This is a genomic window from Rhodanobacter umsongensis (assembly GCF_042654965.1).
Classification (GTDB): domain Bacteria; phylum Pseudomonadota; class Gammaproteobacteria; order Xanthomonadales; family Rhodanobacteraceae; genus Rhodanobacter; species Rhodanobacter umsongensis.
In genome coordinates this window covers 784,982-895,076 of sequence record NZ_JBHSMK010000002.1, presented here as the reverse complement: position 1 = coordinate 895,076, position 110,095 = coordinate 784,982, and the positions used below count along the sequence as shown (strand labels likewise).

At 66.2% G+C, this 110,095-nt stretch carries 110 protein-coding genes and 1 tRNA gene (2 of these 111 cut by a window edge); 52 read left to right on the top strand and 59 right to left on the bottom strand.

Annotated features, from left to right (window positions below; all coding sequences use genetic code 11):
• The 7 genes from ACFPME_RS04350 to ACFPME_RS04320 all read right to left on the bottom strand — a co-directional run.
• A protein-coding gene (locus ACFPME_RS04350; RefSeq protein WP_377302389.1) for a valine--tRNA ligase crosses the window boundary here: on the bottom strand, positions 1-2,738 show its 5' portion. 91 nt of this gene lie to the left of the window's left edge; only the first 2,738 of its 2,829 coding nucleotides appear in the window; the start codon lies at positions 2,736-2,738; the stop codon falls past the left edge of the window.
• A 315-nt stretch (positions 2,739-3,053) separates the two neighbouring features.
• A complete protein-coding gene (locus tag ACFPME_RS04345) occupies positions 3,054-3,404 on the bottom strand; it encodes a DUF3147 family protein (RefSeq protein ID WP_377302387.1) in 351 nt (116 codons plus the stop codon).
• A 40-nt stretch (positions 3,405-3,444) separates the two neighbouring features.
• A complete protein-coding gene (locus ACFPME_RS04340; RefSeq protein ID WP_377302385.1) occupies positions 3,445-4,206 on the bottom strand; it encodes an alpha/beta hydrolase in 762 nt (253 codons plus the stop codon).
• Positions 4,207-4,282: 76 nt separating this feature from the next.
• Positions 4,283-5,353 (bottom strand): uroporphyrinogen decarboxylase, encoded by a 1,071-nt coding sequence (gene hemE / locus ACFPME_RS04335; RefSeq protein ID WP_377302383.1) that lies wholly within the window; start codon positions 5,351-5,353, stop codon positions 4,283-4,285.
• Between the two features lie 5 nt (positions 5,354-5,358).
• A complete protein-coding gene (locus tag ACFPME_RS04330) occupies positions 5,359-5,619 on the bottom strand; it encodes a WGR domain-containing protein (protein ID WP_377302381.1) in 261 nt (86 codons plus the stop codon).
• A gap of 102 nt (positions 5,620-5,721) precedes the next feature.
• Positions 5,722-6,822: a 3-dehydroquinate synthase gene (aroB, locus tag ACFPME_RS04325; RefSeq protein WP_377302379.1), complete on the bottom strand. Its 1,101-nt coding sequence runs from the start codon at positions 6,820-6,822 to the stop codon at positions 5,722-5,724.
• Positions 6,819-7,373, bottom strand: a complete 555-nt coding sequence (locus ACFPME_RS04320; RefSeq protein WP_377302376.1) for a shikimate kinase — start codon at positions 7,371-7,373, stop codon at positions 6,819-6,821. The genes aroB and ACFPME_RS04320 overlap by 4 nt, the downstream gene beginning before the upstream one ends.
• Positions 7,374-7,426: 53 nt before the next feature.
• Here ACFPME_RS04320 and ACFPME_RS04315 point away from each other — a divergent pair, with 53 nt between their 5' ends.
• The 3 genes from ACFPME_RS04315 (at position 7,427) to ACFPME_RS04305 (ending at position 8,942) form a co-directional block, all read left to right on the top strand.
• On the top strand, positions 7,427-8,260 hold the full coding sequence (locus tag ACFPME_RS04315; RefSeq protein ID WP_377302374.1) for an SDR family oxidoreductase: 834 nt from the start codon (positions 7,427-7,429) through the stop codon (positions 8,258-8,260).
• Positions 8,261-8,283: 23 nt separating this feature from the next.
• A complete protein-coding gene (locus tag ACFPME_RS04310; protein ID WP_377302372.1) occupies positions 8,284-8,628 on the top strand; it encodes a YbjQ family protein in 345 nt (114 codons plus the stop codon).
• Between the two features lie 110 nt (positions 8,629-8,738).
• Positions 8,739-8,942, top strand: a complete 204-nt coding sequence (locus tag ACFPME_RS04305) for a dodecin family protein (RefSeq protein WP_377302370.1) — start codon at positions 8,739-8,741, stop codon at positions 8,940-8,942.
• Between the two features lie 56 nt (positions 8,943-8,998).
• On the opposite strand, the gene ACFPME_RS04300 is transcribed toward ACFPME_RS04305, so the two are convergent.
• The gene (locus tag ACFPME_RS04300; protein ID WP_377302368.1) at positions 8,999-9,829 is read right to left on the bottom strand and encodes a kinase; all 831 of its coding nucleotides are present in this window, start codon (positions 9,827-9,829) and stop codon (positions 8,999-9,001) included.
• A gap of 227 nt (positions 9,830-10,056) precedes the next feature.
• Between ACFPME_RS04300 and pdxH the strand changes: the two genes are divergently transcribed.
• The 3 genes from pdxH to ACFPME_RS04285 are packed head-to-tail and all read left to right on the top strand — an operon-like array spanning position 10,057 to position 11,910.
• Positions 10,057-10,644: a pyridoxamine 5'-phosphate oxidase gene (gene pdxH, locus ACFPME_RS04295; RefSeq protein ID WP_377302366.1), complete on the top strand. Its 588-nt coding sequence runs from the start codon at positions 10,057-10,059 to the stop codon at positions 10,642-10,644.
• Positions 10,641-11,081, top strand: a complete 441-nt coding sequence (locus ACFPME_RS04290; RefSeq protein ID WP_377302364.1) for a secondary thiamine-phosphate synthase enzyme YjbQ — start codon at positions 10,641-10,643, stop codon at positions 11,079-11,081. The genes pdxH and ACFPME_RS04290 overlap by 4 nt, the downstream gene beginning before the upstream one ends.
• 4 nt (positions 11,082-11,085) lie before the next feature.
• The gene (locus tag ACFPME_RS04285; RefSeq protein WP_377302362.1) at positions 11,086-11,910 is read left to right on the top strand and encodes an ABC transporter substrate-binding protein; all 825 of its coding nucleotides are present in this window, start codon (positions 11,086-11,088) and stop codon (positions 11,908-11,910) included.
• 151 nt (positions 11,911-12,061) lie between these two features.
• On the opposite strand, the gene yjgA is transcribed toward ACFPME_RS04285, so the two are convergent.
• Together yjgA and ACFPME_RS04275 are read right to left on the bottom strand one after the other, a co-directional pair.
• Positions 12,062-12,613, bottom strand: coding sequence for a ribosome biogenesis factor YjgA (gene yjgA / locus ACFPME_RS04280; protein ID WP_377302360.1), 552 nt, complete (start codon positions 12,611-12,613; stop codon positions 12,062-12,064).
• Positions 12,614-12,640: 27 nt separating this feature from the next.
• A complete protein-coding gene (locus tag ACFPME_RS04275; protein ID WP_377302358.1) occupies positions 12,641-12,883 on the bottom strand; it encodes a DUF1653 domain-containing protein in 243 nt (80 codons plus the stop codon).
• A 114-nt stretch (positions 12,884-12,997) separates the two neighbouring features.
• Between ACFPME_RS04275 and pmbA the strand changes: the two genes are divergently transcribed.
• Both pmbA and ACFPME_RS04265 read left to right on the top strand, forming a co-directional pair.
• Positions 12,998-14,365 carry a metalloprotease PmbA gene (gene pmbA / locus ACFPME_RS04270; protein WP_377302356.1) on the top strand — a complete coding sequence of 456 codons (1,368 nt, stop codon included), beginning with the start codon at positions 12,998-13,000 and terminating at the stop codon, positions 14,363-14,365.
• A 114-nt stretch (positions 14,366-14,479) separates the two neighbouring features.
• Positions 14,480-14,878 (top strand): DUF4870 domain-containing protein, encoded by a 399-nt coding sequence (locus ACFPME_RS04265; protein WP_377302354.1) that lies wholly within the window; start codon positions 14,480-14,482, stop codon positions 14,876-14,878.
• Between the two features lie 77 nt (positions 14,879-14,955).
• Here the strand turns inward: ACFPME_RS04265 and ACFPME_RS04260 are convergent, their stop codons facing one another.
• The 6 genes from ACFPME_RS04260 to ACFPME_RS04235 form a co-directional block, all read right to left on the bottom strand.
• Positions 14,956-15,855 carry a polyprenyl synthetase family protein gene (locus ACFPME_RS04260; RefSeq protein ID WP_377302352.1) on the bottom strand — a complete coding sequence of 300 codons (900 nt, stop codon included), beginning with the start codon at positions 15,853-15,855 and terminating at the stop codon, positions 14,956-14,958.
• Positions 15,839-16,096: an exodeoxyribonuclease VII small subunit gene (locus ACFPME_RS04255; protein WP_377302350.1), complete on the bottom strand. Its 258-nt coding sequence runs from the start codon at positions 16,094-16,096 to the stop codon at positions 15,839-15,841. The genes ACFPME_RS04260 and ACFPME_RS04255 overlap by 17 nt, the downstream gene beginning before the upstream one ends.
• A 107-nt stretch (positions 16,097-16,203) precedes the next feature.
• Positions 16,204-17,505: a tRNA lysidine(34) synthetase TilS gene (gene tilS, locus ACFPME_RS04250; protein ID WP_377302348.1), complete on the bottom strand. Its 1,302-nt coding sequence runs from the start codon at positions 17,503-17,505 to the stop codon at positions 16,204-16,206.
• Entirely contained in the window at positions 17,502-18,245 is a 744-nt protein-coding gene (locus tag ACFPME_RS04245; RefSeq protein ID WP_377302346.1) for an NYN domain-containing protein, read from the bottom strand. The genes tilS and ACFPME_RS04245 overlap by 4 nt, the downstream gene beginning before the upstream one ends.
• Before the next feature lie 94 nt (positions 18,246-18,339).
• Positions 18,340-19,545, bottom strand: coding sequence for a hypothetical protein (locus ACFPME_RS04240; protein WP_377302344.1), 1,206 nt, complete (start codon positions 19,543-19,545; stop codon positions 18,340-18,342).
• Between the two features lie 127 nt (positions 19,546-19,672).
• Positions 19,673-20,629: an acetyl-CoA carboxylase carboxyltransferase subunit alpha gene (locus tag ACFPME_RS04235; RefSeq protein WP_377302342.1), complete on the bottom strand. Its 957-nt coding sequence runs from the start codon at positions 20,627-20,629 to the stop codon at positions 19,673-19,675.
• A 158-nt stretch (positions 20,630-20,787) separates the two neighbouring features.
• Here ACFPME_RS04235 and ACFPME_RS04230 point away from each other — a divergent pair, with 158 nt between their 5' ends.
• Positions 20,788-21,165 (top strand): YajD family HNH nuclease, encoded by a 378-nt coding sequence (locus ACFPME_RS04230; RefSeq protein WP_377302340.1) that lies wholly within the window; start codon positions 20,788-20,790, stop codon positions 21,163-21,165.
• A gap of 46 nt (positions 21,166-21,211) precedes the next feature.
• Here ACFPME_RS04230 and dnaE read toward each other — a convergent pair whose 3' ends face one another.
• The 17 genes from dnaE to rpsB all read right to left on the bottom strand — a co-directional run bounded on the left by dnaE (position 21,212) and on the right by rpsB (position 40,417).
• Positions 21,212-24,751, bottom strand: coding sequence for a DNA polymerase III subunit alpha (dnaE, locus tag ACFPME_RS04225; RefSeq protein ID WP_377302338.1), 3,540 nt, complete (start codon positions 24,749-24,751; stop codon positions 21,212-21,214).
• A 111-nt stretch (positions 24,752-24,862) separates the two neighbouring features.
• Positions 24,863-25,393 (bottom strand): TlpA family protein disulfide reductase, encoded by a 531-nt coding sequence (locus tag ACFPME_RS04220; RefSeq protein WP_377302336.1) that lies wholly within the window; start codon positions 25,391-25,393, stop codon positions 24,863-24,865.
• A 150-nt stretch (positions 25,394-25,543) separates the two neighbouring features.
• Positions 25,544-25,738, bottom strand: coding sequence for a hypothetical protein (locus tag ACFPME_RS04215; protein WP_377302334.1), 195 nt, complete (start codon positions 25,736-25,738; stop codon positions 25,544-25,546).
• Positions 25,739-25,959: 221 nt separating this feature from the next.
• On the bottom strand, positions 25,960-26,571 hold the full coding sequence (rnhB, locus tag ACFPME_RS04210; protein WP_377302332.1) for a ribonuclease HII: 612 nt from the start codon (positions 26,569-26,571) through the stop codon (positions 25,960-25,962).
• A complete protein-coding gene (lpxB, locus tag ACFPME_RS04205; protein WP_377302330.1) occupies positions 26,558-27,775 on the bottom strand; it encodes a lipid-A-disaccharide synthase in 1,218 nt (405 codons plus the stop codon). The genes rnhB and lpxB overlap by 14 nt, the downstream gene beginning before the upstream one ends.
• A gap of 52 nt (positions 27,776-27,827) precedes the next feature.
• The gene (gene lpxA, locus ACFPME_RS04200) at positions 27,828-28,616 is read right to left on the bottom strand and encodes an acyl-ACP--UDP-N-acetylglucosamine O-acyltransferase (RefSeq protein ID WP_377302328.1); all 789 of its coding nucleotides are present in this window, start codon (positions 28,614-28,616) and stop codon (positions 27,828-27,830) included.
• Positions 28,613-29,086, bottom strand: coding sequence for a 3-hydroxyacyl-ACP dehydratase FabZ (gene fabZ, locus ACFPME_RS04195; protein WP_377302326.1), 474 nt, complete (start codon positions 29,084-29,086; stop codon positions 28,613-28,615). The genes lpxA and fabZ overlap by 4 nt, the downstream gene beginning before the upstream one ends.
• Positions 29,079-30,122 (bottom strand): UDP-3-O-(3-hydroxymyristoyl)glucosamine N-acyltransferase, encoded by a 1,044-nt coding sequence (lpxD, locus tag ACFPME_RS04190; RefSeq protein WP_377302323.1) that lies wholly within the window; start codon positions 30,120-30,122, stop codon positions 29,079-29,081. The genes fabZ and lpxD overlap by 8 nt, the downstream gene beginning before the upstream one ends.
• 124 nt (positions 30,123-30,246) lie before the next feature.
• Positions 30,247-32,667 carry an outer membrane protein assembly factor BamA gene (gene bamA, locus ACFPME_RS04185; RefSeq protein ID WP_377302321.1) on the bottom strand — a complete coding sequence of 807 codons (2,421 nt, stop codon included), beginning with the start codon at positions 32,665-32,667 and terminating at the stop codon, positions 30,247-30,249.
• Positions 32,668-32,857: 190 nt separating this feature from the next.
• Positions 32,858-34,204, bottom strand: coding sequence for an RIP metalloprotease RseP (gene rseP / locus ACFPME_RS04180; protein WP_377302319.1), 1,347 nt, complete (start codon positions 34,202-34,204; stop codon positions 32,858-32,860).
• A 36-nt stretch (positions 34,205-34,240) separates the two neighbouring features.
• On the bottom strand, positions 34,241-35,431 hold the full coding sequence (locus ACFPME_RS04175; protein WP_377302851.1) for a 1-deoxy-D-xylulose-5-phosphate reductoisomerase: 1,191 nt from the start codon (positions 35,429-35,431) through the stop codon (positions 34,241-34,243).
• Complete coding sequence (locus tag ACFPME_RS04170) at positions 35,431-36,255, bottom strand: phosphatidate cytidylyltransferase (protein ID WP_377302317.1); 825 nt, start codon at positions 36,253-36,255, stop codon at positions 35,431-35,433. Before ACFPME_RS04170 ends, ACFPME_RS04175 begins: the two co-directional genes overlap by 1 nt.
• 8 nt (positions 36,256-36,263) lie before the next feature.
• Positions 36,264-36,998, bottom strand: coding sequence for a polyprenyl diphosphate synthase (gene uppS, locus ACFPME_RS04165; protein ID WP_377302315.1), 735 nt, complete (start codon positions 36,996-36,998; stop codon positions 36,264-36,266).
• Positions 36,999-37,015: 17 nt separating this feature from the next.
• Positions 37,016-37,573, bottom strand: coding sequence for a ribosome recycling factor (gene frr, locus ACFPME_RS04160; protein ID WP_377302313.1), 558 nt, complete (start codon positions 37,571-37,573; stop codon positions 37,016-37,018).
• Positions 37,574-37,643: 70 nt separating this feature from the next.
• Positions 37,644-38,366: a UMP kinase gene (gene pyrH, locus ACFPME_RS04155; RefSeq protein ID WP_377302311.1), complete on the bottom strand. Its 723-nt coding sequence runs from the start codon at positions 38,364-38,366 to the stop codon at positions 37,644-37,646.
• 201 nt (positions 38,367-38,567) lie between these two features.
• A complete protein-coding gene (tsf, locus tag ACFPME_RS04150; protein WP_377302309.1) occupies positions 38,568-39,446 on the bottom strand; it encodes a translation elongation factor Ts in 879 nt (292 codons plus the stop codon).
• Positions 39,447-39,544: 98 nt separating this feature from the next.
• The gene (rpsB, locus tag ACFPME_RS04145) at positions 39,545-40,417 is read right to left on the bottom strand and encodes a 30S ribosomal protein S2 (RefSeq protein ID WP_377302307.1); all 873 of its coding nucleotides are present in this window, start codon (positions 40,415-40,417) and stop codon (positions 39,545-39,547) included.
• Positions 40,418-40,743: 326 nt separating this feature from the next.
• Here rpsB and map point away from each other — a divergent pair, with 326 nt between their 5' ends.
• The 3 genes from map to ACFPME_RS04130 all read left to right on the top strand — a co-directional run bounded on the left by map (position 40,744) and on the right by ACFPME_RS04130 (position 44,766).
• Positions 40,744-41,508: a type I methionyl aminopeptidase gene (gene map / locus ACFPME_RS04140; RefSeq protein WP_377302305.1), complete on the top strand. Its 765-nt coding sequence runs from the start codon at positions 40,744-40,746 to the stop codon at positions 41,506-41,508.
• Between the two features lie 88 nt (positions 41,509-41,596).
• Positions 41,597-44,242, top strand: a complete 2,646-nt coding sequence (gene glnD, locus ACFPME_RS04135; protein WP_377302303.1) for a [protein-PII] uridylyltransferase — start codon at positions 41,597-41,599, stop codon at positions 44,240-44,242.
• 74 nt (positions 44,243-44,316) lie between these two features.
• Positions 44,317-44,766, top strand: coding sequence for a CopD family protein (locus ACFPME_RS04130; RefSeq protein ID WP_377302301.1), 450 nt, complete (start codon positions 44,317-44,319; stop codon positions 44,764-44,766).
• Between the two features lie 40 nt (positions 44,767-44,806).
• On the opposite strand, the gene ACFPME_RS04125 is transcribed toward ACFPME_RS04130, so the two are convergent.
• Positions 44,807-45,817, bottom strand: coding sequence for an NAD-dependent epimerase (locus ACFPME_RS04125; RefSeq protein ID WP_377302299.1), 1,011 nt, complete (start codon positions 45,815-45,817; stop codon positions 44,807-44,809).
• Between the two features lie 253 nt (positions 45,818-46,070).
• Here ACFPME_RS04125 and thrS point away from each other — a divergent pair, with 253 nt between their 5' ends.
• The 9 genes from thrS (at position 46,071) to ACFPME_RS04080 (ending at position 53,774) form a co-directional block, all read left to right on the top strand.
• Complete coding sequence (gene thrS / locus ACFPME_RS04120) at positions 46,071-47,972, top strand: threonine--tRNA ligase (protein ID WP_377302297.1); 1,902 nt, start codon at positions 46,071-46,073, stop codon at positions 47,970-47,972.
• 44 nt (positions 47,973-48,016) lie between these two features.
• On the top strand, positions 48,017-48,541 hold the full coding sequence (gene infC / locus ACFPME_RS04115) for a translation initiation factor IF-3 (RefSeq protein WP_377302849.1): 525 nt from the start codon (positions 48,017-48,019) through the stop codon (positions 48,539-48,541).
• 328 nt (positions 48,542-48,869) lie between these two features.
• Entirely contained in the window at positions 48,870-49,067 is a 198-nt protein-coding gene (gene rpmI / locus ACFPME_RS04110; RefSeq protein WP_077445148.1) for a 50S ribosomal protein L35, read from the top strand.
• Between the two features lie 16 nt (positions 49,068-49,083).
• Positions 49,084-49,443, top strand: a complete 360-nt coding sequence (gene rplT, locus ACFPME_RS04105) for a 50S ribosomal protein L20 (RefSeq protein WP_072757645.1) — start codon at positions 49,084-49,086, stop codon at positions 49,441-49,443.
• 137 nt (positions 49,444-49,580) lie between these two features.
• Positions 49,581-50,576, top strand: coding sequence for a phenylalanine--tRNA ligase subunit alpha (gene pheS, locus ACFPME_RS04100; RefSeq protein ID WP_377302294.1), 996 nt, complete (start codon positions 49,581-49,583; stop codon positions 50,574-50,576).
• A 37-nt stretch (positions 50,577-50,613) separates the two neighbouring features.
• Entirely contained in the window at positions 50,614-52,989 is a 2,376-nt protein-coding gene (pheT, locus tag ACFPME_RS04095) for a phenylalanine--tRNA ligase subunit beta (RefSeq protein ID WP_377302292.1), read from the top strand.
• Between the two features lies 1 nt (position 52,990).
• Positions 52,991-53,290, top strand: a complete 300-nt coding sequence (gene ihfA, locus ACFPME_RS04090) for an integration host factor subunit alpha (protein WP_077442396.1) — start codon at positions 52,991-52,993, stop codon at positions 53,288-53,290.
• On the top strand, positions 53,271-53,627 hold the full coding sequence (locus ACFPME_RS04085) for a MerR family transcriptional regulator (protein WP_056386704.1): 357 nt from the start codon (positions 53,271-53,273) through the stop codon (positions 53,625-53,627). The genes ihfA and ACFPME_RS04085 overlap by 20 nt, the downstream gene beginning before the upstream one ends.
• A 70-nt stretch (positions 53,628-53,697) precedes the next feature.
• Positions 53,698-53,774 (top strand) — tRNA-Pro (locus ACFPME_RS04080).
• Between the two features lie 143 nt (positions 53,775-53,917).
• Here the strand turns inward: ACFPME_RS04080 and serA are convergent.
• The gene (gene serA, locus ACFPME_RS04075) at positions 53,918-55,150 is read right to left on the bottom strand and encodes a phosphoglycerate dehydrogenase (RefSeq protein ID WP_377302288.1); all 1,233 of its coding nucleotides are present in this window, start codon (positions 55,148-55,150) and stop codon (positions 53,918-53,920) included.
• A gap of 118 nt (positions 55,151-55,268) precedes the next feature.
• On the opposite strand from serA, the gene ACFPME_RS04070 reads away from it, so the two are divergent.
• The gene (locus tag ACFPME_RS04070; RefSeq protein ID WP_377302286.1) at positions 55,269-56,678 is read left to right on the top strand and encodes an FAD-binding oxidoreductase; all 1,410 of its coding nucleotides are present in this window, start codon (positions 55,269-55,271) and stop codon (positions 56,676-56,678) included.
• Between the two features lie 36 nt (positions 56,679-56,714).
• Complete coding sequence (gene pip / locus ACFPME_RS04065; RefSeq protein WP_377302285.1) at positions 56,715-57,674, top strand: prolyl aminopeptidase; 960 nt, start codon at positions 56,715-56,717, stop codon at positions 57,672-57,674.
• Between the two features lie 24 nt (positions 57,675-57,698).
• Here pip and upp read toward each other — a convergent pair whose 3' ends face one another.
• The 3 genes from upp to ACFPME_RS04050 form a co-directional block, all read right to left on the bottom strand.
• A complete protein-coding gene (gene upp / locus ACFPME_RS04060; protein WP_377302283.1) occupies positions 57,699-58,343 on the bottom strand; it encodes a uracil phosphoribosyltransferase in 645 nt (214 codons plus the stop codon).
• A gap of 120 nt (positions 58,344-58,463) precedes the next feature.
• A complete protein-coding gene (locus tag ACFPME_RS04055) occupies positions 58,464-58,850 on the bottom strand; it encodes a PsiF family protein (protein ID WP_377302281.1) in 387 nt (128 codons plus the stop codon).
• A gap of 152 nt (positions 58,851-59,002) precedes the next feature.
• Positions 59,003-60,499, bottom strand: a complete 1,497-nt coding sequence (locus ACFPME_RS04050) for an aminotransferase class III-fold pyridoxal phosphate-dependent enzyme (protein ID WP_377302279.1) — start codon at positions 60,497-60,499, stop codon at positions 59,003-59,005.
• Positions 60,500-60,794: 295 nt separating this feature from the next.
• Here ACFPME_RS04050 and ACFPME_RS04045 point away from each other — a divergent pair, with 295 nt between their 5' ends.
• From ACFPME_RS04045 to secF, 9 genes are all read left to right on the top strand, one after another.
• The gene (locus ACFPME_RS04045; RefSeq protein ID WP_377302277.1) at positions 60,795-61,721 is read left to right on the top strand and encodes an ABC transporter ATP-binding protein; all 927 of its coding nucleotides are present in this window, start codon (positions 60,795-60,797) and stop codon (positions 61,719-61,721) included.
• A 13-nt stretch (positions 61,722-61,734) separates the two neighbouring features.
• Positions 61,735-62,511, top strand: a complete 777-nt coding sequence (locus ACFPME_RS04040; RefSeq protein WP_377302274.1) for an ABC transporter permease — start codon at positions 61,735-61,737, stop codon at positions 62,509-62,511.
• Between the two features lie 44 nt (positions 62,512-62,555).
• Entirely contained in the window at positions 62,556-63,788 is a 1,233-nt protein-coding gene (locus ACFPME_RS04035; RefSeq protein ID WP_377302272.1) for a sensor histidine kinase, read from the top strand.
• Positions 63,789-63,861: 73 nt separating this feature from the next.
• Entirely contained in the window at positions 63,862-64,464 is a 603-nt protein-coding gene (locus ACFPME_RS04030; protein WP_377302270.1) for a response regulator transcription factor, read from the top strand.
• Positions 64,465-64,488: 24 nt separating this feature from the next.
• A complete protein-coding gene (gene queA / locus ACFPME_RS04025; RefSeq protein WP_377302268.1) occupies positions 64,489-65,553 on the top strand; it encodes a tRNA preQ1(34) S-adenosylmethionine ribosyltransferase-isomerase QueA in 1,065 nt (354 codons plus the stop codon).
• Between the two features lie 27 nt (positions 65,554-65,580).
• Positions 65,581-66,759 (top strand): tRNA guanosine(34) transglycosylase Tgt, encoded by a 1,179-nt coding sequence (tgt, locus tag ACFPME_RS04020; protein ID WP_377302266.1) that lies wholly within the window; start codon positions 65,581-65,583, stop codon positions 66,757-66,759.
• 129 nt (positions 66,760-66,888) lie between these two features.
• Complete coding sequence (gene yajC / locus ACFPME_RS04015) at positions 66,889-67,221, top strand: preprotein translocase subunit YajC (protein WP_113726109.1); 333 nt, start codon at positions 66,889-66,891, stop codon at positions 67,219-67,221.
• A 114-nt stretch (positions 67,222-67,335) separates the two neighbouring features.
• Entirely contained in the window at positions 67,336-69,219 is a 1,884-nt protein-coding gene (gene secD / locus ACFPME_RS04010) for a protein translocase subunit SecD (protein ID WP_377302263.1), read from the top strand.
• A gap of 9 nt (positions 69,220-69,228) precedes the next feature.
• Positions 69,229-70,191 (top strand): protein translocase subunit SecF, encoded by a 963-nt coding sequence (gene secF, locus ACFPME_RS04005; RefSeq protein ID WP_377302261.1) that lies wholly within the window; start codon positions 69,229-69,231, stop codon positions 70,189-70,191.
• A 71-nt stretch (positions 70,192-70,262) separates the two neighbouring features.
• On the opposite strand, the gene murU is transcribed toward secF, so the two are convergent.
• The 4 genes from murU to ACFPME_RS03985 all read right to left on the bottom strand — a co-directional run bounded on the left by murU (position 70,263) and on the right by ACFPME_RS03985 (position 73,728).
• On the bottom strand, positions 70,263-70,967 hold the full coding sequence (gene murU, locus ACFPME_RS04000; RefSeq protein ID WP_377302259.1) for an N-acetylmuramate alpha-1-phosphate uridylyltransferase MurU: 705 nt from the start codon (positions 70,965-70,967) through the stop codon (positions 70,263-70,265).
• On the bottom strand, positions 70,964-71,977 hold the full coding sequence (locus tag ACFPME_RS03995; RefSeq protein ID WP_377302257.1) for an aminoglycoside phosphotransferase family protein: 1,014 nt from the start codon (positions 71,975-71,977) through the stop codon (positions 70,964-70,966). The genes murU and ACFPME_RS03995 overlap by 4 nt, the downstream gene beginning before the upstream one ends.
• A gap of 67 nt (positions 71,978-72,044) precedes the next feature.
• Complete coding sequence (locus ACFPME_RS03990; RefSeq protein WP_377302255.1) at positions 72,045-73,259, bottom strand: ammonium transporter; 1,215 nt, start codon at positions 73,257-73,259, stop codon at positions 72,045-72,047.
• 130 nt (positions 73,260-73,389) lie between these two features.
• On the bottom strand, positions 73,390-73,728 hold the full coding sequence (locus ACFPME_RS03985; protein ID WP_377302253.1) for a P-II family nitrogen regulator: 339 nt from the start codon (positions 73,726-73,728) through the stop codon (positions 73,390-73,392).
• A 235-nt stretch (positions 73,729-73,963) separates the two neighbouring features.
• Between ACFPME_RS03985 and ACFPME_RS03980 the strand changes: the two genes are divergently transcribed.
• From ACFPME_RS03980 to ACFPME_RS03935, 10 genes are all read left to right on the top strand, one after another.
• Positions 73,964-74,437, top strand: coding sequence for an SUF system Fe-S cluster assembly regulator (locus tag ACFPME_RS03980; RefSeq protein ID WP_377302251.1), 474 nt, complete (start codon positions 73,964-73,966; stop codon positions 74,435-74,437).
• 8 nt (positions 74,438-74,445) lie between these two features.
• Entirely contained in the window at positions 74,446-75,912 is a 1,467-nt protein-coding gene (gene sufB / locus ACFPME_RS03975) for a Fe-S cluster assembly protein SufB (protein WP_377302249.1), read from the top strand.
• Positions 75,913-76,047: 135 nt separating this feature from the next.
• The gene (sufC, locus tag ACFPME_RS03970) at positions 76,048-76,812 is read left to right on the top strand and encodes a Fe-S cluster assembly ATPase SufC (protein WP_377302247.1); all 765 of its coding nucleotides are present in this window, start codon (positions 76,048-76,050) and stop codon (positions 76,810-76,812) included.
• Positions 76,809-78,125, top strand: coding sequence for a Fe-S cluster assembly protein SufD (gene sufD, locus ACFPME_RS03965; protein ID WP_377302245.1), 1,317 nt, complete (start codon positions 76,809-76,811; stop codon positions 78,123-78,125). Before sufC ends, sufD begins: the two co-directional genes overlap by 4 nt.
• 110 nt (positions 78,126-78,235) lie before the next feature.
• Positions 78,236-79,480, top strand: coding sequence for a cysteine desulfurase (locus ACFPME_RS03960; RefSeq protein WP_377302243.1), 1,245 nt, complete (start codon positions 78,236-78,238; stop codon positions 79,478-79,480).
• 80 nt (positions 79,481-79,560) lie between these two features.
• Positions 79,561-80,475, top strand: coding sequence for an acyltransferase (locus ACFPME_RS03955; RefSeq protein WP_377302241.1), 915 nt, complete (start codon positions 79,561-79,563; stop codon positions 80,473-80,475).
• Positions 80,476-80,478: 3 nt separating this feature from the next.
• Entirely contained in the window at positions 80,479-81,414 is a 936-nt protein-coding gene (gene panE / locus ACFPME_RS03950; protein ID WP_377302239.1) for a 2-dehydropantoate 2-reductase, read from the top strand.
• A 59-nt stretch (positions 81,415-81,473) separates the two neighbouring features.
• On the top strand, positions 81,474-82,022 hold the full coding sequence (locus tag ACFPME_RS03945) for a GNAT family N-acetyltransferase (protein WP_377302237.1): 549 nt from the start codon (positions 81,474-81,476) through the stop codon (positions 82,020-82,022).
• Positions 82,019-82,333 carry a non-heme iron oxygenase ferredoxin subunit gene (locus ACFPME_RS03940; RefSeq protein WP_377302235.1) on the top strand — a complete coding sequence of 105 codons (315 nt, stop codon included), beginning with the start codon at positions 82,019-82,021 and terminating at the stop codon, positions 82,331-82,333. The genes ACFPME_RS03945 and ACFPME_RS03940 overlap by 4 nt, the downstream gene beginning before the upstream one ends.
• 50 nt (positions 82,334-82,383) lie before the next feature.
• On the top strand, positions 82,384-83,157 hold the full coding sequence (locus tag ACFPME_RS03935) for a CPBP family intramembrane glutamic endopeptidase (RefSeq protein ID WP_377302233.1): 774 nt from the start codon (positions 82,384-82,386) through the stop codon (positions 83,155-83,157).
• On the opposite strand, the gene ACFPME_RS03930 is transcribed toward ACFPME_RS03935, so the two are convergent.
• Positions 83,131-83,928: a MipA/OmpV family protein gene (locus ACFPME_RS03930; RefSeq protein ID WP_377302231.1), complete on the bottom strand. Its 798-nt coding sequence runs from the start codon at positions 83,926-83,928 to the stop codon at positions 83,131-83,133. The genes ACFPME_RS03935 and ACFPME_RS03930 overlap by 27 nt on opposite strands.
• A gap of 139 nt (positions 83,929-84,067) precedes the next feature.
• On the opposite strand from ACFPME_RS03930, the gene ACFPME_RS03925 reads away from it, so the two are divergent.
• Together ACFPME_RS03925 and ACFPME_RS03920 are read left to right on the top strand one after the other, a co-directional pair.
• Entirely contained in the window at positions 84,068-84,769 is a 702-nt protein-coding gene (locus ACFPME_RS03925; protein ID WP_377302229.1) for an MtnX-like HAD-IB family phosphatase, read from the top strand.
• 46 nt (positions 84,770-84,815) lie between these two features.
• Positions 84,816-86,219: an aspartate aminotransferase family protein gene (locus tag ACFPME_RS03920; RefSeq protein WP_377302227.1), complete on the top strand. Its 1,404-nt coding sequence runs from the start codon at positions 84,816-84,818 to the stop codon at positions 86,217-86,219.
• A 98-nt stretch (positions 86,220-86,317) separates the two neighbouring features.
• Here the strand turns inward: ACFPME_RS03920 and ACFPME_RS03915 are convergent, their stop codons facing one another.
• A complete protein-coding gene (locus ACFPME_RS03915; RefSeq protein WP_377302225.1) occupies positions 86,318-87,550 on the bottom strand; it encodes a beta-ketoacyl-[acyl-carrier-protein] synthase family protein in 1,233 nt (410 codons plus the stop codon).
• The gene (locus ACFPME_RS03910; protein WP_377302223.1) at positions 87,550-87,822 is read right to left on the bottom strand and encodes a phosphopantetheine-binding protein; all 273 of its coding nucleotides are present in this window, start codon (positions 87,820-87,822) and stop codon (positions 87,550-87,552) included. The genes ACFPME_RS03915 and ACFPME_RS03910 overlap by 1 nt, the downstream gene beginning before the upstream one ends.
• A 68-nt stretch (positions 87,823-87,890) precedes the next feature.
• Here ACFPME_RS03910 and ACFPME_RS03905 point away from each other — a divergent pair, with 68 nt between their 5' ends.
• Positions 87,891-88,961, top strand: coding sequence for a peptidogalycan biosysnthesis protein (locus tag ACFPME_RS03905; protein ID WP_377302221.1), 1,071 nt, complete (start codon positions 87,891-87,893; stop codon positions 88,959-88,961).
• Positions 88,954-89,835, top strand: coding sequence for a hypothetical protein (locus tag ACFPME_RS03900; protein ID WP_377302219.1), 882 nt, complete (start codon positions 88,954-88,956; stop codon positions 89,833-89,835). Before ACFPME_RS03905 ends, ACFPME_RS03900 begins: the two co-directional genes overlap by 8 nt.
• A gap of 201 nt (positions 89,836-90,036) precedes the next feature.
• Here the strand turns inward: ACFPME_RS03900 and ACFPME_RS03895 are convergent, their stop codons facing one another.
• The 10 genes from ACFPME_RS03895 to ACFPME_RS03850 form a co-directional block, all read right to left on the bottom strand.
• Positions 90,037-91,242: a DegT/DnrJ/EryC1/StrS family aminotransferase gene (locus tag ACFPME_RS03895; RefSeq protein WP_377302217.1), complete on the bottom strand. Its 1,206-nt coding sequence runs from the start codon at positions 91,240-91,242 to the stop codon at positions 90,037-90,039.
• Positions 91,243-91,264: 22 nt separating this feature from the next.
• Positions 91,265-91,666: a DMT family transporter gene (locus ACFPME_RS03890; RefSeq protein ID WP_377302215.1), complete on the bottom strand. Its 402-nt coding sequence runs from the start codon at positions 91,664-91,666 to the stop codon at positions 91,265-91,267.
• Entirely contained in the window at positions 91,663-92,043 is a 381-nt protein-coding gene (locus ACFPME_RS03885; protein ID WP_377302213.1) for a DMT family transporter, read from the bottom strand. Before ACFPME_RS03885 ends, ACFPME_RS03890 begins: the two co-directional genes overlap by 4 nt.
• Positions 92,043-92,879, bottom strand: coding sequence for an alpha/beta hydrolase (locus ACFPME_RS03880; protein WP_377302211.1), 837 nt, complete (start codon positions 92,877-92,879; stop codon positions 92,043-92,045). Before ACFPME_RS03880 ends, ACFPME_RS03885 begins: the two co-directional genes overlap by 1 nt.
• 84 nt (positions 92,880-92,963) lie before the next feature.
• Positions 92,964-93,980, bottom strand: a complete 1,017-nt coding sequence (locus ACFPME_RS03875) for an HlyD family efflux transporter periplasmic adaptor subunit (protein WP_377302209.1) — start codon at positions 93,978-93,980, stop codon at positions 92,964-92,966.
• Complete coding sequence (locus ACFPME_RS03870; RefSeq protein ID WP_377302207.1) at positions 93,977-94,729, bottom strand: ABC transporter ATP-binding protein; 753 nt, start codon at positions 94,727-94,729, stop codon at positions 93,977-93,979. The genes ACFPME_RS03875 and ACFPME_RS03870 overlap by 4 nt, the downstream gene beginning before the upstream one ends.
• Positions 94,730-94,734: 5 nt before the next feature.
• Complete coding sequence (locus ACFPME_RS03865) at positions 94,735-95,862, bottom strand: ABC transporter permease (protein WP_377302205.1); 1,128 nt, start codon at positions 95,860-95,862, stop codon at positions 94,735-94,737.
• Entirely contained in the window at positions 95,862-97,325 is a 1,464-nt protein-coding gene (locus tag ACFPME_RS03860) for an efflux transporter outer membrane subunit (RefSeq protein WP_377302203.1), read from the bottom strand. Before ACFPME_RS03860 ends, ACFPME_RS03865 begins: the two co-directional genes overlap by 1 nt.
• A 154-nt stretch (positions 97,326-97,479) precedes the next feature.
• A complete protein-coding gene (locus ACFPME_RS03855; protein WP_377302200.1) occupies positions 97,480-98,889 on the bottom strand; it encodes a sensor histidine kinase in 1,410 nt (469 codons plus the stop codon).
• On the bottom strand, positions 98,886-99,575 hold the full coding sequence (locus ACFPME_RS03850; RefSeq protein ID WP_377302198.1) for a response regulator: 690 nt from the start codon (positions 99,573-99,575) through the stop codon (positions 98,886-98,888). The genes ACFPME_RS03855 and ACFPME_RS03850 overlap by 4 nt, the downstream gene beginning before the upstream one ends.
• Before the next feature lie 254 nt (positions 99,576-99,829).
• Between ACFPME_RS03850 and ACFPME_RS03845 the strand changes: the two genes are divergently transcribed.
• Together ACFPME_RS03845 and ACFPME_RS03840 are read left to right on the top strand one after the other, a co-directional pair.
• A complete protein-coding gene (locus ACFPME_RS03845; protein WP_377302196.1) occupies positions 99,830-102,022 on the top strand; it encodes a M1 family metallopeptidase in 2,193 nt (730 codons plus the stop codon).
• A gap of 44 nt (positions 102,023-102,066) precedes the next feature.
• Entirely contained in the window at positions 102,067-102,942 is an 876-nt protein-coding gene (locus ACFPME_RS03840) for a hypothetical protein (RefSeq protein WP_377302194.1), read from the top strand.
• Positions 102,943-102,990: 48 nt separating this feature from the next.
• On the opposite strand, the gene ACFPME_RS03835 is transcribed toward ACFPME_RS03840, so the two are convergent.
• From ACFPME_RS03835 to ACFPME_RS03825, 3 genes are all read right to left on the bottom strand, one after another.
• Entirely contained in the window at positions 102,991-103,530 is a 540-nt protein-coding gene (locus ACFPME_RS03835) for a GNAT family N-acetyltransferase (RefSeq protein WP_377302192.1), read from the bottom strand.
• A 5-nt stretch (positions 103,531-103,535) separates the two neighbouring features.
• The gene (locus ACFPME_RS03830; RefSeq protein WP_377302190.1) at positions 103,536-104,009 is read right to left on the bottom strand and encodes an SET domain-containing protein-lysine N-methyltransferase; all 474 of its coding nucleotides are present in this window, start codon (positions 104,007-104,009) and stop codon (positions 103,536-103,538) included.
• A gap of 85 nt (positions 104,010-104,094) precedes the next feature.
• The gene (locus ACFPME_RS03825) at positions 104,095-104,457 is read right to left on the bottom strand and encodes a ComEA family DNA-binding protein (RefSeq protein ID WP_377302188.1); all 363 of its coding nucleotides are present in this window, start codon (positions 104,455-104,457) and stop codon (positions 104,095-104,097) included.
• A 243-nt stretch (positions 104,458-104,700) separates the two neighbouring features.
• On the opposite strand from ACFPME_RS03825, the gene ACFPME_RS03820 reads away from it, so the two are divergent.
• From ACFPME_RS03820 to ACFPME_RS03805, 4 genes are all read left to right on the top strand, one after another.
• On the top strand, positions 104,701-106,125 hold the full coding sequence (locus tag ACFPME_RS03820) for a M20 family metallopeptidase (RefSeq protein ID WP_377302186.1): 1,425 nt from the start codon (positions 104,701-104,703) through the stop codon (positions 106,123-106,125).
• A 16-nt stretch (positions 106,126-106,141) separates the two neighbouring features.
• Positions 106,142-106,849: a YggS family pyridoxal phosphate-dependent enzyme gene (locus ACFPME_RS03815; RefSeq protein WP_377302184.1), complete on the top strand. Its 708-nt coding sequence runs from the start codon at positions 106,142-106,144 to the stop codon at positions 106,847-106,849.
• Positions 106,850-107,085: 236 nt separating this feature from the next.
• Positions 107,086-108,036, top strand: a complete 951-nt coding sequence (locus ACFPME_RS03810) for a C40 family peptidase (protein ID WP_377302182.1) — start codon at positions 107,086-107,088, stop codon at positions 108,034-108,036.
• 202 nt (positions 108,037-108,238) lie between these two features.
• A complete protein-coding gene (locus ACFPME_RS03805) occupies positions 108,239-108,904 on the top strand; it encodes a rhomboid family intramembrane serine protease (RefSeq protein ID WP_377302180.1) in 666 nt (221 codons plus the stop codon).
• A 4-nt stretch (positions 108,905-108,908) separates the two neighbouring features.
• On the opposite strand, the gene rapA is transcribed toward ACFPME_RS03805, so the two are convergent.
• Positions 108,909-110,095, bottom strand: the end of a protein-coding gene (gene rapA, locus ACFPME_RS03800) for an RNA polymerase-associated protein RapA (protein ID WP_377302178.1). The gene runs 1,654 nt beyond the window's last position; 1,187 of the gene's 2,841 nt are visible here — the last part of the coding sequence; its start codon lies beyond the right edge, outside the window — the gene reads right to left on this strand; it ends in the stop codon at positions 108,909-108,911.

The following is a 110,095-nucleotide window of genomic DNA, read 5'->3' as shown; positions in this document are numbered from 1 at the left end:
GGCGCGTTGGCGACGAAGCTGGCGTTGCCGAGTTTGCCTTCGCACTTCCTGATCTCGACTTCGATGCGGGTGATTTCCTTGGCCAGGCGTGCTTTCTCCGCGCCAAGGTCGATCAGGCCGGCGAGCGGGATCATCACGCGCAGCGTGCCGATCACGGCTGCGGCCGCAGCGGGTTCATCGGCACCGGCTTCGATCCACTGTGGTGTTTCGGTGCGGGCGAGGAAGGCGACCTGGGCGGCGAACTTCGCCACGCGGGCGCGATCGCTGGCGTCGCCGTCGGCGAGCAGCAGCGGGATCGTCTTGGCCGGCGAGATGTTCATCTCCGAGCGGATCCTGCGAATGCCGCTCAGCACATTCTTGAACCACTCGATCTCGGCTGTCGCTGCATCATCCGCAACGATTTCGCCGGCGCGCGGCCACGGCCGCTGCATCAGGCTGTTTTCGGCAAGGGCGAGCTTCGGCGCCACCGACTGCCAGATCTCCTCGGTGATGAACGGGATCACCGGATGCAGCGCGCGCAGCACGCTTTCCAGGACCACCAGCAAGGTGTGGCGGGTGGATGCGGCTGCCGCTGCGTCGTCGCCGTTCAAGGCGGGTTTGGCCAACTCGAGGAACCAGTCGCACAACTCGTTCCAGGTGAACTCGTAAAGTGCCTGTGCGAGGTGATCGAAGCGATAGCTGGCGAAATGCTGTTCGACTTCGCCCAGTGTCTGCCTGAGACGCGTGAGGATCCAGCGCTCCGCCTCGGTCGCCGGTGCGCCAGCAGGCGCCGCGACCTCGCCTTCCGGCAGGTTCATCAACACGAACCGCGCCGCGTTCCACAGCTTGTTGCAGAACGCCTTGTAGCCTTCGGCGCGCTTGATGTCGAAGTTGATCGTGCGGCTGTAGCTGGCCAGCGCGGCGAAGGTGAAGCGCAGCGCGTCGGTGCCGATCGCGGGGATGCCGTCGGGGTAGTCCTTGCGGATGCGCTTCTCGACCTTGGCGCGCACCTGCGGGATCAGCAGCGACCTGGTGGACTTCTCCACCAGCGGTTCCAGCGCGATGCCATCGATCAGGTCCAGCGGGTCCAGCGTGTTGCCCTTGGACTTGGACATCTTCTGGCCTTCGGCATCGCGCACGATGGCGTTGATGTAGACCTCGCGGAACGGGATGCGGCCGGTGAAGTACTTGGTCGCCATCACCATCCGCGCGACCCAGAAGAAGATGATGTCGAAGCCGGTGACCAGCACGGCGCTGGGCAGGAAGATCTTGTCCTGCTCCCAGTTCGCGACGATCTCGCCGCGCTCGTTCTTCACCGGGCCGTCGGCCGGCCAGCCCAGCGTGGAAAACGGCCACAGTGCGGAGCTGAACCAGGTGTCCAGCACGTCGTCGTCCTGGCGCAGCCCGCCGACCGGCGCGGTGCCGGCGCTGGTGCGCGCATCGGCCTCGTCCTCGCCGACGAAGATGTTGCCCGCCTCGTCGTACCACGCCGGGATGCGGTGGCCCCACCACAGCTGGCGGCTGATGCACCAGTCCTGGATGTTGTCCAGCCATTGCGTGTAGGTGGTCGCCCAGTTCTCCGGCACGAACTTGATGTCGCCGTTGCGCACGGCGTCCAGCGCTGGCTGGGTGATCGCCTTGCGGCCGCCGGGACGTCCATCCTTCTGGACGTCCGAAGTCAGATCGACGAACCACTGGTCGGTCAGCATCGGCTCGATCACCGCGTCGGAGCGCTGGCTCACCGGCACCTGCAGCTTGTGTGCCTTCGTTTCCACCAGCAGGCCGAGCGCTTCGAGATCGGCCAGCACGGCCTTGCGCGCGTCGTAGCGGTCGAGGCTGCGGTATGTCTGCGGCGCGTTGTCGTTGACCTTCGCATCCAGCGTAAAAATGGTGATCGGCGGCAGCTGGTGGCGCTGGCCGATCGCGTAGTCGTTGAAGTCGTGCGCCGGGGTGATCTTCACGCAGCCGGTACCGAAGTCCTTGTCGACGTAATCGTCGGCGATCACCGGAATCTCGCGATCGGTCAGCGGCAGCTTCAGCGTCTTGCCGACCAGGTGCGCGTAGCGCTCGTCCTCCGGGTGCACGGCCACGGCGACGTCGCCGAGCATCGTCTCGGGCCGCGTGGTGGCAACCACCAGCGATTCGTCGCTGCCCGCCACCGGATAGCGGATCGACCACATGTGGCCGTCGCGCTCGACGTTGTTCACTTCCAGGTCGGACACGGCGGTGCCCAGCACCGGATCCCAGTTCACCAGCCGGTTGCCGCGGTAGATCAGCCCAGCGCGATACCAGTCGATGAACACCTTGCGCACCGCGGCCGACAGCCCCTCGTCCATGGTGAAGCGCTCGCGCGACCAGTCCGCGGCGGCACCGATGCGGCGCATCTGATGGGTGATGGTGGAGCCGGATTCCTCCTTCCACTGCCAAACCCGCTCGATGAACGCGTCGCGGCCCAGGTCATGCCGCGTCTTGTCCTCGGCCGCCAGCTGGTTCTCCACGATCTTCTGCGTGGCGATGCCGGCATGATCGGTGCCGACCTGCCACAGGGTGTTCATGCCGCGCATGCGCTGATAGCGCACCAGCATGTCCATCACCGTCTGCTGGAACGCATGGCCCATGTGCAGCGTGCCGGTGACGTTCGGCGGCGGCAGCAGGATGCAATACGGCTCGCCCTTGCCCGACGGCTGGAACGCGCCGCTGGCTTCCCAGCGCTCGTACCACTTCGACTCGATCTGGGCGGGTTCGAAACTCTTTTCCATCGGGGGCTCGCGATGGCGCGCCGTCGGCGCGCGGTGGTCATGGGGGTGAACGGGGAATTGTACGGGGCAGGGCCGCGCGGCCCAAGCGGCAGGCGGCGAGGACGGCTGGCCGCGCGGAAAGACCCGGCCGTGGTGCAGATGCCCCGCGCGCGGGATGGGGCGTGCCGAACGCCGGGCCGTTCGAGCCACGTGCCGGCTGGGCAGTCTCAATCGCGGGTCCTTTTTGTCGGCCGCCGGGCCTTTTGCCCCACGGACGGGATTCCAGGAGCGGTTCTCGCGATCAGTCCGCCGGCGCCGCCCTTGCCGCAGTCCGGGCTAGAGCAACTCGATGCCGAACCGCCGCACCAGCAAGGTGAATAGCCAGAAGCACACTACGGTGATCATCACGCAGGCCAGCAGGGTCGGCCAGAAGCCCAGCCGCGGCAGCAGCATCGGAAAAGCCAGGAACATCGGCAAGGTCGGCACTACGTACCAGAAGGTGTACCAGGCGTGGTTGGCGATCTTGCTCTGCGGCTGGTGCTCGACGTGCAGCCAGATCAGCGCCAGCACGGTGACCAGCGGCAGCGCTGCGATCAGCCCGCCCAGGCGGTCGCTGCGCTTGGCTGCTTCGGACACGATCACCACCACCGCGGCGGTGATCAGGTATTTGCTGATGAGCCAGGCCATCGGGCGCTCCGCGAGGGGGAAGTCTGTTGGCGGGCGCGAGTCATTGGGCCGGCGGGGAAAGGCCGCGCATGAAGGCGGTGAAGCTCGCCAGATTGGCCTGCCAGCCATCGGGGTCGCGCGCCGCGACCAGGGTCGAGGCGCCGTGCACGCCGACCTTGGGCTGGTAGTGCACGACGTTGGGGCCGTGCGCGTCGCGCAGTACCTCGGCCACGTCGCCGGCCTCGTCAGGGTCGGTGGTGATGTAGAACGGCAGGGTCACCCTGGCGGCTGCCTGCTTGATCTGGTTCTTGTCGTCGAAGTATTCGCCCGGCGAGAAGCTGGCGATGGCGCTCAGGCCTTGCGGATGCTTCGCGGCCAGCACGATCACCAGCGATGAGCTGTAGGAACTGCCCACCGCGACGATGCGCGCGTAGTGCTGCGCGCGGGCCCAGGCCAGGGCGGCCTCGAGATCGGGCAGCGCGGCCAGGTAGTCCGCCGACGTGCCGAGCTTCGCCACGGTTTCGTTGTGGCCGTCGAACAGGTCGCCGCCGGAGCGTTGGTCGATCGCGAGGGTGTCGAAGCCCAGCTTCTGCAGTGCCGGCACCACGCTGTCGTATTCGTGCCGGTTCGCATGGGCCTGGTGGAACAGCAGGGCGATGCTGCGGCCGTGCGGCTGCGCCTGGCTGAGCGTGCCGTACACGGTCACGCCGTCGGCGGCATGCAGGGTCAGCGGTTCGCCGGCCAGCGCCAGTGCGGGGAGGCACAGCAGGATCAGGCAGGCGCAGCGGACGAGGCGGGCAGGGGTGGCAATGGTCATGGTCATCACGCGGCTCCTCGGGGATACCCGGCGCAGGCTACGTGAGGCGTCGGGCAAAGGCCAGTGACCGCGGCGGCGCGACTCAGCGCGCGCGCAGCTCGCGCCCGTAAGCATGCACCTCGTCGACCAGCACCTTGACGTGTTCGGGGTCCACTTCCGGCGTGATGCCGTGGCCCAGGTTGAACACGTGGCCGGGGTGGTTGCCGTAGCTGTCGAGCACGGCGCGGGCCTCGCGGCGGATCACCTCCGGGCTGGCGCGCATCACGGCCGGATCGAGGTTGCCTTGCAGGGCGACCTTGCCGGCGACGGCGCGGCGGGCGTCGGCGAGATCCATGGTCCAGTCGACGCCGAGCGCGGCGCAGCCGGTGTCGGCCATTTCCGCCAGATGCTGGCCGGCACCCTTGGAGAACAGGATTGCCGGCAGCTCGCGCGCGATCGCATCGGCTTTCAGCGCGGCGACGATCTGCGCCATGTAGCGCAGCGAGAATTCGCGGAACGGGGCGGGGCCGAGCAGGCCGCCCCAGGTGTCGAAGATCATCAGCGCCTGGGCGCCGGCGGCGGCCTGGGCGATCAGGTAGGCGGCGACGGACCGCGCCAGCGTGTCGAGCAGCTGGTGGGCGAGTTTCGGCTCGTTCCAGCACATCGCCTTCAAGGTGGCGAAGTCGCGCGAGCCCTGGCCCTCGACCATGTAGCAGGCCAGGGTCCATGGGCTGCCGGAGAAACCGATCAGCGGCACGCGGCCGTGCAGTTCCCGGCGGATCAGCCGCAGCGCGTCCATCACGTAGCGCAGCTCGCCGTCCATGTCCGGCACGGCAAGCTTTGCGACGTCGGCGGCGCTGCGTACCGGGCGCGCGAACTGCGGGCCTTCGCCGTGGGCGAACGACAGGCCCAGGCCCATCGCGTCGGGGATGGTGAGGATGTCGGAGAACAGGATCGCCGCGTCGAGATCGAAGCGCTCCAGCGGCTGCAGGGTCACCTCGCAGGCGTACTCGGGGTTCTGCGCCAGGCCCATGAAGCTGCCGGCGCGTTCGCGGGTGGCACGGTATTCGGGCAGGTAGCGGCCGGCCTGGCGCATCACCCAGATCGGCGTGGTGTCGGTGGGTTCGCGGCGCAACGCGCGCAGGAAGCGGTCGTTCTTCAACACGTCAGTCATTTCAGTCAACGTCCGTACGGGCCTTCCAGCCCCTGGGCAAACATCAGGCGAAAACCGCGCTTGAGCTGGGCGTCGCGGGCTTTCTCGAAGGCGGCGACCGCCTCGTCGCGCTCCAGGAACTGCTCGCGCTTCATCGTGGCGCGGCCGCCCTGGGTGCCCGATTCGCGGTACAGCGTCCAGCCGCCGAGCAGGTCCTGCTCCAGCGTGATCTGGACGTAGCGTGGTGCCTCGGCGCTGCCTGGCACGGTTTGCAGATAGAGGCGCATGAATTCCGGATGGACTGTGCGGCACGCCGCAAACCCCGGCATTCTAGAAGGCTGGCGGCCGCGTAGCGAGGGCGCTGAGGTCGCAGCCGCGACGTGGCCGCCTTACGACAGGTGGATGGCCGCCTGCAGCACGGCCAATACGTCGGCTTCGGCCACGCCCGCGACGATCTCGGCGCGACCGGTGCCACGCCACAGGATCAGCCGCAACATTCCGGCGGTGTTCTTCTTGTCCAGCCGCATCAGCGCCAGCAATTGCTGCGCCTGCATGCCCGGCGGAATCGCGGTGGGCAGGCCGAGTCTTTCGAGCAGGTCTCGCAGGCGGGTGGTATCGGCGACGCCGCTCATGCCGAGCCGTTCGGACAACTGCGCCGCCAGCAGCATGCCGATCGCCACGCCTTCGCCGTGCAGGAGTGTGGAGTAGTGGCCGGCGGTTTCCAGTGCATGGCCGAAGGTATGGCCGAGGTTGAGCAGGGCGCGTTCGCCCTGTTCGGTTTCGTCGCGGGCGACCACGCCGGCCTTGTATCGGACCTTGCGCGCAATCGCTTCCAGTACGGTGGCGGGGTCGCGCGCGGCGAGCGCGTCGGCGTGCTGTTCCAGCCAGGCGAAAAACGGCTCGTCGCCGATCGCCGCGCCCTTGACCACCTCGGCCAGGCCGGCGCGGTATTCGCGCTCGGGCAGGGTGGCCAGGGTGTCGATGTCGGCGAGCACCGCGCGCGGCTGATGGAACGCGCCGGCGAGATTCTTGCCGACGGGCAGGTTGACGCCGGTCTTGCCGCCGACCGAGGAGTCGACCATCGCCAGCAGAGTGGTCGGCATCTGGATGAAGTCGATGCCGCGCATCCAGCACGCGGCGCTGAAACCGGCCAGGTCGCCGACCACGCCGCCGCCCAGCGCGATCACGCAGGCATCGCGGGTGGCGCCGAGCTGGCCCAGCGCCTCCATCGCGCGGCCGACGTTGGCGAAACTCTTGTGCGCTTCGCCGTCGTCGAGCAGGAAGGATGACCACTTCAGCCCGTCCAGTCCTGCCTCGATCCGCGGCAGGTACAGCGGCGCCACCGTGGTGTTGCTGATCACCAGCGCATGCCTGCCCCGCAGCATGGCGCGCCAGCGCGCGTGGTCGCCGAGCAGGCCGGCGCCGATCCAGACCGGATAGCTGCGCTGGCCGAGGGGGACGGTGATGGTCTGGATTGCGGGGTGGCTCATGTGGTCTGCCTGGGCGATGCGTCGGGGCGCTGCCAATGATGGTCGATCAGCGTGATGCAGCGTTCGCTGGCGGCGGTGACGCCGCCGTGTTCGCCGGGCACCGCAAGATCGGCGAGTTCGCGGTAGATCGGCTCGCGCACCTGCGCCATCGCCTGCAGCCGTTCCCGGCGGTCGGGTACCGCCAGCAGCGGGCGACGGTGATCGCGTTCCAGCCGCTCCAGTTGCTGTTCGATCGTAGTCTGCAGCCACACCACGTAGCCGCGCTCACGCAAATGCCGGCGGTTGTGCGGCGCGAGCACCACGCCGGCGCCGGTGGCCAGCAGCACGCCGGGGCGGTGGCTGCACTCGTCCAGCAGCGCGCTTTCGCGCTGGCGGAAACCGGCCTCGCCCTCGATCTCGAACACCGTGTTGACGTCCACGCCGCAATGACGCTCGATCTCCTGGTCGAGATCAACGAACGTCAGGCCATAATGCGCAGCAAGCCGTCGTCCGATCGAGGTCTTGCCGGCACCGGTGGGGCCGATGAGAAACACGTTGTGCGACGGGTTCATGGGCAAATGCTAACAGGGCGGATCAGCCCAGGCAGATCGACAGGAGGGTAGTGGTGAGCGAACGTATCCTGCTGGCCGGATGCGGCGATCTCGGCGAACGCGCGGCGCAACGCCTGCGCGCGCGCGGCGACGAGGTATGGGCACTGCGGCGCCAGCCGCCCGCGCGCGACGGGCATGGCATCCATTGGCTGCGCGGCGACCTGACCGATCCGGCCAGCCTGCGCGATCTGCCTGCCGGGATCACCCGGCTGGTCTATCTGCCCGCACCTGCGACACGCGACAAGGCGGCGTACCGCGCGATCTTCGTGGACGGCCTGCGTCACCTGCTCGACGCGCTCGATCGCCGCAAACTGGCGCAGGTGCTGTTCGTCTCGTCCAGCGCCGTGTACGGCGAACACGACGGCGACTGGGTCGACGAGGCCACCCCGCCCCATCCGCTGGGGTTCAACGGTGCGGTGCTGCTCGAGGCCGAGCAGTGGCTGGCGGAGCAATCGCTGCCGTCGACCGTGCTGCGGCTGGCCGGGCTGTACGGGCCCGGCCGATTGCAGCTGATCGAACGCCTGCGCGCGGGGCAGCTGCGGGTGCCGCGCGAGACGCCGCACTGGGCCAACCGGATCCACATCGATGATGCCGCGGCGGCGGTCGCGCATCTGCTGCAACTGAAGTCGCCGCAACCGCTGTACCTCGGCGTGGACGACACGCCGATGCCGCTCGACGAACTGTACGATTTCCTGGCCGCCCTGATCGACGCGCCGTTGGCCGCCGAGGGTGCGGCGCCGGCTGGCGTGGGCAGCAAGCGGCTGCGCAATGCGCGGCTGCGCGCCAGCGGCTGGGCGCCGCAATGGCCGGATGCGCGCGAAGGCTATGCCGCGCTGCTCGACAGCTGAACCAACCACCGGGGAGAACCGCCATGGCAAACACTGTTCCACATCATCAGGTCAGCACCACCAACGAAATTCCCGGCTGCCGCATCGTGCGTTCGTTCGGCATCGTGCGCGGCATCACCGTGCGTTCGCGCAGCGTGGTCGGCAACCTCGGCGCGGCGCTGCAGACCATCGTCGGCGGCAACATCTCGATCTACACGGAGCTGTGCGAGAAGGCGCGCGAGGAGGCGTTCGAGCTGATGCTGCGGCACGCCGCGGCGATGGGCGCGAACGGCGTGGTGGCGATGCGCTACGACGCGAACGAGGTGGCGCAGGGGGTCACCGAAGTACTGGCTTACGGCACGGCCGTGCAGGTCGAAGCGTCAACGTGAAGTGATTCCGCAATGCGGCTTGCCCCCGCGGATGGCGATGGAACAGACTCGGGCTTCAGGCGGGGGAAGCGCAGCGTGCCGTTTGCACGATTCCACCGGAGAGTGTCGCCATGTCGGTAGCCAAGGTCATCGAGATCAATGCATCTTCCAGCAAGGGCGTGGAGGATGCCGTGCAGCACGGACTGAGCAAGGCCGCGGAGTCGGTAAAGAACATCAAGGGCGCCTGGGTCAACGAGATCAAGGTGGTCACCAAGGGCGACGGCACCATCGCCGAGTGGCGTGTCAACCTCAAGATCAGTTTCGTCGTCGACTGATCAACCAGCGGCGGAGATCAGGGGCGGGGCGGCGCCATGCTTCCCCGTTCCCCGGTTCAACCGTGACTGAGCCCGGTCACATGGCGATCGTCGTCGTACTCCACGCAGGTGTCGGCCAGGGCGGGCAAGGTGGCCAGCGCGTGACGGCTGAGCCGCTCGAAGTGCGCCAGGAATCGCTCCAGCGCGCGCGCGTCCATCGCCAGCGGCGCGTGGCGCGCCAGCAGATCCTGTTCCTGCTCGCCGCGCCAGCGGCGCACGATTTCCCAACTCGGCGCCTGCAGCACGATCAAGGCATCGAACTTGCGCCACAACGGCTGATAGCCGCGCAACTGCTTGTTGACCCAATGGCGCCAGCTGCCGTCCGGGTCTTCGGTACGTTCCAGTTCGTTGACCGGCCGGGCCAGCGCGGCCTGCAACTGCGGGCGGATGCCCAGCGCCCAGCCTTCCACGATCACCAGCTTCGGCGGCCGCGTGACGCGTGGCCAGCGCGACGGCGAAAAGCGGGTGTCGCGACCCTTGTCGAAGCGCGGATGCGAGACGGGCAGCTTGTCCGAGGCCTGCGGCAGCGCGGCCAGCACCGACATCATCAGCTCGATCTCGTGCGTGCCGGGCACGCCGCGGCTGCGCAACAGCGGATGCACGTCTTTCGCCAGCGCTTCCCGGTCGCTGCGGGCGTAGTAGAAGTCGTCCAGCGAAAGCACCTCGGTGGCCCAGCCGCGCGCCTCAGCCTGGGCTTTCATCACTCGCGCCAGCGTGCTCTTGCCGCTGCCCTGCAGGCCCGACAGGCCCAGGATGTAGGGCCGGCGCGAACGCGCGATGCGCCCGGCATACTGGTCGAGCAGATGGCCGGCGAGCGCCTCGTTCTGCATGTCGGCATGGGACATCATCCGCCGCACGCTCCGGGCCCGGGAGGAATTTCCTCCACCGGCAGGTGGCGGCCGCGAGATGTCCCGCGAACGGATGCGTCGTGTTCACGCTTGCTGGCAGGAAATGGCACCGCCAGCGCCGTGGCCGGGTTACAGGATGAGTGGGGCATTGCACTATCATAAGTCGGGTTCATCCGCGCCATGATGGCGCGTGTCGGTCACGATGCAAAAGGAAAGTTTCAGACACCATGCTCAAATCCGAGATTCTCGACACCTTTCTGCGGCTACTGGACGAAGCCAAGGCCAGCGGCGACCCTGAGCCGACGGCGATGAACCTGGCCACCGTGGACGCCTCCGGCCGGGTCGCCTCGCGCATCGTGCTGCTGAAGGGCGTGGACGAGCGAGGGTTCCGTTTCCATACCAACTACCAGAGCGACAAGGGCAGCCAGCTGGAGGCCCGCGCGCAGGTCGCCCTGTGCTTCCACTGGAAGCAACTGCGCAACGGCGTGCAGGTGCGCGTGGAAGGTGCCGCGCGCAAATTGCAGGAAGAGGAATCGGACGCCTACTTCGCCAGCCGCCCCCGCCAGAGCCAGATCGGCGCATGGGCCTCGCTGCAGTCGCAGACACTGCCCGACCGCGACACTTTCGAGCAGCGCGTGGCGCGCTACGAGCAGCAGTTCGAAGGCCGCGAGGTGACCCGGCCGCCGCACTGGGGCGGCTTCGTGGTCGAGCCGGACATGCTGGAGTTCTGGTACGGCGCCGAGTTCCGCCTGCACGAGCGGGTGCGCTGGGACCGCCACGGCCAGACCTGGACCAGCCGGATGCTGTACCCGTGACCCGGGCGCTGCCCGCGGAGCATGTGGCGCAGGGTGGCTTTGCCGTGCATACGCGCGGCCGCGGTTTCAGCGAGATCACCGCGCAGGTCGGCGACGCGGTGGCGGCCAGCCACGTGCAGACCGGCATCGCGCAGGTATTCACCGCGCACACAAGTTGTTCGCTGCTGATCAGCGAGAACGCGGACCCCGCCGTGCGCAACGACCTGGAGCGCTGGTTCGCGCGTGCCGTGCCGGATGGCGACGCGATCTTCCAGCACGATGCGGAAGGCCCGGACGACATGCCGGCGCACGTGCGTTCGATCCTCACCGGGGTCAGCCTCAGCGTGCCGGTGCACGGCGGCAAGCTGATGTTGGGCATCTGGCAGGGCATCTACCTGTGGGAACACCGCATCGACCCGCACCAGCGCAAGGTCGTGGTGACCGTGCTGGGGAATTGAGCGCATGGATCACGCCGCACCGGGTTCCGGCTTGCCGGACCACTTCCCGCAGCGCATCGTCTGCCTTACGGAGGAGCCGACCGAGGTGCTGTACGCGCTCGGCGAGCAGCGCCGCATCGTCGGCATTTCCGGCTTCACCGTGCGACCGCCGCAGGCGCGCAAGGAGAAACCGAAGGTCTCCGCGTTCACCAGCGCGAAGATCGGCGAGATCCTGAAACTGGAACCGGATCTGGCGATCGGCTTTTCCGACATCCAGGCCGATATCGCGCGCGAGCTGATCAAGGCCGGCATCGAGGTGTGGATCAGCAACCACCGCAGCGTCGACGGCATCCTCGCCTACATCCGTCGGCTAGGCGCGATGGTCGGCGCCCACGAAAAAGCCGAAGCCTACGCGCAGCGCGCCGAGCGGCACATCGCCGACATCCGCGCCGCCGCCGCTAGATTGCCGCGGCGGCCGAAGGTGTATTTCGAGGAGTGGGACGAGCCGATCATCACCGGCATCCGCTGGGTCGCCGAAATCATCGGCATCGCCGGCGGCGACGACTGCTTCCCCGAACTCGCCCGCGAACCGCTGGCCAGGCAGCGCATCCTGCCGAACGGCGACGAGGTGGTGCGGCGCGCGCCGGACATCATCCTAGGCTCGTGGTGCGGCAAGCGTTTCCGCCCCGAGAAAGTGGCGGCGCGGCCGGGCTGGGACACGATTCCCGCCGTGCGCCACGGCGACCTCCACGAGATCAAGTCGCCGATCATCCTGCAGCCCGGGCCCGCAGCGTTGTTCGATGGTCTGGATGCGATCCATCGGATCATCGCCGAGTGGGCGTTGCGCTGAGCTTTTGTGTGAGAGGCCTGGGTCGCGGCGACCTTCGGTGTTGTTGTCCGAAAGCGAAGAGCGTCCGTCGCCCGCACCGCACCTCGCAATCATCCATCGACTTCGCTGCGCTCAGGGCGACGCACCCCGGAATCCGGTGGCCGACAGGATCTCAGCCCTCGGCGGAATCGCCCGCCTGCAGGTCCTTCAGCAACTGGAAGATCTCCCGATACGCCCGCGGCGGCTTGTTCGGCGTGTCCCTCTCGATCCGCGCCTGCCGCACCAGCGACCGCAAGTGCTGGCGATCGACCTGCGGATGCTCGGTGATCAGCTCGGACAACGCACCTTCGTCCTCGGCGATCAGGCGATCGCGCATCGCTTCAAGCCGGTGCATCGCCGCGGTTTCCTGGCGCTGCTTCTCGCGGTTCTCGCCGAGTTCGGCGCGCACGGCGGCGAAGTCGGCGTCGCCGTAGCGACGCATGACCTTGGCGAGGAACGCGAGCTGGCGCTTCTTCGCGCCGTGGGAAGGGGTGCGGCGGGTGACGTCGATCTCGTGGCGCACGTCGTCCGGCAGCGCCAGCTTGGCCAGCCGGCTCGGCTGCAGATCGACCAGCTGCTGCGCCAGTACCAGCACGGCGAGCGCTTCGCGGCGTTGCTGGGTGCGGCTGGGGCCGTACTCCTCTTCGTCGAGTTCGTGCTGATTGCGGCTGCGGCTCGGGCTCACGGTTTCGATTCCAATGGGGAAGGTGGATCAGCTGTGTGTGTCGTTGTCGCGGCTGGCTTCGGCCTGCTCCAGCGCGAAGCGGGCAATCGGCTCGCCATCCAGTTCGATGGTTTCGCTGAACATCGCCGCTGGGCGCACCCACAAGCCGAAGTCGCCGTAGAGCGCCTGGTAGACCACCAGCGGCTCCAGCGTCTCGCTGTGACGAGCCGTGCCCAGCACGCGATAGCGCTGACCCTTGTAATGACGATAGATGCCGGCGGTGGGTTGCATGACGTTCTCCGCAGCGCTTTGCATTCCGTCGCCGCGACCCCATGTCGAAGAGCCTGCGGCCGCGAACCGCTTATTCTACCCATTCCGCCCGTCAAACCCTCAGGAAAGCCCATCGTGAGCGAAGTTGCCACCCGCCAGGACCGCAGCGAACAGGAACTCGACCGTCTGGCCGAGCTTGCCGAGGACGTGATCCGCCGCGCCCGCGCCGCTGGCGCCAGCCAGGCCGAGGTGGCCGCCAGCATCGACAGCGGACTCAGCGTGAACGTGCGCCTGGGCGAGGTGGAGACGGTGGAACATACCCGCGACCGCGGCTTCGGGCTCACCGTGTATTTCGGCCAGCGCAAAGGCTCGGCCAGCACTGCCGATCTGCATCCGGATTCGATCCAGGCCACGCTGGACCAGGCCTGCGCGATCGCGCGATTCACCGAGGCGGATCCCGCTGCGGGCCTGGCCGATGCGTCGCGCATGGCGACGAGCTTTCCCGATCTCGACCTGTGGCATCCGTGGGACATCGATACCGCGCGCGCGATCGAGCTTGGCATCGCCATCGAGGACGCGGGGCGCGCGCATGCGGGCATCAGCAACTCCGATGGTGCCGGCGTGCAGGTAGGCGAGGGGTTGTCGGTGTATGCGAACTCGCATGGCTTCGTGGGGCGCGAACGCGGCACGCGGCACTCGCTGTCATTGGCACTGATCGCCGGCGACGAGGACGGCATGCAGCGCGATTACTGGTACGACAGCGTGCGTGCAGCAGGCGATTTCATGAGCGCGAAGGCGCTGGGCGACAAGGCCGCCGAACGCACGCTGGCGCGACTGGGTGCGCGCAGCCTGTCGACGCGGCAGTGCCCGGTGCTGTTCGTGCCGGAGCTGGCCCGCGGCTTGGTCGGCCACCTGCTCGGTGCGGTCAGCGGCGGCGCGCTGTATCGACAGGCCAGCTTCCTGCTCGATCACGTGGGCAAGCCGGTGATGCCGTCCTGGCTCAACATCAACGAACGGCCGCGTCTCCCGCGCGGCCAGGGTTCCGCCAACTTCGACGCCGAGGGCGTGGCCGCACGCGACAGCGCGTTGATCGAGGGCGGCGTGCTGGCGCGCTATGTGCTGGGCAGCTATTCGGCGCGCAAGCTGGGGCTGGAATCGACCGGCAACGCCGGTGGCGTCCACAACCTGATCGTGGAACCGGGCAGCGCCGGGCACGCGCCGGACGACTTCGACGGCTTGCTTAAACGCCTGGACACCGGCCTGCTGGTGACCGAGGTGATGGGACAGGGCGTGTCCACCGTCACCGGCGACTATTCGCGTGGCGCATCCGGCTTCTGGGTCGAGCACGGGCAGATCGCCTATCCGGTGGAAGGCATCACCATCGCGGCGAACCTGCGCGAGATGTTCGCCGGCATCGTCGCGGTGGGCACGGATGTCGATGCACGCTCGCACATCCTCACCGGCTCGATCCTGCTGGAGCGGATGACGGTGGCCGGCGAATAGGCCGCGAGTGGCATGAAGCGTAAATTCCTGCGGTAAAGTGACGCGCGGCTTGCTAGCATCGGCACAACCGGCAGCCGGCCGGCGACGCAAGTTTTCGACTTCAAGGAGATGCGCATGAGCGTTCCACCCGAGTCCGTCATTCCGCCCCCGCCGAGCCAGCCGGTGCTGGGCATCCCTTCCGCCGAGGAGCGTCAGTGGGCGATGTTCGCGCATCTCTCCGCGCTGGTCGGCGTGATCATCCCGCTGGGCAGCATCATCGGGCCGCTGGTGATCTGGCTGATCAAGAAGGACACCATGCCGTTCGTCAACGACCAGGGCAAGGAAGCGCTGAACTTCAATATCACGGTGGCTATTGTCGCCATCGTGGGCTGGATCCTGTGCTTCATCCTGATCGGTTTTCTGGTGCTGGCCGTGCTGGCGATCGGCTGGCTGGTGTTCGTGATCATCGGCACGATCAAGGCCAATGAAGGCACCACGTACCGCTATCCGTTCACGCTGCGGCTGGTGAACTGAAGGCGTTCTGCCTGACGAAACGAGGGCGGCGCAAGCCGCCCTTTTTTGTGGCGCGCGACCATTCGGTTTCTGGCAAGTCAGTACTGGCGATGGGCCGCGTAAAGCGCCAGTTCCGCGAGCAGCGTGCCGCGTTCGCCCAGCGCCGCGATGGCCGCCGATGCAATGCCGGTAAGTTCGACCAGTCGCGCGCGCGAGGCGTCGATGCCGATGATCGAGGGAAAGGTGGGCTTGGCGGCGGCCGCGTCCTTGCCGGCGGTCTTGCCGATCACTGCCGATTCGCCTTCCACGTCGAGAATGTCGTCGCGCACCTGGAAGGCCAGGCCGACGGCATGGGCATACCGGTCCAGCGCCTGCAAGGTCGCCGGGTCGGCGTTGGCGGCAAGCGCACCCAGCCGCACCGACGCGCGGATCAGCGCGCCGGTCTTGCATGCATGCATGTGTTCCAGTTCGGCCAGCGTCAGCGGGCGGCCGACTGCGCCCAGGTCGAGCGCCTGGCCGCCGGCCATACCCTCGGCGCCGCAGGCGCGACCGAGCGCGCGCAGCATGGCCATGCGGGTGATCGCGCCGGCGTGGTCGGCCGGCTGTTCGGCGAGGATCGCGAACGCCAGCGCCTGCAGGGCATCGCCGGCGAGGATCGCCATCGCCTCGCCGAACACGATATGACAGGTCGGGCGGCCGCGGCGCAGCGCATCGTCGTCCATTGCCGGCAAGTCATCGTGTACCAGCGAATAGGCGTGGATCAGTTCCACCGCGCAGGCGGCCGCATCCAGTTGCGGGCCGTCCTCGCCCAGCGCGTGCGCTGCGGCGTAAACCAGCAACGGCCGCAGCCGCTTGCCGCCGCCGAGTACGGCATAGCGCATCGCGCGGTGCAATTCGGCGGGGGAATGTTCGGCGGGCGGCAGGCTGCGATCGAGTGCTTGTTCGGCACGCAGGATCAACGCTTGCAGGGCGGCGCCAAGCTCAGAGTTCGGGTTCAAACGGCTGGGCGCTGTCGGGGGCATCGGGATCGAGCAGCAGGCGCACGCGCAGTTCAGCCTGCTCCAGCGACTGCTGACAATGACGAAACAGGCCGATGCCGCGCTCGAATGAGGCCAGCGATTCGTCCAGGCTCAGTTCGCCACCTTCCATCCTGGCGACCAGTTGTTCCAGCTCGTCGAGGGAATGCTCGAAGTCGACGATGGGCGGGGTCTTGCTGGTTGCGGGAGCGGTCTTGGCCATGGCCCGCAACGCTAACGCAGCGGCCGCCGGGAATCAATCTGCGCGAGGTGGCGAGCGTGCTCATGCGTGACCTGAAACCACCTGTCCTGATCCCGCGTTCCGGCGGATCAGCGCCCCGGTTGCCAGCGCGGTCGGCTGCCGGCCAGGTCGAAGAATGCCGCGCCGCGTTCGGTCATCCAGCGATCGGCCACCGCGATCAGTTCGTCGCCGGCATACAGCAAGGGGCAGGCCGCGCGTCGCCATGGCGGCAGCAAGGCTTGCTGGAAAAGGTCGCGCAATTCGCGGGTATGCGCGTCGCCCGCCGGCTTGATGCGCTCGCCGCCGCGGCGCAGGCGCAACCGGAGCGGCGCGATGAGGCGCGCATCGATGTCGGTTAGCGCCAGCGTGCCGCTATCGGGCAGCGCCAGCGGCTCGCCTTGCCAGGATGCCTGCCACTCGGGATCGATCGCCAGCTCGGGCGGCAGCGCCCAGAGGCGGCCCTTCCAGATATGCAGTTCGGCACCGGCCCAACGCACGCATGGCATGCGGCCGGGACGGGCTGCACATTGAAACTCGATCTGGCGACGCTGGGCGGTCGTGGGGGCAGGCAGGCCCCGGGCATGCAGCCAGTGATCGAGCAGCGGCTCGCGCAATGCCGGTTTCAGCGCGAGCCAGCCCTTTGCGTCGAGGCTGTCGCCGAGCGGATCCTGCAGATCCTCCAGCGCGGTCGTCCACGACACCCGCAATGCCTCGGCGGCGGCGCGGCTGAGCATGGCGCTGTGCAGGATCGAATCCACCGCCTGCGGCCAATGCTGCAGCAGACGCGGCAGGATCTCGCGGCGAAGATGATTGCGCGCCAGCCGTGTATCGGTGTTGGACGGATCGTCGATGACCTCCAGCTGGTGTGCATCGACATAGGCGCGAAGTTGCTGCCGCGAACATCCCAGCATGGGTCGCCACAGCTGGCCGTCGCCGAATGGACGCAGCGCATGCATGCCGCCCAGCGCGTCCGGCCCGGCACCGCGCAGCAGCTTCAAAAGCACGGTCTCGGCCTGGTCGTCACGATGATGGCCGAGCAGCAACCATTCGCCTTCGCTCAGCTGCGCGGCCAGCGCGGCATAGCGCACCTCGCGCGCGGCGGCTTCCAGCCCGGCGCCCTTGCCGGTGTCGACCTGCACGCGCAGCACGTCGCAGGGCAGCGCCAGCGCGGCGCAGAAATTGCGGCAATGCCGGGCCCAGCGCCCGCTGTCGGGGTGTAACCCGTGATCGACGTGCAATGCGCGCAGGCCACGGGCGCGCGCCTCGGGCAGGCGGGCCAGCGCATGCAGGAGTGCGGTGGAATCGGGGCCGCCGCTGAAGGCGACGCACAACGCAACCGGTGGTGCCGCCGTCAGGCCCGCCAGCAGATGCTGCAGCAGCGCATCGCTCATTTCCCGGCGACGCGGGGCCGCACGTAGATGTGCTTGCCGTTGCCGATGATGCGCTCTTCGGTGTCGAACAGGCCGATGCCCTTGATCAGCCCGCTGAGCTTGGCATAGCCATAGTTGCGCGAATCGAAATCGGGCGACTGCTTGCTGATGATGCTGCCGATCGGGCCCAGCCCGGCCCAGCCGGTGTCATCGGACGCCGCTTCGATGGCGCCGCGCAGCAGGTTCATCAGATGCGTGTCGCCGCGCAGTTCCTTGGCCGAGCGCTGCTTCGGGGCCGCGCCGGTTTCGGCAGTGGCCGACGGCCCGGCGAGTACCTCGGTGTAGATGAACTTGTCGCAGGCGGTGCGGAACGGCTCGGGTGTCTTGCGCTCGCCGAAGCCGTAGACGGTCAGGCCGGATTCGCGGATGCGCGAGGCCAGCCGGGTGAAGTCGCTGTCGCTGGAGACGATGCAGAAGCCATCGAAGCGCTTGGCGTAGAGCAGGTCCATCGCGTCGATGATCATGGCCGAATCGGTGGCGTTCTTGCCGACGGTGTAGCGGAACTGCTGGATCGGCTGGATCGAGAGGCGCAGCAGCACTTCCTTCCAGCCGTTGAGATCCGGCTTGGTCCAGTCGCCATAGATGCGTTTGACGTGTGCGGTACCGTACTTGGCGATCTCCGCGAGCAGGCCCTCGACGATCGCCGGGCGCGCATTGTCGGCGTCGATCAGTACGGCGAGCTTGGTGGTGTCGGTGGCCATGGTGACTCCCCGCAAATGTCCGGGATAAATGGTAGCGCGCCCGCGTGCGTTGTTGCCGTGGCCGGGCGCGACCGGGATCGAGACTGGCGGAACCTCAGCGAAGGACGCCTGCCTCGCGCAGGGAATGCTTCAGCGTCTCGAGGTCGTGCCAGCCGCTGAACTTCTTCACCAGGCGGCCGTGGCGGAATACGTAGAATGTGGGCATTGCCCAGCTGTCGAGCATCGACCATTCGCTGTCCTGCCAGGCCACATGAATCGGTTGATCCGGGAGTTCGCGGTTCCAGTCGGCGACGGAGCCGAAGGATTCGTTCTGGCTGGCAAGCCAGATCGCATCGTTGGCGAAGATGGGCCGCAGTTGTGCGTCTGCCTGGATCGCGCGTGCGGCATCCTGCGAGAAGTGGCAGGAGGCAACCACTACGATGCGCAATGGTGCCGACGGGTCGAAGGCTTGGCGAGTCATCGCCCGGCCCTGGTCGCTCGTGGTCAGCGCGGTGGGCCATCCCTGCGGCAGGAGCGAGCCCTCGTGCAGGACCGGCACGAGGGCTACGTCCATGCCGGGGTGTTGCCGGGCGAGCGCTTCGGCCGTGGCGAATTGCCGGGTGGCGATCATCGCCTCGTACAGGCCCTGGTAGTCCTTGTCCTCGGTCATGTTTCGCCGTTGCATCACGGCCAGATCCCTCTGCAACTGGGCGATGTGCGCCTTGTCCGGCAGGTAGGACACCACACGGTCCGCCGCGCGTTTGAGCAGCCTCAGATCCGGCGGGCTGACCGCAGGCATGTGCTCAGCCGACTGGTAGCTGGCGAATAACCGGTCGTAATGCTGGCTGACACGCACGAAGCGCTCCGTATCCGGCAGAGGGGCGTCGGGTTTCCACGTGGCCAGTTCGTCGTAGCGCTGCTCGATTTCGCTTTCCGGGCAGGTCCTGACGGCGCAGCCACGCGTTGCTGCGTCGGCGGCGCGCTCGCGCTCAAGTTGCGCCTGCCGCGCGGGTGTCACGCCGTCCCCTTGGGCGTAGCTCTCGGCGCCGAACAGGGCGAGAAGCTGGACGATCTGCGGGTGGGTCAATTCGCTGCGCGGGTCCTCGGAGGAGAAGCCTCCCAGTCCGCGCTCCCCGAATACCAGTTGGGCAAGAAACCGTTTGCGGCCGCCGGGCGACAGCCGATCCAGCGGCGAGGTGCCTGTGGGGGTGTCGCGCAGATACTTCGCCAGCTCCGCTTTCGAGTTGATCGGTGCTTGTGCGGCCATGGCCGGCACCGTGGCAAGCCAGAGGGCGGGGAAGGCGAGCAGCAGACGGTTCATGGGTGCCTCTTGCACGGTATCGTTCGAACCGATCGGCCAAGCATGACGCAAGATGCCCGCATGGGCATCGCGAGCCCTTCAAGTCGCCAGCCGGCCCATCGATGGGGTGCCTGGCCGGGGTGCCGGACTATTCCTGATACGCCCCGTAACGGCGCAGACGCTTGTAACGCTGTTCCAGCAGATCGCCGATCGGCATGGCTTCGAGCTCGTCGAGCTGTTTCAGCAGCACGGCTTTCAGGCGCACTGCCATCGAGCGCGGATTGCGGTGGGCGCCGCCGAGCGGTTCGCGCACCAGCTTGTCGATCAGGCCCAGTTCTAGCAGTCGCGGCGCGGTCATGCCGAGGGCTTCGGCGGCGTCCTTCACTTTGTCCGGGCTCTTCCACAGGATCGAGGCGCAGCCTTCCGGCGAGATCACCGAATAGGTGGAGTACTGCAACATCAGCGTGCGGTCGCCCACGCCGATCGCCAGCGCGCCGCCGGAGCCGCCTTCGCCGATCACGGTGCAGATGATCGGCACTTTCAGCTCGGCCATTTCCAGCAGGTTGCGGGCGATCGCCTCGCTCTGGCCGCGCTCTTCGGCGCCGACGCCGGGATAGGCGCCGGGGGTGTCGATCAGGGTCAGCAGCGGCAGGCCGAAGCGTTCGGCCATCTTCATCAGGCGCAGCGCCTTGCGGTAGCCCTCCGGCCGCGGCATGCCGAAGTTGCGGCGCACCTTGTCCTTGGTGTTGCGGCCTTTCTGATGGCCGATGATCACCACCGGGCGGCCGCTGATACGGCCGAGGCCACCGACGATGGCCGCGTCTTCGGCGTACATGCGGTCGCCAGCCAGCTCGTGGAACTCCTCGCAGATCACGCCGATGTAATCGAGCGTGTACGGGCGCGCCGGGTGGCGCGAGAGCTGGGTGGTCTGCCACGAGTTGAGGTTGCGGAAGATCTCGTTGGTCTTGAGCTTCAGCTTCTCGCGCAGCCGGCCGACCTCCTCGTCGATATTGAACGCCTGGCCGTTGCTGGCATGGCGAAGTTCTTCGATCTTCGCGTCCAGTTCGGCAATGGGTTGTTCGAAATCGAGGAAGTTGGGGTTCATTCGTTGCATTTCGTGGCACAGAGCGGCTCAGTATACCGTTCCGCAGGAAAAGGCGAGAACGCCGCCGTATGGCTGCAGACGGCCTCGGTCGATGCCCGCCAGGCCTCGCCGGATTGGGTTATCGTCCGCTCCAACATGTAATCATCCGAGCCCCGACCATGCCGATCAAGCCGCCCATCGACAACGCCAAACTCGACCGCATCGTGGCCGAGGCGCGACGCAACGCCGAGCAACGCGAGCTGGGCTATCGCGAGCGGGCGCTGAAGATGTACCCGTGGATCTGCGGCCGCTGCGCGCGCGAATTCACCCGCGCGAACCTGCAGGAACTGACCGTCCATCATCGCAACCACGACCACGACTTCAATCCGGCCGATGGCAGCAACTGGGAGTTGCTGTGCGTGTACTGCCACGACAACGAGCATTCGCGGCATATCGACCATGTGCGCGGCGGGGTGATGGCCGTCGAGGAAGCGCCGCCGGCCACCGGCAACCCGTTCGCGGACTTGAAGGCGATGATGGAGCGCGGCAGGAAGTGAGGGTCGGTTGACCCTCCCCTGTAGCAGGGGAGGGGTCAGAGCGAGGTCAGTCCTGCTGCTTGACGATGCGCAGGCGTACGGCCTGGACGCCGGGCATGGCGCGTACGGTGCGCAGCAATTCGGGGATGGCGTCGACGCGCCACGCCTCACCCAGTTCGATGTCGGCTTGCGCGTTGCGGTTGCGGTAGCCGTGCAGGGTCACGCTGGCGCGGCCGCCGCGATAGCCGGCCAGCGCGTGTTGCAGCTGATCGATGAACTCGGGGCCGATGCCGTTCAATTTCAACTGCAGCAACCGCGCATGCTTGCGGCAGGCGTCGGCCAGGGACATCGCGCTGCGCGCGCGCAACTGGAATCCGCCGCCGGAGAAGTCGTCGATGCGCAGGCCGCCATCGACGACCAGCATCTGGTCGCGGGTGAGCAGTGGCGCGATCTGCTGGTACAGCTCGCCGAAGAAGCTCACCTCGATGATCCCGCCGCCATCTTCCAGTCGCACGAAGGCGTCGCTGTCGCCGCGTTTGCGCACCGCGGTAACCATGCCGGCCACCGTCCACGGGGTGTCCGGTCCGCGGCGGAAGCGGTTGTTGTCGCCATCGTCGTTCTTGCGCGGCTTCGGCGGCTGGTAGCGGTCGGCGATCTCGCCCAGCGGACAGGTGGAGAGCTGCGCCAGTTCGTCCTTCCACGGGTCGGTGGGGTGCCCGGACAAGTAGTGGCCGAGGGTGTCGCGTTCGCCCTGCAACAACTGTTCCAGCGGCCACTCCGCCACCGTCGGCAGGTCGATCTTCAGCACCGGGGTCAGGGCGCCCGTCGCCGCGCCGAACATGTCGTTCTGGCCCGACTGCTTGTCGCGCAGATGCTGCTCGGCGGCCTTGATCGCACCGGGCAGTTGCACCATCAGGCTGGCGCGGTTCGGAGCCAGCGCATCGAGTGCACCGGACAGGATCAGCGCTTCCAGCACGCGGCGGTTGAGCCGGCCCGGATCGACCCGGCGGCAGAAATCGGCCAGGTCGGTGTAGTTGCCGTGCGCACGCTCGGCGACGATCGCCTCGCACGCGCCCTGGCCGACGCCCTTGATCGCGCCCAGGCCGTACTGGATAACCTTGGGCTCGATCGCGACGAACATGTACTCCGACGCATTGACGTCGGGCGGCTGCACGGTGATGCCGAGTGCGCGCGATTCGTCGAGGAAGGTCACCGCCTTGTCGGTGTTGTCCATGTCCGCGGAAATCGTGGCGGCCATGAACTCGGCGGGATAGTGCGCCTTCAGCCACGCGGTCTGGTAGCTGACCAGCGCGTAAGCCGCAGCGTGCGATTTGTTGAAGCCGTAGCCGGCGAACTTCTCCATCAGGTCGAAGATGGTGTCGGCCTTGTCGCCGGGCAGGCCGTCCTTCGCCGCGCCTTCGCGGAACTTGGCGCGCTCCTTGGCCATCTTCTCGGCGTCTTTCTTGCCCATCGCGCGGCGCAGCAGGTCGGCGCCGCCGAGCGAGTAGCCGCCCACGATCTGCGCCATCTGCATGACCTGCTCCTGGTAGACCATGATGCCGTAGGTCTCTTGCAGGATCGGCTCGACGCGCGGGTCGGGATATTCCACGTCCTCGCGGCCGTGCTTGCGCGCGATGAAGCTGGGGATCAGGTCCATCGGGCCGGGACGATACAGCGCCACCAGCGCGATGATGTCCTCGAAGCGGTCCGGTTTTGCGTCTTTCAGCATGCGCTGCATGCCGGAGGATTCGAGCTGGAACACTGCGACGGTCTGCGCCTTCTTCAGCAGCTCGTACGGCTTCGGATCGTCCAGCGGAAGCTGCGAAATATCCAGCGGCTCTTCGCCGGTTTTCGCGCGCCGCGCGTTGATCGCCTTCACCGCCCAGTCGATGATGGTGAGCGTGCGCAGGCCGAGGAAGTCGAACTTGACCAGGCCAACCGCCTCGACGTCGTCCTTGTCGTACTGGGTCACCACGCCGCCGCCGCCGGCTTCGCAATACAGCGGGGCGAAGTCGGTGAGCGGGGTGGGCGCGATCACCACGCCACCGGCGTGCTTGCCGGCATTGCGTGTGAGGTTTTCGAGTTTCAGCGCAAGGTCGATCAGCGCGCGTGCGTCTTCATCCTGCTCGTAGGTTTCGCAGAATTCCTTGACGACGCGATCGGTTTCCTTCTTCGATTTTTCCGAGCGGCCCAATGCATCGGAAAGCGTGAGGTCGAGCGGCCGCGGCGGCACCATCTTGGCCAACCGGTCGACCTGGCCGTACGGCATGCTCAGCACGCGGCCGGAGTCGCGCAGCACGGCCTTGGCCGCCATCGAGCCGTAGGTGATGATCTGGCTGACCCGATCGCGCCCATACTTGCGCGACACGTAGTCGATCACCTCATCGCGGCGGTCCATGCAGAAGTCGATGTCGAAGTCGGGCATCGACACGCGCTCGGGATTGAGGAAGCGCTCGAACAGCAGGTTGAACTGCAGCGGATCCAGGTCGGTGATCTTCAGCGCCCAGGCGACCAGCGAGCCGGCGCCGGAACCGCGGCCGGGGCCGACCGGAATGCCGTTCTGTTTGCCCCAGTTGATGAAGTCCGCCACGATCAGGAAGTAACCGGGGAAGCCCATCTCGATGATGACGTCGAGCTCGCGCTCCAGCCGCGCCTCGTAGTCGGCCAGCGTATGACCGGAAGCCAGCGGCGCGCTGGCCAGCCGCTCGCGCAGGCCTTGCCGCGACAGATCGCGGATGTGGCTGTTGAGGTCGTGGCCGCGCGGCACCGGAAAGTCGGGCAGAAAATATTTGCCGAACTGCAATTCCAGGTTGCAGCGCCTGGCGAGCTCGACGCTGTTTTCCAGCGCCTCGGGCAGGTCGGCGAACAGCGCGGCCATTTCCTCCGGCGTTTTCAGGTACTGCTGGTCGCTGTAGTCGCGCGGGCGCTTCGGATCCGCCAGCACCCGCCCCTGGTTGATGCATACACGCGCCTCATGGGCGCCGAAGTCGTCCTGGGTGAGGAAGCGCACGTCGTTGCTCGCCACCACGGGGAGCACGAGTTCGGCCGCCAGTGCGAGCGCGGCGCTGTTCCAGTGTTCTTCGCCGTCTCGGCCGCAGCGGGTCAGCTCCAGGTACAGCCGGTCGGGGAACATCCGCTGCAGCGGGCGCAGCTTGACCAACGCGGCATCGATGCCCTGGTTCTGCGCGATGCGTCCCACTTCGCTGTCACGGCCGAGCAGGGCGATCAGGCCGTGGCTGGTCCCGGTGCTCAACCAGCCTGCATCGACCAGGGCGCGGCCTCCGTGCTGGCCTTCCTGCCAGGCCCGCGAAACCAGCCGCGACAGGTTGAGGTAGCCCGCGCGGTCCTGGCACAGCAGGGTCAGCCGCCAGGGGCGCGGGTCGTCCGGTGCGCTGATCCACAGGTCGCAACCGCCGATGGGCTTGATGCCCGCGGCGCTGCACGCCTTGTAGAACTTCACCAGCGCGAACATGTTGCACTCGTCGGTCAGCGCCACCGCCGGGATGCCGTCGCGCACGCAAGCGGCGACCAGCGCCTTGATGCGGATGGTCGAATCGACCAGCGAATATTCGCTGTGCAGGTGGAGGTGGGTGTAGCGGACGGTCATGCAGATTTACGCGCGGAGTCCATGCAGGCTAACCGGCGCCCCGCCCAGCGGCAAGATTGACTTCCGCGCGGGTTGCACAAAACGTGGCGGCGTCTCGCCGGCGGCCCGCCATCAATTTGCTGCGACCGCCGCCGAAGCGGGCGGCGGCTCGGCGAGCAGGCCGTTGATCTCGGCCACCAGGCTGTCCAGCATGTCCTCGCCGTAGCCGACATGGACGTGCGCCACGGTGCCATCCCGGTGCAGCATCACCATGACCGGAATGCCCTGGTCGGCGCCGTAGGGCTTGCCCAGTGATCCATCGCGATCCCAGGTGAGCAACAGCGAGGGCAGGCTCCTTCTGAGCGCACGCGAGCTGCGCACGAACGTCTCACGGGATTCCTTGGAATCGATGGATACGACTTGCAGCGGCAGGCCTCGTTCGGTAGCCAGCGATTGCAGATTGGCCAGCACCGGCATCTCTTTCATGCAGTAGCCGCACCAGGTGGCCCAGAAGCTGATCACCACCACCTTGCCGCGCAGGGACGACATGCTCACCACCTGTCCGGCCTGGGTCGTGCCCAGTGCGTCCGGCGGCGTATCGCCGGGTTTCATCTCCGCGTTGGCGGCGAAGCACAGCAACAGCCCGAGCAGAGCAACTCCCATCCGGCGCATGTCATCCATCCCCTGTCTGGAATGGCCAGACTAGCAAGACGGCCGGAGTGGCGGAAGCGTTGCCGCAGACACCGGCAACGGCAGCGTCAGCGCGGCCGGATCGGCCTGGGCGGGTTGTTTGCCCGGGCGGGGTCGCCGCGTTCACCGCACATGGAAACGCTCGCTCTTCTCGATATGGATCACGTAGTGATCGAGGCCGGGCACGGCCAGTGGTTGCAGGTTGTAATCGGCGTGGGTCTGGTTGTTGCCGCCTGCATCGACGGGTGCCTCGTGGATTGCCGTGGGCATGCTTGCCGGCATCGGCGGTGTGGTTGAGGGGCTTTTCGTAAGCATCATGGCACGACTCCTGCGGCCGGATGAACGCGCTGCATGTGCGCGAAGGACAGCGGGTCGGCGGGTCCGTTTGTGGGACAGGCCAGAGCTGCTGGCGCGTCCGTGCTGATGTGGACTCCTGTAGCGAATGATGCGCCTGTGCAGGGAAAAGTTGCATAGACGAATGGGCTATGCCGAGCAATCTCATCTGCAGCGCGACCTGGCCGGCCGCGCGCTGCGCTCGCTCAGAACAGGCGCGCCTGATCCAGCAGCAGGCGCACCGGCGCGAAGCTGCGCCGGTGCTGCAGGCAGGGGCCCAACTGCTGCAATGCGGTCAGATGGCCCGGGGTTGCGTAACCTTTGTGGATCGCAAAACCATAGCCGGGGTGAACCGCATCCAGTTCGACCATCAGACGGTCGCGGCTGACCTTGGCGAGGATCGAGGCGGCGCTGATCGCCGGCTCCAGCGCATCGCCGCCGATGATCGCGCGGCCGCGGCAAGGCAGATCCTTCGGCAACTGGTTGCCATCGATCAGCGCCTCGTGCGCCACCAGCGCAAGGCCGGCCACGGCGCGGCTCATGCCGGCCATGGTGGCCTGGAAAATATTGATCCGATCAATCTCATCCACATCGATCAGCACCACGCAGTACGCCAGTGCGCGTTTGACAATCTGCCGATACAAGGCCTCGCGTCTGGCCTCGCTGAGCTTCTTGGAATCGTCCAGTCCGGCGATCGGCCGACGCGGATCAAGGATCACGGCAGCCACCGCCAGCGGGCCCGCCAGCGGACCTCGACCAGCTTCGTCCACACCCGCTGTGAGCGGGCGGGTGCTTGCGAGAGACTTAATGACGGGCATGCTTTTCGTCCATCAACTCGGCGATCGCCGCCGCCGCGCGATCGCCGGCGTGCCCTTCCAGGCCGCTGCGCAAACCCTGATGCAACTGCTCGAACGCGGCGACGATGGCGCCGCGCCGCTCGCTGTCGCGAAACAACGCAAGCGTGGCGCCGGCAAGGTTGCCGGCGGTGCAGTCGTCCTGCATGAACTCCGGCACCAGCAGGTCGCCGCGGAGGCCGTTGGCCCGCGCCAGGATGTTCGGCAAGGAATAGACGTCGGTCTTCAGCATCTTCAGCGCGCGAGCGATCCGATAGCTCAACGGCGCAACGCGATAGCCCACGACCATCGGCCGCTTGGCCAGCATCGCTTCCAGCGTGGCGGTGCCGGAGGCGAGCAGCACCACGTCGGCGGCCAGCATCGCCTCGTGCGCGTGACCGTCCAGCAGCAGCGGCGCAGCTTCATCGCCCGCGCCGCTGGCCAGCAGCTCGCCGAGTCGCCCATGTACCTGCGGGTTGGCGGCCGGGATCACGATGCGCAGCCCCGGTAGCGCCGCGGCCACGCGGCGGGCCGCATCGATGAAAATGTGCCCGAGCCGTGCCACCTCGGCAGGCCGGCTGCCCGGCAGCACCGCCAGCACCGGCGCCTGCTGTGGCAGTTGCAGGGATTCGCGCGCGCCTACCCGATCGGAAACCAGCGCGAAACGATCGGCCAGCGGATGGCCGACGAAGCGGGCATCGATGCCGTGTTTTGCGTAGATGGGCGGCTCCATCGGGAACAGGCACAGCACGCGGTTGGCGCTGCGGCCGATCTTCTCGGCACGCTTCTCGCGCCAGGCCCATACCGACGGGCTGACGTAATGCACGGTCAGCAGGCCAGCCTGTTTCAGGCGCTGCTCCACGCCAAGATTGAAATCGGGCGCGTCGATGCCGATCACAACGGCGGGGCGCGTTTGCAGCAGTCGCGCCACCAGCGCCTTGCGCAGCCGCAGAAGTCGCGGCAGATGACTGATCACCTCGCTGAAGCCGAACAGCGACAGCTCGCGGATGTCGTACCAGGATTCGAAGCCTTCGCGCTGCATGCGCGCACCGCCGATGCCGATGAAACGCGCGCGCGGGTAGCGCTGGCGCAGCGCGATGATCAGGTCGGCGCCGAGCTGGTCGCCGGAGTCCTCGCCGGCGAGGATGGCGATGGTGGGAGCTGCGTCAGAGACGTCAATGTTCTGCATATCGTCTCCTGCGAAAAACCAGAGCAAGAACGCGGAGCGTCACGCCACGCGCCTATCGCGCCAGCGCGCGCTCACTATGATCGAGAAACTCGAGCATGGCCCTCACGTCCTCGCTTTCGCGAGCCTGCTCGGCGAGCTTTTCGCGAGCCTCCGGCAAGGCCAGGCCGGCCATGTACAAGGTGCGGTAGGCTCGTTTGATCGCGGCGATGCGCGTGGCGTCGAAGCCGCGACGCTTGAGCCCTTCGCTGTTGATGCCACGCGGACGGCCCTGCTGCTCGTTGGCCATCATCACGAACGGTGGTACGTCATGGCCGACCAGGCATCCCATGCCGATGAATGCGTGGGCGCCGACCTTGCAGAACTGGTGCACGCCGGAATAGCCGGACAGGATCGTCCAGTCACCGATCTCCACGTGGCCGGCCAGCGCCGCGTAGTTGGAAAACACCACGTTGTTGCCGATCTGGCAGTCGTGCGCCACATGTACGTAGGCAAGCACCCAGTTGTCGTTGCCGATACGGGTGATGCCGCCGCCTTCGCCGGTGCCCCGGTTGATGGTGGCGAACTCACGGATCAGGTTGCGGTCTCCGATCACCAGCTCGGTGCGCTCGCCGGCGAATTTCTTGTCCTGCGGTGCGCCACCGAGTGAGGCGAACTGGGTAATGCGGTTGTCCCGGCCGATCCGGGTCGGTCCCTCGATCACCACGTGCGGCCCGATCGTGGTGCCCTCGCCGATCTCCACCTCGGCACTGATCACGCTGTAGGCGCCGATGCTGACGTTGGCGCCGATGACAGCCGAAGGATCGATCAGTGCGGTGGGGTGGATCAGGGCGGCCGAAGTCACTTTTCGGTCCTCGCGGCGCACATCAATTCGCAACTGGCCACTTCGTTGCCGTCGACCAGGGTGCGCGCCACGAACAGGCCCATGCCGCGCATCAGGCGCTTCAGGCTTACCTCGAACCGCAGTTGGTCGCCGGGAACCACGGGCGCACTGAAACGCGCGTTGTCGACCTTGACCAGGTAGAAGAGCGGGCTGCCGGTGTCGCCCTTCATGCGCCGGCTGATCTGGGTCAGCAGGCCGGCGGCCTGCGCCATCGCCTCGACGATCAGCACGCCCGGCATCACCGGGTGGCCGGGGAAATGCCCCTGAAAGAACGGTTCGTTGATGGTCACGTTCTTGATGGCGACCACACTTACGTCGGGTACGATCTCGATCACGCGATCCACCAGCAGGAATGGATAGCGGTGCGGCAGCAGTTCCTGGATCTGCTCCACGTTGATCGGCAGCAGCAGGGACCCGATTTTCTTACTCATTGTTGCTGTCCTTCTCCAGCACCGACAGTCGGCGCGCGTACTCGTCCAGGTGTTTGAAGCGTGCGGCGTTCTTGCGCCACTGGCGGTTGTCCTGCAGCGGCACGCCGGATGAATATTCGCCGGCCTCGCGGATCGAATGCGTGACCAGGCTCTTGGCGGTAATGGTAACCCGATCGGCCAGTTCCAGATGGCCGAGCACGCCGGCGTCGCCGCCGATCATGCAATAGCGGCCGATCTTCGTGCTGCCGGCCACCGCCGCGCAGCCGGCCATGGCGGTGTGCGCGCCGACATGCACGTTGTGGGCGATCTGGATCTGGTTGTCCAGCCGCACGTCCTCTTCCAGCACGGTGTCGTCCAGCGCGCCGCGGTCGATCGTGGTGTTGGCGCCGATCTCGCAGTCATCGCCGATGCGCACGCCACCGAGCTGCGGCAGCTTGATCCAGCTGCCGTGGTCGGAGGCGCTGCGGTCGAACGCGAGGCCGAAACCATCCGAGCCTATCACGGCGCCGGGATGTACCAGTACGCGCCGCCCCAGCGTGACCCGCGTGACCAGGGTGACCCGCGCCACCAGCCGGGACTGGGCGCCAACCGTGCAGTTCTCGCCAAGGATGCAATGCGGACCCAGGATGGCCCCGTCTTCGATCACGGCGCCGCTGCCGATCACGCAGCACGGGCCGATGCTGGCGCTGTTGCTGATCCGGGCGCCGTCCGCGATCACGGCGCTGGGATGAATGCCGGGTGGTGCAGCGGGCAATCGCTCGAACAGCGCGGCGATCCGTGCGTAGGCGACGTAGGGATCGCGGGCGATCAGCGCCGTGCCATGGCAGTCGCCGAGGTTCTCCTCACGCAGCACCACCACTCCCGCGCGAGTCGTCGCCAGCTGGGCGGTGTACTTGCTGTTGGAAAGAAAGCTCAGCTGGGTGGGGCCGGCGCCGGCCAGGGTGCCGACGCCATCGATGGCGCGCGCGCCGTCGCCACGGAAGCTGAGTCCGAAACTGTCAGCCAGTTCGGCGACGGTGTGGTGGATTGCGCTCATGCATGGCTCCAGAACCTGTGGTCATTGTAGAGGCTGGGGTTACGGGGTGCGTTGCGCGGCCCGCCGGCAAAAGAAAGCGCGGCCGGGCCGCGCTTTCTTTGGTGCCCTGATCGCCTGGATCAGGTCAGAACTGACTGCCGAAGGTGAACTGGATCCGCTCCTCGTAATGGCGGTCCGCGGCCGACGAGCGGAACGGCATCGCGAAGCTGATGATCAGCGGGCCGATCGGCGCCTGCCATTGCAGCGAAAGGCCGGTGGACGCGCGCAGATCCGCTGCATTGAAGGTCTGGTAATTCTTGTAGACGTTGCCGACGTCCATGAACCAGGACACGCGCGCGGTATTGACGTCCTTCAGGAACGGCAGGGGCAGGTACACCTGTGCCGTACCCAGTACCTTGAACGCGCCACCGATCGGTTGCGAATAGTAGGCGCCGCCGTTGCAGGTGCCGTTGGAACCGGGAGCGCTGCCGTCGATGCACACCCGCGGCCCCAGCGTGTTGTCCTGGAAACCGCGTACGTCGCGCACGCCGCCGGCGTAGAGGTTCTGCCAGAACGGGAAATCCTGACGCATGTCCGTCAGCACATGGTTGGGATTGCCCGCCAGGCTCGCCGCCTTCAGCGCAGCGAAGGCATTGTCGCTGATGCCGTTGCCGCCGTAGGTCTTGCCGTAGCCGACCTGGCCATCCAGGTACAGCACGAAACCCTTGCCGATCGGCCAGTAGTGGTTGGCCTCGGTGGTGAGCTTCCAGTACTGCACGGTCGAGCCGGGCAGCGCGATGTCGGTGGTGGCGGAGATCAGTCCACCGCGGGTCGGGGCCCAGTAGCCGTTGCGGGTGTCGTGGTTCCAGCCCAGGGTACCGGTCCACGAATGGATCGTCTTGTTGCCGATCTGGTTCTGGTAGTCGACCAGGATCTGCGGGCTGTAGCCGGCGAACAGGTTGACCTTGTTGCTGCTGACGCCCATGCCGATGCGCACGCCATCCGTTTCGCTGACCGGTATGCCCAGGTAGGTGGAGAAACTCTTGGCGCTGGTGGCGTAGTTCGCGAAATCGGTATTGCCGTAATCGGTCTTCGAGTACGACGCGCTGTAGCCGATGCCGATGCCGCTGTCGGTCAGATAGGGGTTGTAATAGTTGACGCCGAGATTGGTCTGGTAGCTGCTGCGCTCGCCGCTGATCGAGAAGCTGTCGCCGGTGCCGAACAGGTTGTTCTGCGATACCGAGGCGTTCAGGATGACGCCCGAGTACTGCGAATAACCCACACCGAACTGCATGCTGCCGGCGGATTGCTCCTCGACCTTGACGCTGACGTCGACCTTGTCCTGCGTGCCCGGCACCAGTTTCTTGTCGATGTCGACCTTCTTGAAATAGCCGAGCTTCTGCAGGCGGATCTTGGAGCGGTCCAGCGCGGCCTGCGAATACCAGGAACCCTCGAGCTGGCGCATCTCACGGCGCAGCACGGTGTCCTCGGTGCGGGTATTGCCTTCGAAGACCACGCGGCGCACGTAAACGCGCTGACCTGGCTCGACATACATGGTGAGATCGACGGTACGCTTCTGCTTGTCCAGCTTGGGCACCGGAGTGACCTTGGCATAGGCGTAGCCGATGTTGGCCAGCACCGCCTTGATCGCCTTGGTGCTCTCTTCGATGGCGCCGCGGTTGAAGGTCTCGCCTTCCTTCACGAAAACCAGCTGGCGCATGGTTTTCTCCGGCAGGATCAGCTCGCCGAGCAGCTTGACGTCGGCAACCTTGTAGATCTCGCCTTCCTTGATGCTGGCGTCGATATACATCGCGCGCTTGTCCGGCGCGATCGCCACCTGCGTGGAATCGACGCCGAAGTCGGCGTAGCCTCGATCCATGTAATAGGACTGCAGCTTCTCGAGATCGCCGGAGAGTTTCTCGCGCGAGTACTGGTCGTCCTTCGAATACCATGACATGAAATTGCTGGTGTCCGATTCGAAACCGTCGCGGATCTGCTTGTCGGTGAACGCGTGGTTGCCCAGGATGTTCAGCTCCTTGATCTTGGCCGCCTTGCCCTCGCGGATCTCGATCTCGACCGCCACGCGGTTGCGGTCGAGCCGGGTCACGTGAGGATCGACCGACACGTTGTACTTGCCGCGGTTGTAGTACTGCCGGATCAGCTCCTGCTGCACGTTGTCCAGCGCCAGGCGGTCGAAGGTCTCGCCCTCGGTGAGGCCGATTTCCTTCAGGCCTTTCTTCAGGTCATCGGTCTTGATGTCCTTGTTGCCGCGCAGCGTCAGCTTGGCGATGGACGGCCGCTCGACCACCTTGATCACCAGGATGTCGCCCTCGCGATCGAATTCCACGTCGCTGAAGAACTTGGTCTGGTACAGCGCCCGGATGGCCTGCTGGGCTTCGTCGCTGGTCAGCCGGTCACCCTTGTTGATGGGCAGGTAGTTGTAAACCGTACCGGCGGAAATGCGGCTGAGGCCGTCGATGCGAATGTCCGACACCACGAACGGGTCGAACGCAAACGCATTGGCGGAGAGGGAGGCAAGCAGGATCAGCGCGGCGATACGCTTCATCGTCGATTCCGTTGGGTTATTTCGATGAAACGGCCAGCGCGGCCGCTCCGATCAACGCATGAGGCAGGGCGGGACCCTGCCTCGAAAGAGTCTGCCATCCAAGGCAGGATTGACATGGCCAACACGCCACCGCGTCTCGCTGCTGCCGGCCGGCGTGCTGCCGATGCGCCGTTGTCCGCGGCCACCGGTGTCACGACAGCAGCAGGCGATGGATGTCGTTGTAGAACGCCAACCCCATCAGCGTGAACAGCAATGCCAGCCCGATGTACTGGCCGATGATCATCGCTTGTTCGCTGACCGGACTGCCTTTGACCAACTCCACAAGATAATACAGCAGGTGTCCGCCATCCAGGACCGGGATCGGCAGAAGGTTGAGGATCGCCAGGCTCAGCGACACCAGCGCCAGAAATTGCAGGAACCACGGCAGGCCCATGTTGGCCGATTGATTGGCCACTTCGGCGATGCCGATGACACCGGAGAGATTGCGGGTCGACGCTTCGCCGGTGAGCATCTTGCCGAGCATGCCGAAGGTCTGCGTGGTGTTGCGCCAGGTGGTGCTGAAGGAGGCAGCCAGCGCCCGGACCGGGCCATAGCGCACGGTGGCCGGCTCGATCGGTGGCGCGCCGACACCCATCACCCACTTCTGCGGCTGACCTTCCAGCGATTCCCATCGGACGGTGACGTTCAATGGCAGCGTGCGGCCGGCCCGTTCCACCACGATAGCCATCCGCGGCGAGGTGGCGGCGTCGGCCTGTACCTGTTTGCCGAACGCAACGAAATCGCTCACCGGCTTGCCGTTGACGCTGACGATGCGGTCACCCCCTTGCATGCCCGCCAGCGCCGCGGGCTGACCGGCCATCACGGTGGCGGCGACGGCCGGCGGTGGCGCCAGTTGCAGCCCGAGCTTGTCCAGGTAATGCACCACGTCCTGGCCCGGCGGCAATTCATCCAGGGGCAGGACCAGCTGGCGTGGCTGGCCGTCGTGGCCGCGCACGGTGAGCGGCAGCGGCATGCGGCCGAGCAGGGCGTTGGCGACCGCGTCCATCGAATCGGTCCAGGAGCTGACCTGCCGGCCATCGACGCTGAGGATGCGGTCGCCAGCCTGGATACCGGCCCTGGCGGCGAGGCTTTGCGGCGCCGCCGTTACCACCGGCGCCACGTCCGGGCGGCCTAGCATGAACATCAGCCAGAACGCCGCCAAGGTGAAGATCAGGTTGAATCCGGGGCCCGCCGCAACAATGGCGATGCGCTTCCACACGGATTTGCCGGTGAACTCCTGGTCGCGCAAGGCGGGATCGACCTCGCCTTCGCGGGCGTCGAGCATCTTGACGTAGCCGCCCAGCGGGATCGCGGCGATCTGGTATTCGGTGCCGTCGCGGCCCACGCGTTTCCAGATGGCCTTGCCGAAACCGACCGAAAAACGCAGCACCTTGACGCCACAGCGGCGAGCGACCCAGTAGTGGCCGAATTCATGAAAGGTCACCAGCACGCCAAGCGTGACCAGCAACCAGAACACCGAGCCAAAAAAGGGAGTCATCAGGTACCGTACGGAAAAGTCATCGAAGCAAGAATATCAGCAAGCATTGCGCAGGATGCGGCGGGCTGCTTCACGGGCGACCCGGTCGCGTTCACACAGGGACTCAACATCGACCACGGCCTGCGCCGGCAGTTCCGCCAGCACCGCCTCGACCACGTCGGCAATCGACAGGAACGGCAGCGCGCCGGCCAGGAAGGCCTCCACCGCGATCTCGTTGGCGGCGTTCAGCACGGCTGGGGCGTCGCCGCCTTCGCGCAGCGCCTGGAATGCCAGCGCCAGGCAGCGGAAGGTGAGCAGATCCGGCGGCTCGAACTGGAGCGGCGCGCACGCTGTCAGATCCAGCGGGGCGACGCCGGCCTCCACCCGCTCCGGCCAGGCCAGCGCATGGGCTATGGCGGTGCGCATGTCCGGGTTGCCCAGCTGCGCCAGCACCGAGCCGTCGTCGTACTCGACCATCGAATGGATCAGGCTTTGCGGATGCACCACCACATCGATCGCATCGGCCGGCGCGCCGAAGAGGTGGTGCGCCTCGATCACCTCCAGCCCTTTGTTCATCAAGGTGGCCGAGTCGACCGAGATCTTGCGGCCCATCACCCAGTTCGGATGTTTGCAGGCCTGCTCCGGCGTGATATCGGCCAGCTGCGCCCGCGTGCGGCCGCGGAAGGGGCCGCCGGATGCGGTCAGGATGAGGCGGCGCACGCCCCCTTTGCGCAAGGCCGGTTGCTGGCCGGGCAGGCACTGCGGGGGCAGGCACTGGAACAGCGCGTTGTGTTCGGAATCGACCGGGATCAATGCGCCGCCGCCACGGTTCACCGCGTCCAGCAGCAGCGGCCCGGCCATAACGATCGATTCCTTGTTGGCCAGCAGCAGGCGCTTGCCCGCCCGCGCCGCGGCCAGCGTCGATGCCAGTCCGGCGGCACCCACTATCGCGGCCACGACCGTGTCGCACAGGTTGCTGGCCGCCGCGGCGGTCACGGCGGCGTGGCCGCTGGCCACTTCGCAATGCACGCCTGCCGCGCGGAGCCGGCGCGCCAGCTCCGCCTGCATGGCCGCGTCGGCGATCACCGCCAGTTGCGGGCGGTGCTGCACGCACAGCGCAACCAATGCTTCGACATTGCGATGGGCGGTGAGCACGGTGGCGCGGAAGCGATCCGGATGACGCGCGATGACGTCAAGCGTGCTGCCGCCGATGGAGCCGGTGGCGCCGAGGACGGCGACGTTGTTCATCATGGCCCCGGAAGATCCAGCAGCAGCACGCCGGCGGCAAATACCGGCAACGCGGCGAACACGCTGTCCAGTCGGTCCATCAGGCCGCCGTGTCCAGGGAAAATGCTGCCCGAATCCTTGACCCGGGCGTGCCGCTTCATCAGGCTCTCGATCAGGTCGCCAACGATCGAGACCGCCACGGTGATCGCCGCCAGACATGCCAGCGCGGCCAGCCGGCCGTCTCGGACCCCGAGCAGCCAGCCGCCGACGCCGGCCACCAGCACGCCCGCCACCATGGCGCCATAGGCGCCGGCCCAGGTTTTGCCGGGACTGATCTGCGGGGCCAGCTTGCGCTTGCCGAATGTGCGGCCGCTGAAATAGGCGCCGATATCGGAGGTCCACACGATCACCAGCGCAAGCAGGGTCCACCAGTGGCCGTGCGGCTGGGCGTGGATGGCGGTCAGCGCGACCCACGCGGGAAATATCACGAACGCGCCGCCCAACAGCTTCAGCGCGCGATTTTCGCCGGTGGGCGCCGCGCCGAATGCAAAGTGGCGCAGCCACACGCAGGCCAGCAACCACCACGCAACTCCGGCACCCAGCAGCAGCGGGGTAGCCGCGGTGCCGTGCAGCCGCCACAGCAACGCGAAGACCACCATCGCCACGACCAGCAGCCCGACCTGGGCGGCACGGTTTTTCAGCCCGCTGAGCTCGGCCCATTCCCACCAGGCCGCCAGAAACGCCACCGAGACGATCAACGCGAATATGGCGGTCGACGGCAGCAGGATGATCAGGATCGCCAGGGGCGCGAGCACCAGGGCGGTAAGAAAGCGCTGAAGCAGCATGGGAATCCTCAGGAGGCGGTGGCGGGCCGCTCACTTATGCGGCCGTAACGGCGCTCGCGGCGGGCATAGTCTTCGATGGCCTGGCGCAGGCAAGCCTGGTCGAAATCGGGCCACAAGGTATCGGTAAAATACAGTTCGGCGTAGGCGACCTGCCATAACAGGAAGTTGCTGATGCGGCATTCGCCACCGGTGCGGATGAACAGGTCCAGTGGCGGCAGGTCGGCCAGACTCATCCACTGGCCCAGCCGGGTTTCGTCGATCTCGTCCACGCGCAACTCGCCGCGCGCCACCGCGGCGGCGGCCTGGCGGCTGGCCTGCACGATGTCCCAGCGGCCGCCGTAGCTCACCGCGATGTTCACCTGCAGCTCGTCGTTGCCGGCCGTATGGTCCATGGCGGACCGCATGCGCTGGCGCAACGGCTCGTCGAACGCCGCCAGGTCACCGATGAAGCGCAGGCGCACGCCGTGGCCATGCAGTTCGTCCACTTCCTTGTCCAGCGCGCGCACGAACAGACCCATCAGGGCGCCCACTTCGTCCTGCGGGCGCTGCCAGTTCTCGCTGGAGAACGCAAACAGGGTCAGCGCCTGCACGCCTTCGCGCAAACAGGCCTCGATCACCTCGCGCACCGCCTTGCGCCCGGCGTTGTGGCCGAAGCTGCGTGGACGATGGCGAGCCTTGGCCCAGCGGCCGTTGCCGTCCATCACGATGGCGATATGGCGCGGAACGGCTTCGGCGCCGGGCATGGCGGAAGTGATGGCGCTCAGAGCGCCATCAGCTCCTCTTCCTTCGCCTTGACCACGGCGTCGACATCCTTGACCGCGCGATCGGTGAGCTTCTGGATTTCATCATCGATGCGGCGATCGTCGTCTTCGGTGATCAGCTTCTCCTTGAGCAGGTCCTTGACCTGCTGCAGGGCGTCGCGGCGCACGTTGCGGATCGCGATCTTGGCGTTCTCGCCTTCATGGCCGACATGTTTGGCCAGTTCCCTGCGGCGCTCCTCGGTGAGCGGCGGCATGTTCAGGCGGATCACGGTGCCGGCGGTGGTCGGTGTGATGCCCAGGTCGGAGGCCATCAGCGCCTTCTCGATCGGCGCCACCATGGTTTTTTCCCACGGCGTGATGAGGATGGTGCGTCCGTCGGCCAGGGATACCGAGGCGACCTGGGTCAACGGCATGTCGGCGCCGTAGTAGGGCACCTTGATGCCATCGACCAGCGCGGTGCTGGCGCGACCGGTGCGGATGCGGGTGAGGTCGTGCTTGAGTGATTCGATACTCTTGCCCATGCGGGTCTGGGCATCGTTCTTGATGTCATTGAGCATGTGCGTATCCCGGCGAAATCAGCAACATTCGATTATAGCAGTGACGGAGCGGCGGCTTGGCAGGATGCGATCAGTCGCCGTCGACCAGGGTGCCGATCGGCTGGCCCTGCATGATCCGCATCAGGTTGCCCGGGACGGTCATGTCGTAGATGCGCAGCGGCAATTTCTGGTCACGACACAGGGCGATCGCGGCCGTGTCCATCACCGCCAGCTTGCGCTCGATCACGTCGTCGTAGCCGAGCCGGTCGTAACGGGTGGCATGGCGATCCTTGGCCGGATCGGCGGTGTAGACGCCATCGACCTTGGTCGCCTTGAGCAACAGGTCGGCGCCGATTTCCACCGCGCGCAGGGCGGCGGCCGAATCCGTGGTGAAGAACGGGTTGCCGGTGCCGGCGGCGAACAGCACGATGCGGCCCTTCTCGATGTGACGGATGGCGCGGCGGCGGATGTAGTCCTCGGCCACGTCATGAATCTGGATCGCACTGGTCACGCGCGCAAAGCCGCCGCGTTTCTCGATCGCGTCCTGCATCGCCAGCGCGTTCATCACCGTGGCCAGCATGCCCATGTGATCGCCGGTAACCCGGTCCATGCCGGCCGCGGCCAGGCCGGCGCCGCGGAAGATGTTGCCGCCGCCGATCACGATGCCGATCTGGACTCCAGCCTTCTGCACCTCGATGATCTCGTCGGCGAGCCGGCCGATCACTTTCGGATCGATGCCGTAGTCGGCCTCGCCCATCAGCGCTTCACCGGAGAGCTTGAGCAGGATGCGGTGGTACTTGGGCTGGTCGCTCATGGAATCTCCGGATTGTGTGGGCAAACCGGTGCATTGTAGCTGCAGCGGGCACCTGCCGGAACGCTGGCGTGGTGCTGTCGCTGCAATGGTTGGGAGCTTCCGCCGCCCCAAGCGGGTGACGACGTGATTCATAAGGGGTTCGCCCACAAAAAAGGCCGCGGTTTCCCGCGGCCTTTTTTGCAGCTTGATGCCTGGAGTCGCTTAGACCTGCATCGCCTTGGCCACTTCGGCCAAGTAGTCTTCCTGGACCTTTTCGATGCCTTCGCCGACGGCCAGACGGGCCACCGAGATGACATCGGCGCCTTCCTTCTTCAGCGCGTCGGCTACGCTCGTGTTGGTGTCCAGCACGTACGGCTGACCGAGCAGGGTGACTTCGGCGATGATCTTGTGGACCTTGCCGGCGACAATCTTCTCGAGGATCTCGGCCGGCTTGGCCTTTTCCTTGTCCGACATCTGGCTCAGCGCGATGTCCTTTTCCTTGGCCAGGAATTCGGCGGGAACGTCCTCGGCGCGGACATAGGCCGGGTTCATTGCGGCGACATGCATCGCGATGCCCTTGGCCAGCTCTTCGGAGCCGCCCTTGAGCGCGACCAGCACGCCGATGCGGCCGCCGTGGGTGTAGCTGCCGATCACGCCATCATTCTTCACGACGGCCATGCGGCGTACGTCGATCTTCTCGCCGATGGTGGCGATCAGGACCTTGGCGGCTTCCTCGACGTTGCTGGCCCCCGGATAGGCGGCAGCCTTCAGCGCGTCGATGTCGGCGGCGCCGGAATTCAGCGCCACGTCCGCGACGGTGTCGGTGAACTTCAGGAAGCTGGCATCTTTGCCGACGAAGTCGGTCTCGCAGTTGATCTCGACCAGCACGGCCTTGCCCGGTGCCTGGGCGGCCACGATGCGGCCTTCGGCGGCGATGCGGCTGGCCTTCTTGTCGGCCTTGGCCAGGCCGGACTTGCGCAGCCATTCCATCGCGATTTCGATGTCGCCGTTGTTCTCGACCAGCGCCTTCTTGCATTCCATCATGCCGGCGCCGGACCGCTCGCGCAGGTCCTTGACCAGTTGGGCGGAAATATTGCTCATCGGTAGTCCTCTAATGCTTGATGCGCCGTGGCAGTTGAGTGCCACGGCGCGGTTATCGCGTGCGGATGCGACAGCGGAATCACCCGCCGTCGTTGCGCCTACTTGGCGGCAGGTGCGCCGTCGTTGCGCGGCCCGCGGCCGCCTTCACGGCCGCCGTCGCGGCGCGGTGCGCTCTTGCGCGGGGCGGCGTCGCGGCGCGGGGCCGGCTTGCGATCGATCTTGGCGACCGGGTTGCCTTCCTCGTCCAGTTCGACGAAGTCGTTCGCGTCGCCCTGGGCGGCGGCCGGCGCGGCAGCCTTGCCTTCGAGGATCGAGTCGGCGGCGGCACGGGCGTACAGCTGGATCGCGCGGATCGCGTCGTCATTGCCCGGGATGGCGTAGTCGACCAGTTCCGGGTTGTAGTTGGTGTCGACCACGGCGATCACCGGGATGCCCAGCTTCTTGGCTTCCTGCACGGCGATGTCTTCGTGGCCGATGTCGATCACGAACAGCGCGTCGGGCAGGCGGTTCATGTCCTTGATGCCGCCCAGCGAAGCCTGCAGCTTGTCGCGCTCGCGGCGACGGGCCAGCACTTCGTGCTTGACCAGCTTCTCGAACGAGCCGTCGGTCTCGGCCGCTTCCAGCTCCTTCAGGCGCGACACGGACTGCTTCACGGTGCGGAAGTTGGTCAGCATGCCGCCGAGCCAGCGCGAGGTGACGAACGGCATGCCGGCGCGTGCAGCCTCTTCGGCGAGCGGCTCGCGGGCCGAGCGCTTGGTGCCCACGAACAGCACGGTGCCGCGCTTCTGCGCCAGGCCCGACAGGAAATTCATCGCATCGGTGAACAGCGGCAGGGTCTTTTCGAGATTGATGATATGGATCTTGCCGCGGGCGCCGAAGATGTACGGGGCCATCTTGGGGTTCCAGTAACGGGTCTGGTGACCGAAATGGACGCCGGCTTCGAGCATCTGGCGCATGGTGACTTGGGCCATGGGTGTAACTCCGAATTGTATGGGCTCGATGAGCCCGGGGGTTGGGACCTCCACGCATCCCCGGCTTCGACCGCGACCAGCCCGACTGCATTGGTGGGCAAGGCGCAGCACCCCGAAGGCGGTGCCGATGCGTGTGTGGCGTTGGTTTGGGTGTTGTACCGCTGGGGGTTACAATCCCGGTTCGCTTTGCGCTGGCCGACTGCCGAAACAGCCACGCCAGATCAGCAAAACTCCGAAATTGTAGCCGGTGCGCCGGCAGCGCGGCAAGTTGCCGGCGGTTTTTGCGTTGAACCGCCGGGCTTCTGTCGCCATATGAAGTGGAATCCATGGCCATTACCCTGAAATCCCCCGAAGACCTCGAAGGCATGCGCGTCGCCGGCAAGCTGGCCGCCGAAGTGCTGGCGATGCTCAAGGAGTACGTCAAGCCCGGCGTCACTACCGAGGAGCTGGACCGGCGCGCCTACGAGCACATCGTCAACGTGCAGAAGGCGATTCCCGCCAACGTCGGCTACCACGGGTTTCCCAAGACCCTGTGCGCCTCGGTCAACCACGTGATCTGCCACGGCATCCCGAACGAGGGCAAGGTGCTCAGGGACGGCGACATCGTCAACCTGGACGTCACCGTGATCAAAGACGGCTGGCATGGCGACACCAGCCGCATGTACATCGCGGGCACGCCGTCCGTACTGGCCAGGCGGCTGGTCGACATCACCTTCGAGGCGATGATGCGCGGCATCGAAGCAGTGCGCCCGGGCGCCACCCTGGGCGACATCGGTCACGCGATCCAGCAGCATGCCGAGGCGGCCGGTTTCAGCGTGGTGAGGGAATACTGCGGTCACGGCATCGGCAAGGTCTATCACGACGAGCCGCAGGTGCTGCACTACGGCAAGCCCGGCATGGGCGTGGAGCTGAAGAAAGGCATGACCTTCACCATCGAGCCGATGATCAACGCCGGCAAGCCGCATACCCGCCAGTTGCCGGATGGCTGGACGGTGGTGACCAAGGACCATTCGCTGTCGGCGCAATGGGAGCACACCATAGCGGTGACCGACGACGGCTTCGAGATACTCACGGCGTGGCCGGACGCCTGATGATTCCCTTGTAGGAACCCGTCGGCGGGATGCTTCCGAAGGCATCGCCCGCCAGCGGATTTCCACGCGCTCGGAGAATCGCCAAGTCATGCCGTCCAACTCTCCCATCGCCCTGCCGCCGTTGCCGCGCCTGCCGGTGGCGGTGCCGCGTTCGGGCGTGTCGGCGGAAGCACGCCGCGCCTTGCGGCAGCTGCTGGGCGATGTCGACCGGGCGCTTGCCACCGCGTTTCGCAACGGCGCCGATGCCAGTGCGCTTGCGCGGCGGCGGGGCGAGTCGGTGGAGCGGGTGGTGGCCCATGTGTGGATGGCCTGCCTGGGCGAGGTCGGCGGGACGGCACTGTTCGCGGTCGGCGGCTTCGGTCGAGGCCTGCTGTTTCCGTACTCGGATGTCGATCTGCTGGCGCTGGTGAGCCTGCCCGACCCGGCACGGTTGCGCGCGCTGGAGCAGTTCTTCGCCACGCTGTGGGATACCGGCCTCAAGGTCGGCCATGCGGTGCGCGATCCGGTGCAATGCCGCGCGCTGGCCGCGCAGGATGCCAGTGTGTTCACCAGTTTGCTGGACGCGCGGCGGCTGGCCGGGGATCCGGCGCTCGACGAGCGTTTGCGCGCCATCGTCGATGATCCCGCACTGTGGCCGCCGCCGAGATACCTGGCCGCACGGCTGGCCGAACGCGATGCGCGTCACGCCCGCTACGACGATACCGCCTACAACCTGGAGCCGAACCTCAAGGACGGCCCGGGCGGCCTGCGCACGCTCGATTCGCTGCGCTGGATGGCGCGGCGGCTGGCGCACGTGGACGACCTGGCCGGAATGGTGGCCGAGGGGCTGCTGGATCCGGCCGAGCTGGCCACGCTGGAGCTGTCCGAAGCGACCTTGCGCCGCTATCGCTACGCGCTGCATCTGGAAGCCGGCAGGCCGGAGGAGCGGTTGTTGTTCGATTACCAGCGGGCGCTGGCAACCCGGCTGGGCTTCGAGGATGAGCATGAGAAAAACCTCGGCGTCGAGCAGTTCATGCAGGGCTACTACCGCGCGGCCAGCCAGGTCGAGCGGCTGGGTGTGCAGGTGGCCGAGCGCTTCGTGGAGATGCTGGAACCGCCGGGCGAGGCTGTGCCGGTCGGTGCAGATTTTCTGCGCTATGGCTCGCGGCTGGCTGCGCGTGATCCGCAATTGTTCATGCGGCGTCCTGCCGCGCTGGTGGAAATTTTCATCACTCGGCTGGACCAGCCCGGCGTGGTGGGTTTCAGCGCCGACACGATGCGGCGCATCCACCAGGCCACGGCGGCGCACGGCGACGCGCTGGCCGACGATGACGAAGTGCTGGCGGCCTTTCTGCGACTTCTTCGCCGCGGTGCGCCAGCGGTGGAGGCCCTGTGGCGGATGAACCGGCACGGTCTGCTGGCGGCGATCCTGCCGGCGTTCGGCAAGGTGTTCGGGCGCATGCAGTACGACCTGTTCCATGTCTACACGGTCGACGAACACACCTTGCGCGTATTGCGCAACGTGGCGCGTTTTGCCGACCCGGCCGCCCAGCACGAATTTGCGCTGGGCCGCGAAATCTGGGCTGGCCTGCCCAAGCCGGAAGTGCTGCTCCTTGCGGCGCTGTTCCATGACATCGCCAAGGGCCGCGGCGGCGATCACTCGGTGCTGGGTGAGGCCGACGCGCGCGCCTTCTGCACGCGACTGGGCTTGCCGCCCGGCGATGTCGAGCGGATCGCCTGGCTGGTGCGCTGGCATCTGCTGATGAGTACCACCGCCCAGCGGCAGGACATCACCGACCCCGACGTGGTGCACCAGTTTGCGGAACGGGTCGGCGAACGCGAACGGCTCGGACAGCTGTACCTGCTGACCATCGCCGATATCATCGGTACCAGTCCGCGCCTGTGGAATGGCTGGAAGGACAGGCTGTTGTCCGACTTGTGCGTGTCGACCCGTTATGCGCTGCGCAGCGATGTGGAGCTGCCGCGCGACGTCGGCGTGCGCGTGCGCGAATGCTCCGACTACGCGCTGGCGCTGCTGATGAACGAAGGGCATGCCGAAGCCGACGTGATGCGTGTATGGGCAGACTTTCCGCAGCTCAGTTTCCTGCGGCACCGGCCTGAACAGATCGCCTGGCAGACCACTTCGATCCTGCGCGCGAAAGGTGCGCTGCCGCTGGTCGCGGTGCATCCGCTGTCGGTACGCGGCAGCACCGAGCTGTTCGTCTATACGCCCGATCGCGACGGATTGTTCGCTACCGTCACCGCCGTGCTGGACCGCCTGCGCTTCTCGGTGGTGGAGTCGCGCATCCTCAGCTCGCCGACCGGCATGGCGCTGGACACCTTTCTGCTGCTGGATGCCGACAGCCAGCAGCCGGTCAGCACGGCGCGCGCCGAAGAGCTTCAGCAACGGCTGCAGCGGGCGTTGACCCAATCGAGCGGTGTGCAGCCCAGCATGCGCGGCATGTCACGCCATCAGAAGCATTTCCAGACGACCCCGAAGATCAGTTTCCATGCCGCCGGCGACCGCACCCAGCTTGCCCTGGTCGGTGCCGACCGCCCCGGCCTGCTGGCTGCGGTGGCGCAGGTCATGCTGCAGGTCGGAGTACGTGTGCACGATGCGCGCATTGCCACGTTCGGGGAACGCGTGGAGGACTTCTTCCAGCTGACCGACCGCCACAATGCCCCGCTCGATTCGGGTCTGCAGGAACGACTCCTGCAGGCGCTGATCGAGCGGATCGGACCGGCTCGGGATTGAGCGCGTTCCTGGCGCGATCGGGCTCGCGCTATCATCGCCGTCGCTGCGGATTGCAGCGGCCACGTGTATCGCCCATGACCTATCTGCTGATCAAGTCGCTGCATCTGCTGTTCGTCATCGCCTGGATGGCAACGGTGTTCTACCTGCCGCGGATCCTGGTGAACATGGCCGAGACCGCCAATGAGCCTGCCGTGCAGGCGCGGCTGCAGCTGATGGGACGGCGGCTGTACAAGTTCGGCCACAACATGTTCGGCATCGCGTTCGTGTTCGGGCTAGCCTTGTGGCAGGGCTGGCGGGTGTTTCCGCAGGCATTGCCAAACGTGACGGGGGGCATGCACTGGATCGACGCCAAACTCACCGCGGTCGCCGTGTTGCTGGCGTACTTCATCTGGTGCGGACGATTGCTCCGGCGCTGCGAAAAGAGCGCCGCCTTGCCGTCGTCACGAGCGCTGCGCTGGCTCAACGAGCTGCCGGTGCTGCTGCTGCTCGGCGTGATCTACCTGGTGATCGCCAAGCCGTTCTGAGACCGCGGCGCGGGAGGTTGCATCCACGGCCGTGCGCCGGTCAGCCTGCATGGTAGTAGCTGCGATACCACTCGGCGAAGCGGGCCACGCCATCCTCGATCGAGGTGCCCGGCGCGTAGCCCACTTCGCGGCGTAGCGCCGACACGTCGGCCCAGGTGTCGGGCACATCGCCAGGCTGCATCGGCAGCAGGCGCTTTTCCACGGTGCGACCGAGGTTCTGTTCCAGCAGTTCGATGAAGCGCAGCAACTGCACCGGCTGGTCGTTGCCCAGGTTGTAGACGCGGTACGGCGCATTCGACGTGCCGGGATTCGGCAGCTCGGCGTTGTATGCCGGATCGGGTTCGGCCGGGTGATCGAGCGTGCGGATCACGCCCTCGACGATGTCGTCGATATAGGTGAAGTCGCGGCTGTGATGGCCGAAGTTGAATACGTCGATCGGTTCGCCGCGGCTGATGCGATCGGCGAACAGGATCGGCGACATATCCGGCCGGCCCCACGGCCCATACACGGTGAAGAAGCGCAGGCCGGTGGTCGGCAGGCCGTATAGATGGCTATACGTGTGAGCCATCAGTTCATTGGCCTTCTTGCTGGCTGCGTACAGGCTGACCGGATGATCGACCGCATCCTCGACGGCGAATGGCAGCTTGCGGTTGGCGCCGTAGACCGAGCTGGACGAGGCGTAGACGAGGTGTTCGACCTTGTGGTCCCGGCATCCCTCCAGCACGTTCACGAAACCAGCCAGGTTGCTCCGCACGTAGGCGCGCGGGTTCCGGATCGAATAGCGCACGCCGGCCTGGGCCGCCAGGTTCACCACGCGCTGCGGCTTGAACGTGGCGAACGCCTGGTCCACGGCATCGGCGTCAGCCAGGTCGGCGCGTTGATGGGTGTAGTTCGGGTGGTCGGCGAAGCGCGCCAGGCGGGCTTCCTTCAGTGTCGGATCATAATAATCGTTGTGGTTGTCGAAGCCATGAATCACGTCGCCACGCGCCAGCAGGCGTTGCGCCAGGGCGGCGCCGATGAAGCCGGCGGTGCCGGTAACCAAAATGCGCATGGAAAACCCTCGGAAGACCCGCCCATTCTATAGCGGGGCGCTGTAGGCGAGCCCGTGAAGGCGAGGATTGACAGTGGATTTGGGCTAAACTAGCGTCTCTGCCGTTCCACAAGACCAAGGTGGCCCGCGCCAGCGCTGGCCGAGAGGTGCGACATGGCGACTACCCGCTGCTCCTGCTGATGCCCCCTGCGCCTTGTATGTTTTAACGAAAGAAGGGCGTATGCCCTTTTTTGCTTTTCAGAGAATGCTTCCCATGATTGAGATCACGCTACCCGACGGCAGCAAGCGGCCGTTCGATCACCCGGTTACCGTGCAGGAGGTCGCCGCCTCCATCGGCGCCGGTCTGGCCAAGGCGACGCTGGCCGGCAAGGTCGACGGCAAGCTGGTCGACGCCAGCTTTTCTATCGAGCACGACGCCAGCCTGCAGATCGTCACCGAGAAGAGCCCCGAGGCACTGGAGATCCTGCGCCATTCCACCGCGCACCTGATGGGCCAGGCGGTGCAGCGGCTGTTCCCTGGCGCGCAGGTCACGATCGGCCCGGTGATCGAGAACGGCTTCTATTACGACTTCGCCTACGAACGCCCGCTCACGCCCGACGATCTGCCGAAGATCGAGGCGGAGATGCACAAGATCGTGGCCGAACAGTTGCCGGTGACGCGCAGCGTGAAATCGCGCGACGAGGCGGTGGCGTTTTTCCGCGGCATGGGCGAGAGCTACAAGGCCGAGATCATCGCGTCGATTCCGTCGGACGAGCCGCTGTCGCTATATTCGCAGGGGGAGTTCACCGACCTGTGCCGCGGCCCGCACGTGCCGAACACCGGCAAGCTGCGTTCGTTCAAGCTGATGAAGGTGGCCGGCGCGTATTGGCGTGGCGATTCCAACAACGCCATGCTGTCGCGCATCTACGGCACCGCGTGGCTCAACGACAAGGACCTCAAGGCCTACCTGTACCAGCTTGAAGAGGCCGAAAAGCGCGACCATCGCAAGATCGGCAAACAGCTCGACCTGTTCCACCAGCAGGAAGAAAGCCCCGGCATGGTGTTCTGGCATCCGAACGGCTGGGCGATCTGGCAGCAGGTCGAGCAGTACATGCGCGGCGTCTACAAGAAGAGCGGCTACCAGGAAGTGCGCTGCCCGATGGTGCTGGACGTGTCGCTGTGGAAGAAGTCCGGGCACTGGGACAACTATGCCGAGAACATGTTCTTCACCGAGTCGGAGAAGCACACCTTCGCGCTGAAGCCGATGAACTGTCCGGGCCACGTGCAGGTGTTCAACACCGGCCTGCACAGCTACCGCGAGTTGCCGATCCGCTATGGCGAGTTCGGTGGTTGCCATCGCAACGAGCCGTCCGGCGCGCTGCACGGCATCATGCGCGTGCGTGCGTTCACCCAGGACGACGGCCACATCTTCTGCACGCCGGAGCAGGTCGAGGAGGAAGTCACCGCGTTCCACCTGCAGGCGATGAAGGTGTATGCCGACTTCGGCTTCACCGACCTGGCGATCAAGCTGGCGCTGCGGCCGGACAAGCGCATCGGTTCCGACGAATTCTGGGATCGCACCGAGGAAATGCTGCGCCGTGCGCTGCGTGCCGCCGGCGTGGAGTGGGAGGAGCTTCCCGGCGAGGGCGCGTTCTACGCCCCCAAGATCGAGTACCACCTGAAGGACTCGATCGGTCGCGCCTGGCAGGTCGGCACCATGCAGGTCGACTTCATGATGCCCGAGCGCCTCGACGCCGAGTACGTGGACGAGCACTCGCAGAAGCGGCATCCGGTGATGCTGCACCGGGCCATCGTCGGCTCGATGGAGCGCTTCATCGGCATCCTGATCGAGCACCATGCCGGCCTGCTGCCGCCTTGGCTCGCCCCGGTCCAGGCGGTGGTGTTCAATATCACCGACGCGCAGGCGGATTACGTGAGCCAGGTGGCGCAAACCCTTGTCGACAAAGGTTTCCGGGTACAATCCGATTTGCGCAACGAGAAAGTCGGCTATAAAATCCGCGAGCATACGATGCAGAAAGTGCCTTACCTGCTCGTGGTCGGTGACCGCGAGAAGGAAACGGGAACCGTTTCTGTGCGTACCCGTTCCGGCGAGGATCTGGGCAGCATGCCGCTGGCCGACTTCATCGAGCGATTGGAGACCGAAACCCGGCGTTGATTGCCGAGCGGTCTGTTTCATCACTTCTTCTGGAGGATCGTGGTATCGCAACCACCGACAACAAGGGCAACCGCCGTAACCTGGAAATCCGTGTGCCGCGGGTGCGTGTCATTGGTGCCGAGGCGGAACAGCTCGGCATCCTGACCCGCGACGAGGCGTTGGCACTGGCACAGGAAGCCGGCATGGATCTGGTCGAGATCCAGCCGAACGGCGATCCGCCGGTATGCCGCATCATGGATTACGGCAAGTTCAAGTTCGAGGCCCAGAAGAAAGTCCAGGCCGCCAAGAAGAAGCAGAAGCAGGTCGAGATCAAGGAAGTGAAGTTCCGTCCGGTCACCGACGTGGGCGACTACCAGATCAAGCTGCGCAACATGCTCCGCTTCCTGGAAGAGGGCGACAAGGTCAAGGTCACCATCCGCTTCCGCGGCCGCGAGATGTCGCATCAGGATCTGGGCCAGAATCTGGCCAAGAGGATCCAGGAAGACGTCGGCGAGAACGGCCAGGTCGAGTCCTTTCCGCGGCTCGAAGGACGTCAGATGGTCATGATGATCGGCCCCAAGAAGAAGTAAGCGCGGACGACGGCCTTCGGGCCGTCGTTTTGCATGGGCGGAGCCCCCACCGCGGGCGGTGCTTTATGGCGCGGGCCAAAAGGCGCCGATGCTGGCCCTCCGTGCATCGCCCGTGAATCCCACCTCATTCACCCTTTCCGAGGGGACTCTCGCGGGGCTGCCGGGAGAGAGGGAGCGTCGGCACCTGGTGCTGGCGCTGGGCTTTATGAACCCGTATGATTACGGGTTCGACCCGCAGGAAGGGTCGTGCACCGATCGTGGCAGGACGGAAAGCGTGGCCTTTGGGCCACCGCCAGATCAGTCAGAAACCGGACAAAGGAGCATTTCCATGCCCAAGATCAAGACCAACCGGGCGGCAGCGAAGCGTTTTCGCAAGACCGCGTCGGGCAAAATCAAGTGCGGCCACGCCTTCAAGTCACACATCCTGACCAAGAAGTCGACCAAGCGTAAGCGCGGTCTGCGTGCACCGAATCATCTGAAGGCGTGCGACACCAAGGGTGTAGCTCGCATGTTGCCGTACTTGTAAGACGAGGAGATAAACCATGGCTCGTGTAAAGCGTGGCGTTACCGCCCGTCGTCGCCACAAGAAAGTTATCGGTCGTGCCAAGGGCTATTACAACGCCCGCCGCAAGGTCTTCCGCGTCGCCAACCAGGCCGTCATCAAGGCCGGTCAGTACGCCTATATCGGCCGCAAGCAGCGCAAGCGCCAGTTCCGCGCGTTGTGGATCGTCCGCATCAACGCCGCTGCGCGCATGTTCGGGCTGTCCTACAGCCGCCTGATCAACGGCCTGAGCAAGGCCGGCATCACTGTCGACCGCAAGGTCCTCGCTGATATCGCCGTGCACGACATCAAGGCGTTTGAAGTGATCGCCGAGAAAGCGAAGGCCAGTCTGGCCGCTTGATCGTCGGACGCTGCTGCGTCAGCACGATATGATGTAAAGCAAGCGGAGAGGAGGCCACAGCCTCCTCTCCGTTTTCGTTTCTGTGGATCACAAGAGCCTGTTTTCAGCGAACGGGTTCGCTAGCGGGAATCGCATCGATGGACGATCTGGACAGTCGCGCCGCTCAGGCGCTGGCCGATATCGACGGGGCCGACACGCTCGAGGCGCTCGACGCAATGCGCGTCGGCCTGCTGGGCAAGAGTGGCGTTGTCACGGCCGCACTGAAGGCGCTTGGCGCGCTGGCGCCGGACGAGCGCAAGGCGCGCGGCGCTGCGGTGAACAGGGTGAAGGAACGTCTGGCCGACGCGCTCGCCGTCCGCAAGCAAGTGCTGGAGCAGGCCGAGCTGGATCGCCGGTTGGCCTCCGAGAAGCTCGATATCAGTCTGCCCGGTCGCGACGGCGAACGTGGTGGCATCCATCCGATCACCCGTGCGCTGGAGCGCATCGCCTCGATCTTCGCGCGGCTCGGTTACCAGCGTGCCGACGGTCCGGAGATCGAGGACGACTGGCACAACTTCGAGGCGCTGAACTTCCCGCCGCACCATCCGGCGCGCGCCATGCACGACACCTTCTATTTTGGTGACGGCCGCCTGCTGCGCACGCATACCTCGCCAGTGCAGATCCGTGCGATGGCCGGCCGCCAGCCTCCGATCCGCATCATCGCGCCGGGCAAGGTATACCGCAGCGACTCGGACCAGACCCATTCGCCGATGTTCCACCAGATCGAGGGCCTGCTGGTCGATGAGACATCCAGCATGGCCGATCTGAAGGGTACCCTGGCCGAGTTTTTGCGCGCGTTCTTCGAGCGTGACTTCGAGATGATGTTCAAGCCCACCTACTTCCCTTTCGTGGAACCTGGTGCCGACGTGATCATTCGCTGGGAGCAGGAAGACGGTTCGAGTCGCTGGCTGGAGGTGCTTGGCTGCGGCATGGTGCATCCGAACGTGCTCAGGAACGTGGGCATCGATCCGGAGCGTTATACCGGCTTCGCTTTCGGCATGGGTGTCGAGCGTCTGGCGATGTTGCGCTATGGCGTGAAGGATCTGCGCGCGTTCTTCGAGAACGACCTGCGCTTTCTCAAGCAGTTCGCCTGATGTCGTCGAATAAACCCCGCAGGCAGGAACGAGACCGATGAAATTTTCCGAGAACTGGCTGCGCGAACTGGTCGAGATCACGGCGGACCGTGATGCCCTCGCCCGAGCGTTGACCATGGCTGGCCTGGAAGTGGAAGACGTCACGCCGCTGGGCGAGGGCCTGCACGGCGTCGTGGTGGCGCAGATCGTCGCCGCCGAGAAACATCCCGAAGCCGATCGCCTGCAGATATGCAAGGTGGATGCCGGGCAGGGCGTGCTGCAGATCGTCTGTGGCGCGCCCAACGCGCGGGTCGGCATCAAGGTTCCGCTGGCCACGGTCGGCGCCAACCTGCCGGGCGGCATGGCGATCAAGGCGGCCAAGCTGCGTGGGGTCGAATCGTCCGGCATGCTGTGCTCGGCCTGCGAGCTGGGCATTGATGCCGATGCGTCCGGCCTGATGGAGTTGCCGGCGGACGCGCCCGTGGGCCGGTCGCTCGCTGACTACCTCGGGCTGCCGGACGCCAGTTTCGAGCTCAGCATCACTCCAAACCGTTCGGATTGCCTGAGCCTGCACGGTCTCGCCTACGACGTTGCAGCCTTGTTCGGCAGCGCGGCGAAGCTGCCCGAGCAATCTCCCGCGCCGGTTGCCAGCGCGTCGCGCCGGGGTATCCGGCTGCAGGCCGGCAAGGATGCTCCGCGTTATCTGGGGCGCATCGTCGAGGGCATCGATCCAGCCGCGCGCACGCCGCTATGGCTGAAGGAGCGGCTGCGTCGTTCCGGTCTGCGCCCGATCAGCCCGGTGGTCGATATCACCAATTACGTGATGCTGGAGCTGGGCCAGCCACTGCATGCGTTCGACAACGACATCCTGCAGGGCGATATCGTGGTACGCCATGCAGGCGCGGGCGAGACGCTGACACTGCTGGATGGCAACGAAGCGAAGCTGGATGAAGGCTTCGTGCTGATCGCCGACGAGCACAAGGCATTGGCGGTGGCCGGCGTGATGGGCGGATTCGACTCGCGCGTCACCGACACTACCCGAGACATTTTTCTCGAATCCGCGCACTTCGCGCCGGCGGCGATCATGGGCCGAGCACGCAAGCTGGGCTTGCACACAGAAGCGTCGCATCGCTTCGAGCGTGGTGTGGACCCCGCGCTGCCCCGCCGCGCGCTGGAGCGCGCCACCGAGCTGCTGCTGGCGATCGCCGGTGGCAAGGCCGGGCCGGTGTCGATGGCGGAGAACCTGGTGGACTTGTCATTGCCCGTCGCCGTGCGTCTGCGTCGCGCTCGTCTGGCGCGCGTGCTTGGCGTGGCCGTGGCGGATGCCGAAGTGACGCGCATCTTCGCGGCACTGGGCATGCAGGTGGAAACGACGGCGGAGGGTTGGCAGATCATCGCGCCGAGCAGCCGCTTCGACATCGAGCGTGAGGAAGACCTGATCGAGGAAGTCGCGCGCATCTTCGGTTACGACAACATTCCCACGCTGACACCAGCCGGCGCACTGACTTTGGCTGTCGAGCCGGAGGCTCGCATCGGCGAGCTGGCTCTGCGCGAGCAGTTGGCCGCGCGGGCCTATTACGAGGCGGTGAACCTGTCCTTCGTTTCAGCCGACCTGCTGGCGAGCTGGGGGTTTACCGAACGATTGGTGCCGCTGGCCAACCCGCTGTCGGCCGACCTGGCGGTGATGCGTCCGTCGCTGCTGCCGGGATTGATCGAAACGCTGCGTCACAACCATGCCCGCCAGCAGGCGCGGGTGCGTCTGTTCGAGGTGGCGCGGGTGTTCGGCGCCGGCGACCCCCCCGTGGAAACCCCGAGTCTGGCCATGGCCGCTTGCGGCGGTGCGCGTGCCGAGCAGTGGGGGGAGCCGTCGCGGCTGCTCGATTTCCATGACCTCAAGGGTGACCTGGATGCCTTGATCGCCTGGGGCGGCGAGCCACAGCGCTGGTCGGTGCACGCCGACCAGCTGCCGGGCTGGCTGCATCCCGGTCGCGGCGCCCGGGTGGCGCGTGATGGCGAGACCGTCGGTTATCTAGGCGCACTGCATCCGCAACTCGCCAAGGCGCTCGATCTGGGCGCCGACGTACATGTGCTGGAGCTGGCCCTGGAGCCGTTGCTGGCGCGTCGCCTGCCTCGCGCGCAGGCCGTGCCGCGCTTCCCGGCGGTACGACGCGATATCGCGGTGGATCTGCCGGAAACCGTCAACTGGTCACAAATCGAACAGCTTGTTCGCCACACGCTGGGCGAACGCCTGAAAGAACTGCGTCTATTCGATCGCTACAGCGGCAAGGGAGTCGAAGCGGGCCGAAAAAGCCTCGCTATGGGCTTGATTTTACAGGACGCTTCACGCACGCTTACCGATGACGACGCGGATCGTTGCGTACGCGAAGCGGTGGCTGCGTTGGAGCAAACATGCAAGGCAAGGTTGCGAGGATGAGATGGCGCTGACCAAGGCGGAGATGGCCGAGCGGCTTTTCCTCGATGTTGGCCTCAACAAGCGTGAGGCCAAGGAATTTGTGGACGCCTACTTCGAGGTGGTTCGCGAAGCACTGGAAAACGGGGAGCAGGTGAAGTTGTCCGGGTTCGGCAATTTCGACCTTCGGCTGAAGAACCAGCGACCTGGGCGCAACCCGAAAACCGGCGAGGAGATTCCGATCTCCGCCCGACGCGTGGTGACGTTCCGACCGGGACAGAAACTCAAGGTAAGAGTCGAGGGCTATGCTGGATCAAGGGAATAACACCGAGCTGCCTGCCATCCCGGCCAAGCGCTACTTCACCATTGGTGAGGTCGGCGAGTTGTGCGGCGTGAAACCTCACGTGCTGCGTTACTGGGAGCAGGAATTTCCTGCGCTCAATCCGGTCAAGCGTCGCGGCAACCGGCGCTACTACCAGCGTCACGACGTGCTGATGATTCGCCAGATCCGCTCGCTGCTTTACGACGAGGGCTTCACCATCACCGGTGCGCGCGCACGACTGGAAGGCCCGCAGGCGCGGATGGAGGCGAGCATTTCGCACCAGATCGTGCGGCAGGTACGGATGGAGCTGGAAGAAGTGCTGACCCTGCTGCGTCGTTGAGAATAAACCGCTGTCGATGGCTTCCGGCATGGGTCGATGAGCTGTTAGACTAGTCGTCTTGCCGAACCATCGGGGCGTAGCGCAGCCTGGTAGCGCATCTGCCTGGGGGGCAGAGGGTCGTCGGTTCAAATCCGGCCGCCCCGACCAGTTCGGCAATGCAATCATGACGGCACCCTCGGGTGCCGTTGTCGTTTCACGTCGTTCTTTTTTGCAGGGGCCGCTGGCGGGCGATGCCCTTCGGGCAGAGGGGCGTCCAACCGCAAGCGCGCTCCTGCGGTTGCACCCGGCCCTCAGTACAGGACGCGGCTGCGCAGGGTGCCGGGAATCGCCGCCAGCTGATCTTTCAGCACATTGGCCTGTTGCGCGTCGGCGCTGACGTCGATCACGACATAGCCCACTTCACTGTCGGTCTGAAGGAACTGCGCGTCGATGTTGATGTTGCCGGCGGAGAACAGCTCGTTGACGCGCGACAGCATGCCCGGCACGTTGCGGTGGATGTGCAGCAGGCGGCGGCTGTGCGGGTGCTCGGGCAAAGTGACTTCGGGGAAGTTCACCGCCGACAGGGTGGAACCGTTGTCGCTGTATCGGATCAGCTTGCTGGCGACCTCGATGCCGATGTTGTCCTGTGCCTCCAGCGTGCTGCCGCCGATGTGCGGTGTCAGGATCACGTTGTCCATGCCGATCAGCGGCGACACGAAGATGTCATCGTTTCCTTTCGGTTCCAGCGGGAACACGTCGACCGCAGCCCCGGCCAGAGCACCCTCGCGCAGCGCGGCGGCGAGTGCATCGATGTCCACCACGCTGCCGCGCGAGGCATTGATCAGCATCGCACCCGTGCGCATCCTCGCCAGTTGTTCGCGGCGGATCATCAGCTGCGTGGCGGGCGTTTCCGGCACGTGCAGCGTGACCACGTCGGCACGCTCAAGCAACTCGTCCAGGCTGGAAACCGCGCGCGCATTGCCCAGCGCCAGCTTGGTTTCGATATCGTGGAAAATCACCCGCATGCCCAGGCTCTCGGCAAGCACGCCGACCTGGGTGCCGATGTGGCCATAGCCGACGATACCGAGCACCTTGTCGCGCGTTTCATAGCTGCCGCTGGCCGACTTGGTCCAGCCGCCGCGATGGCACAGAGCATTCTTCTGCGGGATCCCACGCAGCAGCATGATCGCTTCGGCGATCACCAGTTCCGCCACGCTGCGCGTGTTGGAGTAAGGCGCGTTGAATACCGGCACGCCCAGCCTGCGCGCCGCGGCGAGATCCACCTGGTTGGTGCCGATGCAGAAGCAACCCAGCGCGATCAGCCGTTTCGCATGGCCCAGCACGTCGTCCGTGAGCTGCGTGCGCGAACGGATACCCACGATGTGCGCATCGCCGATGCGCCGCTTGAGCTCGTCTTCCGGCAGCGATTTCGCATGCAGTTCGACCTGGCTGTAGCCGGCGCGATGAAAACTCTCCACCGCGCTCGCGCTGACGCCCTCCAGCAACAAAACCTTGATGTCTTGGCGGGGATAGGAGGTCTGCATGCGTTGGCCCTCGAGGAAGAGCGCCTACTATGCCAGAGCTGGAGACGGTTTGCGGCACTGCAGCACTGGACGTGGTGGGGCGCGGCTGGCAGGCTGCAGTCATCCCCTGGAGCCGCGCATGACTGATCCACGCCTCGCCGAATTGAGTCGCCTGTTGCCCGGACTTCGGTTGCTGGCCGAGCCCGGCGACCTGGAACATTACGGCCGCGACTGGACTCGCCGCTGGACCCCGGCACCGTTGGCGATTGCCTTGCCCACATGCGCGGACGAGGTGCAGGCGATCGTGCGCTGGGCGAACGCCCGGCATGTGGCCATCGTGCCATCCGGCGGTCGCACCGGCCTGTCCGGCGGTGCAGTGGCGGCTTGTGGCGAACTGGTGTTGAGTCTGGAGCGGATGAACCGGGTGCTGGAGTTCAACCCCGTCGATCGCACGCTCACCGTGCAACCAGGTGTGACGCTGCACGCCGTGCACGAGGCCGCGCGCAGCCACGGCCTGATCTATCCCGTCGACTTCGCCGCGCGGGGCTCATGTTCCATCGGTGGCACTATCGCCACCAACGCCGGCGGCATCCGGGTGATCCGCTACGGCAATACCCGCGAATGGGTCGGCGGGCTGAAGGTCGTCGCGGGCAACGGCGAGCTGCTCGATCTCAATCGCGGCCTGATCAAGAACTCCAGCGGCTACGATTTCCGCCAGTTGCTGATCGGCTCGGAAGGCACCCTGGGCATTGTGGTGGAAGCGACACTGAAGCTGACCGATCCGCCACCCTCCTCGCAGGTGATGCTGCTGGCGTTGCCGGACATGGAGGCGCTGATGCGGGTATTCGCGCTGTTCCGCGCACAGCTGACGTTGCAGGCGTTCGAGTTCTTCACCGACCACGCGCTGCGGCACGTGCTGGCGCATGGTGCACAACGCGCCATCGATGGCGATCACCCGTACTACGTGGTGACCGAGTTCGATGCGGCCGACGCGGGGGACCAGGAGGCGGCGCTTGCCGCGTTCGAGCACGCGTTGGAGCAGGGCTGGGTCAGCGATGGCGTGATTGCGCAGAGCGGGGCACAGGCCGCCGCATTGTGGCGGCTGCGCGAAGGCATCACCGAGAGCCTGGCGCCGCGGCGGCCGTACAAGAACGACGTATCGGTGCGGATCAGCGCGGTGCCGGCGTTCCTGCATGACATGCAGGCGCTGCTGGCGCACGAATATCCGCAGATCGAGGTGGTCTGGTTCGGCCACATCGGCGATGGCAACCTGCATATCAATGTGCTGCGCCCGGAGGGAATGGCCGAGGAGGCGTTCATCGCGCAGTGCGATCACGTCACCCGCTTGCTGGCGGAGACGCTGCAGCGCCATGGCGGCAGCATCTCGGCCGAGCACGGCATCGGACTGGTGAAACGGGCCTACCTGGAGAGCACCCGCAGCCCGGCCGAGATCGCGTTGATGCAGGGAGTGCGCGGGGTGTTCGATCCGAACGGCATCCTCAACCCAGGCAAGTTGTTTGCAGCGGCTGGCACGCCGCGCGCATGCTAGCCTTGCCGGCTTGAGCGTTGCTTCCGAGGAACCATCATGCCGTCGCCCCCCTTGCGTTCGCCGTATCCGGAGATCGAGCCGTTCGACACCGGTTTCCTGCCGGTATCGCCACTGCATACGCTGTACTACGAGCAGAGTGGCAACCCGAACGGCAAGCCGGTGGTCTTCCTGCACGGTGGTCCGGGCGGCGGCACCAACGCGAAGTGCCGACGGTTCTTCGATCCGGCCGTCTATCGCATCGTGCTGTTCGATCAGCGCGGGTGCGGCAAGTCGACGCCGCATGCGGAATTGATCGACAACACCACCTGGGACCTGGTCGCCGATATCGAGCGGTTGCGCAACCACTTGCATATCGAGCGCTGGCAGGCATTCGGCGGTTCATGGGGTTCCACGCTGGCGTTGGCCTACGCGCAAACCCATCCGGACAAGGTGACCGAACTGGTGTTGCGCGGCATCTTCATGCTGCGCCGCTGGGAACTGGAATGGTTTTACCAGAAAGGTTGCGATGCGCTGTATCCGGATGCGTGGGAGACCTATCTCAAGGCAATTCCCGAGGTCGAGCGCGGCGACCTGATCAGCGCCTACCATCGGCGCCTGACCAGCCCCGATGCGACGACGCGCACCGCCGCCGCGCGCGCCTGGTCGGTATGGGAAGGCGCCACCAGTTTCCTGTGGCAGGATGCATCGCATATCCAATCCAGTGCCGAGGACGAGTTCGCGTTGGCGTTTGCGCGCATCGAGTGTCACTACTTCGTCAACGGCGGCTTCTTCGACCACGATGACCACTTGCTGCGCAACATCGATCGTATCCGCGGCATTCCCGTGGTGATCGTGCAGGGCCGCTACGACGTGGTCTGCCCGCTGCGCAGCGCCTGGGATCTGCACCGCGCGTGGCCCGAAGCCGATCTGCGCATCGTGCAGGATGCCGGGCATTCCGCGTTCGAGCCCGGCATCATGCACGAGCTGGTCGAGGCGACCGATCGCTTCGGCCGCTAAGGGCGGACTTCCACGCGGCGCGGATCAGCTGCCGGTCGGCAACTGTTTGGTGCCGAAGATCTTGTCGCCGGCGTCGCCGAGGCCGGGCAGGATGTAGCCGTGTTCGTTGAGCCGTTCGTCGATCGAGGCGGTGTAGATCTCGATATCCGGATGGGCGGCCTCGACGCGCTTCAGGCCTTCCGGTGCGGCAACCAGGAACAAGCCCTTGATGCGTTTGCAGCCGGCGGCCTTCAGCATGTCCACCGCGGCGATCAAGGTGCCGGCGGTCGCCAGCATCGGGTCGACGATCAAGGCGATGCGCTCATCCATGCGGCCGCTGAGCTTTTCATAGTAGGCCACCGGTTGCAGGGTATGTTCGTCGCGCTGCACGCCGACCACGCTGACCTTGGCCGAGGGAATCATGTCGAGGACGCCGGGCAGCATGCCCAGGCCTGCGCGCAGGATAGGCACGATGGTGATCTTCTTGCCCTTGATGCGGTGCACGTTGAGCGGACCGGCCCAGCCGTGGATCTGCTCCTGGACGGTTTCCAGATCCTTGGTGGCCTCGTAGGTGAGGAGCGCGGCGACCTCCGAGGCCAGCTCGCGGAACTCCTTGGTGCTGATCCCGGCGCGGCGCATCAGGCCAAGCTTGTGCTGGATCAGCGGGTGGCGGACTTCGACGATCTTCATGGGCGACTGTCTTCAGGGACGGCTGGTGCGCGGCAGTCGGGAGCTTAGCGAAGCGATCCTGCACACGCACGCATGGTCGCGCGTGCGTGTGCAGCAGCCGACATGGCTGGCGAGTATCTGCTACGGAGTGGCTGGCGCGCCGCCCTTCAGGCAGCTGCTCATAAAGGCCTTGCGCTCGGCGCCCTTGAGTGCCTTGGCCCTGGCGTCGGCATTGCAGGTTTTCATCTTTTCCTGCTGGGCCTGTTTCGCCGCGGGCGCGCCGGCAGTGGCGGCGGCCGGCGTGGCGGCTGCGGCCTTGCTTGCGCCCTTCAGGCAGGTGCTCATGAACGTCTTGCGCTCAGCGCCTTTCTTGCCGGACGCCTGCTTGTTGCAGTCGACCATGCGCTGTTGTTGCGCGGTGTGAGGTTTGGCGGTGGCGGTGGTGGCCGCCGGTGGCGTTGCGGCGAAAGTGGCACCGGCAAAGGCGAAGGCGGCGCTGACGGCAAGCAGACGTAGAGACATCGACATCGTGAAGTCCTCCCTGGGTAACCGGCACCTGCCGGCCGCGTCAGTCTAGGCCGATCGGCAATCACCGCGGGAGTGGGCAAAACCTGACAGGCGCGAAAGCATTCGGCTGCGGTGGCGCTCCATCGCGCCGCAGCCGTCGTGCCTGATGTGACTCAGGCGGCCTCGGCCTTGGCTTTGCGCGGGCCTTCCAGCAGGGCCGTGCGCACGTGCGCCACGATCAGGTCCACCTCGGCGCTGGTGACCTTGAAGTGCGGGGTGAAGCGCAGCGAGTTGGTGCCGCCGTGGATCACGCCGACGCCGTGCTCGCGCATATATTCCTCGGTCGAATCCGCCCCGTAGCATTTGTATTCCGGGGCCAGCTCGCAGGAGAACAGCAGGCCGGTGCCCTGTACCTTGGTGATAAGGCCACCCAGTTCGTTCTTCAGTGCGTTGAGCTTGGCGACGAACTCCTTGCCGCGCTCGCGGATGTTGACGCGCACATCGTCGGTCAGCTCGCCCAGCGTCGCCAGCGCCACGTCCAGCGCACGCGGATTGGCGGTCATGGTGTTGCCGTAGATCCCCTTGCGGTACAGCGCGGCGGTGCGCTCGCTCACCGCCAGTACCGACAGCGGATACTGGCCGGCGTTGAGCGCCTTGGAAAAGGTCTCCATGTCCGGGGCGGGCAGCTTCTCGAATCCCGGATAGTCGACGAACGACAGCACGCCGTGCGCCCGCAGGCCGGCCTGGATCGAGTCGATCAGCAGCAGGGTGCCATGGGCCTCCGTCAGCGCGCGTGCTGCCTTGTAGAACTCCGGTGTGACGGCCCGCCCCGGGTCGCCTTCGCCCATCACCGGCTCCAGGAACATCGCCTCGATGAACCAGCCATGCCTGTCGGCATCGGCAAACGCCGCTTCCAGCTGCGCCACGTCGTATGGTGCGACCGTCAGCAGGGTTTCTTCGTGGCGGTAACTGGCCAGGTGCTGCTGGTAGGTCTTGCGGCTGGAGTCGGAATACAGCGCCGGCTTGTCGGTACGGCCGTGGAACGCGCCCTTTACCGCCAGGCGCTTGATCGTGCGGCCGGCGTAGCGACCACCGGCGTCGGTCATCAACTTGGCGTTGACATCGGCGATGCGGCAGGCCAGCGAGACCGATTCGGAGCCGGAGTTGAGGCACATGTAACGGGCATACGGGCTGCCGCCCCGGTTGCGGCCCAGCTCCTTGTTCAGCGCAGTGGTGAAGCGCAACTGCGCCACGCTGGGCGCCATCACGTTGGCCATCACCTGCGGCTGGCTCAGCGCCTGGAGAATCGCCGGGTCGTTGTGGCCGAAACCGAGCATGCCGTAGCCGCCGTTGTCGTGCACCACCGCGCCCTTCAGCGTGACGATCCACGGGCCACGCGCGGCCGCGGGCAAGTACGGGCTGATCGCGTCGTCCGGATAGAAGTTCACGAAACCGGCCTGCACCTGGGTGAGCTGCTCGGCCTCGTCCAGCTTCAAGAAGTCGCTCATGTCAGTGCGCAAGTCGCGGTGACGCGCCACGGCATCAGCGATCGCCTGGCCCAGCAGGGGATCGTTCGCTGCCATGCGCTCGATCGTGGCGTCGTCCAGACCCGTGGTGCGCGGCTTGCCGCCGAATTCGCGCAGTTCGCGCAGCTGGTTGATCAGACCCATGATGAATCCTCCGTAGCTCCGCCGATCGGCAGGCCATGCCGGAGACGGACATTAGTGAATGCGTGGCGCGAGACGCAGGCGGGCAGGCGCTTCGTCGATGTTCCCGGACGTTTCGCGTCGTCATGGCGGCGCCGGCCAGGCGGTTCTATCCCTCACAGGATACCTTGCGGCGGCGGCGGCCGTAACCCCGTGGCCGAGCCCCGGGTGACGGCTGTCATCCACGATGACTGACGCCGGCGACTGCTGGCGGGGCCGCCCCCAGCGCAGGATGGACGGCACTAGAGGGAGGACTGCCATGCCGCGTGACCATGAACCGATCGCCCGCCTCGTTGGCGCCATCAAACGCTATGGCCCGCTCACCGCACTGGACGGTGTGGACCTGCAGTTGCAGCGGGGCGAACTGCTGGCCCTGCTGGGCCCCAACGGCGCCGGCAAGACGACCGCCATCGGCCTGCTGCTGGGGTTGATCCGGGCCGATGCCGGCGCGGTCGAACTGTTCGGCCAGGACCCGCAACGGATCGAGGCACGCCGTCGCATCGGTCTGATGCTGCAGAATGCCGAGCTCCCGCCGACGCTGCGGGTGGGCGAGTTGCTGCGGCTGACGGCCAGCTATTACCCGATGCCGCGCACCCTGGCGGAAACCGCCGAACTGGCCGGCATCGGCGATCTGCTCAAACGCCCCTACGCGAAACTCTCCGGTGGCCAGCAGCGGCGCGTGCAGTTCGCGCTGGCGCTCTGCGGTCGTCCCGAGCTGCTGTTCCTGGACGAGCCGACCGTCGGCATGGATATCGAGGCGCGGCAGAAGCTGTGGGCGGCGATCCGCCAATTGCTCGCCGAGGGCTGTTCGGTACTGCTGACCACGCACTATCTGGAAGAGGCCGAGGCACTGGCCGACCGCGTCTGCGTGATGACGCATGGCCGGATGATCCATGAAGGCACGGTCGAAGAGCTGCGGGCGCGTGTGGCGCTCAAGCGCATCCGTTGCCTGAGTGCGCTGTCGATCGACACGTTGCGCGGCTGGCCCGAAATCAGCGAGGTGCGCCGCGAAAGCGACCGGTTGCACATCACCGCGGCCGATGCCGAGACCGTGGTACGCCGCCTGCTCGTCGCCGACCTGCAACTGCGCGAACTGGAAGTGCAGCGCGCCGGCCTGGCCGAGGCATTCACCGAACTCACCCGCGATGCCGACGAGGCGTCGGACACCCAGCGCGAGGCCGCCTGAAATGCAAACCGTCATGTCCTTCAACGAACCGACCTCGCTCGCCATGCCGCGCCGCCGCGTCATCGGCGCCTATCTGGAAGAGGCGCGCAGCGAATGCCTGCGCTACATGCGGGCACCGGGTTTCATGCTGCCGATCATGCTGTTCCCGGCCATGTTCTACCTGCTGTTCGGCGTGCTGATGGCGAAATCCAATGGCGCCGACGCCGCGCGCTACCTGCTGGCCAGCTACGGCGTGTTCGGCGTGATGAGCCCGGGTCTGTTCGGTTTCGGCGTGTCACTGGCGCTGGAGCGCGACGGCGGCCTGCTGACGTTCAAGCGCGCGCTGCCGATGCCGCCGGGCGCCTATCTGCTGGGCAAGATGATGATGGCAATGGCGGCAGCCGGCGTGGTCATCCTGTTGTTGCTGACCATGGCGTCGACGTTGGCGCATGTGAGGCTGAGCCTGTCCCAGGCTGCCGCGCTGCTGCTCACCGGCGCGCTGGGCGTGTTGCCGTTCTGCGCGCTTGGCATGTTCGTCGGAACCCTGATCAAGGGGCAGGGCGCGCCTGGCATGCTGCAGCTGATCTACCTGCCGATGTCGTTCATGTCCGGCCTGTGGTTTCCGTTGCCGATGCTGCCGAAGTTCCTGCAGCAGATCGCGCCGATCTGGCCGAGCTATCACCTGGACAGGCTGGCGCTGGCTGCGGTCGGCATGAAGCAGGATGCGCCGCTGCCGCATGTGCTGGTGCTGCTGGGTGTCGCCGTCGGCTTTCTGCTGTTGGCGGCACGACGTCTGCGGCGCAACGGGTGAAGTAGCATGTCCTCCAGCCTGAGCCGCCCGCGGAAAGCCCTGCCATGATCCCAGCCTTCATTGCCCGATGGTTCGCGCCGGCGCCGGATTCCGCGGCGGCCGACGACCTGCGCCGGGGCAAATCGCCGTGGACCGACAGTGTGCATCTGCTCTGGTCGTTATGGATCTTCATCACGCCGCTGTTCGATCATGGCGTGCATGGCTACACCCTGACGTGGTTGCTGTGCACGCTGGGCTCATACCCGGTATTCCTGCTGCTTTTCGCCAAGGTGCAACTGGCTTCGCGGCGAACCGCTCCCATTTATGCGTGGGGCATGGCCGCACTGTGTTTCGCCTTGCTGCGCTGGTATCCCAGCGGCCTCAGCTATTTCGTGTATGCCGGCGTGATGCTGTGCCATTGCGACGCGCGGCGCTTTCGCAATCGCGTACTCCAGCTGCTGCTGCTCAACGCGATGTATGTATCGATGGCGTGGTGGATCGGCTTTCCGCAGTCGTTGCTGGTGATCATGCCGGTCACGGTCTTCGTCATCTGCACCATCGTCACGGTCGAACAGGTTCACCACGAGAAGGATGCGGCGCTGAGCCTTTCCCACGACGAGGTGCGCCGGCTCGCCGCCACGGCGGAACGCGAACGGATCGGCCGCGATCTGCACGACCTGCTCGGGCATACCTTGTCGCTGATCACGCTCAAGCTGGAGCTTTCGCGCAAGCTGTTCGACCGCGACGTCGAAGCCGCCCGACGCGAAGTCGAGGAGGCGGAAAAAGTGGCGCGTCACGCTTTGGCGGAAGTGCGCAGCGCAGTTACCGGCATCCGCGCCACCGATCTCGCCGCCGAGCTGGCTTCGGCACGGCTGCTGCTCGAATCCTCGCGGGTGCATCTGGATTACGGCGCCCTGCCCACCGACCTGCCGGTCGACGTCGAGCGCGGCCTGTCGCTGATACTGCGCGAGGCGGTCACCAACATTGCGCGACATGCCGAGGCCAGCCAGGCTCGCATCGCGATGGCGCGCGAGCGGGCCAGCGTGTGCATGGAGATCAGCGACAACGGCCGCGGTGGCATCGCGATCGACGGAAACGGTCTGTGCGGCATGCGCGAGCGGGTGCGCGCCCTCGGCGGTACCCTGAGCCTGGAATCGCCGCGCGGTCAGGGGTCGCGTCTGCGGGTGGCGGTTCCGCTGCCGATCATGCGTCTCGTCGAAACATCCCGCTCGGCGCTGGATCCTCCGCCGCCCGCCGGTACCCAGGCGCATGCGACTCCAGATCAACCGGCCGCGTGAATCCACCCGCAACCGTGTCCGTACCCGCCATGACGCCATACTCTCGCCACTGTGTGCACCAGGAAACCATCGCATGATCCGAGTTCTCCTGGCCGAAGATCAGGCGATGGTGCGCGGTGCCCTGTCGGCGCTGCTGAACCTGGAATCGGATATCCAGGTGCTCGGTTCGGCGGCTGATGGTGAAATGGCCTGGCGGGAACTGCAGCGCCTGAAGCCCGACGTCCTGGTGACCGACATCGAAATGCCCGGGCTGACCGGGCTGGAACTGGCGCAGCGCATCCAGCGGCAGGAGCTGCCGATGAAAGTGGTCATAGTCACCACATTCGCGCGGCCGGGCTTTCTGCGCCGGGCACTGGATGCGGGTGTGTCCGGCTACCTGCTGAAGGATGCGCCCGCGGAGAATCTCGCCGAGGCGTTGCGTGCCGTGCACCGCGGCGGTCGCGCGATCGACCCCCAGCTGGCGCTGGAGGCATGGTCCGAAGCCGATCCGCTGAACGACCGCGAGCGCCAGATCTTGCGCCTGGCCGGCGAAGGGCAATCGGCCGGCGACATCGCCACGCAATTGAATCTGTCGCACGGCACCGTGCGCAATTATCTTTCCGAAGCCATCGGCAAGCTCGGCGTCGCCAATCGCATCGAGGCTTACCGCACGGCACGGCAAAAAGGCTGGCTGTAACGCCGCGCGCCGTGCTGCGGGATAATGTCCCGTTTCCGCATGCCGGCCGAGTCTCTCTTGAAGAAGTCCGATTTCGATTTTGAACTGCCGCCCGAGTTGATCGCGCAGGCTCCGCTGCCGGAGCGCTCGGCGAGTCGTCTGCTGCTGCTCGACGCGCCGGCACAATCGCGGCAAGACCGCATGTTTCGCGAGTTGCCCGACCTGCTGCAGCCCGGCGATCTGCTGGTGTTCAATGACACGCGCGTGCTGCCGGCGCGGTTGTACGGCCACAAGAGCACCGGCGGCGCGGTGGAGATCCTGATCGAACGGGTCACCGGCGCGCACGAGGCCATCGTGCAACTGGGCGTCAGCAAGAAGCCGAAGGAGGGCGGCCGGATCGAGCTGGCTGATGGCAGTCATGCGGTGGTGCTTGGGCGGGACGAAGGGTTTTTCCGGCTGCATTTCGAGGCGCCGGAGCCGCTGGAAAAGCTGCTGCTGAAGCTCGGCGAGATGCCGTTGCCGCCGTACATCGAGCGGCATCCCGACGCCAGCGACAGCGAGCGCTATCAGACCGTGTTCGCGCGTGAGCCCGGTGCCGTGGCCGCGCCCACTGCCGGACTGCATTTCGACGAGACCACGCTGGCCCGTCTGCGCGAACGTGGCGTCGAGTTCGGCTACATCACGCTGCATGTGGGTGCCGGCACGTTCCAGCCGGTGCGGGCGGATGATCTCAAGGATCACCACATGCATCGCGAATGGCTCAACGTCGGCGCCCATCTGGTCGGGCAGATCCGCCGCACCCGGGCGCATGGCGGCCGCGTCATCGCGGTGGGCACGACGGTGGTGCGCGCGCTGGAAAGCGCGAGCAAGGACGGTGAGCTGCATCCGTTTGCCGGAGAGACGCAGATCTTCATCTTTCCGGGTTATCACTTCAGCAGCATCGACGGCCTGCTCACCAATTTCCACCTGCCGCAGTCGACCTTGCTGATGCTGGTGTCGGCGCTGGCCGGGCGCGAGTTCATGCTCGATGCGTATCGCCACGCGGTGACGCAGGGATACCGGTTTTTTTCCTACGGCGACGCCATGCTGATCCTGCCGCTGGGTGGCTGAGCAACGGTAGCGGTTAAACTTCGGCGGATGACTGCCATGACTTTCGAACTGCACGCCACTGACGGCGCCGCGCGCCGCGGCCGCCTCGCCTTTGCCCGCGGTACGGTGGAAACGCCCGCGTTCATGCCGGTGGGCACGTATGGCTCGGTGAAGGCGATGACGCCGCGCGACGTCACCGAGACCGGCGCCGAGATCATCCTGGGCAATACGTTCCACCTGTTCCTGCGGCCGGGGCTGGAGGTCGTCGAAAAGTTCGGCGGGCTGCACAAGTTCATCGGGTGGGACAAACCCATCCTCACCGATTCGGGCGGGTTCCAGGTGTTCTCGCTGGCCCACAAGCGCAAGATCACCGAGGAGGGCGTGACGTTTGCCTCGCCGGTCGACGGATCGAAGGTGTTCCTGTCGCCGGAAGTGTCGATGCAGATCCAGACCACGCTGGATTCGGACATCGCGATGATCTTCGACGAGTGCACGCCGTACCCGGCGAGCGAGAAGGTCGCCAGCGATTCGATGGAGCTGTCGTTGCGCTGGGCCGAACGCTCGCGCCGGTCTTTCGATGATCTTGGCAATCCGAACGCGCTGTTCGGCATCGTGCAGGGCAGCGTCTACGAGACCCTGCGCCAGCGCTCCGCCGCGGGGCTGGTGAATATCGGCTTCGACGGCTACGCGGTCGGCGGCCTGGCGGTCGGCGAGCCGGAGGCCGAGCGCAACCTTGCGCTGGATTTCACCGTCCCGCTGCTGCCCGTGGACAAGCCGCGTTACCTGATGGGCGTGGGCCGGCCGGAAGACATCGTCGAAGCGGTGCGCCGCGGCATCGACATGTTCGACTGCGTGATGCCGACGCGCAACGCGCGTAACGGCTTCCTGTTCACGGCCGAAGGCACGCTGCGCATCCGCAATGCCAAGTACGCCACCGATACCCGGGTGATCGAGGAAGGCTGCGATTGCCACGCCTGTCGCAACGGCTTCAGCCGCGCGTATCTGCGCCATCTCGACCGCTGCAACGAGATCCTCGGCAGCCAGCTCGCCACCATGCACAACCTGCGCTATTACCAGCGGCTGATGGCCGGCCTGCGCGAGGCGATCGCGGGCCATGCGCTTGAGGGATTCGTGGCGGAGTTCTATGCGTGTCGGCGCAGTGGCGAAAACGCGGTCGCGCGGGGTCACGCCGGCAACCTTGCAACGGCTGCGGGTCGCCCTCAGTAGGGATTGGCAACGGCTGCGATGGGTCAAGCGCCACCGTGCATGGTGCAGGGGTGCATGGCATAATCGAGAATCTTTTACCGGGCGTTCAGCTGAAATTCGTGGCTGCGCCACAACTTGCGAGACAAACCGATGAGTTTTCCGTCCTCTCCCGTGATCGCCCAGGCCGCTGCTGCGCAGCCCGCCGGTGGTGGCATGTCCATGATCATCATGATGGTGGTGCTGTTCGGCCTGATGTATTTCATGATGATCCGCCCGCAGATGAAGCGGCAGAAAGAGCATCGCGCGCTGGTCGCCGGTTTGGCAAAAGGCGACGAAGTGGTCACCAATGGCGGCATCGCCGGTCGCGTGGACGAGGTGGGCGAGACGTTCATCACGGTCGAGATCGCGGCGAACGTGAAGGTCAAGGTGCAGAAAGGCGCCGTCCAGCAGGTCTTGCCCAAGGGTTCGCTGAAGTCTGTCTGATGATGGCTCGGGGCACGCTCTGGCCGGTGGTTGCGGCCGCTGCCCCCGATCCGGTCATTCCTCGATTGTTGCTAGCGCTGCGGCCTGTCGCCGCGGCTTTGATGGGTGCATGGCATGAGTGATTTTCCCCGCTGGAAATACGCACTGGTCGCGCTGGTGATGCTGTTTGGCATCATCTATGCCCTGCCGAATGTCTATCAGCCGGCGCTGGCGGTGCAGGTCACCGCCAACCGCGACGCCCCGCCGATCGACCAGTCCGTGCAGCAGAAGGTGGCTGCGGCGCTGGCGCAGAAGAACATCGCCACCATCGGGATCTCGGTGGATGGCGACCACTTGCTGGCGACGTTCCCCAACTCCGATGTGCAGAAGAGCGGGGCCGATGCGATCAAGGCGGCACTGGGCGACCGTTATACGGTCGCGTTCAAGCTGCAGTCGACCGTGCCCGCCTGGCTGCGCGCGATCGGCGCGCGTTCGATGCCGTTGGGCCTGGACCTGCAGGGCGGCGTGCACTTCCTGATGCAGGTCGACCAGAACGACGCGATCGACAAGCAGGAGAACAGCTACGCCGACGACATCCGCAGCCTGCTGCGGCAGAAGAACATCCGTTACGAATCGGTAACCCGCAGCGCCGTGCGTGATCAGGGCATCGCCGTGATCCTGCGCTCTGCCGCCGATCGGTCCGCGGCGGCCGACGCCATCAGCAACGAGTACACCGACCTCAATGTCGCGAACGGCGCCAATACGGGCGATCGCTTCGTGTTGAACGTGGTGATCAAGCCGGAAAAACTCCGCGAGCTGTCACGCAGCGCAATCACCCAGAACCTGGGCACACTGCGCAATCGCATCAACGCGCTGGGCGTGTCCGAGCCGTTGATCCAGCAGCAGGGCGAAAGCCGCATCGTGGTCGAACTGGCCGGCGTGCAGGACCCGGCCGAGGCCAAGAAGCTGATCGGCGCGGTAGCCACGCTGCAGTATCGCCCCGGCATCGGCCAGGCCGGCGACGCGCAGGCGCAAGAGGCCGCTCGCACCGGCAATATCCCGCCGGACGCCAACCTCTATCGCATGCGCGGCAGCAACCTGCCGGTGCTGGTGAGCAAGCAGATCATCGTGACCGGCAATCAGCTGGTTGACGCGTCCTCGGGTATCGACCAGCAGAGCGGCACGCCGAAGGTCGACGTCACGTTGAACGCCGCCGGCGCCAAGAAGATGGGCGACTTCACCAATGCCAATGTCGGCAAGCCGATGGCGGTGGTCTACGTCGAACAGGTCTATGAGACCAAGCTCGTGGACGGCAAGCAGGTGCGCGTTCCCAAGATCACCGAGACGGTGATCAATGACGCCTCGATCGCCAGCCCCTTCAGCAAGCAGTTCCAGACCACCGGTCTGGGCAGCGCCAAGGAGGCTTCCGACCTGGCCTTGCTGCTCAAGGGTGGCGCGCTGGCGGCGCCGATGGACATCGTCGAGGAAAGCGTGATCGGTGCCAGTCTCGGCCAGGACAACATCGACAAGGGTTTCAAGGCGGTGATGCTGGGCCTGGCGCTGGTGCTGTTGGCGGCGGCCATCTATTACAAGCTGTTCGGCCTGGTCGCCGATATCGCGCTGTTCTTCAACCTGGTGATCCTGGTGGCGGTGATGTCGCTGATCGGCGTCACCCTGACCATGCCGGGCGTGGCCGGCATCGTGCTGACCCTGGGCATGGCAATCGATGCGAACGTGCTGATCTGCGAGCGCGTGCGCGAGGAGTTGCGCAACGGTTCGACCCCGCACGCGGCGATCCGCGCCGGTTACGAGAAGGCGTGGTCGACCATTCTCGACGCCAACGTCACCCACCTTATCGCGGCGCTGGCGCTGACCACGATGGGTACCGGCGCGATCAAGGGCTTCGGTGTGACGCTGATGATCGGCATCCTGACCTCGTTGTTCACCTCGGTGACGCTGACGCATGCGTTCACTGCGGCGATCCACGGCCACCGCAAGCTCAAGACGCTGTCGGTCTAAGGAGTCATCATGGAAATCTTCAATCACGACAGCAACATCCCTTTCCTTGGCATGCGCAAGTTCAGCATCGCCATCGCGTTGTTCCTGATGATCGGCTCGATCGGCCTGCTCGTGACCAAGGGGCTCAACTACGCGCTGGATTTCACCGGCGGCGTCTCGATGGTGATCGACTACGACCAGTCGGTGGAGATCGCCGACGTGCGTGCGGCCCTGGAAAAGGGCGGCTTCGAGCACGCGATCGTGCAGAGCCTCGGCGGCACCCGCGAGGTGGCGATCCGCATGCAGCCGAAGGATGACCAGAAGGCGGTGGACGCCAGCGGCAAGGTCAACCTTGATCTCATCTCCGCCGACGTCCTCAAGACGCTGCATGTGGCGCGTGCCGATGCCAAGCTGAAGAGTCGCGAACTGGTTACCGCGGAGGTGGGCGCGGAACTGAAGAGCGACGGCACCGTGGCCGCGGTGTTCGTGATCCTCGGCATCATGGCCTACCTGTGGATCCGCTTCGAGCGCCGCTTCGCGATCGCCGCGGTGGCCACCGAAATCCATGACGTACTGGTAACGCTGGGCATTCTGGCGCTGACCCAGCGCGAGTTCGACATGACCGTACTGGCCTCGGTGCTGGCGGTGATCGGTTACTCGATCAACGACAAGGTGGTGGTGTTCGATCGCATCCGCGAGCTGTTCCGGCTGGCGCGCAAGGCCGAGCCGGAAGAGATACTCAACCGATCGATCAACAATACCCTGTCGCGTACCATCATTACCTCGCTGTTCACGGCCATCACCATGGGCGCGCTGTTTTTCTTCGGCGGCAGGCCCGTGCATGGCTTCGCCGTGACCATGCTGATCGGCATCGTGGTCGGCACGCTGTCCTCCATCTTTGTCGCCAGCCCCATCCTGCTGTGGCTGGGCGTGTCAAAGAAGGACCTGATGCCGGTCACCAGGGAGAATCCGGAGCTGGCGCGCCGCCCGTAGGCGCCCAGGTTCCCAAGCGAGAACGGCCCGGTTCATGCCGGGCCGTTTTTTTTGCTGGCGATTGGCCACCGCTATCCACGAAGTATGGTGTCCAGCTGTGCCAGTCGCTGCGGTGTACCGGCGTCCGTCCACGCACCTCGGTGATGGCTGCCATTGACCGCTTCGGTCGTCATCGCTGCGCGCAGCAGCGGCGCCAAACGGAAGCGCGGCGGCCGCATTTCGGCACCGGCGACCTCGCTGATCACTTCGCGCCAGTTCTGCAACAACTCCTGCCGATACACGCCGATGCCGCTGAAGGTCAGCCGGTCGCCGCCTTCATCGCGCACGATGCCTTGCGCGCCCAATGCAAAATCGCCATGCGGATGTTGCGGCGGATTGTCGACCAGCAACAGATGCGCCAGGCCAGCCGGTTCGGCGGGCAGGGTGGAGAAATCGGCATCGCACCAGATGTCGCCGTTGACCGCGATGAACGGCGCGTTGCCCAGCAGCGGCAGCGCGTTCAACATGCCGCCGCCGGTTTCAAGCGGGGTACTGCCTTCATAGGCGTAGCGAATGCGCAGGCCCCAGCGTGAACCGTCGCCGAGCGCGTCCGGGAATTGCTCAGCGAGATGCGAGGTGTTGATCACCACGTAATGCACGCCAGCGGCTGCGAGCCTTTCCAGATGCCACACGATCAGCGGTTTGCCGCCCACCGGCAGCAGTGGCTTGGGCGTGTGCTCAGTCAAGGGCCGCATGCGTTCGCCGAGCCCGGCGGCGAAGATCAGCGCGTGCTTCATGCAGCCACCGGCAGGCGCAGGTCGCGTTGGCCCACGCAGCGTTGCAGCAGCGCCACGAACCCCGCCAGTTCGGGATAGCCGCCGGCCACATCGATCACATAGTCGTACACGCGCGGCAGATCGTCGAGATAGGCGGGCTTGCCGTCGCGGTAGCACAGGCGGCAGAAGATCCCGAGCACCTTGATGTGCCGCTGCAAGCCGATCAGATCGAACCAGCGCAGGAAGCGTCGAGCACTGACATTGGCGGCAATCAACCGCGCAGCCTGCAGGCGCAGTCGATGAGTTTCGACCCAGGCTTCCACGCGAGCGCGATCCCACGCGATGTAGCAGTCGCGCAGCAGCGAGGCGAGATCGTAGGTGATCGGTCCGTGCAGCGCACCCTGGAAGTCGATGATCCCGGGGTTGTTGTGCGCCGTCACCAGCAGGTTGCGGCTGTGGTAGTCGCGGTGCACGAAGCAGCGCGGCTGTTCCAGCGCATCGTGCAGCAACACGGTGAATGCCGACTCCAGCACGTCCCATTCGGTGCACTCGGGCGTGTATCCCAGGTGCCGACGAAGGAACCACTCCGGCATGATCTCCAGCTCGCGCTGCAGGAAGGCGTGATCGTACGGCGCCATGCCGGCAGTATCCGCGTCACGCTGCATGCGCAGCAGCGCGTCCGTCGCATCGCCGTACAGCGCATCCACCGTGCCGTCGTTCAAGGCCGGCAGATACAACCTGGAGCCGAGATCTTCGATCAGCAGGAAGCCCTGCTCGGGATCACAGGCCCGTACCGCGGGCACGTGCAGGCCGGCGGCGGAGAGCCGCGCACCGATTTCCAGCCACGGCCGCGGATCTTCCTGCGCCGGCGGCGAATCCATCACGATCCAGCTGCGGTCGCCGTGTTGCGTGCGCCAGTAGCTGCGGAAGCTCGCGTCGGCCGACGCGGAGGCCAGCGTCAGCGTGTCGTCGCCCAGCGCCTGGCGAGCCCAGGAAAGACGGACGGCGGCACGGTCGGGCGTAGTGATCATGGCAACTGCGTATGAGGGGACCATGCCAGCTTAGCGAGCCACCGGCGCAGTGGCGAGATGCGGACACTCACGACAGGTTGTAGGCGCGCTCGTCGTGCAGCGCGAGATCCAGTCCGACCTGTTCCTGTTCGTCATCCACGCGCAGGCCCAGTGTGGCATCGATCAGCTTGAGGACGGCCCAGGTCAACCCGGCGCTCCAGACGACGGTGAAGGCCACGCCCCTGGCCTGGATCCACAACTGGCCCAGCGGATGCGCGACGTTGCCGAACCCACCCAGGGCGTGTGCCGCGAACGGGCCGGTCAGCAGCGCGCCCACGATGCCGGCGATGGCGTGCACCCCGAACACGTCGAGGCTGTCGTCATAGCCCAGCCGGCGCTTGAGCCGGGTCGCGCCAAAGAAGCAGATCACGCCGGCCAGCGCACCAAGCAGCAGCGCGCCGCCGGGTCCGATGGTGCCGGCGGCAGGCGTGATGGCGACCAGTCCGGCGACCGCGCCGGAGGCGATGCCGAGCACGCTGGCGCGGCGGTGAACGACCCATTCGATGGCCGTCCACCCCAGTGCCGCCGCAGCCGTGGCGACTTGCGTCACCAGCATCGCCATGCCGGCACTGCCGTTTGCAGCCACCGCCGAGCCCGCGTTGAAGCCGAACCAGCCCAGCCACAACATGCTGGCGCCGATCAGCGTGTAGCCGAGGTTGTGCGGCGGCATCGGTACATGGGGGTAGCCGCGCCGCCTGCCCAGCATCAGGCAGGCGACCAGGCCAGCGATGCCGGCGTTGATGTGCACCACCGTGCCTCCGGCGAAATCGAGCACGCCCAGGTCGCCGAGGAAGGCACCCGGCCCACCCCAGACCATATGCGCCATCGGCAGATAGGCCACGGTGAACCATCCGCCGGTGAAGATCAGCAACGCGGAGAACTTCATGCGCTCGGCCACTGCGCCCACGATCAGGGCCGGCGTGATGATCGCGAAGGTAAGCTGGAACATCGCGAACACGCTTTCGGGCACGTGGCTGTACAGGCTCGCGGGCGTCATGCCCGCGAACATCGCGCGGTCTAGGCCGCCGACAAACGAATGCAGGTTGGTCACGCCCGGCTGCATGCCTTGGGTGCTGAACGCGACGCTGTAGCCAAACAGCATCCACAGCACACTGATCAGTGCGGTGATCGCGAAGCATTGCATCAGCACCGACAGCAAATTCTTGGCGCGCACCATGCCGCCGTAGAACAAGGCCAGGCCCGGGATCGTCATCAACAGCACCAGCATGGTGGCGGTGAGCATCCAGGCTGTGTCGCCGCTGTCGAGCGTGGCCGATGCAACAAGCCCCCGCGCCGTCGCCGGTGACGCCAGGCAGCCCCCGGCGACAACCACGGTGGCTCGCAAGGCAGCGCGACGCCCGTCGATTCCCGTCTCACAACGCATCGGCGTCGACCTCCTGCGTGCGGATACGGATGACCTGATCGAGTCCGCTCACGAAGATCTTGCCGTCGCCGATCTTGCCCGTGCTGGCGGCGACGCTGATTGCCTCGATCGCATGGGCGAGGCGATCGTCGCTTACCGCCACCTCGATCTTCAGCTTGGGCAGAAAGTCGACCACGTACTCGGCGCCGCGATACAGCTCGGTGTGTCCGTGCTGGCGGCCGAAGCCCTTCACTTCGGTGACGGTCATGCCCTGCACACCGGCTTCGGCCAGCGCCTCGCGCACGTCGTCCAGCGTGAACGGCTTGATGATGGCCGTGATCCACTTCATGGCGTGCCCCCGCGGTGAGTCGTACTGCGATGCAGCACGATGCATGCCAGCGAAGAAGCGCGGAGTCCGACCGCGTTTTGCGGGTCGGGCACGCGCATGCGGGCCTGCGCATGCCCGATTTGTGGGCAACAGTTGCGCGACGTTGCCCGATCCTGGTGCAGGGCACCGATTGACCGCGGGGCATCTAATCAGTACCATTTTAGTCCCGATTCAACTGCCAGGCCCGAGCGCACCCATGCTCCGCGTCAGCCGACTGACCGATTACGCCACCGTCGTGATGACTTGCATCGCCGCTCACCCCGCCGACGTACTCAGCACGGTGCAGATCGCCGACGAGACGCACCTGGAATTGCCGACGGTCAGCAAGTTGCTGAAGGCGCTGGGGCATGCTGCGCTGGTGGAGTCGTTCCGCGGCGTCAACGGCGGCTACCGGCTCGCCCGGCCGGCCAGCGAGATTTCGCTGGCCGAAATCGTCGAGGCACTGGAAGGCCCGATCGGCATGACCGAGTGCAGCGTGGCCGAAGGCCAGTGCGATCGCGAATCACAGTGCGGTGTGCGCGGCAGCTGGCAGCGGGTCAACAACGTGCTGGACAGCGCGCTGCGCGCCGTCAGCTTGGCCGAGATGCTCCAGCCGTTGCCGCCTGCAGTATCGAGTCAGGGCCGAAAGATTGCGGTCACCGTCAAAACCGGCGAGGCCACCACGGAATGAATGCAAGCATGACCAACGAAGGCAGCACCGCCACCACGCTTCGCGACAACGCGGACGTGGCCGAGGTTCTTGGCCGTACCTACTCGGCCGGCTTCGTCACCGAGATCGAGATGACCGGCCTGCCGCCGGGCCTGGACGAGGGCACCGTCCGGGCCATCTCCGCCATCAAGCACGAGCCCGAGTGGATGACCGAATGGCGCCTCGACGCCTACCGCCACTGGCTGACGATGCCGAAGCCCGATTGGGCCAAGCTCAACATCGACCCGATCGACTACCAGGCGATCAGCTACTACGCCGCGCCCAAGGCCGGTCCGAAATCGCTGGCCGAGGTCGACCCGGCCCTGCTGGAAACCTACGAGAAGCTGGGCATCCCGTTGCACGAGCGCGCCGCACTGGCCGGCGTGGCGGTGGATGCGGTGTTCGACTCGGTCTCGGTCGGCACCACCTTCCGCAAGCAGCTGGCCGAGGCCGGCGTGCTGTTCTGCTCGATGAGCGAGGCGATCCGCGAATACCCGGACATCGTGCGCAAATACCTCGGCAGCGTGGTGCCGACCGGGGACAACTTCTTCGCCGCTCTGAACTCGGCGGTGTTCTCCGACGGCAGCTTCGTGTTCATCCCGAAGGGCGTGCGCTGCCCGATGGAGCTGAGCACCTATTTCCGCATCAATGCGCAAAACACCGGCCAGTTCGAACGCACCCTGATCGTGGCCGAGGAGGGCAGCCACGTCTCCTACCTCGAAGGCTGCACCGCGCCCAAGCGCGACGAGAACCAGCTGCATGCGGCGGTGGTCGAGCTGGTTGCGCTGGAAAAGGCGCAGATCAAGTACTCCACCGTGCAGAACTGGTACCCCGGCGACGAGAACGGCGTCGGCGGCATCTACAACTTCGTCACCAAGCGCGGCGACTGCCGCGGCGACGATTCCAAGATCAGCTGGACCCAGGTGGAGACCGGCTCGGCGATCACCTGGAAATACCCCAGCGTGGTGCTGCGCGGCGACCGCTCGGTGGGCGAGTTCTACTCGGTGGCGCTGACCCATCACTTCCAGCAGGCCGACACCGGCACCAAGATGATCCACCTCGGCAAATACACCAAGTCGAAGATCGTCTCCAAGGGCATCAGCGCGGGGCGCAGCTCCAACAGCTACCGCGGCCTGGTGAAGATGGAGAAGGGCGCCGAGGGCGCGCGCAACTACACCCAGTGCGACAGCCTGTTGATCGGCAAGAAGTGCGGCGCGCATACCTTCCCGTACATGGAAGTGAAGAACCCCACCGCGATCGTCGAGCACGAGGCCACCACCTCGAAGATCTCCGACGACCAGATGTTCTACTGCCGTTCGCGCGGCATCCCGGAAGAGGATGCCGTGTCGATGATCGTGGACGGCTTCTGCAAGCAGGTTTTCCGCGAGCTGCCGATGGAGTTCGCGGTGGAGGCGAAGAAATTGCTTGAGGTGTCGCTGGAAGGAGCGGTCGGCTGACCTGCGCCAACAACTCACCGAAGAGGCGTCATTCCCGCGAACGCGGGAACCCATTTTGACTTTGTCGCAAGAGTGCCGATGGATGCCTGCGTCCGCGGGAATGACGGCAATCAACGCAGTAAAGGGCACGAAACCATGCTGAAAATCGAAAACCTGCACGCCCGCGTCGAGGGCAGGGAAATCCTCAAGGGGCTCAGCCTCACCGTCAACGCGGGCGAAGTGCACGCGATCATGGGGCCGAACGGGGCGGGCAAGTCCACGCTCGGCAACGTGCTGTCCGGTCGCGACGGCTACGAGGTGACCGCAGGCACCGTGACTTACAACGGCACCGATCTGCTGGCGCTGTCTCCCGAAGCGCGCGCCGCCGCCGGCGTGTTCCTGGCCTTTCAGTACCCGGTGGAGATTCCTGGCGTCAACAACACCTACTTCCTGCGCGCGGCCTTCAATGCGCAGCGCAAGGGCCGTGGAGAAAAGGAACTCGATTCCATGCAGTTCCTCAAGCTGGTGCGCGAGAAGCTCAAGGTGATGCAGATATCCGACGAGCTGTTGCATCGCGCCGTCAACGAAGGCTTCTCCGGCGGCGAAAAGAAACGCAACGAGATCTTCCAGATGGCCGTGCTCGAGCCGAAGCTGGCCATCCTCGACGAAACCGATTCAGGCCTGGACATCGACGCACTCAAGCAGGTCGCGCAGGGCGTCAACACGCTGCGTTCGCCCGAACGCGCGTTCCTGATGATCACCCACTACCAGCGCCTGCTCGATTACGTGGTGCCCGATTTCGTGCATGTGCTGGCCGATGGCCGCATCGTCGAGAGCGGCGACAAATCGCTGGCGTTGAAGCTGGAAGCGCACGGCTACGCCGGCATCGGCAACAGCCACCCTGCGGGAGCGCAGGCATGAACCAGCCGGCATCCCTGCCGTTGGTGGCGGCGTTGCTGGATGCTCCGTTGCCGATCAGCGGCATCGCCTGGCTGGATGCGGCGCGCCAGGAGAATCGCGCGGCGTTCGCTGCTGGCGGCCTGCCTGATGCCCGGGTGGAAGCGTGGAAGTACACCGCACTGCGCGGGCTTGGCCAGCGACGCTTTGCCAGTGGCGATGCCGCGGCGCAGACGCGCGCGGTGGATCCTTCCACACTGGCCATCCCCGGCGTGACCGGTGCGCGGCTGGTCTTCGTCAACGGTGCGTTCCGCGCCGACCTGTCGGTGCTGGATCAACTGCCCGCCGGGCTTTCGTTGCAGCCGTTGTCGCAGGCCTTGCGGGGCGACGCCGAACCGCTGCGTTTCGCATTGTCGTGGCCGGCTGTGGTTGGTCATGTCCGCGATGCCGGCGACGCATTCGCGCAGATCAATGCCGCCTGTGCCAGTGATGGCGTGGTGCTTCGGGTTGCCGCCCGCACCAGGATCGACCTACCGGTGCAGTTGGTGTTTGTCGGCGCCGACGCCGAGCTTGCCTGGCATGCCCGCAACATGATCGAGCTGGGAGAAGGTGCCGAACTGAGCCTGGTCGAACATCACGTGAGCAGCGGCGCACCCTCTCAACTTGCCACGCTGGTGAGTGACATCGAGGTGCGCGATGGCGCGCGGCTGCATCACGTCATGCTGCAGGACACTTCCGCCGGCACCCATCTGGTCCGACGCAGCAGCCTGCACCTGCATGCGCGCGCGCAGGCCACCTTGCACGTGCTCGAACTCGGCGGCGCGCTGGCGCGGCATGACCTGCGCGCCGAACTGATCGGCGATGGCGCGCAGCTGCATACCCGCGGTGTGTTCATGCCGCATGGCCGCCAGCACATCGACACCCAGCTGGCGATAAGGCACCAGGCATTACACACCACTTCCACGTCGCACTGGCGCGGCGTCGCCAACGACCGTGCGCGCGGCGTTTTCCGCGGCGCGATCGTGGTGGTCCCCGGTGCCGACGGCAGCGATGCCAGCCTCAGCAACAAGAATCTGCTGCTGTCAGCGGGCGCCGAGATCGATACCAAGCCCGAGCTCGAGATTTACGCCGACGAGGTGAAGGCCGCACACGGTGCGACCGTCGGTCAGCTCGACGAACGCTCACTGTTCTACCTGCGCTCGCGTGGCATTCCGCTGGTCGAGGCACGCGCGCTGCTCACCGCCGCATTTTGTCGCGCGGTGCTCGACGATCTGCCAAACGAGGCGCTGCGCGAGCATTTGTCGGCGTTGCTGATCGCGCAGCTGCCGGACGCCTGATCCAGCTTCCTGTGGTGCCGGAAGCTGCCGCAAAACTCCTCACCCTTGCGGGGGAGAGGGAAGGGGTGAGGGTTCATTCTCGCGCCGAACCACATCGAAGCGAGCACGCCATGATGAACGCATCACCGACCCCTACCGTCTTCGATATCCAGCGCATCCGCGCGGATTTCCCGCTGCTTACGCGCAGCGTGCATGGAAAGCCGCTGGTGTATCTGGACAACGCCAACACCAGCCAGAAGCCGGTGTCGGTGATCGAGGCGGTGAACACCCACTACCGCGAGCACAACGCGAACGTGGCGCGCGCGGTGCACCAGTTGGGCGAGGAGGCGACCGCCGCCTACGAGGGCGCGCGCGACAAGCTGGCGCGTTTCATCAACGCGACGTCGCGCAGCGAGCTGATCCTGACTTCCGGCACCACCCAGTCGATCAATCTGGTCGCCTACAGCTATGCACTGCCACGACTGAAGCCGGGCGACAGCATCCTCACCACGGTCATGGAGCACCACGCCAACATCGTGCCGTGGCAGCTGGTCGCCGCGCGCAGCGGCGCCACCGTCAAGGCCGCGCCGATCGACGAGCGCGGCGAGCTGATCGTGGAGAAGTACGTCGAGTTGCTGACACCGGAGGTGAAACTGGCCTGTGTCACCCACGTCTCCAACGTGCTCGGCACGGTCAACCCGGTGCGCGAGATTGCACGCGAATGCAGGAAGCGCGGCATTGCACTGCTGGTGGACGGTTCGCAGGCGGTGCCGCACCGGCCGGTCGACGTGCAGGCGCTGGGTTGCGACTTCTATGCGATCACCGGCCACAAGATGCTCGGCCCCACCGGCACCGGTGCGCTGTGGGCCAAGCGCGAACACCTGGAGGCGATGCCGCCGTTCTTCGGTGGCGGCGAGATGATCCGCGAAGTGCGCTTCAGCGGCACCACGTTCGCCGCACCACCGCACAAGTTCGAGGCCGGCACGCCGAACATCGCCGGCTTCGTCGGCCTGGCCGCGGCGATCGACTACTACGAATCGGTGGGCTTCGCAGCGATCCACGCGTGGGAACAGAACCTGCTCGCCTATGCCACCGAGAGGTTGCGCGAGATCCCCGGCCTGCGCATCTTCGGCGAAGCGGCCGAGAGAGAGCCGGTGATTTCGTTCCTGCTGGAAGGCGCCCAAGCCAGCGACATGGCCACCCTGCTCGACCTGCAGGGCATCGCCGTGCGCTCCGGTCATCATTGTGCGCACCCGCTCATGCAGTTCTATGGCGTGCCCGCCACGCTGCGCGCCTCGCTGGCGTTCTACAACACGCGTGAGGAGATCGACGCGTTCATCGTCGCGTTGCTCAAGGTGCGCAAGCTGCTGATGTGAGCCTGGCCCGGAGGAACCGATGGTTCCGCTGTCGCTGGCGGGGCATTATCCTGTCAGCCTCCCCGCCGACCAACGACTTCATGCTCGCCAAGCTCCCCGGCCTGATCCGCATCCCGCTCGCGCTGCTGCTGCTGACGATCAACATCGTGCTGCACGTGGTGCTCTTGTTCGCGTTCACCCTGCTCAAGCTGATTGTGCCGATCCGCGCAGTGCGCCGCGTCTGCTCTCGCGTGCTGGTAGCCATTGCCGAAAGCTGGATCGGGGTCAACAACCGGCTGTTCGACGGTTTCACCCGCATCCGCTGGCAGGTCGACGGGCTCGCCGGTTTGCGGCGCGATGGCAACTACCTGGTGCTGTGCAACCATCAGAGCTGGGTGGACATCCCGGTGCTGCAGAAGGTGTTCAACCGACGCATCCCGTTCCTGCGCTTCTTCCTCAAGCAGCAACTGATCTGGGTGCCGCTGCTGGGGCCGGCCTGGTGGGCGCTCGATTTTCCGTTCATGAAGCGCTACTCGAGGGAAACCCTGCTCAGACACCCCGAGCTGCAGGGCAAGGACAGGGAAGCGACGCGGCTCGCCTGCGAGAAATTCCGCCACATGCCGGTGTCGGTGATGAACTTTGCCGAAGGCACCCGATTCACGCAGGCGAAGCACGATGCGCAGTCTTCACCTTACCGGTATCTGCTGCGGCCCAAGGCTGGCGGACTGGCGTTCGTGCTCGACGCGATGGGCGATGCACTGCATGCGATCCTCGATGTCACCATCGTCTATCCGCAGGGCCCGTGCACGATGATGGATCTGATTGCCGGGCACGTGCACGATATCCGCGTGCATGTGCGCGAGCTCCCGATCGAGGCCGGTTTGACCGGCAGTTACGACGAGGACGCAGCGTTCCGCGGGCGAGTCAAGCTGTGGCTGAATGCGCTGTGGCGCGAAAAGGATGACCAGGCGGCACGCATGCACCAGGCGACAAACCCTGCGCCGGAAGGAGATTGATCCATGCGTGTCCTGATCGTCGGCGCCGGCGCCACCGGTGGCTACTTCGGCGGGCGTCTGCTGCAGCACGGACGCGACGTGACATTCCTGGTGCGCAAACAGCGCGCGGCGCAGCTGGCGCGGCACGGCCTGGTGATCCGCAGCGCGATGGGGGATGTGGATCTGCCAGCGCCGCCCACCGTACTGGCCGCCGATCTGCGCGCGCCGTACGAACTGATCCTGCTGAGCTGCAAGGCGTACGGGCTCGAGCAGGCGATGATCGACATCGCGCCGGCAGTAGGCCCGGATACGACGATCCTGCCGTTGCTCAACGGCATGCGCCAGCTTGATCTGCTGGATGCGCGATTCGGCGCGAACCACGTGCTCGGCGGGCAGTGCGTGATCGCCGCCACGCTGGATGAACAAGGTGGCGTACAGCATCTCAACCAGTCGCACAGCCTCACCTTCGGTGAGCGCACCGGTGAAGCTTCCGGACGCATGCAGCGGATCACATCGACCCTCGCCGACAGCGATTTCGACGCGCGACCCAGTGCCGCGATCCTGCAGGACATGTGGGACAAGTGGATATTCCTGGCCTCGCTGGCCGGCATCACCTGCCTGTTGCGCGGATCGGTAGGCAGCATCGCCGCCGCGCCGGGCGGCAGCGCGGCGGCGCTTGCCCTGCTGGAGGAATGCCGGGCGGTGGCGGCACATTCTGGCCATGCGCCAGGCGAGGCGACACTGCAGCGCGCCCGCCAGGTGCTGACCGAGGCTGGTTCGACCCTGACCGCTTCGATGCTGCGCGATCTGCAGCAAGGCCATGCCATCGAGGCCGATCACGTGATCGGCGACATGCTGGCGCGGGCCGACCCGCAACATGCCGCACCCGCGCTGCTGTCGGTGGTGTACGCCCACCTCAAGATCTACGAGGCAGGCCGGTCGCCCGCTCAGGGAACCTGACGCATCCGCGCCTGCGGCAGATCATGGTGAGCCGGTGCGGGGGCCATTATGATTCGCCCATGAGCACGCAAGACCTTCCTGTATTCCGCGCGGCCGAGGCTGCCGATATTGCGGCCATCGTGGCCCTGGTCGAGTCCGCCTATCGAGGCGAGTCGGGGCTGCGCGGCTGGACCACCGAATCGCACCTGCTCGATGGCCGGCGCACCGACGAAGCCGATGTCGGCGCCTTGATCGGCCGCTCCGGCAGCCGCGTGCTGCTGGCCGAATGCGATGGCCAACTCAAGGCCAGTTGCCATGTCGAGAGGCAGGGCGAGTTCGGCTATTTCGGCATGTTCGCCGTCGACCCGGTCGAGCAGGGCAGCGGGCTGGGTAAACGGGTGCTGGCCGAGGCGGAGCGGATCGCACGCGAGGAATGGCACTGCCGCGGAATGCGCATGACGGTGATCGTGCAGCGCGAAGAGCTGATCGCTTGGTATGGACGCCGCGGCTACCGGCGTACCGGCGAGTACCAGCCGTTCCCGTACGGCGATGAGCGCTTCGGCATCCCGCGCCGCGGCGACCTGCGCTTCGAGGTGCTGCGCAAGGATTTCGATGAGGTGGCGGCATGAACGACTGGATCCGGGTCGGCACCCGCAGCGACTTCCTGCCGGGTGAGTACAAGGTGGTGTGGGACGGAGACACGCCGATCGCGGTGTACAACATCGACGGCGCGCTGTATGCGGTCGAGGACACCTGCACGCATGATGGTGGCGATCTGGCCGGCGGCGAGGTGTTCGGGTTCGAAGTCGAGTGTCCTCGTCACGGTGCGCGTTTCGACCTGCGCACCGGCGCAGTGACCAGGCCTCCGGCGTACGAGCCGATCGCGAGCTTTCCCGTCCGTGAGGATGATGGCGCGATCTGGACCCGTGACGATCGCTGATGTCCTGCGCGACCCCGGAGCTTGCCGACGATGACAGGGCAGGGGCAGCCGTGAAGAACCGTTGGCGGGCGGTGTTCGCATTCGTCGTGGTGTGGCTGCTGTACCAGTCGGCCGAAGGCGTGGGCGGGCGCTGGTTGCACAGTTACCCGGTGCAGGCCGGCCTGATGCTCGCGTGCGTGCTGGTGGCCTGGCCGCTGTCGTGCTGGCTCGGCTACCGCGGTTATGGCGCGTACGCGCTGACCCGTCGTCATGGCTGGCGGACATGGTTGCCGGCCGGCTTGTTACTGGCCGTGGCGGCGAAGTTTGCCGCGGTAAGGCTTGGCCTGGCATGGGACGCTTATGCGCCGGACCCGCAAGCGGGCGCCGGCGGCGCGACAAGCCTGCTGTCCGCGCTGCCGTTGCTGCTGCTCTCCACCTTCGTGGCATCGTTGGCAGAGGATATTCTGACCCGCGGCTTCTGGTATCGCGCCGCCGGTTTGCACTGGCGCAGCGGCGCACTGTTCGTGCTGGCATCGAGCACGATCTACGTGCTCAACCACGTCTACCGTCTCGTCGATGGCCCGCTGGAGTGGCTCACGCTGTTCTGTTTCGGGCTGGCTTATGCCGCCGCGCTGTGGCGCAGTGGCAGCCTGTGGGCGGCGGTTGGCCTGCACTGGGGCTGGAACCTGGGCAACGGATTGGTCGATGCCACGATGCCCGTGACGGTGGTGGACGCGCGGGTGGCTCCCGCTCTGTCCATCGGCGCGCACCTGCTGATGCTGCTGGTGGTGCTGGCCTTGCCGAAGCTGCGCGCGGGCTCACAGGTGGTAGACGAACGCCAGTGACTCCGACAGCTGGGTGTGCGAGCCGTAGCGAGTGACCAGCGGGCTGTCGGCGGCATCGCCGAGCAGGCGACCGTAGACCAGCACCAGCGCCACGCCGGTGTGCCTGCTGGTGGGCACGAACAGGTCGTACTCCAGCGACGCCAGCTGGCTGCCGGCGCCGGGTTGCCACGTCGGCACCGACAGCGCGCGCGCGGCCTGCGGGTTGATGCCGAAGAAGCGGTTCATCGCCGACGCATTCATGGCCTGCCAGCGCAGCGCGACGGCCTGTTCCAGCAGGCCGACCGCAGGCAGGTCCCATTCGGCATACAGCGCGAGATAGGCGCCGGCGCCATTGATGTCGTGGGCGAGATTGCCGCCCACGTCGACCTCCGGGGCGAGCTGCCATTCCAGGTAGCCGCCCAGGTTGATGCGCGGCGGCAGCGAGGCGATCTTTCCACGCAGGCTGCCGAGGTCGTCGCCCGAACGCCCCCACTGGTAATCGCCATGGATGCCGCCATGCCACGCGTCGCCACGGATGAGGTCGACCTGCAGTCCGTCCAGCGTGGAGAAACTGCCGCGACCGGGCAGTTCGATGTCGAGGTAGGGCACCGGCTCGCTGTGCTGGTTCTTTGCGCCAGGCCAGCTGGGCATGCGCTGCATGCCGGCGCCGATGGCCAGCACGGTCGGGTCGGTTGCCGCGATGCTGCCCAGCGGCCATAGCAGGCATGCCGCCAGCAGCAGCCGAAGTCGCGGCAGGCGGGATTGCGTCGGGATGGAACCGTGGTAGCGCATGGAGCAGCAGCATAGGCGCTGCGGAGGCGCTTCGGCAGCCGCCACGGCGCGTGTACTCAGCATCCGTTCGGAAAGGGGAAAGGGCACCGAAAGACAGGCTCCCTACGCTGCGCCCTATCGTCATTCGAGCGTGCCATCGATGCCCGTTTCCGGCTGGACCATCCTGTGCGATTTCGACGGCACCATTTCCGTCGAGGACGTGATCGACTCGCTGCTCGACCGTTTCGGCCGCCCCGGCTGGGAAGTGCTGGAACAGGACTGGCGCGCCGGCCGCATCGGTTCGCGCGAATGCATGGCCGGGCAGGTCGACCTGTTGCAGATGAGCCGCGCGGAACTCGATGCACATCTGGCCGAGGTATGGATCGACCACGCGTTTCCGGGCTTCGTGGCGAAGGCGCGCGAGTTGAGCGTGCCGATCCGCGTGGTCAGCGATGGTCTCGACTACGCGATCCACCGGATTCTCGCCCGCCATGGCCTGGATGACCTGCCGCTGGCGGCGAACCACCTGGCGCCCGCCACGCCGCCGAAGCAATGGCAGTTGACCTCGCCGTTCCAGGCCGATGGTTGCCGCAGCGGTACCTGCAAGTGCGCTTGCGTGGCCCAGGCCCGCGCGGGCGGCGCAAAGACTCTGCTGATCGGCGATGGCGCGTCGGATTTCTGCGCCGCCGACCGCGTCGACTTCGTGTTTGCCAAGCATCGCCTGATCGAGCATTGCCGCGCCGCCGGCATTCCCTACGTGCCGATCACCGGTTTCGAGGACGCGCTCGAGTTCCTGCCGCAGCTGCTCGACGGCAGCCTGTTCGACCGTCCCCCCGTGCCTGCGCTGGCGACGTCGGCCTGACCGGCGCCGGCCTGCGCGATCCCTCTCCTCCGACTCCGGACTTCCGATGAATGTTTTCGACAAGAACGCCGCCGTCGTGATCGACGACGCCCAGCTGCTCGCCGACGAAGCGAAGTACAGCTCGTTCGGCGACACCGTGCACTACGTGGACCCGCCGAAGATCTTCCGCACCTGCGAAGGCAGCTACATGTACGACACGGCCGGCGTGCCGTTCCTCGACCTGCAGATGTGGTATTCCGCGGTCAACTTCGGCTACCGCAACCCGCGCCTGGACAATGTGCTGAAGCGGCAGATCGACATCCTGCCGCAGGTGGCCAGTCAATACCTGCACCAGACCCGCATCGAGCTGGCCAAGACGGTGGCACTGGATGCGAAGAAGAAGTTCGGACTGGACGGCCGCGTGCACTTCAACGTGGGCGGCGCGCAGGCGATCGAGGATTCGCTGAAGATCGTGCGCAACGCCAGCAATGGCAAGAGCCTGATGTTCGCGTTCGAGGGCGGCTACCACGGCCGCACCCTGGGTGCCTCGTCGATCACCTCCAGCTACCGCTACCGTCGCCGCTTCGGCCACTTCGGCGAGCGCGCGATGTTCATCCCGTTCCCGTATCCGTTCCGCCGACCGAAGGGCATGACGCCGGAAGAATATTCGGACGCATGCGTGCGCCAGTTCGCGCGCCTGTTCGAGACCGAATACAACGGCGTGTGGGATCCGAAAGTAAAGCAGGCCGAGTACGCCGCGTTCTACGTCGAGCCGATCCAGGGCACCGGCGGCTACGTGATCCCGCCGATGAATTTCTTCAAGGACTTGAAGAAGGTGCTGGATCAGTACGGCATCCTGATGGTGGTCGACGAAATCCAGATGGGTTTCTGGCGCACCGGCAAGCTGTGGTCGATCGAGCATTTCGGCGTGACGCCGGACGTGATCGTGTTCGGCAAGGCGCTGACCAACGGCCTCAATCCGCTGTCCGGTCTGTGGGCGCGCGAGGAACTGATCAATCCGACGATCTTCCCGCCGGGTTCGACCCATTCCACGTTCAACTCCAACCCGCTGGGTACCGCGCTGGGCCTGGAAGTGATCAAGATGGGTTACGAGCTGGACTACGAGACCAGCGTGCCCAGGAAAGGTGCGCATTTCCTCGAAGGCCTGCGCGACCTGCAGAAGCGCCACAAGGAAATCGGCGACGTCGACGGCCTCGGCTTGGCGCTGCGCGCCGAGATCTGCACGGAGGATGGCTTCACGCCGAACAAGGCGCTGCTCGACAAGATGGTCGACATCGGCCTGGCCGGCGACCTCGAGCACAACGGCAAGAAGATCGGCCTGGTGCTCGACGTGGGCGGCTGGTACAAGAACGTGATCACGTTCGCGCCGTCGCTGGAGATCACCCATGAGGAGATCGACCTGGCGATCGCGCTGCTCGATCAGCTGCTGACCAAAGCCAAGAAGGGCTGATGTCGGCCGCGCGTGGGCCGCGCGCAAAAAGAACCCGGCGACATGTCGCCGGGTTCTTTGGTTTGTTGCAGGGTGAAACCCGTAAAACGAAAGGGAAGCTAGGGCGCGCGTTTGAGTGCCAGCACGGCGTTGAGTCCACCGAACGCGAACGAATTGCTCAGCGCCGCGCGTACCGGCATCTGGCGGGCGACATTCGGCACGTAATCCAGGTCGCAGGCCGGATCGGCGTGGTCCAGATTTGCCGTGGGCGGCACCACGCTGTCACGCAAGGCGCCCACGACGGCGACCAGTTCCAGCGCGCCGGAAGCACCCAGCGCGTGGCCATGCATCGACTTGGTCGAGGACACGGCAAGGCGATCGGCACATGCACCGAATGCAAGACGGATCGCCTTGGTCTCGGTGGCATCGTTGGCGAGCGTGCCGGTGCCATGGGCGTTGATGTAGTCGATGTCCTGCGGAGCGAGTCCGGCGTCGGCGAGCGCCTGGCGCATCGCGCTGGCCGCGCCTTCCGCACTGGGCATCACGATATCGGTGGCATCGGCGGTCATGCCGCTGCCGGCCAGCTCGGCGAGGATCACCGCACCGCGGGCCTGCGCGTGCTCCAGCGATTCCAGCACGAAAATGCCGGCGCCCTCGCCGAGCACCAGGCCGCGCCGATTGGCGCTGAAGGGGCGACAGGTATCGTCGGCCAGTACGCGCATCGCTTCCCACGCGCGCAACGCACCATAAGTGATGCAGGCTTCGGTGCCGCCGGTGATCGCGGCGTCGGCCATGCCGTAACGGATCATCATGGCCGCCTGGATGATCGCGTGATTCGCCGAGGCGCACGCACTGGCAACGGCATACGTGGGGCCGCGCAAGCCATACGCGATGCTGATCTGGCTGGCCGATGCGTTCGTCATCAGGCGCACGATGGTGAGCGGATGCGCGCGTTGGGAGTTCTCCCCGTACAGCCGCTTGCTCTGTTCGTCCTGGGTGGTCTCGCCGCCGACGCCGGTGCCGACCACGACCGCGGTGCGCACGCCGAGTTCGTTGTGGCGGAAGTCCAGCCCGGATTGCGTGATCGCCTCATGCGCCGCATGCAGCGCGAACTCCGACGTACGGTCGAGCATCGGCAGCACGCGTTCGTCGATATTCGCCGCCGGGTCGAAATAGGCCGGCACCTGGGCGGCGATCTTCACGCGCAGGCGCTCGGCATCCGGATGCCGCAGCGGGCCGATGCCGCTGCGGCCCTCGCGCAGGCCTTGCCACAACGCCTCGGCGCCGACGCCGAGCGGGCTGATCGCGCCCATGCCGGTGATCACCACGCGGCGCATCGCAACACTTTGCATCACTTCGATCCTTCACCAGCCGGAGCCTTCTCATCGAGCGCCTTCTGCACGGCATCAACCAGGCTCTTCGCCGTGTCGCTGTCGAAATTGGCACCTTGCTGATCGGGGAAGTTGATGTTGAAGTGTTCCTCGATGTCGAAGATCAGCTCGATCGCCTCCAGCGAGGCGATGCCCAGATCCTTCAAGGTGGATTCGGGCGTGATGCTCGTGATCTCGATCTTGGCCTGTTTGGCGATGATCTCGAACACTTGCTGCTGGGTCGATTCGTTCATGGCGATCAGGCTCCTGGTTGCGCGCAAACATGTTATGCCTGAATCAGTCTAGGCAGGCCAGCTTACCCATGCCTTTCATTTCGCAACTCGAACCGGATGCCCTGCTTGCACAGTTCATGGCGCAGCCGCCGGTCGGCTTCGCGGCGGAGCTGTCGCCGCAGGGCATGCCGAGCTTCGTGGCGCCATTCGACCTGCTGACCACGGCAGACGACGCGTTGCGCCGGCGCATTGCCGGCCTGCCTGGCTACCGTCGCTGGGGTCGCCTGTTGCGCTGGCGCACGCGCTTTGCCGGCACCACCGTCTCCGAGTACGCGCCGTTGCCGGCCGACGTGTCGCCGGCCGCGCTGGCGCACGGCCTCAAGGCAGCCTATGGGCGTGAATGCCGGCTGTTGATCGTCAAGGACATCGCGCGGGATTCGCCCTTGCTCGATGACGCCGACAATGCGCACGCCCGCGCCTTCGCCAGCGCCTGCGAGAACGAAGGCTATGTCTTGCTGGAGGGGCAGGCGCTGGCGTGGGTGCCGATCGACTTCGCCTCGACCGAGGAGTACCTGGCGCGGCTGTCGTCCGGCCGGCGGAAGAACATCCGGCGCAAGCTGCGCTCGCGTGCCGGGCTGGAGGTCGAGGCGGTAGCCGCCGGTGATGCGCGTTTCGGCGACGACGCCATGCTGGCAGACTTCTATGCGCTGTTCGACAACGTGTACGCGCAAAGCGCGATTCATTTCGATCGGCTGACTGCGCCGTTCTTCCGTGCCTTGCTGCAGGATGCCGGCAGCGGCGGCGTGGTATTCGTCTATCGGCATGCCGGCCAGATGATCGGCTGGAATCTCTGCTACGAGCACGGCGGCAAATTGATCGACAAGTACGTCGGCTTCGCCTATCCGCAGGCGCGCGAGCACAACCTGTATTTTGTCAGCTGGATGCACAACCTCGACTATGCGCGCCAACGCGGCCTCACCCACTACGTTGCCGGGTGGACCGATCCCGAAGTGAAAGCCTTCCTCGGTGCGCGCATGACCTTCACGCGGCACGCGGTGTACGCGCGCAACCCGCTGCTGCGCCTGTTGCTGCGCCGGCTCGGCGGTCATTTCGAAAGCGACCGCCAGTGGCTTGCGACAACGGAGGCCACCGATGAGTGAGTTGGCGAAGCGGCCCGTCGTGCTCGACATCGACCATTCGGTGGGGGCGTTGCCCGGCCGGCTGGTGCTGCCGCTGGAGCACTGGCAGGAATCGATCCGTTTCGGTTGCTCGCTGGCGACGATGCGGCGCTTCGGCACGATGCTGGACGAACTGCTGCCGGCCGAGTACGGCACCGTGTTCACCGGCAGCGGCGACTTCCACCACCTGAGCTGGCCGCTGATAGCGCGCCTGCCGGTGGCCACGCCGTTCCAGGTCGTGGTGCTGGACAACCACCCGGACAACATGCGCTTTCCGTTCGGCGTGCATTGCGGTTCGTGGGTGCGCAAGGTGGCGTTGTTGCCGCAGGTCAGTCATGTGCACGTGCTCGGCATCACCTCGGCCGATATCGGCGCTGGCCATGCATGGGAGAACTATCTGACTCCGCTGCGTCGCGGCAAGTTGAGCTACTGGGGTATCGGCGTGGACACCGGCTGGTCGCGCCGGCTCGGGCTGGCGCATGCGTTCCGTGGTTTCGACACGCCGGCGGCGCTGGTCGATGTCTTCGTCGAGGCGCAGCGCACGCAGAGCGCACCGAGCTACCTGTCGATCGACAAGGACGTGTTCGCGCCGGAAGTGGCACACACCAACTGGGATCAGGGCCGGCTGTTGAGCGGGCATGCGCTGGCGCTGATCGACAGCCTGCGCCACGGCCTGGTCGGCAGCGACATCAACGGCGAGGTTTCGCATTACCGCTACCAGAGCTGGTGGAAGCGCCGGCTCTCGGCGATGGACGAACAACCCGAGATCGATCCGGCGCAGCTGGCCGGCTGGCAGGCGCAGCAGCATGCGCTGAACTTGCAGTTGCTGGCAGCGATTGCCGCAAAGACCGGCTGAGACATGCCAGGCGAAAAACCGGGATCCATGACTGATGCGGTGACGGCTAAGGGTCTCCAGGCAACCTATTCGCCGCCGTGCACGGCCGCGGCGATGTTCGATCTGATCGTCATGGCTTTGCTGAGGTGGGCCTTGAACGACAGGTTCAAACGAAGCAGTCCGCACTGGCTGCACGGACAGCATGCACGCTGATCCCGTGGCTCAGATCCTTTCGAGTACGTTGCAGATCGTCTCGAAGTCCTCGTCGGTCGTCCACGGGCTGTTGCTGATGCTCAGGCTGCGCGCGGCGAAGTCGCGCGCATTCGGCACATCCTGCGGCAGCACTACCCCGGCGAGATAGGCGTAGTCGGGCAGGGCGTGGATGAACAGGCGGCTGACGCCCAGACCGGATGGCCACAGCTGCGCCAGCGCGACATCGCGACGTTGCTGGTCGGGCAACAACAGCAGCAGGAACGGCCAGGTGCCTTGTGCGCCGGCGGGATCATCGAGTACCTCGATGGCGTCGATCCGGTGCAACCGCAACCGACGGCGTCGCGCCTGTGCCGATAGCTGATCGAGAAATGCCGGCAGGCGTGTGGCGGCATGCGCACCCACCGCCTGGCGCCAGCGGCCGACACGGTGCAGCGGTATCGTCAGCGGGAAGTCGTCACCCACGGCGGCTACCGGATCACCTCGGCGCAGGGCACGACGCAGGGGATTGCCGTAAGCCAGTCGCAGGCCGCGTGGCTGGTACAGCGCGGCATAGCCGAGCAGTTCGAGGCTGCGGCGGCCTTCCCAGCCGAGGCTGGGCGGCACGATGCGGGCAGCGGTGCGCGCGAGGTGTTCGCGCAGTGCCGGATCGCGTGCCAGCAGCAGGCCACCTTCGTAGATCGACAGCCCCTTGCCGGCAGCCAGACTGAAAAAGCCGATGTCGCCCGCGAGCCCCACGCTGATGCCGTTGCGGCGCGCACCCAGTGCCTGCGCTGCATCCTCGATCACGTAGGCGCCGACGCTGCGTGCCACGGCAAGCGCGTTCCCGACGTCGGCGACGCGGCCGGCCAGATGGGTGGGGATGATCGCCAGCGTGCGTTCGTCGCAGGCGGCGCGCAGAGCGGCTGGGTCCATGTCGTAGTGGCCGGGGCGCAGGTCACACAGCTGCAGTTCCAGCCCGGCCTGGTGCACGGCGATCGCCACCAGCGGACAGGTATAGGCGGGCACCACCACGCGGCGGCGCCGCGGCTGGCGCTCGCGTAGCGCGGCCAGCGCGATCAGCAGACTGGCGGTGCCGGAGCATTCCAATTGCAACGGCGGCGTGCCCAGTTGTGCGGCCACGGTGTCGGCCAGCGCCGGCGCGCCCGGTCGCAGGTCGGTCCACTGCAGCGGCAGGCCGGCGGTAGGCGGCAGTTCGTGATGGCGGTGGGCGAGCATGCGCGCAGCGTAGCGCGGCGGCCTAGCCGCGCGCCGGATCGGCGTCGGGCACGTGCTCGCGGCTTTCGGCCAGGCCGAGGCAGACGATGCCAGCGAGGATGCACAGCGCACCCAGGATGCGCGGCAGGTCCAGGTGTTCGTCGAACAGCCAGATCGACAGCAGCATCACCGACACCACCTCCAGGTGCGAGGCGGCGAAGGCGGGGCCGATCGGCGCGTGTTTCAGCAGCGCCATCCAGGTGAAGAACGCGCCGACGTAGCCGATCACCGCGCCGTAGACCCACGGCTGGCCGAACACGCGCAGCAGCCACGCGAGGCTTGCTTCCACCGGCAGCGCCTGCGTGCCGGCGTACTTGAAACTGATCTGCGCCAGCGTGTCGAAACCCATCAGCAGCAGGAAGCCGATCAGGTAGAAGCGCTTCATCCGCCGATTCCCACGATCACCACCCCGAGCGTCACCAGCATGATGCCGGCCACTCGCAGCCGGGTCAGCTTCTCGCCGAACAGGAAACGCCCCGCGACCATGATGGCCACGATATTGATCGAACCCAGCAGCACGCCTTCGGAGAGCGGAATCAACGACAGGAAGGCGATCCACACCAGGAACTCGACGACGTAGCAACCGATGCCGACCCATAGCCATGGCCGGGCCGCCATGTGCTTCCAGCGCGCGAAGCCATCGCCGGCGTGCTTGTCGCCGGCAGCCGCCTTGAAGGCCAGCTGGCCACCGGTGTCGAGCGCGATGTTCAGCAGCCACAGGCCGGCGACCGTGCTGGAGATGGCGCCCACCGCCGGCGTCATCAGGCAGTGACGCGTTGCGCGCTGTTCGACGCGGCGATGTTGTCGAAGAAGGCGGCCGACCGGTCGATCAGGGTGCGTCGTTCCTTGTCGATGGTGATCATGTGGTAGCTGTCATCGAGCAACAGCAGCTCGGTCGGCGCACTCACGCCACGCATCACCAGCCGGGCGTTTTTCACGCTGGCGACGTCATCTTCGCTGGCATGGGCGACCAGGCATGGCGCACTCACCTGCGACAGCTGGCGGCGCACGTCGGCAGCCAGGCCATACATCTCGGCCAGCGAATACCACGGGTTGCCGGGCAAGCCGGCGGCGGCGCTGTCGCCGCCGAGCATTGCCGTGCTGACTTGCGCGCGCAGGCGTTCGTCGCGGATGCCGTAAGGCGGCTGCTCCATGAAACTGCGAGTGCGGCCGATGCCGAGTTTCTTCAGCAGCGGCAGCAGGAACGACAGCTGCGCCAGCCACGGAATGCTCCAGCCGTCGTAGCGAAAGGTGGCGCCGTACACGCCGACGCCGGCCACCTGGCGTGGCCGGTCAGCGGCCAGCTTGAGTGCCAGCAGGGCGCCCATCGAAAGGCCGGCGACGAACAGATGATCGACCTTGCCCAGCAGCTCATCCGCAGCCCGCTCCACGCTGGCGTACCAGTCGCGCCAACCGGTGGCGAGCAGATCCTCGACGTTGCCGCAGTGGCCGGCCAGCTGCATGCCGTGCACGGTGAAACCGGCGCGGTTCAGCCCCTTGCCGAGCAGGCGCATTTCCATCGGCGTGCCGGTGAGTCCGTGGATCAGCAGTACGCCGCTGCGGCTACCCTCGAAAAAAAATTCGGTTTGCTGGATCACGCCGTCGACCTGTGCGTACGAGGTCCCGACCGGATGGTCGGGAGCAGCTCTTGCCGGGTGCAAGCCTGGCAGATGGCGGTTTCCTCAGTCTTTCGAGACGGCGGCGGGCGCCGCTCTCGCCGTGCCGAAGCGCACCAGCACGCGCTGGCCGATGCGCAGGTTCCGGCTCTTGTCGGAGCGGCCCTCATCGGAGCTGTGCCCCTCAGGGTCGGGCTGGTCGAACGCCAGCACGCATTCCACCGTACGGGCGTTGGCGCGGACCTGCGGGTCGTTTTCCAGCGTCGCCGGCCCATACACCTGGCCGACGCGCAGCACGTGCGCACTCCAGTGCGCGCTGTCGGCCTCGCCATTGGCCATGACGTCGGCCGGCATGCCGGGATGGACGGTTCCGACAAAACTCTCGTTGAGTTCGGCGCGGACGATCCGTGGTTTTTGCGGCAGCAAGGTGAACAGCGGTCCGGAGGATGGCGAGACGGTGGCCCCGGGTTGTGCCGACACTTGCACTACGTCGGCGTCGAACGGCGCGCGCAAGCTGCGCTGCTTCAGTTCGTAGCGCGCCTCGTCCAGTTTCTGGCTGGCCATGCTCACGGCCGCGCGTGCAGTAGCCTGTTCGGCATCGAGCTGGGCCACTGCCTCGCCGGCGTCGTCCGCGCTCTGGCCATCGCCGGCACCGGCAGCGACCGCGGCGACCAGGCGCCGTGCGCGCTGCTTCGCCGCCACCTGCTTGGTGCCCAGCAATTTCAGCTGCGCCTGCGCCTGCGCCAACTGCGCCTGCGCCGCGTCCACCGCCAGCATGGCCGGCTCGGTGTCCAGCTCGGCCAGCAACTGACCCTGCCTGACCCGTTCGCCTTCATGCACGGCGATCCTGGCCAGCGTGCCCTCGCGGGGCATCGGCAGCGCCAGCAGACCGCCTTCGATATCGATCCGGCCGCGTGCCACGGCGGCATACGCCGTGACGGCTCCAGCGCCACTGCTGGTGGGCGGATCGCCCGGCCGGGAGCAGGCCGCCAGGCAGCACCCGGCGAACAGCGCAAGGCAGCCAAGCCGGATCAGGCGCGTGCCTGCGGTGCGGCGGGGCAGACGAAAGGCGGGCAGCTTCATGATGGGATTTCCTTGCTTGCGGTGACCGCTGCATGCGTGCGTTGGTCGCTGAGAATGCGGCCGTCCTCCATCGCCAGCACCCGATCGGCGTGCACCACCAGGCGTGGATCGTGGCTGACGCACAACACCGTGGTGCCGTGGGTATGCGCGATCCGATGCAGGATATCGATGATCATCTGGCCGTTGGCGGCGTCAAGCGCACTCGTCGGCTCGTCGGCGAACAGCAGCTGCGGCTCCTTGGCCAACGCCCGGGCGATCGCCACGCGCTGCTTCTCGCCGCCGGACAGTTCCGACGGCCGCAGGCGCATGCGATGCGACAGGCCGACCTCCTCCAGCGAGACCCGGGCTCGTCGCCGCGCCTCGTCGCGCGACAAGCCCATGTAGTTCAGCGGCAACTCGACCTGCTCGAAAGCACTCAGTGCCGGGAACAGATTGAATCCCTGGAACACGAAGCCGGTGTGCTGCAGGCGGAAGCGTTCCAGTGCGCGCAGATCCAGCTGGCCCAGTTCGCTGCCGAGCGCACGCACGTGGCCGCTGTCGACCTTCTGCAGGCCGCTGAGGATAGCCAGCAAGGTGCTCTTGCCGCAGCCGGAGGGGCCGGAGATCAGGGTCAGTTCGGCGGCGTCGATGCTCAGCGTCAGGCCATCGAGCACCTGCGTGCGCTGCTGGCCGGAGACGAATGCCTTGCTGATCCCTTCGGCCAGCAGGGCGGGCCCGGAAACCTGTTCGACGGCCGTGGCAGGAAGCATCGCGACTACCTCAACAACGTGGCGGGATCGGCGCGGCGCAAGCTGCGCATGGCGGCCAGCCCGGAAACCGCGGCCAGTCCCATCACCAGCACGATGCACGCCAGCGCAGCCGGCACATTCAGCACCACCGGCACGTCCTGGCTGCGCGCCAGCATCATCAACAACAGACCGAGCACGCTGGCGCCGAGCAGGCCCAGCGCACCGACCCAGAACGCCTGCTCGAGCACGACCCGGCGCAATGCCGCCACGCCCACGCCGAGGGCGTTGAGGGTGGCATATTCGCGCACCGAACCGTTGACGGCGGCGATCAGGGTCTGGCTGGTGATGGCCGCGCCGACCAGAAACACGATGCCGGCCAGGAACAGTACACCGGCGCCGGCGCCCGTATCGAACAGCCAGTACATGACGGAACGGTGCGCAAAGTCGCTGGCGCTCCAGGTGGTATACGGGCCGAATGACGGGTCGCCGCGCAGGCGCGCCGCCACTGCATCGGCCTGGCGCGGGTCGCGCAGGCTGGCCACCAGATAAGTCGGCCCGTCGGCCGGAGCGCTGTCCAGCCGCCGCGCGGTATCCAGCGAGCACAGGACATTGACCCCGCCCAGCGCCCGCAGACCGCTGCTGATGCCGACGACGCGCACTTGCTGGCCGTTGATGGTGGCCGTCTGGCCGATGCCGACACCGAGCTGGTCCAGCGCCGAACGATCGACGACGATGGCATCCGGCTCCGCCAGGCGCGCGCGCAGGGCAGGCGACAACACCTTCGAGAACATCAGTCCCCTGGCGCCCGGATCGATGCCGGAGATGAAGACCGAGACGCCGCCGGTTTCGCTCGGCCCACGCCAATCGCCGTCCACCCACAGGTACGGTTCGACGCGAAGCACTGCGGGATCCATCAGCAGGCGCGACTCCACATCCGCATCGATCGAACGGCCCAGGCCCACGCTCTGCGTGCCGGGGTATCCCACCCAGACATCGGCCGCCGACCCGGTGATGTAGAGACTGGTGCTGCCGAAGATGCCCAGCACCAGCGCGATCTGCAGCAGTTGCAGCAAGCCGGCGAAACCCACCGCGAGCATGGCGGGCAGGAAACGCCGCCACTCGTAGATCAGCGTCTTGCGCGCCAGGGCAACCATCAGCGCTGCGCCTCGTGGGTGGCAGCGCTGCCGACGGCGGCGGCCGGGGTGGTTTCCGCTGCCACGGTGGAGGGCAGCGGCGCGCCGCCCAGGGCTTTGAACAAGGCCACGTAGGCCAGGCTGTGCCCGGCGCGTGCATCGCTCAGCTCAATCGCGGCTTGGGCGGCGGCGGCCTGGCTCTCGGCACGATCGAGCGGACTGCTCAGCTGCAGGTTGACGCGGGTCTGCATGGATCGATCCACGCGTTGCAGTGCCTGCCAGGCTTGCATGTCGTCCTCTTCGCGCTGCTGCTGCCGCTGCAGGCTGCCAAGCGCGGTTTCCACCTCCGCCACGCCCTGCAGCACGGCTTGCCGGTACGCCAGTACGCTGGCTTTCAGCTCGTGATCTTTCGCGTGGGTGGCAGCCAGGCGCATGCCCCAGTCGAACAACGGGATGTCAATGATCGGGCCCAGTGACGCGATGCCGTTCGGGGTGCTCGAACGCCTGTGATTGTTGTTGATATCGGTAGCCCAGACCATCGATGCGCCCAGGCCGATGCTGGGGAACATATCGGCGTGGGCAAGCGCCAGTTCACCGGCAGTGCGCAGCACCTCGGCTTCGGCGCGGGCGATTTCCGGCCGCGTACGCAACAGGTCGGCAGGGGCGGAGTCGAGTCGCCATGCGCCGAGCTCGGGTGGCGGGCCAGGCTTCAGCCATGCAGGGTCGGGATGGTTCTGGCCGAGCAGAACGGCCAGATGCTGGGCGCTGGCGTCTATCGCCTGTCGCGGCGCGGCCAGCGCGGCCCGCGCCTGTGCACAAGCGGCCTGCGCCTGATCCACGGCTGCCGGCGCGGTCAGCCGGAGTCGTAGCCGCGTTTGCAGCGAGCGCCATTGCTGTTGGCGGATATGGCTGATCTGCAGCAGCAGTTGCTCCTGCTGTTGCGCGGCACGCAGGTTGATCCACTCTCGCACCACCTCGGCCACCAGACTGACCTGGGCCGAGCGCAGGTCGGCGACGCTGGCGTCGAGGCTGCCCTGCGCCTCGCGCCGGGCGCCTTCGCCGCGGCCGAACAGCGCAAGCTCCCAGCTGGCATCGAAACCAACGACAAAGAACGAGGCGCTGGCATCCGGATCGATCGCATCATTGGTGCGCGCACGCAGCGCCGGCAGGTAGCGGTCGTGGGCGTGCGCATGCAGGATGCGTGAGGCGCGCAGCCGCTCGACCGCCTGGGCGACATCGAGATTGCCGCGCAATGCGCGATTGACCAGAGCATCGAGTTCGGGGTCGCCAAAGGCATGCCACCAGCCGTGCGGATCGGTTGGTCGCGCTGCGGTGGAGGCGATCGCGTGCTGCCATTGCAGCGGTAGCGGGGGCATCAGCCTGGGCATCGGTGCGGCACAACCGGCAAGCCCGGCGAGCAGCACGCCGAACACGCCCGCGCGCAGGCGCTTGCCGTGGGTTGCCGGGTTCAATCCAAGTGGCACGGTAGGCGTTTTCCATGACGACGATCGGGTGCCGTGGCGCCCGTGGGGAATGGGCAATGACGCCCGCGCTCCATTGTCGCGTTTGAATCTTTCTTTATCCTGACGGCAGGGGCGGGCGGGATCCGCCGCCCGCGACGAGAGGGCGCAAGGCGGCTCACGTCGACGCACGGCCGCGGGTCGCTGGCGGAAAACGTATCTCGACGCGCAAGCCGCGCTGCCCGCTGCCGGCTTGGTAGACCACCTCGGCGTGGTGGCGCCGGGCAATGCTCTGCACGATGGCGAGCCCGAGCCCGCTGCCTGCCTCATTGCCGCCGGCGACGCGGAAGAAGCGTTCGCTCAGGCGGGACATCAGTTCGGACGGCACGCCAGGGCCGTCGTCCTCGACACTGAGGGTGGCACCGCCGTCCTCGCGCGCCTGCAACTGAACCGTGATGTTGCTGCCGCGCCCGGCGTAACGCATGGCGTTGTCGATCAGGTTGTCGAGCATGTCCTGCACCCCGGCAGCGTCGCCCAGCACGTGCAGCGGCTGCGCGCTGCCTGCGTAGCCCAGGTCGACCCCGGCACGGATGGCCTCATGGACACGCTGCGTCACCGCCTCGGGAATCAGCCGCGCCAGGTCGAGCAACCTTGATTCGCCGGGATCGCCCGGTGCGGTCTGTGCGCGCATCAGCGCCAGCAGTTGCGACGATGTGCGGGCGGCCCGGTGGGTGAGCCGTTGGATGTGGCCGAGCGCGTCGGCGACGGTTTCCGGTCGCGGATCGGCGAGGGCGCGCTCGACGTGCAGGCTCAATCCGGTCAACGGCGTACGCAATTGGTGCGCAGCGTCGGCGATGAAACGGTCGTGAAGGTCAAGCATGCTGCGCAGCCTGCCGAACAGTGCATCGATGGTACGTGTAAGCGGCTGGATTTCCTGCGGCACGTCGGCACCATCGATCGGCGTCAGTTCGAGCGAGCGACCGGCCAGTTGGGCGGTCAGCGGATCCAGCACGCGCAGGCCGCGGGTAACCCCGAACCACACCAGCGCCAGTAGGCAGACGATGAGAAATGTCTGCATGAGAACGGCGAGCAGCAGGATCTCGCGCGCCTGCTCGCGACGGTCATGCAGGGTTTCGGCGACGGTGACGATCAGGCTGTCGCCGGCGGCGTGCCGTGCTGCGACATGTACCGTTGCGGCGCGCAGCGTGTGCTGGTCCAGACGGGTGTCATACAGCGTGGGTGCCGCCCCGAGCGCCGGGGCGTGGGCCGGTTGCGGCAGCTGGCCGTTGCCGGCCAGCAGGCCGCCACTGCCGCGCCTGACATTGAAGTAGCTGCGGCCGTCGGGGTCGTACTCGAGCAGGAAGCGCGCTTGCGGGGTCAGCTGGCTGCCCAGCCGATCGTTGTCGAGCAGCTTCGCCAGCGTCACCGCATCGTCGCTGAGGTCGCGATCATGCACGCGGTTGGCATAGGTCAGCGCGACGCCATAGGAGAGCACGGCGTCGAACATCAGCAACGCGATCATCGGGATCAACAGGAACACCAGCAGACGCCGGCGCAAGCTGGGGCGGCGCGGCGCGGACCTGTTCATGCCGAACCGGTTCCGGTTTCCGTGACTTCTTCCAGCAGATAGCCGAGCCCGCGAATGGTCCGCACGCTGGTGCCGCTGCCTTGCAGCTTGCGGCGCAGGCGATAGATGGCGATGTCCAGTCCGTTGTCGGTCAACTCCTGGTCCCAGTCGCAGAGCGCCTCGACCAATTGCGCGCGGCTGGTGATGCGGTCGGCGCGCAACGCCAACGCTTCGAGCAGGCCGAACTCGCGCGCGGTCAGTTCAAGCGGGCGCTGCTCGATCCAGGCGCGATGGCCGGGCAGGTCCAGTCGCAGACGACCCAGCAGGAGTATCGGCTTGCCATGGCTGCTGGCCCGGCGCAGCAGAGCCCGCACGCGGGCCTCGAACTCGGCCAGCGCAAAAGGCTTCACCAGATAGTCGTCGGCGCCCAGATCCAGCACGCGAATGCGCTCGGCCAGGCCCTCACGGGCGGTCACCACCAGCACCGGCATGCCAGTGCCCCGTGAGCGCAAACGCTGCAACACGACACTGCCATCGATCGCGGGCAGCCCCAGGTCAAGTATCAGAAGGTCGTAGGCGTGATCGCGCAATGCCGCATCGGCGAGATTGCCGGCAGCCACGTGATCCACTGCATGGCCACCATGGCGCAGCGAGGCACAGATGCCCTCGGCGATGGAAGGGTCGTCCTCGGCAAGAAGGATGCGCATGAGACTCCAGGTGGTGCGTGGTGATCACCAGCCCAGGGCCGGCAAGTCAGCCTGGGGGGCAGGGGGATATTACGCCCGCGCACCTCCAGACCCCTGGCAAGCGCCATCAGTTCCCGCCGCCGGCGGCGGGACGGCCCCGCATCTATGACCTCTGGCCTATGCCGCAAGGCGCCGGTTGCGTGCACTCTGCGGAATTGCCCGGGGGAGCAGCGAACATGCGGTCAGCAGTGCGGAGAGGGGGATATCTGTGTGCGGTGGCGCTGTCGGTCGCGATCGGGTCCGGGACGGCGACGGCGCAGGCTGTTGCGCCGGCCGCGGCCACATCGGCGCCGGCCAGTTCGAGTACGGCGGCGCTGGCGGACATTCCGCTCGCCGCCGCCGATGCCGCTGCGCCATCGGTGCCCAGCGCGGCCGGCGCGTGGGGTGGTGAACGTACGGGCCAGGAAGCCACGCTGTCCGATCGCGTGGTGAGCTATCAGATCGACGCCGAGCTGGATGCGGCGAAACATGCGGTAAGCGGCAAGGAGCGCATGACCTGGCGCAACCGCAGCGATCGGCCGGTGGCGCGCGTGTACTTTCATCTTTACCTCAACGCCTTCCAGAACGAGGCCAGCACCTGGTTCACCGAGCGCAACGTGCTGACCGCGCACGGTCGCTCGCGCGGCGCAGCGGCGTTGAAGAAGGGCGAGTGGGGCTGGATCGATCTCCGTCAGGTCAGGCAGGGCGAGTCGTCGCTGAAATGGCGATTCGTGCATCCGGACGGAGGCCCCGCCGCCGACCAGACCGTGGTGTGCATCGACCTGGCCGAGCCGGTGGCGGCAGGTGCCACGCTCACGCTGGACATCGACTTTCTGAGCCAGTTGCCGCGCGTGGTCGAGCGCACCGGCTGGTTCGGCGATTTCAACCTGGTCGGGCAGTGGTTTCCGAAGATCGGCGTGCTGGAGTTGCCCGGTGAGCGCGGCGCCAGCGTACCCCGCTGGAACGCGCACGAGTTCCATTTCAACAGCGAGTTCTACGCCGACTTCGGCCAGTACGACGTGCGCCTGACCGTACCCAGCGACTACGCCGTCGGTGCGGTCGGCGAGCAGCAGGGTGCGCCGCAAACGGCAAACGGCAAGACCACGTACCACTTCATGCAGGGTGACGTGCACGACTTCGCCTGGGTTGCCGCCAGGGGCTACAAGACATTGGACGGCCATTGGCAGGGGCCGGGGAGCCCGAAGGTGGCGCTCAAGGTGCTGTATCCAGCGGAGTACGCCGGCAGCGCGCCGGGCCAGCTGAAGGCCAGCACGGATTCGCTGGACTATTTCTCGAAGACGCTAGGCGCGTATCCGTACCGGACGCTCACCGTCGTGGTGCCGCCGTACAACGCCAACGAAGCGGGCGGCATGGAGTACCCGACGTTCTTCACCACCGAGGGCTACACCAAGGTCGAGGCGGGCACGATCAGCCAGTTCGCGTCCGATTTCGTCACCATCCATGAATTCGGCCACGGCTATTTCTACGGCATCCTGGCGTCGAACGAGTTCGAGGAGCCGATGCTCGACGAGGGCATGAACCAGTACTGGGACGATCGCATGCTGCGCGAGCGCGGCGAGCCGCTGACGCTGGCCTCGGGCTGGACGAAGCGGCTCGGCATCACGCCCGCCGCGACCGGTTTCGAGCTGGATCGCCTGGGCGCCGGCCTGCGCCAGCCGCCCGATCCACTGGGAGAAAACGCGTGGGATCGCCTTTCCAGCAGCAGCTACGGCACGGTTTACTCGCGCACGTCGACCGCCATGCACGATCTGGAGGAACGCCTCGGCACCCCGGTATTGGAGCGCGCCATGCACGAGTATTACCGCCGCTGGCGCTTCCGGCATCCGTCGTCCGCCGACCTGCGCGCCACCCTGATCGACGTGTCCGGCAATGCGAAGGCGGTCAACCAGATCTTCGATCAATACGTCTATGGCACGCAGCATGTCGATGACCGCGTCAGCAGCATCGACACCGACGAGGTCTTGCCCCAGGCGGGCAGCTCGATGAAGGACGGCAAGCGCGCCGAGGTGGTCGCCAGCGACCTGGACAAGCAGATCGACCGGCAACGCGAGGCGTGGGCCAAGGCGCACCCCGGGGCAAAGCCCGGCAGCGGGCCATTCCCCTGGCGCAGCACGGTGACCGTCCGCCGCGACGGTGCGCCGGTGCCGCAGTTGTTGCGGGTGACGTTTGCCGACGGCAGCAGCGAGGACGTGCAGTGGAACGATGATCGGCGCTGGGCCCGTTTCGTGTTCACCAGGCCGGCCAAGGTGGCTTCGGCCACGCTTGATCCGCAGCAGAAGGTCTATCTGGATGCGAACAAGCTCAACGACAGCCTGAGCACCAAGGCCGACGGCGCGGCGTCGCGTCGCTGGAGTGCAGATGCCGCTTCCTTGTTGCAGGTCTTCTACGCCTTGGTGGGGTCGCTGTGATGATGAACAAACAAGTTTCGCGACGCGTGGATCTCGGTGCCGCCATGCACGCGCCCCTGGCTGCGATGCAATGGCGGCTGCTCGTGCTGTGGGTGCTGTTGCTGCTGCTGCCGACCGCCGTGGTCAGCTTGCCGCTGTGGCGCACGCTGAGCGGACTGCTCGACCATTCGGTGCACGCGCAGGCGTGGGCGACGCGGTTCAGTCCGCTGATGTTCGGCGACACCATGGCAGCGTTGAGCGACAGTAGCGGCTGGCTGAATGGGGTTGGCCTGCTGGGCCTGTTGCTGACCCTGGCGCTCTCGCCGTTTCTCAATGGCATGGCCATCGGCAGCGGGCGCTCCGGGCGTGTACTGGGCTTCAGCCACCTGCTTCAGTGCGGCGTGGTGGAATACGGCCGCATGTTCCGCCTGATGCTGTGGTCGATCGTGCCCTATGCGGTGATGGCCGTACTGATCGGCCTGGCGTTCAAGGCGGTGGACGGAATCGATCAAAAGGCCGTGCTGGAATCGCAGGTGGACAGGGCATCTCACATGGCCCTGTGCGCATCGCTGTTGGTGTTCGTGCTGGCACAGGCGATCGTGGAATCGGGTCGGGCCGCCTTCATCGCGGACGGCAGTCTGCGCTCGGCCACGCGGGCGTTCGGCCGCGGCTTCATGCAGCTACTGCGTCGGCCGTTCAGCACCTTGTTCTGCTACCTGCTGATCAGCCTGGTCGGGTATGCGATCGCACTGGCGCTGGGCGTGGGCCGCGTGAACACGCCGGCCCTCGGCGTGGGTGGCCTGCTGCTGGCGATTCTGCTGGCGCAGCTGATGGTGCTGGTGCTCGGCTGGGTTCGCGTGGCACGGTTGTATGCCCTGGCCGAGGTGGCGCGTTCGCTGCCGCTTGCGCGCCGCAGCGGTGGGCGTCCAGCGGCTCTGTGACTACCAGCGTGGCCGCCGCCGGCACGGCCGGCGACCGCCACGAAAGACTCAGGCGTAAGCGCGGCGGTGTTCGCGGTGCGGCGGGTAGTAGGCGAACACGTGGCTGTGGCTGCCGTAGAAATCCATGTCCTCGATGTGCTCGCCGCCGAGCCGCTCGGCGAGGCGGTCGGATGCCTCGTTGCCGACGCGCACCAGGCTGATCACGCGGGGTGCGTGCAAATGATTCCAGGCAAAATCGAGCACGGCATTGCCCGCTTCGGTGGCGTAGCCGTGATGGCGGTGTCCTGGCTTGAGCATCCAGCCCATCTCCAGGTCCGGCCAGCCTTCGGGGTACATCAGGCCCGCACGGCCGATGAACTCGCCGGTGGATTTCAGTTCCAGCGCCCACATGCCGCAGCCGCGCAACTGCCAGTGTCCGAGCAGCATGGCGAGCGAACGCCAGGCGTTGGTGCGATCCAGCGGCTGACCGTCGCCGATCCAACGCGTGCTTTCCGGGTCGGCCAGCATCGCGGCGTAGTCGTCGAAATGCTTTTCGGTCAGCGCGGTAAGGCGCAGGCGCGCCGTTTCGAGAGTAGGGATATCAAACATCACATTCAGCGGTAAGTGGCGCCCAGCAGTTCGGCCAGTGCGTGGGTGCTGCTGGCAAGGCTCTCCTGCCAGGACAAGCCCGTGATTGTCTCACCTGTGAGCGAATCGACAAAATCCTCCGCCTGACCGGGCGGCAGCAGGTGGCGATAATCCACGGTGATCTCGCTGCCCGCCGGCAATTCGGCCAGCGCGAACACGAAACCCAGGTGCCACAGGCCGTTCGGCGTGAAGCTGTGATTGATGTAGCACTCGTCAGGCCAGTCGGGCGACAACGTGTAGCGATCCTCGAACCAGCGCGCGCTGGCGTGGAATTGGGCACTGAGCTCCGGCGACGCGGCGATGTCGGCGTGCCGAAAGGTCTGCTCGATGCCGTCAGGCGCGGTGATGATGCGCCCCGCCGCGACGGTTTCGTCCAGAAAAAGGCCTTGGCCGGCACCGCGGATGGCCGAGGCGGCAATGTGATAACGCGGCAGGATCATGGCGGCGCGGCGACAGGAAGGCGCGCGAGTGTAACCCAGACGGCGCGACCCGCCACCAGTCGCGCCGCCGGGTCCGCTGGCCGGATCATTCTTCGGCGGCGGCTTCCACGGAGACCACCTTTCGGCTCTTGTGCGCGGCTTTGGCCGGTGCGCCGGCTTTGGCGACGGCCTCGGCCGCGTCGTCGCTGAGCAGGATCGCATCGCGATTGCGTTCGATCGTGGCCTTGCCGATGCCCTTGACGTGATGCAGGTCGTCGGCCTTCTTGAACGGGCCGTGGGCGGTGCGCCAATCAACGATGGCCTGCGCCCTGGACTGCCCGATGCCGTCAAGCGACTTGGCGATGGTGGCCGCATCGGCCTGGTTGATGTTGACCGGCGTGGCGGCGAGCAGCAGCCCCGGCACGGCGAGGGTCAGCGCAAAGGCAAGAGCGGCGAGTTTGTTGAACATGGTCTTCCTCCTTGAATAAAGGAAATGAAACGATGGGATGGGACAGCAGCGGTGACGCGAGCCGGCGACGGCGGCGTGCGAATGCCGCAGCAGCACTTTGCACGGCGGCGACGCAACCCGCAGCCGGACGTCTCGCAATGGCGGCGTGCGCCATCCCCGTTGAGGCCTGTGGGTGCCTGCCGACGCTCGGGGCCGACTGGCGGCGCTGCTACAATGGGAACCTGACCGTCGATGGAGTTGTTCATGGATACCGCTCGCCTTTCCCGCTATGTCAGTGGCTTGTGGGACGACGAAATTGTGCCGAGGCTGGTTGAATACATCCGTATCCCGAACAAGTCCCCGATGTTCGATGCGAAATGGGTTGAGCACGGCCACATGGATGCCGCGGTGCAGCTGATGGAAACCTGGGCGCGCTCCAAGCTGAGTCAGTTGCCGGGGGCCACCCTGGAAGTGGTTCGGCTGGAAGGGCGCACCCCGCTTATCTTTATCGACGTGCCGGGCGAAGGCGACGACACCGTGATGTTGTACGGCCATCTGGACAAGCAACCGGAGATGACCGGCTGGGCCGAGGGGCTCGGTCCGTGGACGCCGGTGATCAGGGGCGACAAGCTGTATGGCCGCGGCGGCGCCGATGACGGTTACGCCATCTTCGGTTCGCTGGCGGCGCTGCTGGCGCTGCACGAGCAAGGCATCCCGCATGCGCGTTGCGTGGTGATGATCGAGGCCTGCGAGGAATCGGGCAGCTACGACCTGCCGTTCTACGTCGATCACCTGGCCGCCCGCATCGGTAGCCCGTCGCTGGTGGTGTGTCTGGATTCGGGCTGCGGCAACTACGACCAGCTGTGGCTCACCACCTCGCTGCGCGGCATGACCGGCGGCAATCTCACCGTGCAGGTGCTGGAAGAGGGCGTGCATTCCGGCGACGCTTCCGGCGTGGTGCCGTCGAGCTTCCGCATCCTGCGCGATCTGTTGTCGCGGCTGGAGGATCCGGCCACCGGTCAGATCAAGCCAAAGGAACTCTACGTCGAGATTCCGCCGCAGCGGATCGAGCAGGCGAAACTGTCGGCCGAGGTACTGGGCGCGGACATCTACGACAAGTTTCCCTGGGTCGACGGGATGCAGCCGGTCACCCACGACCTCGCCGAGCTGGTGCTCAACCGCACCTGGCGCCCGCAACTGGCAGTGACCGGCATCGGCGGGATCCCTGCGCTGGAGAGTGCCGGCAATGTGCTGCGGCCAGTGACGTCGGTGAAACTCAGCCTGCGCGTGCCGCCCACGCTCAATGGCGCCAAGGCGGGCGAATTTCTCAGGCAACTGCTGGAGAAGGATCCGCCATACGGCGCCAAGGTCACTTTCACGGTGGAAAAGGACGGCAGTGGCTGGAACGCACCGCAGCTGTCGCCGTGGCTGGAACAAGCGGTGGCCGATGCCTCGCAGAACTATTTCGGCGCGCCTGCCGCCTACATGGGTGAAGGCGGCAGCATCCCGTTCATGGGCATGCTGGGCGAGAAGTTCCCGCGGGCGCAATTCTTGATAACCGGTGTGCTGGGCCCGCACTCCAATGCCCATGGGCCGAACGAGTTCCTGCACATCCCCACCGGCAAGAAGGTCAGCATGGTGGTGGCCGAGGTGGTCGCGCGCCATCACCGCCAAGCCGGCAGGGCCTGAGCCCGCTCGCCGGCGCATGAGCACGGACATCGCCTGGCTGGCAGAGAATTGGGCGCAGGTTCGCCAGCGCGTCGACGAAGCCTGTTTCGCGGCGGGCAGGGACCCGGCAAATGTCGGCATCCTCCCGGTCAGCAAGACCTTCGGCCCCGAGCTGATCCGGGCGATGGTCGCGCTGGGCCAGCGCCGTTTCGGCGAGAACAAGGTGCAGGAGATCCGTGACAAGTCCGCGCCGCTGGCCGATTGCCATATCGAATGGGTGGTGATCGGCCACCTGCAGACCAACAAGGCCAGGGACGTGGCGCGACTGGCCAGCGAGGTGCAGTCGCTGGATCGGCTGGAACTGGCCGAGGCACTGGACCGCAGGCTGCAGTCGGAGGGCCGTGCGATCGACGTCCTCGTGCAGGTCAAGACCTCCACCGAGCCGACGAAACATGGTCTGCCAGCTGAACAGCTGTGCGACTTCCTGAATGCCTTGCGCGATTACCCCAGCTTGCGCGTGCGCGGCCTGATGACGGTGGCAATCCAGTCGAGCGATCCGGCGCTGGTACGCGCGTGCTTCCGCCAGTTGCGTGAGTTGCGAGATCGCGCGACAGCGCAAGGGCATGATCTGCCAAGGCTTTCAATGGGCATGAGCGCCGATTTTCCGCTGGCCATCGCGGAGGGTGCCACCGAGGTGCGTATCGGCACGGCGATTTTCGGGAAGCGGCCCCTGTCGGCCTCCTGAACCCTGGCTAGGCCTTGTTGTCCAATACCCCGTGCGCTTCGATCAGCAATTTTGCCTTTGCAGATCAGTCGGTTGGGCCTGAAGCGTGAACCTCGTCCCCGTTTACTGAAACGACAGGGTTCAGTTAACGTCAATCCAACATACACACGTCTTCTTCTTGTTAAGTTCACTCATACGTCACGTCGTCAGCTCCTGCAGGCGGCCAATCCTGTGTATTTCAAAGGATTTCCCACCGCATGCCCATCAAGCGAACGATTGTCTGCTCCCTGCTTGCTGCTGCCTTGCTTGTAGTGGCGCCGCTGCAGGCAACCACCACCCGCAAGAGCCACGGCAAGACCACCGTCGCGGCGCCTGCCCGGCACCACAACGCGGTTCACGCCACAACCTCGCATCATGCATCGAAGCGCCCGCGGCACGGCAAAGTGGCCGCCGCCAGGCACAGATCCGCGAAGCATCTGCCGCAGGTCGCCACCGGCGCATCGGCAACCCGTTTCCCGACAACCAGGCCAGCGGCGACTCTGCCGGGCTTTGGCGTGCTTGGCGCCACCGCGGGGGTGATCGCTCCGCAGCCCACGTCCCTGGTCGCTTTGCAGCCGGCGCGTGCGCTGCCGCTGTTCCACCCGACCCCGTTGCTGGCGCAGGCGGCTGCGCCGGTCAACGCATGGTCGCAACCGGCCAGCTCCGAGCTGCCGGCGAACGTGGTCGACAGCGCCGTCGCCGAACACGAACAGGCTGATGGGGACAACACGTCGCCAGCCATGGACGGTGTCCAGAGCGTCACCGACCTGCGCAAGGCGCTGATCGCGATGGCCATGAAACTACGCGATATCCGTTACGTACGCGGCGGCAGGGATCCATCCACCGGTTTCGATTGCAGCGGCTTCGTGCGCTACGTATTCGCCCATGCCGTGGGCATGCAGTTGCCCAACAACTCCGCCTCGCAGTTTCTCGCCGGGCTCAAGGTCAAGCGGGCCGACATGAAGCCGGGCGACCTGGTGTTCTTCCACACCCATGGCAAGCGCCGCATCTCGCATGTGGGCATCTACATTTCCAACGGCCGCTTCATCCACTCGCCCACTACCGGCAAATCAGTGGAGATTTCCAGCCTCGACAGCGGTTACTGGGCCAAGCGTTTCGCTGGCGCAAAGCGGCCCGAGGCGATGGCACAGGTAGCCGGCAAGGGCTGAGCGACTGTACTTGCGTGCACGAGGTCGCGAAGAGCCGCCGCAAGGCGGCTTTTGCGTGGCTGGCTGGTTGACGCGCTGCGGTGCGGGCCGCAGGCTGGCCGGATGAACGATTTCCCGCGTCACGGGTCAGCGTATCCGTGCACTCATCGGGCGGCGACGGCGGCGCCCGCCCCGCCTGTTCCCGGTTTCTGGAAACCCTCTGATGCCCACTGATCTGCCACCCGTCACACGCAATCTGTTGATCGCGAATGTCGTCGTATTCCTGCTCCAGCTGCTTTTGAACGACCAGACCAGCTTCGCCCTGAGCCAGCATTTCGCGCTATGGCCGCTGGGTCCGGACATCAGCGGAACGACGTCCGATGGCAATGTCGTCGACGCGGGTTTTCGGGTCTGGCAGCTGGTGACTTACGCCTTCATGCATGGCGGGTTCACCCACATCCTTTTCAACATGTTCGGTCTGTACATGTTTGGTGGAACCATCGAACGCACCTTCGGCTCGCGCCACTTCCTGGTCTACTACTTCGTCTGCGCGATCGTGGCGGGCGTGGCCCAGTTGCTCGTGGTGCACTGGTTCACCCACGGCTTCTATCCGACGCTGGGCGCGTCGGGAGCGATCTTCGGTGTGGTGCTGGCGTTCGGCATGCTTTATCCGCAGGAGAAGATGATGCTGATCTTCCTGCCGGTGCCCATGCCGGCGTGGCTGTTCGTGACTGGCTATGCGGTGGTCGAACTGGTTCAGGGGGTCATCGGCACGCAGGCCGGCGTCGCCCATTTCGCCCATCTCGGCGGCATGCTGGGCGGATACGTGCTGATCCAGTACTGGCGGGGCCGATTGCCGCTGAAGCCGAAGGGTCGCCTGTTGCGCTGAGGGTTCAGCGCAACGCGAGGAAATCGGCACTGACCACGAAACGCACGGCGTCCAGCCGCAGCCGGGACAATGGCAGCGCGGCCAGCAACTGACTGCGTTCGTCGGCCACCGCGGCGATTTCCCGGTCGCTGATCGAGGGGTTCACGGCACGCAGCGCAAGCAGGCGCGACAGCTCGCCATCCAGTGTCTCGGCGGCTAGGGCGAGCGCCTCGTCGATGCTGGCTTGCCCGCGAACGCCGGCGAGGCTTTCGGCGCGCGCCAGCATCGGTGGCACCAGCTTGCCGAGAAACTTGCGATAACGCGCCACTTCGATATTGCGATCGCCGGCTTTGCGCAAGGCGATGTCGCTGGGCGCGAAATCGGCGCGTTCGGCCAGCCGCGTGTCCACCGTGACAACGATCGGCAAGCTGGGCAGGAAGCGCTCGGCATCCAGCCGGCGATCGGCCACGCACTCGAGCACGTACACGGCCTGCAGCAGGGCGGTGCGCGGCGGAAGAACATCGTCCACCATGAACGCGGCATTGCCCTGCTCACCGGATAGCGCCAGATCGAGCGCGCCGGCGACCAATGGGTGATCGAGACGCAGCAACGGCAGTTCCTCGCGCGCCAACGCGGTATCGCGAGCGAACGTCACCGACTGCGGGCCTTCGGCAAAGCCGGGCAGGGCGTCGGTGGACAGATACTGGGGATCGAGCAACAGCACTCTGCCGCCGAGATCCTCGGCATGGATGCCGAACGCTTCCAGCAGGTGCTGCACGAACGCGTCGCGGCCCGGGTCGTCATCCTCGCGCGAGAACGCCTGCTGCAGTTCGTCGGCGTGCAGGTCGCGGCTGGCGGCCAGCTCGAGCAGATGATCGCGACCGCCCCGGATCAGCTCGGCCATCTGCTGGTGGCTGGCGTGGGTCTCGGCCAGCAGCGCGTCCAGTTCCTGGTCACGGTTGTCGTCGCCGCGGGCGTGTTCATCGGCCAGCCGGGCCAGTGGCTCGCCGTAGCGGCGCAGCAGTTCGCGGCCATCGGCGGGGCTCACGCGGAATGCATTGACGCCCTCGTCGTACCAGCGTGCCAGCACGTGCTGCGCGCTGTCGGCGACCACCAGGATATGGATGTCGATGTCGTGTTTCTGGCCGATGCGGTCGAGCCGGCCGATGCGCTGTTCGAGCAGGTCCGGATCCAGCGGAAGGTCCCACAGGA

Excerpts from the sequence above, each read along its gene's own strand:
- ACFPME_RS04345 (WP_377302387.1), bottom strand. The coding sequence starts at position 3,404 with ATGGCCTGGCTCATCAGCAAATACCTGATCACCGCCGCGGTGGTGGTG.
- ACFPME_RS04340 (WP_377302385.1), bottom strand. The coding sequence starts at position 4,206 with ATGACCATGACCATTGCCACCCCTGCCCGCCTCGTCCGCTGCGCCTGC.
- hemE (WP_377302383.1), bottom strand. The coding sequence starts at position 5,353 with ATGACTGACGTGTTGAAGAACGACCGCTTCCTGCGCGCGTTGCGCCGC.
- ACFPME_RS04330 (WP_377302381.1), bottom strand. The coding sequence starts at position 5,619 with ATGCGCCTCTATCTGCAAACCGTGCCAGGCAGCGCCGAGGCACCACGC.
- aroB (WP_377302379.1), bottom strand. The coding sequence starts at position 6,822 with ATGAGCCACCCCGCAATCCAGACCATCACCGTCCCCCTCGGCCAGCGC.
- ACFPME_RS04320 (WP_377302376.1), bottom strand. The coding sequence starts at position 7,373 with ATGAACCCGTCGCACAACGTGTTTCTCATCGGCCCCACCGGTGCCGGC.
- ACFPME_RS04310 (WP_377302372.1), top strand. The coding sequence starts at position 8,284 with ATGGCAAACACTGTTCCACATCATCAGGTCAGCACCACCAACGAAATT.
- ACFPME_RS04305 (WP_377302370.1), top strand. The coding sequence starts at position 8,739 with ATGTCGGTAGCCAAGGTCATCGAGATCAATGCATCTTCCAGCAAGGGC.
- ACFPME_RS04300 (WP_377302368.1), bottom strand. The coding sequence starts at position 9,829 with ATGATGTCCCATGCCGACATGCAGAACGAGGCGCTCGCCGGCCATCTG.
- pdxH (WP_377302366.1), top strand. The coding sequence starts at position 10,057 with ATGCTCAAATCCGAGATTCTCGACACCTTTCTGCGGCTACTGGACGAA.
- ACFPME_RS04285 (WP_377302362.1), top strand. The coding sequence starts at position 11,086 with ATGGATCACGCCGCACCGGGTTCCGGCTTGCCGGACCACTTCCCGCAG.
- ACFPME_RS04275 (WP_377302358.1), bottom strand. The coding sequence starts at position 12,883 with ATGCAACCCACCGCCGGCATCTATCGTCATTACAAGGGTCAGCGCTAT.
- ACFPME_RS04265 (WP_377302354.1), top strand. The coding sequence starts at position 14,480 with ATGAGCGTTCCACCCGAGTCCGTCATTCCGCCCCCGCCGAGCCAGCCG.
- ACFPME_RS04255 (WP_377302350.1), bottom strand. The coding sequence starts at position 16,096 with ATGGCCAAGACCGCTCCCGCAACCAGCAAGACCCCGCCCATCGTCGAC.
- tilS (WP_377302348.1), bottom strand. The coding sequence starts at position 17,505 with ATGAGCGATGCGCTGCTGCAGCATCTGCTGGCGGGCCTGACGGCGGCA.
- ACFPME_RS04245 (WP_377302346.1), bottom strand. The coding sequence starts at position 18,245 with ATGGCCACCGACACCACCAAGCTCGCCGTACTGATCGACGCCGACAAT.
- ACFPME_RS04240 (WP_377302344.1), bottom strand. The coding sequence starts at position 19,545 with ATGAACCGTCTGCTGCTCGCCTTCCCCGCCCTCTGGCTTGCCACGGTG.
- ACFPME_RS04235 (WP_377302342.1), bottom strand. The coding sequence starts at position 20,629 with ATGAACCCCAACTTCCTCGATTTCGAACAACCCATTGCCGAACTGGAC.
- ACFPME_RS04230 (WP_377302340.1), top strand. The coding sequence starts at position 20,788 with ATGCCGATCAAGCCGCCCATCGACAACGCCAAACTCGACCGCATCGTG.
- dnaE (WP_377302338.1), bottom strand. The coding sequence starts at position 24,751 with ATGACCGTCCGCTACACCCACCTCCACCTGCACAGCGAATATTCGCTG.
- ACFPME_RS04220 (WP_377302336.1), bottom strand. The coding sequence starts at position 25,393 with ATGGGAGTTGCTCTGCTCGGGCTGTTGCTGTGCTTCGCCGCCAACGCG.
- ACFPME_RS04215 (WP_377302334.1), bottom strand. The coding sequence starts at position 25,738 with ATGATGCTTACGAAAAGCCCCTCAACCACACCGCCGATGCCGGCAAGC.
- rnhB (WP_377302332.1), bottom strand. The coding sequence starts at position 26,571 with ATGCCCGTCATTAAGTCTCTCGCAAGCACCCGCCCGCTCACAGCGGGT.
- lpxB (WP_377302330.1), bottom strand. The coding sequence starts at position 27,775 with ATGCAGAACATTGACGTCTCTGACGCAGCTCCCACCATCGCCATCCTC.
- fabZ (WP_377302326.1), bottom strand. The coding sequence starts at position 29,086 with ATGAGTAAGAAAATCGGGTCCCTGCTGCTGCCGATCAACGTGGAGCAG.
- lpxD (WP_377302323.1), bottom strand. The coding sequence starts at position 30,122 with ATGAGCGCAATCCACCACACCGTCGCCGAACTGGCTGACAGTTTCGGA.
- bamA (WP_377302321.1), bottom strand. The coding sequence starts at position 32,667 with ATGAAGCGTATCGCCGCGCTGATCCTGCTTGCCTCCCTCTCCGCCAAT.
- rseP (WP_377302319.1), bottom strand. The coding sequence starts at position 34,204 with ATGACTCCCTTTTTTGGCTCGGTGTTCTGGTTGCTGGTCACGCTTGGC.
- ACFPME_RS04175 (WP_377302851.1), bottom strand. The coding sequence starts at position 35,431 with ATGAACAACGTCGCCGTCCTCGGCGCCACCGGCTCCATCGGCGGCAGC.
- ACFPME_RS04170 (WP_377302317.1), bottom strand. The coding sequence starts at position 36,255 with ATGCTGCTTCAGCGCTTTCTTACCGCCCTGGTGCTCGCGCCCCTGGCG.
- uppS (WP_377302315.1), bottom strand. The coding sequence starts at position 36,998 with ATGCCCGGCGCCGAAGCCGTTCCGCGCCATATCGCCATCGTGATGGAC.
- frr (WP_377302313.1), bottom strand. The coding sequence starts at position 37,573 with ATGCTCAATGACATCAAGAACGATGCCCAGACCCGCATGGGCAAGAGT.
- pyrH (WP_377302311.1), bottom strand. The coding sequence starts at position 38,366 with ATGAGCGACCAGCCCAAGTACCACCGCATCCTGCTCAAGCTCTCCGGT.
- tsf (WP_377302309.1), bottom strand. The coding sequence starts at position 39,446 with ATGAGCAATATTTCCGCCCAACTGGTCAAGGACCTGCGCGAGCGGTCC.
- rpsB (WP_377302307.1), bottom strand. The coding sequence starts at position 40,417 with ATGGCCCAAGTCACCATGCGCCAGATGCTCGAAGCCGGCGTCCATTTC.
- map (WP_377302305.1), top strand. The coding sequence starts at position 40,744 with ATGGCCATTACCCTGAAATCCCCCGAAGACCTCGAAGGCATGCGCGTC.
- glnD (WP_377302303.1), top strand. The coding sequence starts at position 41,597 with ATGCCGTCCAACTCTCCCATCGCCCTGCCGCCGTTGCCGCGCCTGCCG.
- ACFPME_RS04130 (WP_377302301.1), top strand. The coding sequence starts at position 44,317 with ATGACCTATCTGCTGATCAAGTCGCTGCATCTGCTGTTCGTCATCGCC.
- ACFPME_RS04125 (WP_377302299.1), bottom strand. The coding sequence starts at position 45,817 with ATGCGCATTTTGGTTACCGGCACCGCCGGCTTCATCGGCGCCGCCCTG.
- thrS (WP_377302297.1), top strand. The coding sequence starts at position 46,071 with ATGATTGAGATCACGCTACCCGACGGCAGCAAGCGGCCGTTCGATCAC.
- rpmI (WP_077445148.1), top strand. The coding sequence starts at position 48,870 with ATGCCCAAGATCAAGACCAACCGGGCGGCAGCGAAGCGTTTTCGCAAG.
- rplT (WP_072757645.1), top strand. The coding sequence starts at position 49,084 with ATGGCTCGTGTAAAGCGTGGCGTTACCGCCCGTCGTCGCCACAAGAAA.
- pheS (WP_377302294.1), top strand. The coding sequence starts at position 49,581 with ATGGACGATCTGGACAGTCGCGCCGCTCAGGCGCTGGCCGATATCGAC.
- pheT (WP_377302292.1), top strand. The coding sequence starts at position 50,614 with ATGAAATTTTCCGAGAACTGGCTGCGCGAACTGGTCGAGATCACGGCG.
- ihfA (WP_077442396.1), top strand. The coding sequence starts at position 52,991 with ATGGCGCTGACCAAGGCGGAGATGGCCGAGCGGCTTTTCCTCGATGTT.
- ACFPME_RS04085 (WP_056386704.1), top strand. The coding sequence starts at position 53,271 with ATGCTGGATCAAGGGAATAACACCGAGCTGCCTGCCATCCCGGCCAAG.
- serA (WP_377302288.1), bottom strand. The coding sequence starts at position 55,150 with ATGCAGACCTCCTATCCCCGCCAAGACATCAAGGTTTTGTTGCTGGAG.
- ACFPME_RS04070 (WP_377302286.1), top strand. The coding sequence starts at position 55,269 with ATGACTGATCCACGCCTCGCCGAATTGAGTCGCCTGTTGCCCGGACTT.
- pip (WP_377302285.1), top strand. The coding sequence starts at position 56,715 with ATGCCGTCGCCCCCCTTGCGTTCGCCGTATCCGGAGATCGAGCCGTTC.
- upp (WP_377302283.1), bottom strand. The coding sequence starts at position 58,343 with ATGAAGATCGTCGAAGTCCGCCACCCGCTGATCCAGCACAAGCTTGGC.
- ACFPME_RS04055 (WP_377302281.1), bottom strand. The coding sequence starts at position 58,850 with ATGTCGATGTCTCTACGTCTGCTTGCCGTCAGCGCCGCCTTCGCCTTT.
- ACFPME_RS04050 (WP_377302279.1), bottom strand. The coding sequence starts at position 60,499 with ATGGGTCTGATCAACCAGCTGCGCGAACTGCGCGAATTCGGCGGCAAG.
- ACFPME_RS04045 (WP_377302277.1), top strand. The coding sequence starts at position 60,795 with ATGCCGCGTGACCATGAACCGATCGCCCGCCTCGTTGGCGCCATCAAA.
- ACFPME_RS04040 (WP_377302274.1), top strand. The coding sequence starts at position 61,735 with ATGTCCTTCAACGAACCGACCTCGCTCGCCATGCCGCGCCGCCGCGTC.
- ACFPME_RS04035 (WP_377302272.1), top strand. The coding sequence starts at position 62,556 with ATGATCCCAGCCTTCATTGCCCGATGGTTCGCGCCGGCGCCGGATTCC.
- ACFPME_RS04030 (WP_377302270.1), top strand. The coding sequence starts at position 63,862 with ATGATCCGAGTTCTCCTGGCCGAAGATCAGGCGATGGTGCGCGGTGCC.
- queA (WP_377302268.1), top strand. The coding sequence starts at position 64,489 with ATGTCCCGTTTCCGCATGCCGGCCGAGTCTCTCTTGAAGAAGTCCGAT.
- tgt (WP_377302266.1), top strand. The coding sequence starts at position 65,581 with ATGACTGCCATGACTTTCGAACTGCACGCCACTGACGGCGCCGCGCGC.
- yajC (WP_113726109.1), top strand. The coding sequence starts at position 66,889 with ATGAGTTTTCCGTCCTCTCCCGTGATCGCCCAGGCCGCTGCTGCGCAG.
- secD (WP_377302263.1), top strand. The coding sequence starts at position 67,336 with ATGAGTGATTTTCCCCGCTGGAAATACGCACTGGTCGCGCTGGTGATG.
- secF (WP_377302261.1), top strand. The coding sequence starts at position 69,229 with ATGGAAATCTTCAATCACGACAGCAACATCCCTTTCCTTGGCATGCGC.
- murU (WP_377302259.1), bottom strand. The coding sequence starts at position 70,967 with ATGAAGCACGCGCTGATCTTCGCCGCCGGGCTCGGCGAACGCATGCGG.
- ACFPME_RS03995 (WP_377302257.1), bottom strand. The coding sequence starts at position 71,977 with ATGATCACTACGCCCGACCGTGCCGCCGTCCGTCTTTCCTGGGCTCGC.
- ACFPME_RS03990 (WP_377302255.1), bottom strand. The coding sequence starts at position 73,259 with ATGCTCACCGCCACCATGCTGGTGCTGTTGATGACGATCCCGGGCCTG.
- ACFPME_RS03985 (WP_377302253.1), bottom strand. The coding sequence starts at position 73,728 with ATGAAGTGGATCACGGCCATCATCAAGCCGTTCACGCTGGACGACGTG.
- ACFPME_RS03980 (WP_377302251.1), top strand. The coding sequence starts at position 73,964 with ATGCTCCGCGTCAGCCGACTGACCGATTACGCCACCGTCGTGATGACT.
- sufB (WP_377302249.1), top strand. The coding sequence starts at position 74,446 with ATGACCAACGAAGGCAGCACCGCCACCACGCTTCGCGACAACGCGGAC.
- sufC (WP_377302247.1), top strand. The coding sequence starts at position 76,048 with ATGCTGAAAATCGAAAACCTGCACGCCCGCGTCGAGGGCAGGGAAATC.
- sufD (WP_377302245.1), top strand. The coding sequence starts at position 76,809 with ATGAACCAGCCGGCATCCCTGCCGTTGGTGGCGGCGTTGCTGGATGCT.
- ACFPME_RS03960 (WP_377302243.1), top strand. The coding sequence starts at position 78,236 with ATGATGAACGCATCACCGACCCCTACCGTCTTCGATATCCAGCGCATC.
- ACFPME_RS03955 (WP_377302241.1), top strand. The coding sequence starts at position 79,561 with ATGCTCGCCAAGCTCCCCGGCCTGATCCGCATCCCGCTCGCGCTGCTG.
- panE (WP_377302239.1), top strand. The coding sequence starts at position 80,479 with ATGCGTGTCCTGATCGTCGGCGCCGGCGCCACCGGTGGCTACTTCGGC.
- ACFPME_RS03945 (WP_377302237.1), top strand. The coding sequence starts at position 81,474 with ATGAGCACGCAAGACCTTCCTGTATTCCGCGCGGCCGAGGCTGCCGAT.
- ACFPME_RS03940 (WP_377302235.1), top strand. The coding sequence starts at position 82,019 with ATGAACGACTGGATCCGGGTCGGCACCCGCAGCGACTTCCTGCCGGGT.
- ACFPME_RS03930 (WP_377302231.1), bottom strand. The coding sequence starts at position 83,928 with ATGCGCTACCACGGTTCCATCCCGACGCAATCCCGCCTGCCGCGACTT.
- ACFPME_RS03925 (WP_377302229.1), top strand. The coding sequence starts at position 84,068 with ATGCCCGTTTCCGGCTGGACCATCCTGTGCGATTTCGACGGCACCATT.
- ACFPME_RS03920 (WP_377302227.1), top strand. The coding sequence starts at position 84,816 with ATGAATGTTTTCGACAAGAACGCCGCCGTCGTGATCGACGACGCCCAG.
- ACFPME_RS03915 (WP_377302225.1), bottom strand. The coding sequence starts at position 87,550 with ATGCAAAGTGTTGCGATGCGCCGCGTGGTGATCACCGGCATGGGCGCG.
- ACFPME_RS03910 (WP_377302223.1), bottom strand. The coding sequence starts at position 87,822 with ATGAACGAATCGACCCAGCAGCAAGTGTTCGAGATCATCGCCAAACAG.
- ACFPME_RS03905 (WP_377302221.1), top strand. The coding sequence starts at position 87,891 with ATGCCTTTCATTTCGCAACTCGAACCGGATGCCCTGCTTGCACAGTTC.
- ACFPME_RS03900 (WP_377302219.1), top strand. The coding sequence starts at position 88,954 with ATGAGTGAGTTGGCGAAGCGGCCCGTCGTGCTCGACATCGACCATTCG.
- ACFPME_RS03895 (WP_377302217.1), bottom strand. The coding sequence starts at position 91,242 with ATGCTCGCCCACCGCCATCACGAACTGCCGCCTACCGCCGGCCTGCCG.
- ACFPME_RS03890 (WP_377302215.1), bottom strand. The coding sequence starts at position 91,666 with ATGAAGCGCTTCTACCTGATCGGCTTCCTGCTGCTGATGGGTTTCGAC.
- ACFPME_RS03885 (WP_377302213.1), bottom strand. The coding sequence starts at position 92,043 with ATGACGCCGGCGGTGGGCGCCATCTCCAGCACGGTCGCCGGCCTGTGG.
- ACFPME_RS03875 (WP_377302209.1), bottom strand. The coding sequence starts at position 93,980 with ATGAAGCTGCCCGCCTTTCGTCTGCCCCGCCGCACCGCAGGCACGCGC.
- ACFPME_RS03870 (WP_377302207.1), bottom strand. The coding sequence starts at position 94,729 with ATGCTTCCTGCCACGGCCGTCGAACAGGTTTCCGGGCCCGCCCTGCTG.
- ACFPME_RS03865 (WP_377302205.1), bottom strand. The coding sequence starts at position 95,862 with ATGGTTGCCCTGGCGCGCAAGACGCTGATCTACGAGTGGCGGCGTTTC.
- ACFPME_RS03855 (WP_377302200.1), bottom strand. The coding sequence starts at position 98,889 with ATGAACAGGTCCGCGCCGCGCCGCCCCAGCTTGCGCCGGCGTCTGCTG.
- ACFPME_RS03850 (WP_377302198.1), bottom strand. The coding sequence starts at position 99,575 with ATGCGCATCCTTCTTGCCGAGGACGACCCTTCCATCGCCGAGGGCATC.
- ACFPME_RS03840 (WP_377302194.1), top strand. The coding sequence starts at position 102,067 with ATGCACGCGCCCCTGGCTGCGATGCAATGGCGGCTGCTCGTGCTGTGG.
- ACFPME_RS03835 (WP_377302192.1), bottom strand. The coding sequence starts at position 103,530 with ATGTTTGATATCCCTACTCTCGAAACGGCGCGCCTGCGCCTTACCGCG.
- ACFPME_RS03830 (WP_377302190.1), bottom strand. The coding sequence starts at position 104,009 with ATGATCCTGCCGCGTTATCACATTGCCGCCTCGGCCATCCGCGGTGCC.
- ACFPME_RS03825 (WP_377302188.1), bottom strand. The coding sequence starts at position 104,457 with ATGTTCAACAAACTCGCCGCTCTTGCCTTTGCGCTGACCCTCGCCGTG.
- ACFPME_RS03820 (WP_377302186.1), top strand. The coding sequence starts at position 104,701 with ATGGATACCGCTCGCCTTTCCCGCTATGTCAGTGGCTTGTGGGACGAC.
- ACFPME_RS03815 (WP_377302184.1), top strand. The coding sequence starts at position 106,142 with ATGAGCACGGACATCGCCTGGCTGGCAGAGAATTGGGCGCAGGTTCGC.
- ACFPME_RS03810 (WP_377302182.1), top strand. The coding sequence starts at position 107,086 with ATGCCCATCAAGCGAACGATTGTCTGCTCCCTGCTTGCTGCTGCCTTG.
- ACFPME_RS03805 (WP_377302180.1), top strand. The coding sequence starts at position 108,239 with ATGCCCACTGATCTGCCACCCGTCACACGCAATCTGTTGATCGCGAAT.